107 protein-coding genes, 1 other RNA gene and 3 pseudogenes (2 of these 111 cut by a window edge) are annotated in these 114398 nt (G+C 58.4%); 70 read left to right on the top strand and 41 right to left on the bottom strand.

Going from position 1 to position 114398, the window contains the following annotated elements; genetic code table 11:
- From C2U47_RS17870 to mltB, 4 genes and pseudogenes are all read left to right on the top strand, one after another.
- Positions 1-622, top strand: the 3' portion of a protein-coding gene (locus C2U47_RS17870) for an ABC transporter permease (RefSeq protein ID WP_010674115.1). It extends 1016 nt beyond the left edge of the window; the window shows 622 of its 1638 coding nt (coding positions 1017-1638); the start codon falls outside the window, past its left edge; it ends in the stop codon at positions 620-622.
- A gap of 4 nt (positions 623-626) precedes the next feature.
- Positions 627-1288, top strand: a pseudogene (locus tag C2U47_RS17865) (ATP-binding cassette domain-containing protein).
- Positions 1281-1883, top strand: a complete 603-nt coding sequence (locus tag C2U47_RS17860; protein ID WP_010674113.1) for a CDP-alcohol phosphatidyltransferase family protein — start codon at positions 1281-1283, stop codon at positions 1881-1883. The pseudogene C2U47_RS17865 and the gene C2U47_RS17860 overlap by 8 nt, the downstream one beginning before the upstream one ends.
- Positions 1884-1977: 94 nt before the next feature.
- Complete coding sequence (mltB, locus tag C2U47_RS17855; RefSeq protein ID WP_010674112.1) at positions 1978-3075, top strand: lytic murein transglycosylase B; 1098 nt, start codon at positions 1978-1980, stop codon at positions 3073-3075.
- 45 nt (positions 3076-3120) lie between these two features.
- Here mltB and C2U47_RS17850 read toward each other — a convergent pair whose 3' ends face one another.
- Complete coding sequence (locus tag C2U47_RS17850; RefSeq protein WP_010674111.1) at positions 3121-3603, bottom strand: MarR family winged helix-turn-helix transcriptional regulator; 483 nt, start codon at positions 3601-3603, stop codon at positions 3121-3123.
- A 94-nt stretch (positions 3604-3697) separates the two neighbouring features.
- Here C2U47_RS17850 and C2U47_RS17845 point away from each other — a divergent pair, with 94 nt between their 5' ends.
- The gene (locus C2U47_RS17845; RefSeq protein ID WP_010674110.1) at positions 3698-4579 is read left to right on the top strand and encodes a DMT family transporter; all 882 of its coding nucleotides are present in this window, start codon (positions 3698-3700) and stop codon (positions 4577-4579) included.
- Positions 4580-4653: 74 nt separating this feature from the next.
- Here C2U47_RS17845 and pgm read toward each other — a convergent pair whose 3' ends face one another.
- Together pgm and seqA are read right to left on the bottom strand one after the other, a co-directional pair.
- The gene (gene pgm, locus C2U47_RS17840) at positions 4654-6303 is read right to left on the bottom strand and encodes a phosphoglucomutase (alpha-D-glucose-1,6-bisphosphate-dependent) (RefSeq protein WP_010674109.1); all 1650 of its coding nucleotides are present in this window, start codon (positions 6301-6303) and stop codon (positions 4654-4656) included.
- A 53-nt stretch (positions 6304-6356) separates the two neighbouring features.
- A complete protein-coding gene (gene seqA / locus C2U47_RS17835; RefSeq protein WP_010674108.1) occupies positions 6357-6866 on the bottom strand; it encodes a replication initiation negative regulator SeqA in 510 nt (169 codons plus the stop codon).
- Positions 6867-7156: 290 nt separating this feature from the next.
- On the opposite strand from seqA, the gene C2U47_RS17830 reads away from it, so the two are divergent.
- The 4 genes from C2U47_RS17830 to fldA are packed head-to-tail and all read left to right on the top strand — an operon-like array spanning position 7157 to position 9080.
- Positions 7157-7921 (top strand): alpha/beta fold hydrolase, encoded by a 765-nt coding sequence (locus tag C2U47_RS17830; RefSeq protein WP_010674107.1) that lies wholly within the window; start codon positions 7157-7159, stop codon positions 7919-7921.
- A 55-nt stretch (positions 7922-7976) separates the two neighbouring features.
- Positions 7977-8198, top strand: coding sequence for a DUF2788 domain-containing protein (locus tag C2U47_RS17825; protein ID WP_010674106.1), 222 nt, complete (start codon positions 7977-7979; stop codon positions 8196-8198).
- Positions 8199-8218: 20 nt separating this feature from the next.
- Entirely contained in the window at positions 8219-8515 is a 297-nt protein-coding gene (gene ybfE / locus C2U47_RS17820; RefSeq protein ID WP_005325670.1) for a LexA regulated protein, read from the top strand.
- A gap of 40 nt (positions 8516-8555) precedes the next feature.
- Positions 8556-9080 carry a flavodoxin FldA gene (gene fldA / locus C2U47_RS17815; RefSeq protein WP_010674104.1) on the top strand — a complete coding sequence of 175 codons (525 nt, stop codon included), beginning with the start codon at positions 8556-8558 and terminating at the stop codon, positions 9078-9080.
- A 68-nt stretch (positions 9081-9148) separates the two neighbouring features.
- Here the strand turns inward: fldA and C2U47_RS17810 are convergent, their stop codons facing one another.
- Positions 9149-9622 (bottom strand): DUF4442 domain-containing protein, encoded by a 474-nt coding sequence (locus C2U47_RS17810; RefSeq protein WP_010674103.1) that lies wholly within the window; start codon positions 9620-9622, stop codon positions 9149-9151.
- Positions 9623-9853: 231 nt separating this feature from the next.
- On the opposite strand from C2U47_RS17810, the gene fur reads away from it, so the two are divergent.
- Entirely contained in the window at positions 9854-10282 is a 429-nt protein-coding gene (fur, locus tag C2U47_RS17805) for a ferric iron uptake transcriptional regulator (RefSeq protein WP_010674102.1), read from the top strand.
- Between the two features lie 99 nt (positions 10283-10381).
- On the opposite strand, the gene glnS is transcribed toward fur, so the two are convergent.
- The 3 genes from glnS to nagE form a co-directional block, all read right to left on the bottom strand.
- Positions 10382-12043 (bottom strand): glutamine--tRNA ligase, encoded by a 1662-nt coding sequence (gene glnS / locus C2U47_RS17800; RefSeq protein ID WP_010674101.1) that lies wholly within the window; start codon positions 12041-12043, stop codon positions 10382-10384.
- A gap of 342 nt (positions 12044-12385) precedes the next feature.
- Positions 12386-15049 carry a beta-N-acetylhexosaminidase gene (locus C2U47_RS17795; RefSeq protein WP_010674100.1) on the bottom strand — a complete coding sequence of 888 codons (2664 nt, stop codon included), beginning with the start codon at positions 15047-15049 and terminating at the stop codon, positions 12386-12388.
- A gap of 122 nt (positions 15050-15171) precedes the next feature.
- Positions 15172-16626, bottom strand: coding sequence for an N-acetylglucosamine-specific PTS transporter subunit IIBC (nagE, locus tag C2U47_RS17790; protein ID WP_010674099.1), 1455 nt, complete (start codon positions 16624-16626; stop codon positions 15172-15174).
- 272 nt (positions 16627-16898) lie between these two features.
- Here nagE and nagB point away from each other — a divergent pair, with 272 nt between their 5' ends.
- Genes nagB through nagC form a run of 3 tightly spaced genes read left to right on the top strand, consistent with a single transcriptional unit; the run spans position 16899 to position 20073 of the window.
- Positions 16899-17699, top strand: a complete 801-nt coding sequence (gene nagB / locus C2U47_RS17785) for a glucosamine-6-phosphate deaminase (protein WP_010674098.1) — start codon at positions 16899-16901, stop codon at positions 17697-17699.
- Positions 17700-17708: 9 nt separating this feature from the next.
- Positions 17709-18854, top strand: coding sequence for an N-acetylglucosamine-6-phosphate deacetylase (gene nagA, locus C2U47_RS17780; RefSeq protein ID WP_010674097.1), 1146 nt, complete (start codon positions 17709-17711; stop codon positions 18852-18854).
- A gap of 4 nt (positions 18855-18858) precedes the next feature.
- Positions 18859-20073 carry a DNA-binding transcriptional regulator NagC gene (gene nagC / locus C2U47_RS17775; RefSeq protein WP_010674096.1) on the top strand — a complete coding sequence of 405 codons (1215 nt, stop codon included), beginning with the start codon at positions 18859-18861 and terminating at the stop codon, positions 20071-20073.
- Between the two features lie 69 nt (positions 20074-20142).
- Here nagC and C2U47_RS17770 read toward each other — a convergent pair whose 3' ends face one another.
- The 3 genes from C2U47_RS17770 to aspS form a co-directional block, all read right to left on the bottom strand.
- Entirely contained in the window at positions 20143-21768 is a 1626-nt protein-coding gene (locus C2U47_RS17770) for a phosphoethanolamine transferase (protein WP_029314244.1), read from the bottom strand.
- 347 nt (positions 21769-22115) lie between these two features.
- Entirely contained in the window at positions 22116-22856 is a 741-nt protein-coding gene (locus C2U47_RS17765) for a YebC/PmpR family DNA-binding transcriptional regulator (RefSeq protein WP_010674094.1), read from the bottom strand.
- Positions 22857-22956: 100 nt separating this feature from the next.
- Complete coding sequence (gene aspS / locus C2U47_RS17760) at positions 22957-24723, bottom strand: aspartate--tRNA ligase (protein WP_010674093.1); 1767 nt, start codon at positions 24721-24723, stop codon at positions 22957-22959.
- Between the two features lie 428 nt (positions 24724-25151).
- Here aspS and C2U47_RS17750 point away from each other — a divergent pair, with 428 nt between their 5' ends.
- From C2U47_RS17750 to C2U47_RS17715, 8 genes are all read left to right on the top strand, one after another.
- Positions 25152-26000 carry a DUF72 domain-containing protein gene (locus C2U47_RS17750; protein WP_010674092.1) on the top strand — a complete coding sequence of 283 codons (849 nt, stop codon included), beginning with the start codon at positions 25152-25154 and terminating at the stop codon, positions 25998-26000.
- A 333-nt stretch (positions 26001-26333) separates the two neighbouring features.
- Positions 26334-27071 (top strand): carboxy-S-adenosyl-L-methionine synthase CmoA, encoded by a 738-nt coding sequence (cmoA, locus tag C2U47_RS17745; protein WP_010674091.1) that lies wholly within the window; start codon positions 26334-26336, stop codon positions 27069-27071.
- Between the two features lie 3 nt (positions 27072-27074).
- Positions 27075-28052 carry a tRNA 5-methoxyuridine(34)/uridine 5-oxyacetic acid(34) synthase CmoB gene (gene cmoB, locus C2U47_RS17740; protein WP_010674090.1) on the top strand — a complete coding sequence of 326 codons (978 nt, stop codon included), beginning with the start codon at positions 27075-27077 and terminating at the stop codon, positions 28050-28052.
- Between the two features lie 52 nt (positions 28053-28104).
- Positions 28105-28893: an ATP-dependent zinc protease family protein gene (locus C2U47_RS17735; RefSeq protein ID WP_039039848.1), complete on the top strand. Its 789-nt coding sequence runs from the start codon at positions 28105-28107 to the stop codon at positions 28891-28893.
- 3 nt (positions 28894-28896) lie between these two features.
- Positions 28897-30435, top strand: a complete 1539-nt coding sequence (locus tag C2U47_RS17730) for an inactive transglutaminase family protein (RefSeq protein ID WP_010674088.1) — start codon at positions 28897-28899, stop codon at positions 30433-30435.
- 3 nt (positions 30436-30438) lie between these two features.
- A complete protein-coding gene (locus C2U47_RS17725) occupies positions 30439-31404 on the top strand; it encodes an alpha-L-glutamate ligase-like protein (protein ID WP_010674087.1) in 966 nt (321 codons plus the stop codon).
- A 299-nt stretch (positions 31405-31703) separates the two neighbouring features.
- Complete coding sequence (locus C2U47_RS17720; protein ID WP_010674086.1) at positions 31704-32618, top strand: hydrogen peroxide-inducible genes activator; 915 nt, start codon at positions 31704-31706, stop codon at positions 32616-32618.
- A 106-nt stretch (positions 32619-32724) separates the two neighbouring features.
- A complete protein-coding gene (locus C2U47_RS17715; RefSeq protein ID WP_029314241.1) occupies positions 32725-33174 on the top strand; it encodes a C40 family peptidase in 450 nt (149 codons plus the stop codon).
- 54 nt (positions 33175-33228) lie between these two features.
- Here the strand turns inward: C2U47_RS17715 and C2U47_RS17710 are convergent, their stop codons facing one another.
- Positions 33229-33522 carry a hypothetical protein gene (locus tag C2U47_RS17710; protein WP_010674084.1) on the bottom strand — a complete coding sequence of 98 codons (294 nt, stop codon included), beginning with the start codon at positions 33520-33522 and terminating at the stop codon, positions 33229-33231.
- 212 nt (positions 33523-33734) lie between these two features.
- On the opposite strand from C2U47_RS17710, the gene C2U47_RS17705 reads away from it, so the two are divergent.
- The 4 genes from C2U47_RS17705 to C2U47_RS17690 are packed head-to-tail and all read left to right on the top strand — an operon-like array spanning position 33735 to position 37482.
- Complete coding sequence (locus C2U47_RS17705) at positions 33735-35165, top strand: coniferyl aldehyde dehydrogenase (protein ID WP_010674083.1); 1431 nt, start codon at positions 33735-33737, stop codon at positions 35163-35165.
- 8 nt (positions 35166-35173) lie between these two features.
- Positions 35174-35764 carry a TetR/AcrR family transcriptional regulator gene (locus tag C2U47_RS17700; RefSeq protein WP_010674082.1) on the top strand — a complete coding sequence of 197 codons (591 nt, stop codon included), beginning with the start codon at positions 35174-35176 and terminating at the stop codon, positions 35762-35764.
- A complete protein-coding gene (locus C2U47_RS17695; protein ID WP_010674081.1) occupies positions 35754-36281 on the top strand; it encodes a hypothetical protein in 528 nt (175 codons plus the stop codon). The genes C2U47_RS17700 and C2U47_RS17695 overlap by 11 nt, the downstream gene beginning before the upstream one ends.
- 16 nt (positions 36282-36297) lie before the next feature.
- A complete protein-coding gene (locus tag C2U47_RS17690) occupies positions 36298-37482 on the top strand; it encodes an iron-containing alcohol dehydrogenase (protein ID WP_010674080.1) in 1185 nt (394 codons plus the stop codon).
- A gap of 15 nt (positions 37483-37497) precedes the next feature.
- On the opposite strand, the gene cysM is transcribed toward C2U47_RS17690, so the two are convergent.
- Positions 37498-38388: a cysteine synthase CysM gene (cysM, locus tag C2U47_RS17685; RefSeq protein ID WP_010674079.1), complete on the bottom strand. Its 891-nt coding sequence runs from the start codon at positions 38386-38388 to the stop codon at positions 37498-37500.
- Positions 38389-38542: 154 nt separating this feature from the next.
- On the opposite strand from cysM, the gene C2U47_RS17680 reads away from it, so the two are divergent.
- From C2U47_RS17680 to C2U47_RS17655, 6 genes are all read left to right on the top strand, one after another.
- On the top strand, positions 38543-38800 hold the full coding sequence (locus tag C2U47_RS17680) for a GNAT family N-acetyltransferase (protein WP_041212700.1): 258 nt from the start codon (positions 38543-38545) through the stop codon (positions 38798-38800).
- A complete protein-coding gene (locus C2U47_RS17675; RefSeq protein WP_043155221.1) occupies positions 38790-39374 on the top strand; it encodes a nucleotidyltransferase family protein in 585 nt (194 codons plus the stop codon). Before C2U47_RS17680 ends, C2U47_RS17675 begins: the two co-directional genes overlap by 11 nt.
- Positions 39375-39444: 70 nt before the next feature.
- A complete protein-coding gene (locus C2U47_RS17670) occupies positions 39445-41268 on the top strand; it encodes a SulP family inorganic anion transporter (RefSeq protein ID WP_039039857.1) in 1824 nt (607 codons plus the stop codon).
- 122 nt (positions 41269-41390) lie between these two features.
- Positions 41391-42737 (top strand): MATE family efflux transporter, encoded by a 1347-nt coding sequence (locus C2U47_RS17665; RefSeq protein WP_010674075.1) that lies wholly within the window; start codon positions 41391-41393, stop codon positions 42735-42737.
- An 11-nt stretch (positions 42738-42748) separates the two neighbouring features.
- On the top strand, positions 42749-43339 hold the full coding sequence (locus tag C2U47_RS17660) for a hypothetical protein (RefSeq protein ID WP_039039859.1): 591 nt from the start codon (positions 42749-42751) through the stop codon (positions 43337-43339).
- 276 nt (positions 43340-43615) lie between these two features.
- Complete coding sequence (locus C2U47_RS17655) at positions 43616-43831, top strand: YdcH family protein (RefSeq protein WP_005313020.1); 216 nt, start codon at positions 43616-43618, stop codon at positions 43829-43831.
- Positions 43832-43993: 162 nt separating this feature from the next.
- On the opposite strand, the gene nifJ is transcribed toward C2U47_RS17655, so the two are convergent.
- A complete protein-coding gene (gene nifJ / locus C2U47_RS17650) occupies positions 43994-47569 on the bottom strand; it encodes a pyruvate:ferredoxin (flavodoxin) oxidoreductase (protein ID WP_043155224.1) in 3576 nt (1191 codons plus the stop codon).
- Positions 47566-49212, bottom strand: a complete 1647-nt coding sequence (locus C2U47_RS17645; protein WP_043155227.1) for an NAD(P)-binding protein — start codon at positions 49210-49212, stop codon at positions 47566-47568. Before C2U47_RS17645 ends, nifJ begins: the two co-directional genes overlap by 4 nt.
- A gap of 350 nt (positions 49213-49562) precedes the next feature.
- Here C2U47_RS17645 and C2U47_RS17640 point away from each other — a divergent pair.
- A pseudogene (locus tag C2U47_RS17640) lies at positions 49563-51364 on the top strand (MOSC N-terminal beta barrel domain-containing protein).
- 80 nt (positions 51365-51444) lie between these two features.
- Here C2U47_RS17640 and htpX read toward each other — a convergent pair.
- From htpX to bioB, 5 genes are all read right to left on the bottom strand, one after another.
- The gene (gene htpX, locus C2U47_RS17635) at positions 51445-52317 is read right to left on the bottom strand and encodes a protease HtpX (protein ID WP_103261782.1); all 873 of its coding nucleotides are present in this window, start codon (positions 52315-52317) and stop codon (positions 51445-51447) included.
- Positions 52318-52430: 113 nt separating this feature from the next.
- Positions 52431-53111, bottom strand: coding sequence for a dethiobiotin synthase (gene bioD, locus C2U47_RS17630; protein ID WP_041212695.1), 681 nt, complete (start codon positions 53109-53111; stop codon positions 52431-52433).
- Positions 53112-53219: 108 nt separating this feature from the next.
- The gene (gene bioC, locus C2U47_RS17625) at positions 53220-54023 is read right to left on the bottom strand and encodes a malonyl-ACP O-methyltransferase BioC (RefSeq protein WP_041212694.1); all 804 of its coding nucleotides are present in this window, start codon (positions 54021-54023) and stop codon (positions 53220-53222) included.
- A complete protein-coding gene (bioF, locus tag C2U47_RS17620) occupies positions 54013-55209 on the bottom strand; it encodes an 8-amino-7-oxononanoate synthase (protein ID WP_103261781.1) in 1197 nt (398 codons plus the stop codon). The genes bioC and bioF overlap by 11 nt, the downstream gene beginning before the upstream one ends.
- Entirely contained in the window at positions 55206-56294 is a 1089-nt protein-coding gene (bioB, locus tag C2U47_RS17615; protein WP_043155235.1) for a biotin synthase BioB, read from the bottom strand. Before bioB ends, bioF begins: the two co-directional genes overlap by 4 nt.
- Positions 56295-56487: 193 nt before the next feature.
- Here bioB and bioA point away from each other — a divergent pair, with 193 nt between their 5' ends.
- Together bioA and C2U47_RS17605 are read left to right on the top strand one after the other, a co-directional pair.
- Entirely contained in the window at positions 56488-57762 is a 1275-nt protein-coding gene (bioA, locus tag C2U47_RS17610; protein ID WP_043155237.1) for an adenosylmethionine--8-amino-7-oxononanoate transaminase, read from the top strand.
- Between the two features lie 135 nt (positions 57763-57897).
- Positions 57898-58719 carry a HAMP domain-containing protein gene (locus C2U47_RS17605; RefSeq protein ID WP_043155238.1) on the top strand — a complete coding sequence of 274 codons (822 nt, stop codon included), beginning with the start codon at positions 57898-57900 and terminating at the stop codon, positions 58717-58719.
- On the opposite strand, the gene C2U47_RS17600 is transcribed toward C2U47_RS17605, so the two are convergent.
- The gene (locus C2U47_RS17600; RefSeq protein ID WP_010674063.1) at positions 58707-59009 is read right to left on the bottom strand and encodes a hypothetical protein; all 303 of its coding nucleotides are present in this window, start codon (positions 59007-59009) and stop codon (positions 58707-58709) included. The two genes, C2U47_RS17605 and C2U47_RS17600, sit on opposite strands and share 13 nt — an antisense overlap.
- A gap of 240 nt (positions 59010-59249) precedes the next feature.
- On the opposite strand from C2U47_RS17600, the gene asnS reads away from it, so the two are divergent.
- The 3 genes from asnS (at position 59250) to C2U47_RS17585 (ending at position 63129) form a co-directional block, all read left to right on the top strand.
- The gene (asnS, locus tag C2U47_RS17595; RefSeq protein ID WP_039039869.1) at positions 59250-60650 is read left to right on the top strand and encodes an asparagine--tRNA ligase; all 1401 of its coding nucleotides are present in this window, start codon (positions 59250-59252) and stop codon (positions 60648-60650) included.
- 351 nt (positions 60651-61001) lie between these two features.
- Positions 61002-62345 carry an anaerobic C4-dicarboxylate transporter gene (locus C2U47_RS17590; RefSeq protein WP_043155239.1) on the top strand — a complete coding sequence of 448 codons (1344 nt, stop codon included), beginning with the start codon at positions 61002-61004 and terminating at the stop codon, positions 62343-62345.
- 127 nt (positions 62346-62472) lie between these two features.
- Positions 62473-63129, top strand: a complete 657-nt coding sequence (locus C2U47_RS17585; protein WP_043155241.1) for a hypothetical protein — start codon at positions 62473-62475, stop codon at positions 63127-63129.
- Positions 63130-63199: 70 nt separating this feature from the next.
- Here the strand turns inward: C2U47_RS17585 and C2U47_RS17580 are convergent, their stop codons facing one another.
- Both C2U47_RS17580 and dcuC read right to left on the bottom strand, forming a co-directional pair.
- Positions 63200-64339, bottom strand: coding sequence for a M20 family metallopeptidase (locus tag C2U47_RS17580; protein WP_043155242.1), 1140 nt, complete (start codon positions 64337-64339; stop codon positions 63200-63202).
- 140 nt (positions 64340-64479) lie between these two features.
- Positions 64480-65856 carry a C4-dicarboxylate transporter DcuC gene (dcuC, locus tag C2U47_RS17575; RefSeq protein WP_049636352.1) on the bottom strand — a complete coding sequence of 459 codons (1377 nt, stop codon included), beginning with the start codon at positions 65854-65856 and terminating at the stop codon, positions 64480-64482.
- A gap of 285 nt (positions 65857-66141) precedes the next feature.
- On the opposite strand from dcuC, the gene C2U47_RS17570 reads away from it, so the two are divergent.
- The 7 genes from C2U47_RS17570 to C2U47_RS17540 all read left to right on the top strand — a co-directional run bounded on the left by C2U47_RS17570 (position 66142) and on the right by C2U47_RS17540 (position 72290).
- Positions 66142-66456: a hypothetical protein gene (locus C2U47_RS17570; RefSeq protein ID WP_010674057.1), complete on the top strand. Its 315-nt coding sequence runs from the start codon at positions 66142-66144 to the stop codon at positions 66454-66456.
- 326 nt (positions 66457-66782) lie between these two features.
- Positions 66783-67133, top strand: coding sequence for an ArsC family reductase (locus C2U47_RS17565; RefSeq protein ID WP_039039874.1), 351 nt, complete (start codon positions 66783-66785; stop codon positions 67131-67133).
- 22 nt (positions 67134-67155) lie between these two features.
- Entirely contained in the window at positions 67156-68283 is a 1128-nt protein-coding gene (gene dapE / locus C2U47_RS17560) for a succinyl-diaminopimelate desuccinylase (protein ID WP_010674050.1), read from the top strand.
- Between the two features lie 29 nt (positions 68284-68312).
- Positions 68313-68999, top strand: coding sequence for a M15 family metallopeptidase (locus tag C2U47_RS17555; RefSeq protein WP_043154557.1), 687 nt, complete (start codon positions 68313-68315; stop codon positions 68997-68999).
- Positions 68999-69145 carry a hypothetical protein gene (locus tag C2U47_RS17550; protein ID WP_010674048.1) on the top strand — a complete coding sequence of 49 codons (147 nt, stop codon included), beginning with the start codon at positions 68999-69001 and terminating at the stop codon, positions 69143-69145. The genes C2U47_RS17555 and C2U47_RS17550 overlap by 1 nt, the downstream gene beginning before the upstream one ends.
- 268 nt (positions 69146-69413) lie before the next feature.
- On the top strand, positions 69414-71141 hold the full coding sequence (locus C2U47_RS17545) for a potassium/proton antiporter (RefSeq protein ID WP_010674047.1): 1728 nt from the start codon (positions 69414-69416) through the stop codon (positions 71139-71141).
- A 45-nt stretch (positions 71142-71186) separates the two neighbouring features.
- Entirely contained in the window at positions 71187-72290 is a 1104-nt protein-coding gene (locus C2U47_RS17540) for a beta-N-acetylglucosaminidase domain-containing protein (protein ID WP_043154552.1), read from the top strand.
- A gap of 142 nt (positions 72291-72432) precedes the next feature.
- On the opposite strand, the gene C2U47_RS17535 is transcribed toward C2U47_RS17540, so the two are convergent.
- Positions 72433-73065 (bottom strand): LysE family translocator, encoded by a 633-nt coding sequence (locus tag C2U47_RS17535; protein ID WP_039039878.1) that lies wholly within the window; start codon positions 73063-73065, stop codon positions 72433-72435.
- 164 nt (positions 73066-73229) lie between these two features.
- Between C2U47_RS17535 and C2U47_RS17530 the strand changes: the two genes are divergently transcribed.
- The 3 genes from C2U47_RS17530 to C2U47_RS17520 all read left to right on the top strand — a co-directional run bounded on the left by C2U47_RS17530 (position 73230) and on the right by C2U47_RS17520 (position 75854).
- Positions 73230-74852 carry a methyl-accepting chemotaxis protein gene (locus C2U47_RS17530; protein WP_043154550.1) on the top strand — a complete coding sequence of 541 codons (1623 nt, stop codon included), beginning with the start codon at positions 73230-73232 and terminating at the stop codon, positions 74850-74852.
- 178 nt (positions 74853-75030) lie between these two features.
- Positions 75031-75561 (top strand): DUF1523 family protein, encoded by a 531-nt coding sequence (locus tag C2U47_RS17525; RefSeq protein ID WP_039039880.1) that lies wholly within the window; start codon positions 75031-75033, stop codon positions 75559-75561.
- Complete coding sequence (locus C2U47_RS17520; RefSeq protein WP_039039881.1) at positions 75558-75854, top strand: winged helix-turn-helix domain-containing protein; 297 nt, start codon at positions 75558-75560, stop codon at positions 75852-75854. Before C2U47_RS17525 ends, C2U47_RS17520 begins: the two co-directional genes overlap by 4 nt.
- A 97-nt stretch (positions 75855-75951) precedes the next feature.
- Here C2U47_RS17520 and C2U47_RS17515 read toward each other — a convergent pair whose 3' ends face one another.
- Positions 75952-76428, bottom strand: coding sequence for a hypothetical protein (locus C2U47_RS17515; RefSeq protein WP_029314217.1), 477 nt, complete (start codon positions 76426-76428; stop codon positions 75952-75954).
- A gap of 29 nt (positions 76429-76457) precedes the next feature.
- Positions 76458-77393 (bottom strand): pyrimidine-specific ribonucleoside hydrolase RihA, encoded by a 936-nt coding sequence (gene rihA, locus C2U47_RS17510; protein ID WP_043154549.1) that lies wholly within the window; start codon positions 77391-77393, stop codon positions 76458-76460.
- Between the two features lie 194 nt (positions 77394-77587).
- Between rihA and C2U47_RS17505 the strand changes: the two genes are divergently transcribed.
- Positions 77588-78319 (top strand): RluA family pseudouridine synthase, encoded by a 732-nt coding sequence (locus C2U47_RS17505; protein WP_080988597.1) that lies wholly within the window; start codon positions 77588-77590, stop codon positions 78317-78319.
- 107 nt (positions 78320-78426) lie between these two features.
- Here the strand turns inward: C2U47_RS17505 and udp are convergent, their stop codons facing one another.
- The gene (gene udp, locus C2U47_RS17500) at positions 78427-79182 is read right to left on the bottom strand and encodes a uridine phosphorylase (protein WP_010674037.1); all 756 of its coding nucleotides are present in this window, start codon (positions 79180-79182) and stop codon (positions 78427-78429) included.
- 392 nt (positions 79183-79574) lie between these two features.
- Here udp and yiaY point away from each other — a divergent pair, with 392 nt between their 5' ends.
- The 3 genes from yiaY (at position 79575) to C2U47_RS17485 (ending at position 81933) form a co-directional block, all read left to right on the top strand.
- Positions 79575-80726, top strand: coding sequence for an L-threonine dehydrogenase (yiaY, locus tag C2U47_RS17495; RefSeq protein WP_043154545.1), 1152 nt, complete (start codon positions 79575-79577; stop codon positions 80724-80726).
- Positions 80727-80858: 132 nt separating this feature from the next.
- On the top strand, positions 80859-81197 hold the full coding sequence (locus C2U47_RS17490) for an outer membrane protein assembly factor BamE (protein WP_029314185.1): 339 nt from the start codon (positions 80859-80861) through the stop codon (positions 81195-81197).
- A gap of 100 nt (positions 81198-81297) precedes the next feature.
- Positions 81298-81933, top strand: coding sequence for an NAD-dependent epimerase/dehydratase family protein (locus tag C2U47_RS17485; RefSeq protein WP_043154542.1), 636 nt, complete (start codon positions 81298-81300; stop codon positions 81931-81933).
- A 67-nt stretch (positions 81934-82000) separates the two neighbouring features.
- Here the strand turns inward: C2U47_RS17485 and C2U47_RS17480 are convergent, their stop codons facing one another.
- Both C2U47_RS17480 and C2U47_RS17475 read right to left on the bottom strand, forming a co-directional pair.
- Complete coding sequence (locus C2U47_RS17480) at positions 82001-82357, bottom strand: RnfH family protein (RefSeq protein ID WP_039039886.1); 357 nt, start codon at positions 82355-82357, stop codon at positions 82001-82003.
- Positions 82350-82784, bottom strand: a complete 435-nt coding sequence (locus C2U47_RS17475) for an SRPBCC family protein (RefSeq protein WP_010673974.1) — start codon at positions 82782-82784, stop codon at positions 82350-82352. Before C2U47_RS17475 ends, C2U47_RS17480 begins: the two co-directional genes overlap by 8 nt.
- A 248-nt stretch (positions 82785-83032) precedes the next feature.
- On the opposite strand from C2U47_RS17475, the gene smpB reads away from it, so the two are divergent.
- From smpB to C2U47_RS22980, 5 genes are all read left to right on the top strand, one after another.
- Positions 83033-83521 (top strand): SsrA-binding protein SmpB, encoded by a 489-nt coding sequence (smpB, locus tag C2U47_RS17470; RefSeq protein ID WP_010673973.1) that lies wholly within the window; start codon positions 83033-83035, stop codon positions 83519-83521.
- Positions 83522-83643: 122 nt separating this feature from the next.
- Positions 83644-84003: a transfer-messenger RNA gene (gene ssrA / locus C2U47_RS17465) on the top strand.
- Between the two features lie 230 nt (positions 84004-84233).
- Positions 84234-85460, top strand: coding sequence for a tyrosine-type recombinase/integrase (locus tag C2U47_RS17460; protein WP_158657423.1), 1227 nt, complete (start codon positions 84234-84236; stop codon positions 85458-85460).
- Between the two features lies 1 nt (position 85461).
- Positions 85462-87069: a tyrosine-type recombinase/integrase gene (locus C2U47_RS17455; protein ID WP_080988599.1), complete on the top strand. Its 1608-nt coding sequence runs from the start codon at positions 85462-85464 to the stop codon at positions 87067-87069.
- On the top strand, positions 87053-88525 hold the full coding sequence (locus C2U47_RS22980) for a hypothetical protein (RefSeq protein WP_158657422.1): 1473 nt from the start codon (positions 87053-87055) through the stop codon (positions 88523-88525). Before C2U47_RS17455 ends, C2U47_RS22980 begins: the two co-directional genes overlap by 17 nt.
- Here C2U47_RS22980 and C2U47_RS17450 read toward each other — a convergent pair.
- Entirely contained in the window at positions 88480-89901 is a 1422-nt protein-coding gene (locus tag C2U47_RS17450; protein WP_032495448.1) for an IS66-like element ISKpn15 family transposase, read from the bottom strand. The genes C2U47_RS22980 and C2U47_RS17450 overlap by 46 nt on opposite strands.
- On the opposite strand from C2U47_RS17450, the gene C2U47_RS22975 reads away from it, so the two are divergent.
- From C2U47_RS22975 to C2U47_RS17445, 4 genes are all read left to right on the top strand, one after another.
- The gene (locus C2U47_RS22975; protein WP_158657421.1) at positions 89885-90700 is read left to right on the top strand and encodes a hypothetical protein; all 816 of its coding nucleotides are present in this window, start codon (positions 89885-89887) and stop codon (positions 90698-90700) included. The two genes, C2U47_RS17450 and C2U47_RS22975, sit on opposite strands and share 17 nt — an antisense overlap.
- Positions 90697-91116, top strand: a complete 420-nt coding sequence (locus C2U47_RS22970; protein WP_124813053.1) for a hypothetical protein — start codon at positions 90697-90699, stop codon at positions 91114-91116. The genes C2U47_RS22975 and C2U47_RS22970 overlap by 4 nt, the downstream gene beginning before the upstream one ends.
- Before the next feature lie 2 nt (positions 91117-91118).
- Positions 91119-91574 carry a hypothetical protein gene (locus tag C2U47_RS22965; RefSeq protein ID WP_124813055.1) on the top strand — a complete coding sequence of 152 codons (456 nt, stop codon included), beginning with the start codon at positions 91119-91121 and terminating at the stop codon, positions 91572-91574.
- A 303-nt stretch (positions 91575-91877) separates the two neighbouring features.
- The gene (locus tag C2U47_RS17445; protein WP_103261600.1) at positions 91878-92909 is read left to right on the top strand and encodes an IS630-like element ISAhy2 family transposase; all 1032 of its coding nucleotides are present in this window, start codon (positions 91878-91880) and stop codon (positions 92907-92909) included.
- Positions 92910-93014: 105 nt separating this feature from the next.
- Here the strand turns inward: C2U47_RS17445 and C2U47_RS22960 are convergent, their stop codons facing one another.
- Positions 93015-93725 carry a hypothetical protein gene (locus tag C2U47_RS22960; RefSeq protein ID WP_124813057.1) on the bottom strand — a complete coding sequence of 237 codons (711 nt, stop codon included), beginning with the start codon at positions 93723-93725 and terminating at the stop codon, positions 93015-93017.
- Between the two features lie 32 nt (positions 93726-93757).
- Positions 93758-96619 carry a UvrD-helicase domain-containing protein gene (locus tag C2U47_RS17440; RefSeq protein ID WP_053288696.1) on the bottom strand — a complete coding sequence of 954 codons (2862 nt, stop codon included), beginning with the start codon at positions 96617-96619 and terminating at the stop codon, positions 93758-93760.
- 547 nt (positions 96620-97166) lie between these two features.
- On the opposite strand from C2U47_RS17440, the gene C2U47_RS17435 reads away from it, so the two are divergent.
- Complete coding sequence (locus tag C2U47_RS17435) at positions 97167-97949, top strand: hypothetical protein (protein ID WP_124812705.1); 783 nt, start codon at positions 97167-97169, stop codon at positions 97947-97949.
- Between the two features lie 95 nt (positions 97950-98044).
- On the opposite strand, the gene C2U47_RS17430 is transcribed toward C2U47_RS17435, so the two are convergent.
- From C2U47_RS17430 to C2U47_RS17410, 5 genes are all read right to left on the bottom strand, one after another.
- On the bottom strand, positions 98045-99076 hold the full coding sequence (locus C2U47_RS17430) for an IS630-like element ISAhy2 family transposase (RefSeq protein WP_001809438.1): 1032 nt from the start codon (positions 99074-99076) through the stop codon (positions 98045-98047).
- 177 nt (positions 99077-99253) lie between these two features.
- Positions 99254-100474 carry an MFS transporter gene (locus C2U47_RS17425; protein WP_069785450.1) on the bottom strand — a complete coding sequence of 407 codons (1221 nt, stop codon included), beginning with the start codon at positions 100472-100474 and terminating at the stop codon, positions 99254-99256.
- The gene (locus C2U47_RS17420; protein WP_053288697.1) at positions 100462-101274 is read right to left on the bottom strand and encodes a TylF/MycF/NovP-related O-methyltransferase; all 813 of its coding nucleotides are present in this window, start codon (positions 101272-101274) and stop codon (positions 100462-100464) included. Before C2U47_RS17420 ends, C2U47_RS17425 begins: the two co-directional genes overlap by 13 nt.
- Before the next feature lie 18 nt (positions 101275-101292).
- Positions 101293-102474, bottom strand: coding sequence for a JmjC domain-containing protein (locus C2U47_RS17415; protein WP_158657420.1), 1182 nt, complete (start codon positions 102472-102474; stop codon positions 101293-101295).
- Positions 102475-103826: 1352 nt separating this feature from the next.
- On the bottom strand, positions 103827-104270 hold the full coding sequence (locus C2U47_RS17410) for an antitoxin Xre/MbcA/ParS toxin-binding domain-containing protein (RefSeq protein ID WP_053288953.1): 444 nt from the start codon (positions 104268-104270) through the stop codon (positions 103827-103829).
- 210 nt (positions 104271-104480) lie between these two features.
- Between C2U47_RS17410 and C2U47_RS22955 the strand changes: the two genes are divergently transcribed.
- The 5 genes from C2U47_RS22955 to C2U47_RS17390 all read left to right on the top strand — a co-directional run bounded on the left by C2U47_RS22955 (position 104481) and on the right by C2U47_RS17390 (position 106434).
- Entirely contained in the window at positions 104481-104732 is a 252-nt protein-coding gene (locus C2U47_RS22955) for a hypothetical protein (protein WP_127904518.1), read from the top strand.
- A gap of 15 nt (positions 104733-104747) precedes the next feature.
- On the top strand, positions 104748-104939 hold the full coding sequence (locus C2U47_RS17405; RefSeq protein ID WP_042010605.1) for a hypothetical protein: 192 nt from the start codon (positions 104748-104750) through the stop codon (positions 104937-104939).
- 112 nt (positions 104940-105051) lie between these two features.
- Positions 105052-105351 (top strand): hypothetical protein, encoded by a 300-nt coding sequence (locus C2U47_RS17400; RefSeq protein WP_053288698.1) that lies wholly within the window; start codon positions 105052-105054, stop codon positions 105349-105351.
- A gap of 353 nt (positions 105352-105704) precedes the next feature.
- Entirely contained in the window at positions 105705-106112 is a 408-nt protein-coding gene (locus C2U47_RS17395; RefSeq protein WP_005361923.1) for an H-NS family histone-like protein, read from the top strand.
- 61 nt (positions 106113-106173) lie between these two features.
- Positions 106174-106434: a hypothetical protein gene (locus C2U47_RS17390; RefSeq protein WP_049636903.1), complete on the top strand. Its 261-nt coding sequence runs from the start codon at positions 106174-106176 to the stop codon at positions 106432-106434.
- A 105-nt stretch (positions 106435-106539) separates the two neighbouring features.
- On the opposite strand, the gene C2U47_RS17385 is transcribed toward C2U47_RS17390, so the two are convergent.
- From C2U47_RS17385 to C2U47_RS17360, 5 genes and pseudogenes are all read right to left on the bottom strand, one after another.
- A complete protein-coding gene (locus C2U47_RS17385) occupies positions 106540-106890 on the bottom strand; it encodes an NIPSNAP family protein (RefSeq protein ID WP_080741060.1) in 351 nt (116 codons plus the stop codon).
- A gap of 301 nt (positions 106891-107191) precedes the next feature.
- Complete coding sequence (locus C2U47_RS17380) at positions 107192-108031, bottom strand: Fic family protein (RefSeq protein ID WP_233735898.1); 840 nt, start codon at positions 108029-108031, stop codon at positions 107192-107194.
- Positions 108032-108097: 66 nt separating this feature from the next.
- Positions 108098-108331 (bottom strand): annotated as a pseudogene (locus C2U47_RS23365) (DUF4172 domain-containing protein); the annotation flags it as partial.
- Between the two features lie 609 nt (positions 108332-108940).
- Positions 108941-109933: a DUF3289 family protein gene (locus tag C2U47_RS17365; RefSeq protein ID WP_223924753.1), complete on the bottom strand. Its 993-nt coding sequence runs from the start codon at positions 109931-109933 to the stop codon at positions 108941-108943.
- 197 nt (positions 109934-110130) lie between these two features.
- A complete protein-coding gene (locus C2U47_RS17360) occupies positions 110131-111111 on the bottom strand; it encodes an IS5-like element IS5 family transposase (RefSeq protein WP_026141915.1) in 981 nt (326 codons plus the stop codon).
- Between the two features lie 290 nt (positions 111112-111401).
- Here C2U47_RS17360 and C2U47_RS17350 point away from each other — a divergent pair, with 290 nt between their 5' ends.
- The 4 genes from C2U47_RS17350 to C2U47_RS17335 form a co-directional block, all read left to right on the top strand.
- Complete coding sequence (locus C2U47_RS17350; protein WP_001809438.1) at positions 111402-112433, top strand: IS630-like element ISAhy2 family transposase; 1032 nt, start codon at positions 111402-111404, stop codon at positions 112431-112433.
- Positions 112434-112720: 287 nt separating this feature from the next.
- Positions 112721-112969 (top strand): hypothetical protein, encoded by a 249-nt coding sequence (locus tag C2U47_RS17345; protein ID WP_049637249.1) that lies wholly within the window; start codon positions 112721-112723, stop codon positions 112967-112969.
- Between the two features lie 39 nt (positions 112970-113008).
- On the top strand, positions 113009-113611 hold the full coding sequence (locus C2U47_RS17340) for a Cap15 family CBASS effector (RefSeq protein ID WP_080988760.1): 603 nt from the start codon (positions 113009-113011) through the stop codon (positions 113609-113611).
- Positions 113608-114398, top strand: partial view of a hypothetical protein gene (locus C2U47_RS17335; protein ID WP_049637250.1) — the 5' portion only. It continues 325 nt past the right edge of the window; 791 of the gene's 1116 nt are visible here — the first part of the coding sequence; the start codon lies at positions 113608-113610; its stop codon lies beyond the right edge, outside the window. Before C2U47_RS17340 ends, C2U47_RS17335 begins: the two co-directional genes overlap by 4 nt.

Below are 114398 nucleotides of genomic sequence, written 5' to 3'. Positions count from 1 at the left end.
GCCGAGCCTGGGCCCGCTGCTGTGGCAGAGTCTGTGGCTGGCCCTGCTCTGCGCCGCGCTCTCCCTGCTGCTGGCGGTGCTTTGCCTCGAGGCGTTGCCTGCACGCCGCGCCACTCGCACCCTCTGGCTTGTCTGCCTGCCTCTGCTGCTGCCCCAGGCCAGCCTGCTGTTTGGATTGCGCCTTCAGACCGACGGGCTGGGATTCACTGGCATAGGCCCTGGCTGGGTACTCTGGAGCCAGTTGATCTTCGTCTTTCCATACGTCTATCTCTGCCTGCACGGCCCCTATCGCCAGTTCGACGAGCGCCTCACCCGGGTGGCCCTCACGCTCGGGGCCAGCCCCTGGGGGGCCTGGTGGCGAGTCAAGGGTCCCCTGCTCGCCCGTCCCCTGCTGTTCGCCTTCGGTGTCGGGGCGGCGGTGAGCCTGGCCCAATACCTGCCGACCCTGCTGTTCGGCGGCGGGCGGGTCGTCACCATCACCACGGAGGCGGTGGCCATCGGCAGCGGCCTCAACCGGCGGCTGGCGGGGCTCTACGGCCTGCTGCAACTGCTGCTGCCCCTTTTCATCTATGCCCTGGCGCTCTGGCTGCCGCGGCGCATCAACCCCGCCCTGAGGCCCTGACCCGATGCTGCACACCTCCGCACTCACCCTCTTCCTCAACGGTGCCCCCCTGCTGACGCTCCCCCCCCTCAGGGTTGCCCCGGGCGAGGTGCTCACCCTGATGGGACCGAGCGGCTGTGGCAAGAGCTCCCTGCTGGCTGCGCTAGCGGGAGTGCTGCCACCCGGGGGCCCATCCGGCTGACCGGGGACATCCTGCTCGGCACACATCGCCTCACCCCGCTGCCCCCCCAGGAGAGGGGGGTCGGCATCCTGTTTCAGGATGACCTGCTGTTTGCCCACCTGACGGTGGCAGAAAATCTGATGTTCGGCATGCCGGCGCATCTCAAGGGGATGGCTGCAAGGCAGACCCGGGCCCGCGAGGCGCTGGCCGAGGTCGGGCTGAAGGCTCAGGCGGACAAGCTGCCAGGGGCGCTCTCCGGCGGCCAGAAAGCCCGCGTCAGCCTGCTGCGTGCCCTGCTGGCCGAGCCCAGGGCATTGCTGCTGGACGAGCCCTTCTCCCGCCTCGACAAGCCGCTGCGGGCGGCATTCAGAACCCTGGTGTTCGAGCGCCTGCGCACGCAGGCCATCCCCGCCCTGCTGGTGACCCACGACGAAGAGGATGCACCGGGCACCATCTTGCAACTGATCCCCCCAGCCAGCCCCGAAGAGGAGCACCACCTTGTTTGATCGCCACCTGATCCCGGTTATCCGCCGCCCCCTCACCGCACTCGCCCGCCCCCTGTGCCGGGCCGGGGTGAGCGCCAACCAGGTGAGTCTCGCCGGCTTTCTCATCGGCATGCTGGCGCCGCCGCTGCTGGCCTTTGGCTGCTATCAGTGGGCGTTGGCGGCGATTCTGCTCAACCGGCTGCTGGACGGGCTGGATGGCGCCGTGGCGCGGGATACGGGCATCACCGACTGCGGCGGGTTTCTCGACATCACGCTGGATTTCATCTTCTACGCCGCCGTGGTGCTGGGCTTTGCCCTTGCCGACCCGGCCAACGCCCTGGCCGCCGCCACCCTGCTGTTCGCCTTCATGGGCACGGGATCGAGCTTTCTGGCCTTTGCCATCATGGCGGGCAAACGGGGCATCGAGAGCCCCGTCTACCACCACAAATCCCTCTACTATCTGGGCGGGCTCACCGAGGGGAGCGAAACCATCGCCCTCTTCGTGATCATGTGCCTCTGGCCCGCCGCCTTCGTGCCACTGGCCTACGGTTTCGCCCTGCTCTGTGCCATCACGACCCTGACCCGGATCTGGAGCGGCTACCACACCCTGCGCTGACGGGATCCCGGGGGGCACGCTGGCACGGAGCACTTGCGCCTGCACGCCAATGTTTTACCATGACGGCACTCTTTTTCAGGCTCACGAGAACCCTATGCGTCGCCTTGTCTGTGTCCTCTCCCTGTTTCCCCTGATCTACGGCTGCAGCAGCACGCCGGCGCCCAAGCCCGTGGTCAAACCCCAACCCAACAGCGCCTTCATCAACCAGACGCCGCCGAGCAAACCCTTCTACGGGCAGGTGAGCCAGCCCGGGGTCAGCAAGGGGGACTTCGCCAATCGTTCCAACGTGGACAACTTCGTGCAGCGGATGGTGCAAAAGCACGGCTTCGACAGCGCCGAGCTGCACCGGGTACTGGCCCAGGCCGAGCGTTATGACTGGATCATCAAGCTGATGGACGCCCAAGCCCCCACCACCAGGCCGCCCACCGGTCCGACCGGCGCCTGGAATCGCTACCGCGCCAAGTTCATCACCCCGGACAACGTGCAGAACGGCGTCAACTTCTGGCGTGAATACGAGAGTGAACTCAACCGGGCGCAGCAGATCTACGGGGTGCCACCCGAGATCATCGTCGGCATCATCGGGGTGGAAACCCGCTGGGGTCGGGTGATGGGCAAGACCCGCATTCTCGACGCCCTGGCGACCCTGGCATTTGACTACCCGCGCCGCGCCGACTTCTTCACCGGCGAGCTGGAAGCCTTCCTGGTGATGACCCGGGATGAGGGGATGGATCCCACCGAACCCAAGGGCTCCTATGCCGGGGCCATGGGCTACGGCCAGTTCATGCCGTCGAGTTTTCGCAACTACGCGGTGGACTTCAACGGCAACGGCCACACCAACCTGTGGGATCCGGTGGATGCCATCGGCAGCGTGGCCAACTACTTCAAGGCCCACGGCTGGGAGAAAGGGCAGCCGGTGGCAGTACGCGGCCAGGGACAGCTGCCGGGCTATGAGCACGGCTTCCAGACCCGCTACCCGGTAGCCACCCTGCGCGGTGCCGGGTTGACCCCAACCGGATCCCTTGGCAATCACAAGGAGGCGAGCCTGCTGCGTCTGGATGTCGGCACCGGTTACCAGTACTGGTACGGCTTGCCGAACTTCTACGCCATCACCCGCTACAACCACAGCACCCACTACGCCATGGCGGTATGGCAGCTTGGCCTTGCCGTCAGGGATGCCAGAGGCGGCTACTGAGTCAGCCTCAATGCCAACGAAAACGGGCCCGCAGGCCCGTTTTTTTTATTCGTTTTCCAGCAGCCAGCGTTTGAGCAGGGCGGCCAGCTGCTCCTGTTCGACCAGGCTCAATGGGGCCAGCAGGCGGCGCTCGTTCGCCACGTGCTGTTCCACCGCATGGTCAACCAGCTCCCGCCCCGGCTCCGTCAGGCAGACCAGCAGGCTGCGCCTGTCATCCGGGGAGGCTTCACGTCTTATCAGGCCACGCTGCTCCAGCTTGTCGAGCCGGGCTGTCATGGCACCTGAACTCAGCATGGCGGACTGGTAGAGCGCGGTCGGAGTCAGCGGCTCACCGGCCCGACGCAGGGTAGCCAGGATATCGAAATCAGACCCCAGCAGACCGCACTCCTTGAGGGTCTCGCTCACTTCGCGCCCGGCGATCGCCGCCATGCGCGCCACCCGCCCCAGCACCCCCATGGGGGAGCAGTCGAGGTCCGGGCGCTGCCGGGCCCACTGGGCCAGCAGTTGATCTACATGATCACTCTCCATTCGGGCTCCATTATCTTCACATGAAGATACTTGATAATAAACCAACTCGCGGCTAATGTATCTTTACTTAAAGATACTTTGTTGCGAGATAACCATGCCGCTGCTGATCGCCCTGCTCGCCCCCCTGCTCTGGGGCAGCACCTATGCCGTCGTCAGTCTCTACCTGACCGACTACTCCCCCTACTGGGTGGCCGTGTGGCGCGCCCTCCCCGCCGGGGTGCTGCTGCTGTTGCTCCATCCCCGCAGACCGCCTCTCGTCTGGAGCAAGCAGTTCCTGCTGGCATTTTGCAACATCACCGCCTTCTTCGCCCTGCTGTTCGTGGCGGCGTTTCGCCTGCCCGGCGCCGTGGCGGGTACGTTGGGAGCGACGCTGCCCCTCATCCTGATGGGGCTGGCCTGGCTGCAAGACGGTGTCAGACCGACGATCAAGTGGCTGTTGCTGGGGGTGATGGGGCTCGTCGGGGTGCTCTTGTTGCTCAATCCCTCTGCCAATCTGGATCCCGTCGGCGTGGCGTGCGCCCTGCTCGCCACCCTGCTCATCGGCCAGTCGAGCCGCTGGATGCAACGCTGGCCGGTGGATGATCTGCTGGCCCTGACCGCTTGGCAGCTGCTGCTGGGCGGCCTGATGCTGATCCCGCTGGCCTGGTGGCTGGCCGGCCCCATGCCCCTGCCCCGGGCTGACGCCACTCCCGGGCTTATCTGGCTGGTGATCCTCAATACGGCTCTGGCCTACTGGGCCTGGCTCTGGGGACTCAAACGCCATGGCCCGGAGGTGATGGGGATGCTGGCCCTCACCAATCCCATGGTGGCGGTCTCCTGCGGTGTGCTGATGGTGGGAGAAACCCTAGATGGCCGTCAGTGGCTCGGCATCGGCATCATTCTGCTCTCTCTCTTCCTGATGAAGCTGCCGGCCCGCTCCTTCCTCAAGCGCTGGCGGAACCGCAAGGCCGCCACCGGCAGCGTCGACAACGGCTGATCCGCAGTCAACCCGACACAAAAAGAAGAGGAGCCACCAGGGCTCCTCTTTCACATGGGTTGTTGCCGTAAGGGTCAGACGCCGGCCTTGGCCAGGGCGGCGGAGACGATCTGCTGGGCTTCCTGCTGGATGAGGTCCAGGTGCGCCTCCCCCTTGAAGCTCTCCATGTAGATCTTGTAGATGGACTCGGTACCGGAGGGGCGTGCCGCGAACCAGCCATTCTCGGTCACCACTTTCAGGCCGCCGATGGCGGCATCGTTGCCGGGCGCCTTGGTCAGCTTGGCGAGGATGGGCTCACCAGCCAGGGTGGAGGCTTCCACCAGGGCCGGATCCAGCTTGGAGAGCACCGCCTTCTGGGCGCTGTTGGCCGGAGCATCGATGCGGCGGTAGCTGGAGCGGCCGAACCTGGCTTCGAGCGCATCGTAGTGGGCCTGGGGATCCTTGCCGGTCACCGCCAGGATCTCGGCCGCCAGCAGCGCCAGGATGAAGCCATCCTTGTCGGTGGTCCAGACGGTACCGTCCTTGCGCAGGAAGGAGGCACCCGCGCTCTCCTCGCCGCCAAAGCCGAACTCGCCGCTGTAGAGACCGTCCACGAACCACTTGAAGCCGACCGGCACCTCTTTGAGGGTGCGACCGATCTCGCCGGCCACCCGGTCGATCATGGAAGAGGAGACCAGCGTCTTGCCGACGGCCGCCCCCTTGGGCCAGCCGGTTCTGTGGGTGAACAGATACTGGATGGCCACCGCCAGATAGTGGTTCGGATTCATCAGGCCCGCCTTGGTGACGATGCCGTGACGGTCGTAGTCAGGGTCATTGCCAAGGGCGATGTCGAACTTGTCTTTCAGGGCAATCAGGCTCGCCATGGCGAACGGGCTGGAACAGTCCATCCGGATCTTGCCGTCTTTGTCCAGGGTCATGAAGGAGAAGGTCGGGTCGACCTTGTAGTTCACCACCTCGATGTCCAGACCGTAGCGCCTGGCGATGACGTCCCAGTAGGCGACGCCGGAGCCACCCAGCGGATCCACGCCGATCTTGATGCCAGCCTGCTTGATGGCGGCCAGATCCAGCACGTTTTCGAGATCATCCACATAAGGGGTGACATAGTCGTGTTCCACCACGAACGGGCTCTTGAGGGCCTCGGCAAACGGCATCCGCTTCACGCCGGCCAGACCCGCTTCCAGAATCGCGTTGGCGCGGTCTTCCACCCACTTGGTGATCTCGCCTTCGGCAGGACCGCCGTGGGGCGGGTTGTATTTGAAGCCACCATCTTCCGGCGGGTTGTGGGACGGGGTGATCACGACGCCGTCCGCCTGGGCCACGGGTTTGCCTGCGTTGTGGCGCAGGATGGCATGGGAGATGACCGGGGTCGGCGTGAAGCCGAGGCCGGCCTGAATGCGGGTCTCGACACCGTTGGCCGCCAGCACTTCCACCGCGCTGGCAAAGGCGGATTCAGACAGGGCATGGGTATCCATGCCGACGAACAGCGGCCCCGTGATACCGGCCTGCTGGCGGTACTCCACCAGAGCCTGGGTCACCGCCAGAATGTGGGATTCGGTGAAGGCGCTGTGCAGGGCGCTACCACGGTGACCGGAGGTGCCGAAGGCGACCCGCTGCTCAGGGCGGCTCATGTCCGGCTTGTTGAGGTAGTAGGCGCTGACCAGACGGGGAATGTTGGTCAGATCGCAAAGACGAGCCGGCTGACCGGCGTGGGAATGCTGTGCCATGGCGTTTTCCTTGAGCTGAGCCTTGCCCGGCAAGGCCTGAAGTCATTGATGGGTTAAACGGCGCCGCACACCCGAGCCGTCAGATCCTCGTCATAACCCATGCTGTTCATGAGCTGGGCCACCATGTTCTGCTTGCGGCTGGTATTGGTATTGGTGATCACCCAGAACGGGGTCTCCGGTACCGGCTTGGGCTTGGTGGTGCTGCCACTGGCACGCAGCGCTTCCGGGTCACGGGAAAAATAGACGCGCTTGCGCCCTTTTATCTCGGTCGCCTGGGTGAAGCCTTCCGGGTTGTCCCGATAGAGGGTGCTCAATACCAGCATGAAGCGGTTGATGGACTTCTCTTCTTTCTGAAGCTCGCCGGAATCCAGCAACGCCTCCAGCCCCATGGCATCGGCCACGGGTTGCGGTTGCATCGCAGGCGCGGCCGCCACGGTTGCCGTGCCAGCCTGGGCGGGTTGCTCCAGCAGGCGACGCAGGATATCGGACGCACTCTCGCCGATGTGCCGGGTCTGGCTCGCGATAAAGAAGTAGAGATCGTCATCAAGCTCGATGGTTTTCATAGGGATGCGCTGGACTCGTCGAAATTCGGATGCGGCGATTATACATAGGCAGACCCGGCAGCCCAAGCAAGGGGCGGACAGATGTGCATGAATCTCCTTGAGAATACGGCATAATGACGGGCCAAGTGTGTGATCCCCCGCACTGATAGCCGATCCCGGGGAGATATTTTTGAAAAAAAACCACAAAAAAATCCCCCACCAGGAATGAAATCCTTTTCTTTCAGTGTGTTAAAAATTATGGCGATAGAGCCCACGACCGATAAGGTGTCATTTTGCAACAATACCCACGATTGAACTTCAAGGAACAGGGCGAAGGCCCGACTGTCGTGCTGATCCATGGCCTCTTTGGCAGCCTGGACAACCTCGGCCTGCTGGCGCGCCCCCTCTGCGAACAATACCGGGTCATCAGCATCGATCTGCGCAATCACGGTGCCTCCTTTCACTCGGACGAGATGAGCTACCCGGCTCAGGCGGCGGACATCCTGGCCCTGCTGGACCATCTTGGACTTGAACAGGTGGCCCTGGTGGGCCACTCCATGGGGGGCAAGGTCGCCATGCAGGTCGCCAAGCAGGCCCCACACAGGGTCAGCAAGCTGGTGGTGGCGGACATCGCCCCGGTGGCCTATCCCCACGCCCGCCACAAGAACGTGTTTGCCGGGCTCAATGCCACGCTGGCCACGCCCCCCCTGAGCCGCAGCGAGGCGGAAGCCATGCTGGCCGAGCACATCGAGATCGCCGGGGTGCGCCAGTTCCTGCTCAAATCCTTCGCCAAAGGGGAGTCTGGATGGGGGTGGCGTTTCAACGTGCCGGCCCTTGAGCGCAACTACGCCAACATCATGGGCTGGCCCGACGATGAACGCCGCTTCGAAGGCGCGACACTCTTCATCAAGGGGGGCGACTCCGACTATATGCTGCCCGAATACACCGGGGCCGCGATGGCCCAGTTCCCGGCCGCCAAGGCCCGCGTCATCGCCGGCACGGGTCACTGGCTGCACGCGGAAAAGCCGGTTTTGTTCAACAAACTGGTTGTGGATTTCCTGTCGACAGGCGGTTAACAGTTTCAAATCCTTTGTGATATAGTGCGCCCGTCTTAAGGAGTGCGCGCAATCCATGCTGAGTGAACACATCGATCTCATCGAGAGTCTGGGCCTGAAACTGTTCTTCGTGGCCATCTTCCTGCTGATTGGTCTGGCCATTCAGGACGTGCTCAAACGGGGCAATGTGCCCCGCTTCGGCCGCTTCATCGTCTGGCTGGTGCTGTTTCTGGGTTGCGCGGGTTTTGTCGCCAAGGGGCTGATCGAAATGGGCTGGGAAGGCTCAGGGATCGGCTAACTACTTTTCATCTGTGATGTATGGCCAAACAGCAAACTGATCGAACAACACTGGATCTGTTCGCAACTGAGAAGCGCCCCGGCAGGCCAAAGACCAATCCACTCCCCCGCGAGACCCAGCTCAAGATCAACAAGCGCAACCAGCTCAAGCGCGATCGTGAGAACGGGCTGAAACGGGTCGAGTTAAAGGTGGAAGCCGAGTTGCTGGAGCGCCTGAACCAACTTGCGCTGCAACAGAACGTCAGCCGAGCCGAGCTGATCCAATCTATCCTGAAGCAACAGATCGAGTCTGCTCATGCAGCAGGCATCGCAATCTGAACCGTCAAGCATCAACACCAGATACGGGTAACGAAACACTATGGCTAGTGTAGGTCTGTTTTTCGGCAGCGATACCGGTAATACCGAAGCTGTCGCCAAGATGATCCAGAAAGAACTGGGCAAACAACTGATTGAAGTCCGTGACATTGCCAAGAGCAGCAAGGCCGACATCGACAGCTTCGATCTGCTGATGTTCGGCATCCCGACTTGGTACTACGGCGAAGCCCAGGCCGATTGGGACGACTTCTTCCCCGAACTCGAAGAGATCGACTTCAACAACAAGCTGGTGGCCATCTTCGGATGCGGCGATCAGGAAGACTATGCCGAGTACTTCCTCGACGCCATGGGCACCCTGCGTGACATCGTCGAAGCCAAGGGCGCCATCATCATCGGCCACTGGCCGACCGCGAGCTACGAGTTCGAAGCCTCCAAGGCGCTCGTGGATGACAAGCACTTCGTGGGCCTGGGCATCGACGAAGATCGCCAACCCGAGCTGACTGCAGAGCGCGTCAAGGGCTGGTGCAAACAGCTGCACGAAGAGATGTGCCTGGGCGAGCTGGAGTGATCTGATCTCCCTCCCTCTTCATGCAACAAGGGCCCCGACGGGGCCCTTGTTGCATCTGCAGCAGGCATTCAGCCCCCCCTGTGCTGGGGCTTGGATCTGACATAGAGGGTGCGCTTCACCTGGGCCACCAGCTCGCCCTGGCCATCCTGCACCTGCACCTCGAACTCGGGAAAGTGCTTCTCCCCCCCCTCGGTCGCCGCCACGATCGATGCCAGCTTGGCGTCGCTCAGGGTGAACTCCGCCACCAGTTTGCCCTTGCCCGGCTTGATGAAATTGATGCTGCCCGCCTTGTCCCACACGTAGTAGCGGTTCTTGAAATATCCCATCAGCATCAACGGGTAGATGGGATCCGTCATGGCGAACATGCTGCCACCAAACTGGGTCCGGTTGGCATTCTTGTTCCACCAACGGGACTTGAGAGTGACCCGGCAGAAGCGGAAATCGGGGCTCAGGGTTTCTATCTTGATGCCTGCACCCCAGAAGGGGGGCCAGGCGTTGAGGGCGCAGCGCACCCAGGCGGCATTGCCGAAAAGCCAATCCATGGATCTCATCCGACCAGACTATAAAGAAGTCACATAGTATCAACATTCTCTGGTCGAGCAAGCGGGCCTGAATATTCCCATGACGGGCTTGATGAGCTAAAGCCCTTGAATTGCTGGGTTTATTTTTAACTTGGCTACGACCTATAATGACAGGCCAAGCGAGTTCGTGGTTGCCATTACAGCGGCAGTCAATCAGAATAACCACACCTTCGAGAATGCGAATAAATAGAAATGGCAGACAACAACCAAGCGTTAAAAAAGGCCGGGCTCAAGATCACCTTGCCCCGTGTCAAGATCCTGGAAATCCTGCAACAGCCGGACTGCCAGCACACCAGTGCGGAAGATCTGTACAAACGGCTGATCGATCAGGGCGAGGAGATTGGTCTCGCTACCGTTTATCGCGTTCTCAACCAGTTTGATGATGCCGGTATCGTCACCCGTCACCATTTCGAAGGGGGCAAGTCGGTGTTCGAGCTGGCCACCCAGGAGCACCACGACCACCTGGTCTGCCTCGACTGCGGCAAGGTGATCGAGTTCTCCGACGAGGTGATCGAACAGCGCCAGCGCGACATCGCCAAGGCGCACAACATCCGCCTGACCAACCACAGCCTTTACCTGTATGGCCACTGCGCCAACGGTGACTGCAAGCACGACGATTGATTCGGCCGGGTCGGCACAATAAAAAAGCCAGCATGATGCTGGCTTTTTTATGTCCGCAATCCGGACCAGAAGCGGCAGGGTTTCCCCTGCCCTCTTCTATCAGGCCTCGGCCTTGCCCCAGACGTCACGCAGGGCCACGGTGCGGTTGAACACCAGGCGCTCGGCGCTGGAGAGCTTGTTGTCGGCGCAGAAGTAACCTTCACGCTCGAACTGGTAGGCAAACTCCGGCTTGGCATCCTTCAGGGAAGCTTCCACCCGGGCCCCTTCGATGATCACCAGGGATTCCGGATTCAGAGCCGCTTCGAAGTCATCCTCGGCGCCCGGGTTCGGCACCTTGAACAGACGGTCGTAGAGACGCACTTCGGCCGGCAGGGAGTGAGTGGCGCTGACCCAGTGGATCACCCCTTTCACCTTGCGGCCGTCCGCCGGATCCTTGCCCAGGGTCTCGGGGTCGTAAGAGCAGTAGATGCAGGTGACCTTGCCGTCGGCATCCTTCTCGACCCGTTCGGCCTTGATGACGTAGGCGTTGCGCAGGCGCACTTCCTTGCCCAGCACCAGACGCTTGAACTGCTTGTTGGCTTCCTCTTTGAAGTCCGCCTCGTCGATGAAGATTTCGCGGGAGAAATGCAGCTCACGGGTCCCCATCTCCGGCTTGTTCGGGTGCGCAGGCGCCGTCAGCACCTCGTCCGCCGCCAGGTTCTCGATCACCACCTTCACCGGGTGCAGCACGGCCATGGCGCGCGGGGCGTTCTCGTTGAGATCGTCGCGGATGCAGGCTTCCAGCATGCTCATCTCAACGATGTTGTCCTGCTTGGTCACACCGATGCGCTTGCAGAACTCGCGGATGGAGGCCGGGGTGTAACCACGGCGGCGCAGACCGGAGACGGTCAGCATGCGCGGATCATCCCAGCCGTTCACGTGCCCCTCGGTCACCAGCAGGTTCAGCTTGCGCTTGGACATGACGGTGTATTCGAGGTTCAGACGGGAGAACTCGTACTGACGGGGGTGACAGTCGATGCTGATGTTGTCCAGCACCCAGTCATACAGGCGACGGTTGTCCTGGAACTCCAGGGTACACAGGGAGTGGGTGATCCCCTCTAGGGCGTCCGAGATGCAATGGGTGAAGTCATACATCGGGTAGATGCACCACTCGTCACCGGTCTGGTGGTGGTGGGCAAACTTGATGCGATAGATGACGGGATCGCGCATCACCATGAAGGGGGATGCCATGTCGATCTTGGCGCGCAGGCAGGCGCTCCCTTCGGCCATCTCACCGTTCTTCATCTTGGCGAACAGGGCCAGGTTTTCTTCCACGCTGCGATCGCGGAACGGGCTGTTCTTGCCAGGGGCGGTCAGGGTGCCGCGGTATTCGCGCATCTGCTCCGGGGAGAGCTCGTCCACATAGGCCAGTCCCTTCTCGATGAGCTCGATGGCGTAGCCGTGCAGCTTGTGGAAATAGTCGGAGGAGTAGCAGATCTCGCCGCTCCACTGGAAGCCCAGCCACTGGACGTCCTGCTTGATGGACTCCACGAACTCGATGTCTTCCTTCGCCGGGTTGGTGTCATCGAAACGCAGGTTGCACTGACCCTGATAGTCGCGGGCGATGCCGAAGTTCAGGCAGATGGATTTGGCGTGGCCGATATGGAGATAACCGTTCGGCTCCGGCGGGAAACGGGTATGCACGCTGCTGTGCTTACCGCTGGCCAGATCTTCATCAATGATCTGACGAATAAAGTTAGTTGGGCTGTTCGCCTGACTCATGGCTCACCTCAAAAATGCGTCACTGGCGGACGTTGTGCCGGCTGGCACCCTCATACCCCCGCCGTCAAGCCGGGTATGATCCCTCATTACGCGCCCTGCCTCAACCTGAATTTGGCCAATTCGGGTCATTGGCGCACCAAAAACGGCGAAACGGGAGAAATTGCAGAGATCCTGGTCAAAAAAAGCCCCGCACGGGGCGGGGTCTCAAGTGATGAAAAACAGACAAAACACACACAACAAAGGTTCACACGCAGAGTCAACCTTTCCCAAACCCGATGGCCATCGACCTTGGGAAAGGCGGGTCTTGCGACCCACCTTGCGTTATGGATTGAAGGCTAGCTATCAGTTCAGCTCGGTGACGCGGCTGGTGCGCTTGCCATCGAAGCTGGTGGTACGCAGCCAGACCTTGCCATCCACGGTCGGCTTGGCGGCAGCGTCGTAGGCAGTCCAGGTTGTGCCGTCCAGGCTGTACTGGATGGGCAGACCCGGCAGATCCACGTTCGCTTCCAGCACACCGTTCACCACCTTGGCACCCGGTACGGAGAGGCGATATTCCACCCCGGCCTGGTCCAGTTTCGGCAGCACGCGCTGACCCAGCACGTTGGCAAACTGGTTCCACTCCTTGTTCAGGGTGGCCTTGTTGACATGCTTGGTCTCGCCGGAGAACTCGCGACCTTTCACATAGTCCAGCTCGAAGCCGCCCTTGTGCCAGGCACGCTCAGCCATGGAGAAGATGCGCGGGTAAACCATGTACTCGTATTGCGCATCGGTACGCACGGTTTCACTCCATTGCTGACCGGAGATCCCCTTGAACTTGACCGGATCCTGGTCACCCTTGGCCACGAAAGCGTTGCCGTCGCGGTCAACCGAGGTCTCGGCGTTCTGCGGCAGGTTTTCCGGGGCGAAAGCGAACACCTTGCGGGTGTCGTTGAAGCGGGTTGCCCAGTAGTAGCCACGCTCAGCCGGGTGTACCTCGTTCGGGAAATCGAAGTAGAGGTAATCCGGGTTGGAGAGCACCACGTCATAACCCTTGTGCGCCCACTTCATCGCTTCGTTGAAGCCACCCCAGTAGAGGGTTTCCCAGAAGTTGACACGGGTGTTGTCGGTGGCGAACTCCTTGGCACTGTTGGCGTATTTCAGACCATCTTCCCAGGCCTGCAGGGTGGAGAAGCCGTGGCCCTTGACCATCTCGCCCACTTCCTTGGCGAAGTAAACCGGCAGCTCGGCTACGTCCTTGATCTTGCCATCGTCGATCATCTTCTGGCACATGGGGGACTTGCCGAACGGCTTGTCCTGCTTGCTGGAGTCGACATTGCCCTTCCAGGCCACCAGATCTTCTTTCTTGGTGACGGCCGGATCCTGGTAACCACCGCCCTGCATGATGTTCTTCGCCTCGTCACCACCGTAGTGCCAGGCGGTCAGCGGCTGGCCGGCGGCCTGGTGCATCTGGGCCACTTCGTCCATCACCTTGGCCACGAAGGTGGCGGCACCCGGCTGGCAGGGGTTGATGAAGGACATCTTGTCGTAGAACTGCACCGAAGTGACGTTGGAGGTATCGGCCGGGTCAGTCAGACGGAACTGGTTCGCCTCGGCTTCTTTGCCCTCGCTCATCAGACGCTTGTAGCGTGCCTCCATGGAGACCACGGCGGCACGGGCGTGGGCCGGCATGTTGATCTCGGGGATCACGGTCACACCGCGGGCCTTGGCGTAACGCACCAGGTCGATGTAGTCCGCCTTGCTGTAGAAACCGGAGCCCTGGTTGTCGCTGGTGGGGCCGGAGCCAAGCTGCGGCATCAGGCACTTGGTTTCGGACTCGTCATGGCAACGCTGGCTGCCGACGTCGGTCAGCTCCGGCAGGCCCGGGATCTCCAGACGCCAGCCTTCATCGTTGGTCAGCCCCAGGTGCAGCACGTTGAGCTTCATGGCGGACATCTGGTCAACCAGCTTCTTCAGGGTCTCGGGGCTTCTGAAGTGACGGGCCACGTCGGTCTGCATGCCGCGGTATTCAAAGCGTGGCGCATCCTCGACGCTCATCTGGCTCACCAGCTTGTCGTCAACGCCCAGCAGGGAGATCAGGGACTGGGCGCCCCAGAAGGCGCCGTCAACGTCGTGCCCCTGAATGACGGTGCCCTTCTTGCCGATGGTCATGTCGTAGCCTTCGGCCTGCTTGAGCTTGCTGCCGAGCTTGATGGTGACCGGGTAGCCGGTGTCGGAGAGGGTAACACCCAGCTTGGTCAGTTGAGCCTTCAGGGCCTCGGCGCGATCGCTCGGCAGGTCAAGGGCATTGAGCTTGATGGTGGAGAAGTCGACCTGCGGACCGGCCTTGACCACCTGCTTCATCGGGCTTGGCAGGATGCGGTCGTCAATCTTGCCGGCAGGCAGCAGGGTGCTGGTCTGGTTGGCCGCGAAACGGGTCTCGCTGTTCATCAGGATGTTGTTGTCATCCTTGGTGCGCTTCCAGCCATCGGCCGGCATCGGCTTCTCGTAGGTGCTGGCATCGTCGATGTTGCTCATGCTGGCCAGCACTTTCGGCTCGGCCCCTTCACTGGCGACATACCAGTTCGGCATGATGTCAGATTCGAACAATACCCAGTATTCCACCACCAGGGGCACCTCGACCGTGGCGTCCTTGGCAAAGCCCTGGAACTTCTCGGTCGGCGTCAAACGATAGAGGTCGCCGGTCAGGTGGGTGATGGTGAACTGGTCGTTGTCCACCCGCTGGATGCGGCGGATGGAGGAGACATAGATGCTCCAGTCCTTGGAGGTGACGTCGGCACCGGTATTGGTCAGGTGCAGCTTGGCAACGCCGCAGCTTGCCCACTCGGAGCCCAGCGCCTGGCAGTCAAGACCGGCGCCGGCACCGTCATTGGTGACGACTTCGTACTTGACGACGAGGTTGCTGGCGAGGGCGTCGACCACCGCTTGCCTGGCAGCATCGGCTGCAAGTGCGGGACCGGCGAAAACGGTAGACATGGCAATGGCTAACAGAGAATGTTTCAAGTTCATAACTGCTGCTCTCATTTGAAGTAAAGGTTGGATTTTCTTGGCTTTTTTTATATGGGGCCCCGAGGCGGGGCCCTTAGTTATGTCAACAATGGACTTAGACTTGAGGTGAGCGAGTCGCTCGATTAACGCAGGGCTTTCATCTCACCGGCGATGATCTCGGCCAATGGGCCCAGAATCACCTGCAGGTTCTGCTCACCGAGCTTGACCACACCGGCCGCGCCCAGGGCTTTGAGCTTGCGCTCGTCAACGATGCTGCGGTCTTTCAGGGTCAGACGCAGACGGGTGATGCAGGCATCGATGGTCACCAGGTTGTCCTGACCACCCAGCACTTCCAGATACTGCTTGGCCAGCTCGGTGCGATCGGTGGTTTGAGCCTGTACCGGCACGGCTTCGTCATCTTCACGGCCCGGGGTTTTCAGGTTGAACTTGGCGATCACTGCGCGGAAGACCACGTAGTAGAGGCCGAAGAAGACCAGACCCTGTACCAGCAGCATGTACCACTGGGTCGCCAGCGGGTTGCGGCTGGAGAGCACCATATCCACCAGACCGGCACTGAAGCCGAAACCGGCGATCCAGTGCATGGAGGCTGCGATGAACACGGAGATACCGGTCAGCAGGGCATGGATGACGTACAGTACCGGCGCCACGAACATGAAGGAGAACTCGAGCGGCTCGGTCACCCCGGTGAAGAAGGCGGCAAAGGCGGCAGCGATCATGATGGACGCAACCTTCTCTTTGTTCTCTTTCTTCGCGCTGTGGTAGATGGCCAGTGCGGCACCCGGCAGACCGAACATCATGATGGGGAAGAAGCCTGCCTGGTACATGCCGGTCACGCCCACGACAGCCTTGCCGGCGTCGATGGAGGATTGGCCACCCAGGAAGTTCGGGATGTCGTTGATGCCGGCCACGTCGAACCAGAACACGGAGTTCAGGGCGTGGTGCAGACCGACCGGGATCAGCAGACGGTTGAAGAAGGCATAGATGCCGGCACCGGTAGAGCCCATGCTGACGATGGATTCACCGAAGCTCACCAGGCCACCGTAGATGACCGGCCAGACGGCCATCAGGATGAAGGAGACGACGATCATCACCACGGAGGTCACGATCGGCACCAGACGACGACCGGAGAAGAAGGCCAGCGCCTTGTGCAGCTCCACGCTGCTGAAGCGGTTGTACAGCTCAGCGGCGATGACACCACACAGGATGCCGACGAACTGGTTGCTGATCTTGGCAAAGGCTGCCGGCACCTGGTCGGCCGGGATACCCTTGATCTGGGCCACGGCGCCCGGGCTCAGCAGGGTGGTGACCACCAGGAAGCCGACCAGACCGGCCAGCGCGGCGGAACCGTCTTTATCCTTGGACATGCCGTAAGCGACGCCGACGGCGAACAGAATGGGCATACTGTCGATGATGGCGGCGCCCGCCTTGATCAGAAACGCAGCCAGAGGGCTTCCGCCACCCCAACCGTTCGGGTCAATCCAGTAGCCAATCCCCATCAGGATCGCGGCGGCAGGCAATACCGCTACCGGCACCATCAGGGCACGGCCGATCTTTTGCAAATAACCGAGAATGTTCACGGTTCCTCTCCTTAGTTGGTGTTTTTCTAGAAATTAAGTGCTTATCACGTTCGACGCATAAGCCATCAAGGCTTGATTGGCAGTCTATGTGTTTTATTTCGCTGCGCAAATTAATAAACCGGCTTTCGTGATCATTATCACTCAACAGAGATAAAGGTAGCCGATAGATGTGGCTTAGTTCGCAATCTTTATTTACGCTATAAAACAACTTGAATCCGTGTCTGGTCCCTTGCCGTCACTCCCTGTGCGGCAACCGTACTGAGGTATATAGAATGCGCCTGATCCCGTTGAAGTCTGCCAGCCAGGTGGGTCTCTGGTCTGCCCGTTACATCGTTGACCGCATCAATGCGTTCAAACCCACTGCCGAGCGCCCCTTCGTGCTGGGTCTGCCCACTGGCGGCACCCCGCTCAACACCTACAAGCGCCTGATTGAGCTGCATAAAGCCGGCGAGGTGAGCTTCCAGAACGTGGTCACCTTCAACATGGACGAGTATGTGGGGCTGCCCAAGGAACATCCGGAGAGCTACCACAGCTTCATGCACAACAACTTCTTCAATCACGTGGACATTCGCCCGGAAAACATCAACATCCTCAATGGCAACGCCGAGGATCTGGTGGCCGAGTGCCAGCGCTACGAAGACAAGATCAAGTCCTACGGCAAAATCCACCTGTTCATGGGCGGCGTCGGCAACGACGGTCACATCGCCTTCAACGAACCGGCCTCTTCCCTGGCTTCCCGTACCCGGGTCAAGACCCTGACCGAAGACACCCGCATCGCCAACTCCCGCTTCTTTGGCGGCGACATGGAGCAGGTGCCCAAGCTGGCCCTGACCGTGGGTGTCGGCACCCTGATGGACGCCGAAGAGATCCTGATCCTGGTGGTCGGTCACGCCAAGGCCCAGGCCCTGCAGGCCACCGTGGAGGGCAGCGTCAACCACATGTGGACCATCTCCACCCTGCAACTGCATCCGAAAGGCATCGTCGTGTGCGACGAGCCCTCTACCATGGAGTTGAAGGTCAAGACGGTGCGCTACTTCCAGCAACTGGAAGCCGACAATATCAAGCACCTCTGAGGAGCTCCCATGTACGCTCTGACTAATTGCACTCTCTACACCGGCAGCTGCGTGCTGACCGGTTATGGCGTGGTCATCGATGGCGACAAGATTGTCGCCATCTCCCGCCAGGCAGAACTGCCCGCCGGCATCGAGCAGATTGACCTCCAGGGCGCCAACCTCAGCGCCGGCTTCATCGACGTCCAGCTCAACGGCTGCGGTGGCGTCATGTTCAACGGTCACATCACCACGGACACCCTGGCCACCATGCAGGCGGCCAACCTGAAATCCGGGACAACCAGCTTCCTGCCGACCCTGATCACCAGCCCGGATGCGGACATGAAGCAGGCCGTCGCCGTCACCCGCGACTACATGGCCGCCCACCCCAACGAGGTGCTTGGCGTCCATCTGGAAGGGCCCTACACCAACCTCAAGCGCAAGGGGATCCACCCGGCCGAACAGATCCGCCAGCCCGCCGACGAGATGATCGACTTCTTCTGCGACAACGCGGACGCCATCGCCAAGATCACCCTGGCGCCAGAGCGCAACAAGCCCGAGCACATCCGCCGTCTGGTGGAGGCCGGCATCCTGGTCTCCGCCGGCCACACCGCCGCCAACTACGATCAGGCCATGGCGGGCTTTGACAACGGCATGCGCTTTGCCACCCACCTCTACAACGCCATGACCCCGACCCTGAATGGTCGCGAGCCCGGCGTGGTCGGTGCCATCTACGATCGCAAGGATGTCTATGCGGGCATCATCGTCGACGGCCACCACGTACACTGGGCCAACGTGCGCCTGGCGCACAGGATACTGGGGGAGCGGCTGGTGCTGGTCACCGATGCCACCGCGGCGGCGGGCGCACCGGAAGGCTTTGAGAAATTTGATTTTTGCGGCGCAACCGTCTATTTCCGCGATGGTCAGTGCGTCGATGAGAATGGTACACTCGGCGGCTCCGCCCTCACCATGATCGAAGGGGTGGAAAATCTGGTCAAACAGGTCGGATTGCCGCTCGACGAAGCACTGAGAATGGCCACCCTTTACCCCGCTCGCGCCATTGGATGGGACTCGCGTCTCGGTAGTATCCAGGTCGGAAAAATTGCCAACCTCACCGTCTTTGATCAGGCCTTCGCGGTCTGCGGGACCGTGGTTAACGGACACTACACAACACAGTGACACTATGACTGGCGGACAAATAGCAAACGTAGATCTTATCAAGCAGGTAAACAGTGCGGTCGTCTATCGCCTCATTGACCTGCAGGGGCCCATCTCGCGGGTCAAAATTGCTGAGTTGAGTCAGCTGGCCCCGGCCAGCGTGACCAAGATAACCCGGCAACTGATCGAGCACGGCCTCATCAGGGAAACCTCGCCGCAAGCCTCCACCGGCGGGCGCCGCGCCATCTCCCTGACCACCATCAAGCATCGCTTCCAGTTTGTGTCCGCCAAGCTGGGTCGCGGCTACCTGCAGCTCTCCCTGTATGACCTCGACGGCAAGGAGCTCGATCAGCACATCACCCAGGTGACCGAGATCGAGCAGCAACCCGTGGTGGACATGCTGCTGCGGGAGATTGGCGCCTTCATCGACGCCAATCAGGATCGCAGCCGCAACCTCATTAGCATCGCGCTGACCATGCCGGGTCTGGTCAACCCGGAATCCGGCATGGTCATCTACACCCCCACCTACCAGATCCGCAACCTGGGGCTCGCCAAGCTCCTGGAGCACCACTTCAACCTCCCCTGCTACGTGGGCAACGACACCCGTTCGCTGGCGCTGGCCGAACACTTCTTCGGCGAGTCCCGCGACTGCATGGACTCCATCCTGGTGAGTGTCCACCAGGGGACGGGCTCGGGCATCATCACCAAGGGCAAGGTGTTTCTCGGCCAGAACCGCAACGTCGGCGAAATAGGCCACATCCAGGTCGAACCCCTTGGCAAGCGCTGCCACTGCGGCAACTTCGGCTGCCTCGAGACCATCGCCTCCAACGAGGCCATCGTCGACAAGGTGAAGGAGCTCATCAGCCGCGGTCACCTGAGTTCGCTGCAAGAGAAGCACATCACCATCCAGGAGGTGTGCAAGGCGGCGGTGGCCGGTGACGAGCTGGCCCGCAGCGTGATCGAGAACGTGGGGGAGCACCTGGGGCGCGCCATCGCCATCACGGTCAACCTGTTCAACCCCCAGAAGGTGCTCATCGCCGGTGAAATCACCGCCGCCGAAGAGATCCTGATCCCGGCCATCCGCCGCTGTGTCGAGCACCAGTCTCTGCCAAGTTTCCATCGCGGCCTGCCCATCGTGAAGGCGCGCTTCCAGAACCAGCCCACCATCGGCGGCTTCGCCCTGGTCAAGCGCTCCCTGCTGGAAGGGGATCTGCTGCAGATCATCATGGAGCAGAAGTAAGGCCTACCCCTTCGGATACGAAAACGGCAGCCAGTGGCTGCCGTTTTTTTATGGTCTGTTTTCGCCGGTTCACCCCGCCCGGCACGGTTTGAACAGATCCAGCTTGCCGTCATAGACCTGGGTCTGCACGTCCATGATGCCGAGCATGGAGTGGAACAGGTTGTCGTGGGAGAAGCGCTTGCTGGCTGCCTCCTGTTGCAGGCAATCCAGATTGAGCTGACGGTCTGCCTGCAACTGGGGAGAGAACCAGGTCAGGAGCGGCACCCGGGTCTGATCGTCCGGTGCGAACTTGTAGGGGGTGCCGTGCAGATAGAGCCCCATGGCGCCGAGGGATTCGCCGTGATCCGACAGATAGACCAGCCCCACGTTGTACTGGCTCTCCAGGCTCTTGAGCTTGTCGATGAGCTGGGCCAGCACCTTGTCGGTGTAGCGGATGGTGTTGTCATAGGTGTTCACCAGCTCTTCGTTGCTGCAGTTCTCGATGTCGCTGCGCGGGCAGTCCGGCAGGAAGACGCGATCGGCGGCCGGGTAGCGGCGATAGTAGGTCGGACCGTGGCTGCCCATCAGGTGGAAGGCCACCAGCTTGCTGCCCTGCTTGCCCTGCATGTCGGCGATCTGCTGATCCAGCCCCTGCAACAGCACCTCGTCATGACAGGCATTGCCGGAGCAGTATGCGGGGAATGCCTTGGGCTCAATCTCGATGGTGGGGACGTTTTTGCACACCCCCTTGCAGCCGCCGTCGTTTTCCTTCCAGAGCACCGAGATCCCGGCATGTTGCAGCACGTCTAGCAAGCCGTCCTGGGACTGGGCCCTGGCCTCGTCATAGCCACGCCGGGTCATGTTCGAGAACATGCAGGGCACGGAGAGCGCAGTGGCGGTGCCGCAGGAGCGCACGTTCCTGAACGAGACGACATTGGCCTCCTTCTCGGTGAAGCCGTTGGTCTCCTTCTTGTAGCCGTTGAGGGAGTAGTTCTGGCTGCGAGCCGTCTCCCCCACCACCAGGAACATCAGGGTCGGCTTCTCGTGCTGGCCGATCACCCTGGCATCGGTGCCGATCTGCTGGTAGGGAATGGGAGTGGCGAAGACCACATCCCGGGCGTACTTGTAGAGCCCGTGCACATAGTTGGCGGGCACTATCTCCTTGCCGAGGGACTTGTTGTTGCGCCCGACCGAGGCGTAATCCTGGTAATAAAGGGCGGCAGCCCCCACCAGAAACAGCAAGGAGAGGGCGATGGAACCGAGGCGCAGACCCAGCCCCTTGTACCAGGGACGGGGATACTCAATCTTCACCCACAGCAGGACCAGCACCGGCAACAGGCCGGTCAGCAGGAACCAGAGCACCACGGAACCGTTGAGGTAGGAGCCCGCCTCCCCGCTGTTGGTCTCGATGATGTTTTGCATCATGCCCATGTCGAAGATCACCCCGTACTTGAGCATGGCGTAGCTGACCAGGGAGCCGGTCAGGATGAGCAAGGCGAAGAAGGGCTTGAGCAGATAACGGAAGGTAAAGGGCAGGAACACCGCGTTGAGGGCCGCCACCAGTACCAGGGGAATGGAGAGGACAAACCCCGCCTTGACGTGTTCAAGGGCGCTGAGAATGCGATAAAAGTGCAGGAAAATGGGCCAGTTGAAGACCAGTGCAAACAGCAGCACCAGCAACAGATTGACCTTCATCACTCCCAGAGTGAGACGCATAGAGAGACTCCGACAAACCAGTGGAACTAACAACCTGCCAGCAGGCTTCGTGGTGACCATCCCGACACTCGACCCTGAAAAACAGGACAAGAGCCAGGGAGGTCCAGATACGGGGTCATCCTAGGACGGCAAACTTAAGCGAACATTAAGAGAGGAAATCGAACCACAAGGGGAGGTGCTCGGTCTGGCACATAAAAAAACGGCAGCCCGGGCTGCCGTTTTTGCGAAGGTGAACAAGGTGTCGCACCTGTGTGTTCGCGAACCTGAACAGGGTCGCGAGCGGCCGGTGATCTCGCCGGAGCCGGGGAAGAGGACCGTTGTGGCCTCCTCCCTCTTGCTCTGGGGGATCACAGGGTCGCGGCGATCTCGTCGGAGATGGAGCCGTTGTGGTACACCTCCTGCACGTCGTCCAGATCTTCCAGCATGTCGATGAGGCGCATCAGCTTGGGCGCGGTCTCGGCATCCAGTTCCGCCTCGGTGGAGGGGATCATGGTCACTTCGGCGCTCTCGGGCTTGAAGCCGGCGGCTTCCAGACCGTCCAGCACGGTGCCGAAGTCGTTCGGGGTGGTGTAGACCTCGATGGTGCCATCTTCTTCGGTCACCACGTCGTCGGCACCGGCTTCCAGCGCGGCGTCCATCAGAGCGTCTTCATCGGCGCCCACGAAGGTCAGCACCCCCTTCTTGGTGAACAGATAGGCCACGGAGCCGTCGGTCCCCAGGTTGCCGCCGCACTTGCTGAAGGCGTGACGCACTTCGGCCACGGTACGGTTGCGGTTGTCGGTCAGGCACTCCACCATGACGGCGGAACCGGCCGGGCCGTACCCTTCGTACACGATGGTCTCGAGCTGCTCACCGTCACCGCCGCCGGCCCCACGGGCGATGGCGCGGTTGATGGTGTCGCGGGTCATGTTGCTGGTCAGGGCTGCCGCCACCGCCGCACGCAGGCGGGGGTTGTTGGCAGGATCGGCATCACCCAGACGCGCGGAGGTAGTAATTTCGCGGATCAGCTTGGTGAAGATCTTGCCGCGCTTGGCGTCTTGCGCCGCCTTGCGGTGTTTGATGTTGGCCCATTTACTGTGACCTGCCATAGGGACTCTCCGTTATAGTTGGAAATTTCAGTAACACTGGTTGCGCCCAGGGGGAAACGGGAAAGGCCGCATCGCTGCGGCCTTTGTTGCCGATAACGGCTTATTCGTCACCCTTGACGGTGGTCGCAATCGCCAGCTCGCCCAGTTGGGCCGGGTTGGCAAAGCTCGGGGCGTCTGTCATCAGACAGGCGGCCGCCGTGGTTTTCGGGAAGGCGATGACATCCCGGATGTTGTCGGTGCCGGTCAGCAGCATGCTGAGGCGGTCCAGACCGAAGGCCAGGCCGGCGTGGGGCGGGGTGCCGTATTTCAGGGCATCCAGCAGGAAGCCGAACTTCAGGCGTTGCTCGTCCGGGGTGATCCCCAGGATGTCGAACACGGTGGACTGCATCTCGCTGTTGTGGATACGCACAGAGCCGCCACCCACTTCGTAACCGTTGATCACCATGTCGTAGGCGTTGGCGTAAGCGCCCACCGGGTTCGCTTTCAGCTCGGCCGGGCCCAGGTTGCTCGGGGCAGTGAAGGGGTGGTGCATGGCCGCCAGGCCGCCTTCGCCATCCTCTTCGAACATGGGGAAGTCGATGACCCAGAGCGGCTTCCAGACGTTCTCCACCAGGCCCAGATCGCGGCCCACCTTCAGGCGCAGGGCGCCCATGGCATCGCACACCACTTTCTTGGAGTCGGCGCCGAAGAAGATGATGTCGCCATCCATCGCGCCGGTGCGGGCCAGGATCTCGCGCACGATGGCGTCAGAGAGGAACTTGGCCACCGGGGACTGCACCCCTTCGAGGCCGCTCCCGGCGTCGTTGACCTTCATCCAGGCCAGGCCCTTGGCACCGTAGATGCCGACGAACTTGGTGTACTCGTCGATCTGCTTGCGAGACAGCTCCGCGCCGCCCGGTACCTTCAGGGCCGCCACACGGCCTTTCGGATCCTTGGCAGGACCGGCGAACACGGCGAACTCCACCTCGGTCAAGAGATCTGCCACGTCCACCAGCTCCATGGGCAGGCGCAGGTCCGGCTTGTCGGAGCCGAAGCGGCGCATGGCTTCGTCGAAGGTCATGATGGGGAAGTCACCCAGGTCCACGTTCAGGATGTGCAGCCAGAGCTTGCGGATCATCTCTTCCATGATTTCACGCACCTGGGGCGCGGTCATGAAGGAGGTCTCCACGTCGATCTGGGTGAATTCCGGCTGGCGGTCGGCACGCAGGTCTTCGTCGCGGAAGCACTTGACGATCTGGTAGTAGCGGTCGAAACCGGACATCATCAGCAACTGCTTGAACAGCTGGGGGGACTGCGGCAGGGCGTAGAACTTGCCCTTGTGCACGCGGCTCGGCACCAGGTAATCACGGGCCCCTTCCGGGGTCGCCTTGGTCAGCATCGGGGTCTCGATGTCGAGGAAGCCGTGCTCGTCCATGAAGCGGCGCACGAAGGCACTGGCCTTGGCACGGGTCTTCAGGTACTTGGCCATCTCGGGACGACGCAGGTCCAGGTAGCGGTACTTGAGGCTCACCTCTTCGCTGTTGACCTGGTTGAAGTCAAGGGGCAGCGGCTCGGCACGGTTGATGATGGTGAGCTCGTGGGCGAACACCTCGATGGCACCGGTGGCCATGTCGCTGTTGCGCTGGGAGTCGGGGCGGGTACGCACCACGCCGGTCACCTGGATGCAGAACTCGCCGCGCAGCTCGGAGGCCAGGGCAAAGGCGTCCGGCTTGTCCGGATCGAAGAACACCTGCACGATGCCCTCGCGGTCGCGCATGTCGATAAAGATGAGGCCGCCGAGATCACGACGACGATGGACCCAACCGCACAATGTAATGGTCTGCCCGGCATGGGCCTCATTGACCTGTCCGCAATAGATAGAGCGCATGGACTTCTTCCTTCGAAATGGTAGAGAGACGGTTCATCCTGGGTCGCCGGGCACGACTGGCAAGCACCGTCTGTCTCACAGCTGGCCAGATCCTGCTTCTTGCCCGGTTTGAAATCTGTCTCGGGTCATCCGGCTCCCCGAGCCGGATTCTTGCCGCCGCCCCAGGCATGCCCCCGCTCCCGACCGGGATGACGAGTGGGCGCCGGGGTATCGGCTGGCGTCGTTGTCTGGCCACTGCCGGGCCGCGATCATCGTCACCCGGGGGCTCGGTCGCGCGCATTACGACAATGTGGCAAACAAAAGGGTTGGCATTATAGAGGAAAACCTCCATTTGGGTAAAATGGCCCGCAGCCCCCTTTACCCTGTTTTTTGTTGTTCTGGCGCAAAAAGGAGGGCAAAAGTGCGCCAACCTGCCGACAGGAACCATCATGAGCCTCTATTTGGGCCTGCCCCAGTGGTCACACCCGGCCTGGCCCGGCCAGTTGCTGGGGATGAATGCCAGGCCCGCCGAGCACCTCGCCGACTATGCCCGGGTGTTCAACTCCGTGGAGGGCAACACCACCTTCTACGCCTCGCCGACCCCGGAGACGGTGCAGCGCTGGGCCGATGCGGTCCCCGACCACTTTCGCTTCAGCTTCAAGTTTCCCAAGGAGATCAGCCACCAGAGCGATCTGGTGAGCGCGGACAAACAGGTGACGGCCTTCATCCGCCTGCTGGCCCCCCTGCATGACAAGCTGGGGCTGCTCAAGCTGCAACTGCCCGCCCGCTTCGGGCCAGAGGGGCTGGCCCGTCTGGATGCCTTCTTCGCGCGGCTGCCCCAGGATTTCACCTATGCCCTCGAGGTGCGCCACCCCGATTTCTTCGCCAAGGGGGAGGCGGAACGGGCCCTCAACCGGATGCTGATGGCGCGGGGCATCAATCGCATCATGCTCGACAGCCGCCCGCTCTTCTCGGTGCCCGCCACCACGGCCGCCATGATCGATGCCCAGGGCAAGAAACCCAGGTTGCCGGTCCATCTGCTGGCCACGGGGGGTGCCCCGGTGGTGCGCCTGATTGGTTTGCCTCAAATCGAGGACAATCACCCATTTTTGCCACCATGGTTGCCACATTGGAAACAATGGCTTCAGGAGGGCAAGGATCTCTACCTCTTTGTTCACACCGCCGACAATGCCCGGGCCCCCGAACTCGCACGGCAGATCAGCCGCCTGCTCGGCCAGGAGATGGCCCCCTGGCCGGGAGAAAACGATCGCGCCCGCCAGGGGGTGCTGCCCTTTTGAGCGGCCCCCTCCCCGCCCCTTCTCCATCCCCAAAAAAAGCCGCTTTTTTTGTGGTCCCACCGGGGTTGGCGTCAAGACAAACGCCCGCCTTTCCTCTACACTAGCGCCCCAAGTAAGGTCCCGGGCCTGGGTGCATGGCAATGCGTTGCCCACCCCAGCCCGGCACCCTGAGGGCCCGGACCATGGCCCGTTGCGAACAGGGGCAGCCCGAAGGATCCCGGAGCAAGCCACCCCGTTCGTCAACCGGTGACGACGCCATTTCGATGCCCGTCCACCCAAGATTCAATTGAATAAAACAGCCGCCCACCACACCGGCTGTCAGGTTGCGTCAGCATGCACGATCAGATTTTTGCCGCCCCCATTGCCCGTCTGGGAGACTTCTGCTTTGACGAGCAGGTCGTCGACGTCTTCCCCGACATGATCCAGCGCTCGGTGCCCGGTTACAGCAACATCATCTCCGCCATCGGCATGATGGCCGCCCGCTACGCCCAGCCCCAGAGCCGCCTCTACGATCTCGGCTGCTCCCTCGGCGCCGCGACCCAGGCCATGCGCCGCCACGTCACCCAGCCCGGCTGCCAGATCACGGCGGTGGATCTCTCCCACCCCATGATCGAGCGGGCCCGCGCTCACCTCTCGGGCTTCAAGTCCGAGGTGCCGGTGGAGCTGGTGGAGGCGGACATCTGCGACATCCCCATCGAGAACGCCTCCGTGGTGGTGCTCAACTTCACCCTGCAGTTCGTCGCCCCCGAGAAGCGGGCCGCCCTCATCGCGCGCATCTTTGACGGCCTGCGCCCCGGCGGCATCCTCATCCTGAGCGAGAAGTTCCGCTTCGATGACGAGCAGGTCAACGAGCTGCTCATCGACTTGCACCTCGACTTCAAGCGGGCCAACGGCTACAGCGAGCTGGAAATCAGCCAGAAGCGCACCGCCCTTGAGAACGTGATGCGCACCGACACCCTGGCGGTTCATCAGGCGCGCCTGCGGGACGCCGGCTTCACCCACCTGGACCTCTGGTTCCAGTGCTTCAACTTCGGCTCCATGATTGCCATCAAAGCCAGCGACACCAACTAAGCCATGATCGATTTCGCCCATTTTTATCAACTGATCGCCAAGAACCGGTTGAGCCACTGGCTGCACACCCTGCCCGCCCAGCTGCACGCCTGGCAGCACGACAACCTGCACGGGGATCTGCCGCGCTGGAACCGCGCCCTCGCCAAGCTGCCCGTCGTGGCCCCCGACCGGATCGAGCTCAAAGAGCGGGTCGCCATCGGCGGCCCCGATAGCCTGGGAGAGGGTGAGCGCAAGAAGACCGAGAGCCTGTTGCGCCAGCTCATGCCCTGGCGCAAGGGCCCCTTCCATGTGCACGGCATCCACATCGACACCGAGTGGCGCTCCGACTGGAAGTGGGATCGGGTGCTGCCCCACATCAGCCCGCTCCAGGGCCGCTACGTGCTGGACGTGGGCTGCGGCAGCGGCTACCACCTCTGGCGCATGGTGGGGGAAGGGGCGAAACTGGCGGTCGGCATCGACCCGAGCCCGCTGTTCCTCTGCCAGTTCGAAGCCATTCGCCACTTCGCAGGCAACGACCAGCGCGCCCACCTGCTGCCCCTCGGTATCCAGGAGCTGCCGGCGCTGCGGGCCTTTGACACCGTCTTCTCCATGGGAGTGCTCTATCATCGCAAGTCTCCCATCGAGCACATCGAGCAGTTGCGCAACCAGCTCAAAGACGATGGGGAGCTGGTGCTCGAGACCCTGGTGGTGGACGGCGACGAAAACCAGGTGCTGATGCCCTCCGATCGCTACGGCAAGATGCGCAACGTCTGGTTCCTCCCCTCGAGCGCGGCCCTCACACGCTGGGTCGAGCGCTGCGGGTTCACCGATGTGCGCATCGTCGACGAGAATATGACCAGCACCGACGAACAGCGTCGTACCGACTGGATGATTAACGAGTCCCTGAGTGACTATCTGGATCCACACAATCCTGCGCTCACGGTCGAAGGATACCCGGCACCCAAACGTGCCGTACTGATCGCCAGAAAGGCCAAAGACTAGCCGATGGCGGCTGTGGAAGTTACACTGACCCAATTCCAGGAAGCACAGTTAAATGAATGACATGAAAAGCAAATTAAAAGGAATGACCCTGCTCTCCCTGCTCAGTCTCGGCGGGTGTGTCAGTATGGAAAAAGCCCCCCCGGCCCCGACCCTGACGCTGGCCGAGCTGCGCAACGAGATCTCGTTGAGCGAGCAACGTCTGCAAACATCCATGGAACAGCAACAGAAGCAGTATGTGCAGCAACAGCACCTGCTGGTTCAGCTCAACACCGATGTCACCAACATGAAAGAGTCCGTGAAGAAAGTCGACAGCAAGCTGGCTACCCTGCCTCCCGAGCCGCCCAAGGCCATGCCCATTCCCACCGAGAAGTGCCCGGCGCCGAGCCAGGGCCACACCGTCGATGGCAAGCTGCTGGTGGGTGAAGCGGAGTGGATCTGGGTTGACGCCGCCAACGACGCCTTCCAGGCCCGGGTCGACACCGGCGCCACCACCTCCTCCATCAGCGCCCAGGAGATCACCATCTTCGAGCGCAACGGCAAGAACTGGGTGCGCTTCTTCCTGAGCCACCAGGAGATGGACGACAAGATCCAGATTGAAGCGCCCCTGGTGCGTCACGTGCGGGTCCGTCAGGCTTCCGCCGACGATCTCGACCGTCGCCCCGTGGTTCGCCTCGCCGTGCGCATCGGCGACATGACCGAGAAGGCCGAATTTACCCTGAAGGACCGCAGCGACATGACCTTCCCCGTGCTGCTGGGCCGTGAATTCCTCAAAGACATCGCCGTGGTCGACGTGGCCCGCGAATATATCCAACCCAAACCCAAGCTCAAGGATGTGAAATAATCCATGGTTTCCCGTAAGCCGTTCTATCTGCTGGTCGCCCTGCTCTACATCGTCGGCCTGGGGATGACCTTCTATCATCACATCGCGCTGGACGTCCCGCTCACGCCGGGTGAAAAGCGCCAGATCTGGTCCATCGAAGCCAAGCTCGAGTTCGAGGCCACCGGCGAGCCGGTGATCGCCTCCCTGGCCATTCCGGGCACCCAGCCTGGCTTCACCCTGATGAACGAGAACGCCGCGAGCCCGGGCTATGGCCTGTCGTTCGTGGAAAAAGACGGGGATGCCCGCGCCGAGTGGTCCATCCGCACCGCCTCCGGCCGTCAGGAGCTCTACTACCGGGTCGACATGATGGCCGATGCCCATGCCAAGCCCGCCGCCAACCCGCAGCCGCCCGCCATCGAGAAGCAGATCGAGAGCGAGCCCTACGCCACGGCCATGAAGCAGATCCTGGAGCGCGCCCAGGAGCGCTCCGCCGACGGTTACACCCTGACCCGCGAGATCATCAAGGAGATCGAGAAGCAGGAACAGAACGCCGAGCTGCTCAAGTCCCACAAGAGCCGCGCCAATCTGATTGCCGAGCTGCTCAACAACGCGGACGTCCCGGCCCGGGTGGTTCACGCCCTCAGCCTGGAAGATGGCCGTCGCCGTCAGGAGCTGGTGGATTACCTGCAGGTCTTCAACAGCCCGACCGACTACAAGCTGTTCAACCCGCAAAGCGGTGAACAGGGTCAACCGGCCAACCTGCTGCTGTGGGAGTACAACTCCGGCGCCCTCCTGGACGTCACCGGCGGTCACAACTCCCGCGTCACCTTCTCGATGATCGAGCAGGAGCAACCGGTCAACGTGGCCCTGGCCCAGAAGTTCGAAAAATCCGAGATGATGAACTTCTCCATCCACAGCCTGCCCCTGGAAGAGCAAGCCCTGTTCAAGGGTCTGCTGCTCATCCCCATCGGCGTGCTCATGGTGGTGTTCCTGCGGGTCATCGTGGGGATCAAGACCTCCGGCACCTTCATGCCGGTGCTGATCGCGGTCGCCTTCATCCAGACCTCGCTGGTCACCGGCCTCATCGGCTTCCTGCTGATCGTCGGCACCGGCCTGGTGATCCGCTCCTACCTCTCGAGGCTGAACCTGCTGCTGGTCGCCCGAATATCGGCGATCATCATCATGGTGATCTCGATGATCGGCATCTTCTCGGCGTTCGCCTTCAAGCTGGGGCTGACCGACGGCATGAAGATCACCTTCTTCCCGATGATCATCCTCTCCTGGACCATCGAACGCATGTCCATCCTGTGGGAAGAAGAGGGTCCCAAAGAGGTGTTCCGCCAGGGCGGCGGCTCCCTGCTGGTGGCGGTCATCGCCTACCTGGCCATGGACAACGAGCTCATTCGTCACCTCACCTTCAACTTCCTGGGCCTGCAGCTGGTGCTGATGGCGACCGTGCTGTTGATGGGTAACTACACCGGCTACAAGCTGAGCGAGCTCAAGCGCTTCAAGCCGCTGGTGGACGAGATGAAGTCTGGTGCCACCCCGGGTAAGGACAAGTAACAGATGTGGTTCTGGCAGAAATACACCAGTCCGTGGAGCCTGTCCCAGGCTGGCATCCTCGGCATGAACAAGCGCAACCACTCCTACATCAGCCGCTACAACCCGCGCCGCCTCTATCCGCTGGTGGATGACAAGCTCAAGACCAAGCGCATCGCGCTGGATGCGGGGGTGACGGTGCCTGAACTCATCGGCACCATCCGCGAGCAGCACGACGTGACTCGCATCACCGCGCTGGTGAAGGACTGGCCGGGCTTCTGCATCAAGCCGGCCCGCGGCTCCGGCGGCAAGGGGATCCTGGTGATCCTGCGCCAGGAGGACGGCCTCTTCTACAAGCCCAACGGCAGCGCCGCCAACGGCCAGGATCTGGAGCGCCATGTCTCCAACATCCTGGCGGGGCTCTATTCCCTCGGCGGCAAGCCCGACGTGGCGCTGGTGGAAGGGCTCATCAACTTCGACGACGTGTTCGACGGCTACTCCTTCGAAGGGGTCCCCGATGCCCGGGTGATCATCTTCAAGGGGTTCCCGGTGATGGCCATGATGCGCCTCTCCACCTCGGCTTCCGATGGCAAGGCGAACCTGCACCAGGGCGCCGTGGGGGTGGGCCTGTGCCTGCGCACCGGCCGCGCCCTGCGGGCGGTGCAGTTTGGCAACCCGCTGCGCCACCACCCGGACACCGGCCTGGATCTCTACGATCTGAAGGTGCCCCACTGGGACACCCTGCTCAACCTGGCGGCCTCCTGCTACGAGATGTCCGGTCTTGGCTACATCGGGACCGACATGGTGCTGGACAAGTTCCGCGGCCCCATGCTGCTGGAGCTCAACGCCCGTCCGGGCCTCGCCATCCAGATCGCCAACGGTCGCGGCCTGGTGCCCAACCTCAAGACCATCGAGAAGTTGGGTCAGGTCAAGATGAACGTGGAGCAGCGGGTCAACTTCGCCAAGGATCACTTCGGTATCTTCGACGAATAGTCCGCCCCCCCTTCTGCAAAAACGCGCCCACAGGCGCGTTTTTTTTATGGCCGCTCCTGCTCGCAGGGCGCCCCGCCCGAAGGCCGATCCCCGTCACATCCCATGGCGGCGCCCCTTCAATGACGCGGTACAAGGGGATAAGCTCCTGACCGATGAGGGGTGGCCTGCCCATCGGAGCAGGCCACCCCATGTGCGTGAGGCAGTGCGCCTGCCAGGGGGCACCGATTTGTCGGCGACAACGGGGCTTCTCGATGGTAGATTAATCAAATCAAATAGATAGCATCGATCGGGTTTCTCCTATGCAACGTTGGCCCAGCCTGAAGCAGCTCCAGTATCTGGTCGCTCTGGACGAGCACAAGAATTTCAACCGCGCCGCCAAGGCCTGCCATGTCAGCCAGTCGACCCTGAGTACCGGGATCCAGACCCTGGAGGACATGATGAACCTGCAACTGGTGGAGCGGGATCACAAGAGCTTCATCATGACGCCGGTCGGCATGGAAATCGTGGCGCGGGCGCGCAACCTGCTCTCCGACGCCCGGGATCTGATGGAGCTGGGACAGCAGCAGGGGGGCGTCATGCACGGCACGGTGCGCCTGGGCTGCATCCCCACCATCGCCCCCTTCCTGCTGAGCAAGCTGCTGCAGGTGTGCGGCAAGGCCTATCCGGATCTGGAGCTGCTGCTGCGGGAAGACACCACCACCAATCTGCTCAAGCAGCTGGAGCAGGGGCAGCTCGATCTGCTGATCCTGGCGCTGCCGGTGGAGATCGGCGGCTTCCACAGCAAGACCGTCGGCCAGGATCCCTTCCACATGGTGATGCCCTCCCACATGGCGGCGGGCCTGCACATGCCGTTCGACTACAAGGAGCTGCCCAACCAGAGCATCTTCCTGCTGGAGCGGGAGCACTGCCTGACGGAGCACGCGGTGAGCGCCTGCCGGCTGCGGGACAAGAGCAAGATCAACCCGTTCGCCGCCACCAGTCTGCACACCCTGGTGCAGATGGTGGGGGCCGGTCTTGGCACCACCTTCCTGCCCCAGATGGCCATAGATGCGGGCATCCTCGACAACACGGACCTGGTGGCCATTCCCCTGCCCGGTGAGAAACCCTATCGGGAGATAGGCCTGGTGTGGCGCCCCAGCACCACCCGGGTGCAGACCTTCTACAAGATTGCCGAGCTGCTGACGCCGCTCATTACCCCCAAACCGGCGGGGTGATCCGGTGGCTGCCCCCACAGGCGACCACTCCTCAATGCCGTTGTCATTCAGGTTCCAGGCAGGATCATCGTCTATGATGAACCCCGTGCCCTATCAAGGAGTTGAGATGTTTCGCACCTTGCTGCTGCCCCTGCTGGCCCTGCTTCTCGCCGCCTGCTCCAGCACGCCGGAGCCTCCCCCTCCCGTGCGCCAGAGCGGCGCATTCGACAACTTTTATCAGCAGTGGCGCGGCGTGCCCTATCGCATGGGCGGTACCAGCCGCGCCGGTCTCGACTGCTCCGCCTTCACCCAGCTCGCCTACAGCCAGGTGCTGGGCTTCACCCTGCCCCGCACCACGGAATCCCAGGCGAGCCTCGGCCGCCCGGTGGACAGATACCGTCTCCAGCACGGGGATCTGGTCTTCTTCAAGACCGGCTGGCAGCAGTACCACGTCGGGGTCTACACCGGGGCAGGTGAGTTCATCCACGCCTCCACCAGCAAGGGCGTGATCCGCTCGCGCCTCGACAACGTCTACTGGAACAGCCGCTACTGGCAGGCCCGCAGGCTGGTCCAGTAGGCGCGACCCCAAACATGAAAAGGCCCCGAGGGGCCTTTTCATGTTGTTGCCTGGTCAGTGCTTGCGGTGCCAGCGGGGCGAGGTGGCGCGCTCTCCCCAGGGGGTCATGCAGGGCAGCAGGGCCCCCTCGATGACGCCCTCATGGCTCGCCAGCGCCAGGGCAATCTTCTCGTGGAGCAGGCGCAGCAGGTTCTTCTCCTGGCCCGCCAGGGAGTGGCCCGCGGCGAAATACTCCTGCTGATGTTGCAGCGCCAGCTTCTGGGCAAACTCATAGGTATTGAAACTGTCCGGCATGCGCGCGATCACGTCATCCAGCCGGGCCAGCAGGCTATGCAATTCCCTGGTCATGTGCGGTTCTCCCTCCGAGTTGGTGACTCACAATTACCCCTTATTAGATATAAGACCAATCCGGATGCCTCAAAAATGGGAGCCCGGACACAGTTCCGGACAACGCTGCCCACTGGCAGCCACCCTCTGCCCTCGCCCGGTTTACAAGTCGGCAACGAATCGCTAGATTTGGACCGACTAATCAGTCGGTCACTTTTCGTGCGGAGCATGCCATGGACACCACCGTCACCCCCGCCTCACCGGACAAGTTCTCCCTCTCCGAGCAACTGCATCGGCTCAGGCAGGCCAGCCAGGCCACCCCCATGCCGGATCTGGCGTCCCGCCTCGCCAGACTTGATGCCCTCAAGCAGGGGCTGCTGCGCCACAAGCAGGCACTGTGTCAGGCCCTGGCCCGGGACTACGGCCAGCGCAGCGATTACGACAGCCTGATCGCCGATGTGCTCCCCTGCGTCATGCAGATCAACTACACCCTGAAACGGCTCAAGGGGTGGATGAAACCGGAGCGCCGTCATTCCGGCCTGCTGCTGGCCCCCGCCAGGGTCGAGGTGCACTATCAGCCCCTCGGCGTGGTCGGCATCATGGTGCCCTGGAATTTCCCGGTGATGCTGAGCCTCGGGCCCCTCATCGGCGCCCTCGCCGCCGGCAACCGCGCCATGATCAAGCTCTCCGAGTTCACCCCTAACACCAACGCCGTGCTGCGCACCCTGCTCGATGAGGCCCTCGGCGGTGACGAGGTGGTGGTCATCGAGGGGGATGCGGGGATCGCGGCCGCTTTCAGCGCCCTCCCCTTCGACCATCTCATCTTCACCGGCTCCACGGCGGTGGGTCGGCTGGTGATGGCCGCGGCCGCCCCCCAGCTCACCCCCCTCACCCTGGAGCTCGGCGGCAAGAGCCCCTGTCTCATCGCCCCCGACATGCCCCTGGCCCTGGCGGTGGAGCGGATGATCTTCGGCAAGAGCCTCAACGCCGGCCAGATCTGCGTGGCCCCCGACTACGTGCTGCTGCCGAGGGGGCAGGAGCAGGCCTTCATCGAGGCCTATCAGGCCCATTTTCGCCGCCTCTACCCCCAGGGGATCGAGAGCCCGGATTATGGCGCCATCATCAACGCCCCCCAGTACGAGCGGCTCACCGCCTGGCTGGAGGAGGCGAGGCAGGCCGGCGCCCAGCTCCACCCCTGCGTCACGCCCGCCCGGGATGACGCCACCCGCAAGCTGGTGCCCCACCTGCTGACCGAGGTGCCCGGCCACTGCCAGGTGATGCAGCAGGAGATCTTCGGCCCCCTGCTGCCCCTGGTGCCCTATGACGACATCGAGGAGGCCCTGGCCTATGTAGCGGCCCGGCCGCGCCCCCTGGCGCTCTATCTGATGAGCCTGGACGAGACGCTGCAGCGCCGCCTCATCCGGGAGACCCACGCCGGGGGCATGGCCATCAACGAGAGTCTGTTCCAGGTGGCGGCGGACGATGCCCCCTTCGGCGGCATCGGTCCCTCCGGCATGGGCCACTATCACGGCCGCGAGGGGTTTCTCACCTTCTCCAAGGCCAAGACCGTGCTGCGCCGTGGGCGCTTCAGCACAGGCTCCCTCATTCACCCCCCCTATCGGCGCTGGTACCAGCGGCTGATGATGGCCCTGTTCCTGCGCTAGGAGGCGAGATGCGAGAGACCATGACCGACAAACGCCGCCAGATCCTGGATGCCGCCCTGGCCCTGTGCGCGGAGGATGGCCTGCAGGGCGCCGCCACCGCCCGCATCGCCAAGGCGGCCGGGGTGGCCAATGGCACCCTGTTTCATCACTTTCCCAGCAAGGAGGTGCTGATCCAGAGCCTCTACCAGGACATCAAACTGCGCCTTGGCGCCGCCATCACCGAGGCCGATGCTGCCCTGCCGCTCCAGGAGCAGGCCCGCCACTACTGGCACCAGGCCATGGGCTGGATGCAGGCCCACCCCCGTGAGCTCAGGTTCGTGCTGGGCTTTTTCCACTCCCCCCTGCTGGCCCGGCCCCTGCGCAGCCAGATCCTGGCGGAGACCTTGCATTTTCTGCCGAGCCTGCTCGCCCGGGGCCAGGCCAGTGGCGAGCTGATGTCGGCCCCGCCGGCCCTGATGCTGGAGGTGTGCCAGGGCCAGTTTCTGGCCTGCGCCTCCCTCTTTGTCGATCAGCCTGAACTGGGAGAAGACCCCCACTGGCAGGAGAGCGCCTTCACCCTCTTCTGGTCCGCCATCAGCGGAGGTTCCCATGCGCCCTGACGCCCTGCTTGCCACCGGCAGACGCCTCTGGATTGGCAGCCTGCTCTGGATCATCGGCCGCACTCTGTGCCGCGCCGCCCGGGTCGACGAGGCGGTGCGCCGCGAGCTTGCCCCCCTGCCGGACGGCCTCACCATCAGGCTGGAGGTAAACGGCATGACCCGGGGGCTGAGTCTCTACAAGTTCGCGGGGCGCTGGCACTGCGGTGAGGAGGCTGGCAAGGCGCACTCGACCTGTGCCCATGACGGCCCCCCCCCCCTGCGGGTGCGCTTCAAGCACCCCGCCGTCGCCTTTCGCGCCCTCAGCTTTCGCCTCGGCATCAACCAGGCTTTTTGCGAAAACCGGCTGCTGGTGGAGGGGGATCTCGACGCGGCCATGCACCTGGTTCGGGCGCTTGAGCAGTTGCAGAGCCTGATCCTGCCCGCCTTCATCGCGCGGCCCCTGCTTCGCCACTACCCGGACCCGCATCGCAAGCTCGCGCGGGCCTGCCACATCTATCTGGGTCTGCTGACCGGTTGAACACGAGGAGAACGGGATGAGCCGTTATTACGATTTTTTCTGTCCGGTCAAGCTGATGGCGGGGGAGCAGGCACTGGAGCTGTTGCCGGATGCCCTGAGGGGATTGGGGGCTGGCCGCCCGCTGCTGCTCACCGACAAGGGGGTCAGCGGCAGCGGGCTCGCCACCCTGCTGGCCGATGTGATGGCCGAAGGGGCCTTGCCGGTCGCCGCCATCTGGGACGAGATCCCGGCGGACTCCTCCACCGCCGTGGTGGAGCGGATCGCCCGCCACTACCGGGAGCTGGGCTGTGACAGCCTGCTCGCCCTTGGCGGCGGCTCCGTCATCGACACCGCCAAGGCGGTGAACATACTGGCGACCCTGGGGGGCGAGCGGCTGCTCGACTATGCCGGAGCGGATTGCCTGACCCGTCCCCTCAACCCCTTGGCGGTGGTCCCCACCACGGCGGGGACCGGCTCCGAAGTGACCCTGGTGGCGGTGATCAAGGACGAAGGGAGCGGGCGCAAGGTGCCCTTCACCTCCCCCTTCCTGCTGCCCCGGCTGGCGGTGCTGGATCCCCGCTTCACCCTGGGGCTGCCGCTGCCCATCACCGCCGCCACCGCCATGGATGCCATGACCCACGCCATCGAGGCCTTCATCGGCAACGGCAAGAACCCGGTCAGTGACGCCCTGGCCCTGATGGCGGTGGAGAAGATTGCCACCGCCCTGCCCAGGGTGCTGGTCCACCCGACGGACAAGGGCCTGCGGCTGCAACTGGCAGAGGGCTCCACCCTGGCGGGCATGGCGTTTTCCAACTCCATGGTGGGGCTGGTGCACGCCCTCGGCCACAGTCTGGGGGCGCGCTGCCACCTGCCCCATGGCCTCTGTATGAACCTCTTCCTGCCCACCGTGCTCGACTACAACAGGCCCGACATCGACCCCGAGCTCGCCCGCCTGCTGCTGCCCCTGGTGGGGCCGGAGCGCTTTGCCGCGACCCCGGCCGAGGGGAGACCCCAGGCCACCATCGAGGCGTTGCAGGCACTGCGCGATACCCTGTGGCAGACGGTCAAGCTGCCACGCACCCTGCGGGAGGCGGGCCTCACCGACAAGGCGCTGCTGCCCGGGATCCGGGATCTCGCCATCAACGATGGCGCCCTGCTCTACAACCGCAAGGATGCGGACAGGGACCAGCTGCTGGTCCTGCTGGAGCGGGCCTGGGAGTAGCGGGCCCCTTGCCCATCAGACATCGGGGGTGAAGACCCCGGTGGAGAGGTAGCGATCCCCCCGATCGCAGATGATCGCCACCACCACCCCCTGCCCGATCTCTGCCGCCACCCGCAAGGCCCCGGCCACGGCGCCACCCGAGCTGACACCGCAGCAGATCCCCTCCTCCCGCGCCAGGCGGCGCATCATGACGAGGGACTCTTCCAGTGTCACATCCAGCACCCCATCAACCCGCGCAGGCTCGAAGATGGCGGGCCGGTAGGCCTCGGGCCAGCGGCGAATGCCGGGGATCTGGCTCCCCTCGGCCGGTTGCAGGCCGATCACCGCCACCGCCGGGTTCTGCTCCTTGAGGTAGCGGGAGACCCCCATGATGGTGCCCGTGGTGCCCATGGCCGAGACGAAGTGAGTGACAGCCCCGCCGCTCTGGCGCCAGATCTCGGGGCCGGTGGAGCGGTAGTGGGCATCCGGGTTGGCGGGGTTGTTGAACTGATCGAGCACCAGCCCCTCCCCCCGCGCCTGCATGGCCAGGGCGAGGTCTCGCGCCGCTTCCATGCCCTCTTCCACCAGCACCAGCTCGGCGCCGTAGGCCTGCATGGCGTCGCGCCGCTCCTGGCTCATGTTGCTCGGCATGATGAGTCGCATCCGGTAACCCCGGGACGCCGCCACCATGGCCAGCGCGATGCCGGTATTGCCGGAGGTGGCCTCGATGAGCCGGGCTCCTGGCGCTAAGTGACCACTCGCCTCTGCCTGCCTGATGAGGTTCAGCGCCGCCCTGTCCTTGACGGAGCCGGCGGGGTTGTTGCCCTCCAGCTTCACCAGCAGGGTGACGCCGGGGTGCGGATTGATGCGGCGCAGCGCCAGCAGCGGGGTGTTGCCTATCAGATCGTCCAGGGTGGCGAAGGCCATGACGGATCCATCCTCTCTCAATGTTCTATACCTTGCCTTGCGACCATTCGCAGGCCGGCCAGTGTAAGCGAGCCCGCCATGGGCGCAAAGAATGGCGTTGGCAAACCCTGTCCGCCATGTTCTGATCTTCCCATTCACCCAGAGAGGACTCCCGATGAGCGACATCCTTCACCAGGCCGATCAGCAGCAGTTTGTCTGCACCGTGGACGGCAAGCTCTCCCGCCTTGCCTATCGCCGGCTGGACGCCACCACGGTGGACGCCTACAGCACCCAGGTTCCCCCCGAGCTGCGCGGACAGGGGATTGCCGACAAGCTGGCCCGCCGCTTCTACGACTGGACCCTCTCTGAGGGGCTCACCATAGTGCCGAGCTGCAGCTACATCGACGTCTGGTTGCGCCGCAATGCCGGTTGAAGCCGGGGCGCTGCGGGAGGCGCACTTGCGGGCCTGCACCGAGGCCCTGCTGCGGGCTGATCACCCGCGCATGGATTGCCTCCGGGCTGCGCGGGAGCTGGCCCTGCCCGACTGGGCCCTGGGGGCGGGGTTTGTGCGCAGCCTCATCTGGGATCACCTCCATCACAAGGCCGAACCCACCCCGCTCAACGACATCGATCTTATCTATCTGGACAGCGCTGATCCGACTGGATTGAAGGAGGCCGATCACGAAGCCTGGCTCGCCGCCAGGATGCCGGGCCAGTTGTGGGAGGTGCGCAACCAGGCCCGCATGCATCTGCGCCAGCAGGTGCCTCCTTTTGCCAGCTCCCTCTCGGCCCTCAGCCACTGGGTGGAGATACCCACCTGCATCGGGGTCCGCCTGCTGGCAGATGATACGTTCGAGTGGCTGGCCCCCTACGGCTTTGCCCCCAACTGGTCCCTGGTGGTGAGCCCCAATCCGCGCTGTCGCCAGGAGAGCCGTATCTTTAGCGAACGGGTCAGGGCCAAGGGGTGGCAACGCATCTGGCCTGACCTTGTGGTGAACTGGCCATGAGCGGATTGCAAAGGGTCGACAACCTTGGGCACACTAAGAAAAAGATGTTTGTAACTCAATGGGTTAAATAATGCGCGACTTCTTCTCTCTCGAGCGCTGGCTGCCGGGGCTCGCCGCCTTGCTGCAATACCAGCGGGCCTGGCTGATGCCGGATCTTCGCGCTGGCCTCTCGGTCGCGGCCGTGGCCCTGCCCGTGGCCATCGCCTATTCGGAGCTCGCCGGGGTAGGCGCCATCGTCGGCCTCTACTCCTGCATCCTGCCCATGGTGGTGTACGCCCTCTTTGGCACCTCCCGTCAGCTCATCGTCGGTCCGGATGCCGCCACCTGCGCGGTGATCGCCGCCGTGGTAACGCCGCTCGCCGCCGGGGATCCCACCCGTCACTGGCAACTGGTGATGACCATGACCGCCATGACCGGCTTCTGGTGCCTCATCGCCAGCCGCTTCAAACTGGGGGTGCTGGCAGACTTTCTCTCCCGCCCCATCCTGATGGGGCTGCTCAACGGGGTGGCCATCACCATCATGGTGGGCCAGCTCTCCAAGATCTTCGGCTTCACCTTCAGCGAGCGCTACCTGATAGAGCGGATCCTGAACGGCACCAGCTACATTACCCAGACCCATCTGCCCACCCTGGCCATGAGCCTGACGGCCCTGCTCACCCTGCTGCTGGCCAAGCGCTACAGACCGGCTTGGCCCTCTTCCATGGTGGCCATGGTGGTGACGGCGGCCCTGGTGTGGCTGTTCAATCTCGGCCGCGTCGACATCGCCACCCTGGGGACCATCGGCTCGGGGCTGCCCGCCTTCCAGATGCCGGACTTTCCCCCCGGGCTTATCCGTGAGCTGGTGCTGCCCGCCCTCAACCTCGCCATGGTGAGCTTCGTCTCCATGATGCTCACCGCCCGCAGCTTCGCCGCCAAGAACGGCTACGAGATTGATGCGGACAAGGAGTTTAGGGCCCTCGGCATGGCGAACCTGGCGGCGGCCGCCTCCCAGGGGTTTGCCATCAGCGGGGCGGATTCGCGCACCGCGGTCAACGACGCCAACGGCGGCAAAAGCCAGCTGGTCTCCATCATCGCCGCCGCCGTCATCGCCCTGGTCACCTTCTACCTGACGGCGCCGCTGCAATACATTCCCACCGCCGCCCTCGGGGTGGTGCTGGTGATGGCCTCCCTGTCGCTGACAGATTTTCGCGGCCTCTGGGCACTGCGCGACTCGGACCGCGCCGCCTTCTGGCTCGCCCTGGTGACCTTTGTCAGCGTGCTCACCATGGGGGTCATTCCGGGCATCACCCTCGCGGTCCTGCTGGGGCTGTTCCAGTTCCTGCGCAACGTGATGCGCCCCACCGACCAGCTGCTCGGCATGGACGACGAGGGCGTGGTGCGCACCCTGGGAGACAACGAGCAGGCCAAGGCGATTCCCGGCATCCTGGTCTACCGCTTCAACTCCCCGCTCACCTACTTCAACGCCCCCTACTTCAAGCGGCGGGTGCTGGCACTGCTGGTGCAGGATCCCCACAATCCCAGGTGCCTGGTGGTGGATGCGGTGGCCTGCTTCACCCATCAGGACATCAGCGTCATGAGCATGGTGGGAGAGCTGCACAAGGAGCTCAAGCGGCGCGGCATCCACATGGTGATGGCCGGTCGGCACGGCCAGATGAGCCAGTGGTTCAAACAGGCGGGGATCCGGGTCGGCGAGGATGGCATCATCCTCTGCCCCGACATGTACCAGGCCCTGCGCATGACCCGCTGCTACCGGGAGCCGGTGTTCCGGGACGACGAGGGGGTGGAGAGCACCACGGATGCCCTGCTCACCCGCTGGCCGCACGATGACGACCTGCCCGACTCGGCGCGCCTCACCCGCCCCAGCGAGCAGGAGGCCGGCGCCACGCCGGTCTGAGAGACATCCCCTGGTCACAGGCCCCCTCCTCCTGCGACCAGGATTGCACCCCGCCCCCGCTTGGTGTTAAATGCCCCTCCAGTTGGCCCTGACGAGGGCCATCGCCAGCACCTGGATATCCCATGCAGACTCAATCCCACGCGGGCCCGGGCTCCCTCTTCGCCCTGACCTGGCCACTGTTCATCGATCTGGCCCTCCACTTTCTGACCGGGGCCCTCAACACCTTCATGGTGGGCCATGTCTCCTATCAGGGGGTGGCGGCCCTCGCGGTGGGCAACCAGGTCTTCGATCTCGCCATCACCCTGTTCAGCTTCGTCAGCATCGGCACCAGCGTGGTGATCACCCAGTATCTGGGGGCGGGAGACAAGGAAAAAGCCCGCGTCGTCATCCACACCGCCATCGGCTTCAACCTGCTGGTGGGACTGGTGGCCGCGGTCGGCGTCATGGCGGGGGCCGGCACTATGCTGGCGCTGATGAACCTGCCTGCCCACCTGATGAGCGACGGCAGCCTCTACCTGCAGATCATCGGGCTTTGCCTGCTGCCGGAGGCGGCGGCCCTCTGTCTGGCCGCCACCCTGCGTGCCCACGGCCACACCCGCCAGGCCATGTACGTGACCCTCATCGTCAACCTCATCACCTTCGTCGGCAACCTGCTGCTGCTCTACGGCTGGTTCGGCCTGCCCCAGCTCGGGGTCGCCGGGGTCGCCATCAGCACGGTGGCGGGGCGCATCGTCGGGGTGGTGCTGCTGGTGTGGCTGGTGGCGCGCAAGACCGGCATCCGGCTGCGTCTGCCCGAGATCGTCCGCCCAAGCCGCGCCATGCTGGACAAGGTACTGCACATCGGTCTGCCGGCGGCGGGGGAGAACCTCTCCTGGATGCTGCAGTTCATGGTGGTGACCGCCTTCGTCGGCCTGCTCGGCGACAAGGCGCTGGCGACCCAGTCCTACTTCTTCCAGATCTGCCTGTTCATCCTGTTGTTCGGCCTCTCCATCGGCCTTGGCAACGAGATCATCATCGGCCACCTGGCGGGGGCCCGACGCTTCGATCAGGCCTATCGCCAACTGATGAAGAGCCTGAAACTCGGCCTCATCGTCACCGCCGCCATCGCCATCGCCGCCGCCCTCAACGGTCGCGCCATCATCAGCCTGTTCACCGACGACGCCGACATCATCACCCAGGTGGCGCAGCTCTTCCTCATCAGCCTCATCCTCGAACCCGGTCGCACCTTCAATCTGGTGGTGATCAACGCCCTGCGCGCCACCGGGGATGCCCGTTTCCCGCTCTACATGGCGCTCGTCTCCATGTGGGGCATTGCCGTTCCCCTGGCCTATTTCCTTGGTATCATGCAGGGCTATGGCCTGGTAGGCATCTGGCTGGCCCTCGCCTGCGACGAGTGGGTGCGCGGTCTGGCCATGTTCTGGCGCTGGCGCAGTCGTCGCTGGCAAAACAAAATTCTTGTCGAAACATAAGCGGAATCACCATGAAGAAAATCGGACTCTTGTTGACGGCCATCCTGCTCAGCCCGCTCGCCATGGCGCAAACCGCCCCGGCGACCCCCAAGGCGCAGGCTCCCCAGACCTGGTATGTGGCCCCCATCGTCATCGACGAGACCAGCGAAGCCCAGAAGGCCCTGACCAAGGAGTTCACGGCCCAGATGATCAAGACCATCAAGATCAACGAGTACCAGACCGGCAAGGCGGTGGGCAAGACCAAATCGCCCAAGTGGCTGATCCGCACCAAGCTGATGCCCGCAAGCCAAGAGCCCCTGGTCGGCAAGAAGCACCCGCAGGGCCTCACCTACGGCAAGGGCATCCCCACCCAGGAGATCGTCGGCGAGCTCATCATGAACGGCACCCTGGTGGCCCACATCGGTCAGGGCTGGCGCGAACCCATCGTCCCGGGCACACCGGTGGCGGAGAAGATCTCCATCGCCAACTACCAGTACGCCATCGGCAACGAGGCCAAGGCGCCGGATCTGGAAGAGCTGGCGGCGCAGATCGGTTTCGAGGCAGGCAAGGTGATTGCCAGAGACGGCAAGCCCCTGCCCGAGAAGAAAAAGAAAAAAGAGTAAACGGCTCACCCGTTTCCAGTCAGGGGCCTCGCGCCCCTTTCTGTTGCCCGCCCCGTTGCAGACCCCCTCTCCCGAATGTGAAGCGGATCCCGCTTCTTTCCTCTGCTGCCCCTGGGTCAGCAGGCAATCATCATGTAATTCAAACAGTTAAAAATCACCCTTCCCATGCAGCAATTCCGTGGCCCCGAATTGGATCGGGATCACGTTTCTCCCCGGCAGTAAGGGGTACTTTGGTCTTGCAGGCACAATCAAACGACAACAAGGAGGCTTCATTACATGTTTCCGGAGTACAGAGATCTCATCTCGAAACTGAAGAGCAGTGATGTCCATTTCCAGAAGAAGTTTGACTTGCACAACGACCTGGATGCGGAGATCAGGAAGCTGGAGAAACACCACGCCAGCGACTACAGCTCCGAGGTGAAGGATCTGAAAAAACAGAAACTTAAACTGAAAGAGGAGATATACGACATCCTCAAACAACATCCACACTAGACGCCTCGACGAATACCTGGATAAGCAACTTATCCTGCCAGCCCGGCCCGACGCCGGGCTTTTTGTTGGCTGCTCACGAGGCGCGGCAACGGCCACTTCCCTTGGCACCGGAAAACGAAGCGGGCCAATGGCCCGCTTTGTCATACCTGTTTCACCCCATGATCACACCGGCGGATGGAACTGGCTGGCTTCGCGGGTGGCCATCTCCTCGTAGGTGGCCCACTTCTGCCACGCCACTTGTTGCGCCACCTGCATCAGCCGCTCGGCCTCCTGTGGATGGCTCTGGGCCAGCACCCGATAACGGGTCTCCTGCTGCCGATATTCGGCAAGGGGGATGGAGGGGCGCAGGCTGTCGAGGCTGAAGGGGTTCTGCCCGGCGCTGCGCAGTACCGGGTTGTAGCGCATCAGCGGCCAGTGGCCCGAATCGACCGCACGCTTCTGTTGGGCCAATCCCTGCTCCATGTCGATGCCGTGGGCGATGCAGTGGCTGTAGGCGATGATCAGCGACGGGCCCGGATAGGCTTCCGCTTCCCGCAAGGCCTGTAGCGCCTGCTGCGGGTTGGCACCAAAGGCGATGCGGGCAACATAGACGTTGCCGTAGGAGATGGCCTGCAACGCCACATCCTTCTTGGCCAGCGTCTTGCCTCCCGCCGCGAACTTGGCGACAGCGCCGAGCGGGGTCGATTTCGACATCTGACCGCCGGTGTTGGAGTAGACCTCGGTATCCATCACCAGCACGTTCACATCGCGCCCAGAGGCGAGCACATGGTCGAGCCCCGATGAGCCGATGTCATAGGCCCAGCCATCGCCGCCGATGATCCAGACCGCACGGCGCACCAGCTGATCGATGAGTGACAGCAGCTCGCGGGCCTTGCCGGATTTCACCTCTTCCAGCCGCTCCCGCACTTGCGCGACCCGGGTGCGCTGGGCGCGGATCTCCGACTCCAGCCGCTGCGGGGCGCTAATCAGGGTATCGACCAGCTCGGCGCCCAGCTCCCCCTTCATCGCTTCAAGGGCCGCCACCGCCTGACCGTGATGCTGATCGGCGGTGAGACGGAAGCCAAAGCCAAACTCGGCGTTGTCCTCAAACAGGGAGTTCGACCAGGCCGGCCCCTTCCCTTCGCCGTTCTTGGCCCACGGCGTAGTCGGCAGGTTGCCGCCGTAGATGGAGGAGCAACCGGTGGCGTTGGCCACCAACATGCGGTCGCCAAACAGCTGGGTCAGCAGCTTGAGATAGGGGGTCTCGCCACAGCCGGCGCAGGCACCGGAGAACTCGAACAGGGGTTCGAGGAACTGGGTGCCGCGCACCGTGGAGAAGTCCACCCGCTCGCGAGCAGGCCAGGGCAAACTCTCGAACCAGCGCAGCGCCTGTTTCTGGCCAGCAAGGTGCGGCGCCTTGTCCATCATGGCGATGGCGCGCTCGCCCTCGTGTTCCTCATCAGCCCCGGCCCGTACCGGACAAGCCTGCACACACTGGCCACAACCGGTGCAATCCTCCGGATAGAGCTGCAAGGTGTAGCGGCTGTCGGGGAAACCCCTGGCGGTGACGGGTACCGATTGGGCTGCCTCGGGGGCAGTCGCCAGCCAGTCCTGATGGTAGAACTTGGCCCGCAGCGCCGCGTGGGGGCAGACAAAGACGCAGTTGCCGCACTGGATGCAGATATCCGAATGCCAAATCGGGATCTCGCGGGCGATATCCCGCTTCTCGAAGCGGCTGGTGGCGGTGGGGTAAGTGCCGTCCACCGGCAGCATGGAGACCGGGATGCGATCGCCGCGCCCCGCCAGCATCTCGCCGGTGACACGCTGGACAAACTCGCTGCCGCCGGGAGCCAATGGCAGCGGATAGTCGCTGATCTGCTCCTCACCGGCGGGGATGGCCACCTGATGGAGATGAGCCAGAGTGTCGTCCACTGCCGCGAAGTTGCGCTCGACCACCTCGGGTCCCTTGCGGGCATAACTCTTCTCGATGCTCTCCTTGATCAGCGCAATCGCCTCATCCCGCGGCAAGATGCCAGCCAGCGCAAAGAAACAGGTCTGCATGATGGTGTTGATGCGATTGCCCATGCCGTTGCGCTCGGCCACCCGATCCCCATCGATGCAATAGAGCTGGATATTGAGGGCTCGAATGCGGGCGCGCAGCCGCTCGGGCAGCTGGTCCCACACTTTGTCCGCCTCATAGGGGGCATTGAGCAGCAGGGTCGCCCCTTCTGCGGCGTGCTCCAGCAGATCGACCGATTCGGCAAAGCCCCACTGGTGGCAGCCGATAAAGCTCGCCTGCTCGATAAGCCAGGGGGCGTCGATGGGCTCGGGGCCAAAGCGCAGGTGGGAGACGGTGCGCGAACCCGACTTCTTGGAGTCGTAGACGAAGTAGCCCTGGGCGTGGAACCCCTCCAGCTCGCCGATGATCTTGATGCTGTTCTTGTTGGCGCCGACGGTGCCATCGGCACCGAGACCGAAGAAGAGCGCCCGCACCCGGCTGGCGGGCTCCAGATCGCCGATGGGGTGCCAGGCCAGACTGAGGCCCGACACATCATCCACGATCCCTACGGTAAAGCGCGGGCGCGGCGCGTCGGAGGCCAGCTCCTCGAATACCGCCGCGCACATGGCGGGGGTGAACTCTTTGGAAGAGAGGCCGTAGCGACCGCCACTGAGCCAGGGCAGCCGCTTGATAAGGCCGCGCTGCAAGCCATCGATCAGCGCGCTCTGCACATCCAGCAGCAGCGGCTCGCCCCCTGCCCCCGGCTCCTTGGTGCGATCCAGCACCGCCATGCGGCGAACGCTCGCGGGCAGGGCATCGAGCAGCGCCTGCACCGGGAAGGGGCGATAGAGGCGCACCACCAAGACCCCGGTCTTGCGATCCTGCCGGTTGAGCCAATCCACCGTCGTGCGGGCGGTGGCCGCCCCCGAGCCCATCAGCACGATGACATCGGTGGCATCGGTTGCGCCGTGGTACTCCACCAGCCGGTAGTGGCGGCCGGTCAGCTCGCCGAGGCTCTCCATGCACTGCTGCACCCGCGCCGGCACCGCCTCGTAGAAGGGGTTGACGCTCTCGCGGGACTGGAAATAGGTGTCCGGGTTCTGGGCGGTGCCACGCATCACCGGATGATCCGGGTTGAGCGCCCGCGCACGGTGGGCGCGCACCCAGTCGTTGTCGATAAGGGCCCGGATCTCATCCCGATGCAGCGCGGTGATCTTGTTCACCTCGTGGGAGGTGCGAAAGCCGTCGAAGAAGTGGATAAAGGGCACCCGGCATTGCAGGGTGACGCTGTGGGCGACCAAAGCCAGGTCCTGCGCCTCCTGCACCGAGCCGGAGGCGAGCATGGCAAAGCCGGTGCTGCGCGCCGCCATCACGTCCTGATGGTCGCCAAAAATCGAGAGCCCCTGCGCCGCCAAGGATCGGGCCGCCACATGGAACACCGCCGAGGTCAATTCGCCTGCGATCTTGTACATGTTGGGCAGCATCAGCATCAGCCCCTGACTGGCGGTGAAGGTGGTGGCGAGCGCCCCCGCCTGCAGGGCGCCGTGCACCGTGCCAGCCGCTCCCCCTTCGCTCTGCATCTCCACCACCGTGGGGATGTTGCCCCAGAGGTTGGTCTGCCCCTGTGCCGCCCAGGCGTCGGCCAGTTCGGCCATGGTCGAGCTCGGGGTGATGGGATAGATGGCACACACTTCGCTCAGCTGGTACGCCACCCGGGCCGCGGCTTCGTTGCCGTCAACCATGATCAGTTCATGTTTCATTGGGACTCCTCCGGTTGGCGCAACTCGATGGCGTGGCAGGGGCACTGGTCATGGCAGGCACCACAGCCGGTGCAGCGTTCGGCATCCACCTGATACCCCAGACCCGGCCCCAGCTTGGCGATGGCCTGCTCTGGGCAGCTGCCATAGCAGCCGTCGCACTCGAAGCAGTTGCCGCAGGAGTAGCAGCGCGCCGCCTCGTAGCGGGCCGCCGTCTCGTCCAGTCCGCCGATGATCTCGCCAAAGTCATCCCGCGCCGAGGGAGGTTTGACCGGCTGGCTGCTGGCCGGGGCGTGGGTCTGGAACCAGAGCTGCAACTGCTCTGGCCCCACCAGCGGGTAAGAGAGCGGCTTGTGGTAATGGCGACCGCGCAGCCAGGCATCCATATGGCGTGCCGCCTTCTTGCCGTGGCCGGTGGCGATGGTGACGGTGCGCTCGGAGGGCACCATGTCGCCACCGGCAAACAGACCCGGCACATCCGTCATCAGGTTCTCGCCAACCTGCACTACTCCCTCCTTGTTGACCCGCACGCCGGGGATGCTCTCCAGCACCGAAAGGTCGACCTCCTGACCCAGCGCCAGAATGAGGGAGTCCGCTTCGAGGGTTTCAAACTGGCCGGTGGGCACCGGCTTACCCTCGGCATCCAGCGCCATCACCTCCACTTCGATATTGGTGCTATCGAGCTGGCGGATGGTGCGCAGCCAGTTGATCTTGATCCCCTCCTCCTCGGCCTCATCGGCTTCGAAGGCGTGGGCTGGCATATGGTCCCGGTCGCGGCGGTAGATGATCATCGCCTCCTCGACCCCGAGGCGACGAGCGGTACGGGCCGCATCCATGGCGGTGTTGCCGCCGCCGTAGATGGCCACCCGCCGTCCCAGTTTTGGCGGTGGCAGTCCTTTCTCTTCGGCCAGACTCGCCTGTTCTAGGAAGCTCACCGCATCGAGGATCTTGCCCGCCTCCCGGGCCGGAATATCGACCCGCTTTGCCAGATGGGCACCGATGGCCATGAAGACGGCGTCAAAGCCCCCCTCGTCACGCGCCTTGAGCACATCCTCCACCTTGTGGTTGAGGGTCAGCGTCACCCCGGCCGCGACGATGCGGGCCACCTCCCGATCCAGCACATCGCGAGGCAGGCGGTAGGCGGGAATGCCGAAACGCAGCATGCCGCCCGCCAGCGGCCCTGCCTCGCGGATCTCCACCTGATGGCCGAGCCGATTGAGGTGCCAGGCGCAGGAGAGGCCGGAGGGACCGGCACCAATGACCAGCACCTTCTTGCCGCTGGCAGGGGCAGGTGGCACAGGCAGCCAGCCCCGGGCCAGCGCCTCGTCGCCAAGGAAGCGCTCGATGGCGTGGATGGAGACGGCATCATCCACCTGGGCACGGTTGCAGGCCGTTTCGCAGGGGTGATAGCAGACCCGCCCGTGGACCGCAGGCAGGGGATTTTCTTCGATGAGGCGTTGCCAGGCCGCCTTAAAGCGGCCTGCTTCGGCCAGGGCGAGCCAGGCCTGGATGTTCTCGCCAGCCGGGCAGGCGTGGTTGCAAGGTGGCAGGGCCGGCCGCCAGACGGGCAGCCGGGTGCGGACCGGGCCTGTTCCCGTTTTCTGGGAGAGATCCGGCTGTGGGGTCATATCCAGTTGTTTGCTCATACATTGCTTTCTTCTTTTTGTGTGACAGGCCCCATCCGATGGCGCTTGATACCGTTTTGCCTGGGCAGACGGTGGCCGGAGAGGGAAGAAGCGAAAGCGTCAGAAACTGGAAGCTGGCCCGATGATGGGCCGTTTTTTGTACGACATGGTGGATCAGGATCAATAAATGTTGCGCTTTATGGGTCGCCCCCTTCACAACCGGATCCCCGTCACACCCCGCAGCCATTCGGGCCTGTCGCCCGAGCCCCCTCGCCGCCCTCGACATGGGCAGCAGGAGAAGATTGCCGCCCGGGGCAGGAATCGTTATCTTCCCCTCTTCACAGGAATCCCCACAGCACAAGGACCAGGACATGCCGACCCTCGCCAGCATACATCTCTACCCCATCAAATCGACGGCAGGCATGCCGCTGGAGCGCGCCCGGGTAACCCAGGAGGGACTTGCCGGGGATCGCCGCTACATGGTGGTCAAACCGGATGGCACCTTTATCACCGCCCGCACCCATCCCCAGTTGCAGCAGGTGGTGGCCACCCCCGTCGAGGGGGGGCTGCAACTGCGCTATCCGGGTCTGCCCCCCCTTGCCCTCATGGAGGCGGCGTTCAGTCGCGCCCCTCAGCACACCGGTGTCTGGGGGGATCGCTTTACCGCCCTGCACACCGGGCCCGACGCCGATGAGTGGCTGAGCCGGGTGGCGAGGGAGCCGGTGCGCCTGCTCTGGCTCGGGGAGGCATCCGATCGTTTTCGGGAGAAGACCGGCACCCGGGTGAGCTTTGCGGACGGCTACCCCTTGCTGCTCATCAGCCAGGCTTCCCTTGAGGATCTCAACCTGAGATCCGATGCCTTGCACCAGATGAGCCAGTTTCGTACCAACCTGGTGGCGAGCGGCACCCGCCCCTTCGAAGAAGATGGCTGGAAGCGGATCCGCATCGGCGAGGTGGAGTTTCGGGTGGACAAGCCGTGCAGCCGCTGCATCATGACCACGGTGGAGGCAGGCACGGAGCGCTTCAATGCCCTGAAAGAGCCGCTGGCCACCCTCACCCGCTACCGCCGTGGCGAAGATGGTGAGGTCTATTTCGGCCAGAATCTGGTGGCCCTGAACGAGGGGTGGATTGAGGCGGGCAGCGAGATCGAGGTGCTGGAGCGGGCCCGGGCGCCGGTCTACCCCAACGCGGCCCCGAAAAAGCGGGAGCTGGTGTGCGTCGCCCGGGAACCCCTGGCCCGGGATCTGGAAACCTTCTGGTTCGAGGCCGCCGACGGCGAGCCCCTGCCCGACTACCTGCCTGGCCAGCACCTGCCCATCAGCCTCGATATCAAAAACACACGGGTTCAACGCCGCTACACCCTGAGCTCCACGCCGGAGCGGCCCGAGCGTTACAGCATCAGCGTCAAGAAGCTGGCCGATGGCCACCTCTCCCCCTGGCTGCACCATGAGCTGCGCGTGGGCGATCACCTGCTGGCCGCCCCCCGGCCGGCGAGTTTCACTTAGGGTCCGAGCGCAGGCTGCTGCTGCTCTCGGCAGGATCCGGTGTCACCCCCATGCTCTCCATTGCCCGCACTCTGGCACTACGGGGAGAGCTCGGTGACGTCCACTTCATGCACCTGTGTCGCAGCGAGGCGGATATTCCTGCCGCCAGCGAGCTGCACGCCATGGCGCAGCAGGGAATGACCCTCACCCTGATCCTGAGCCAGCCTGACAAACACTGGCAGGGACTCAGCGGCCGTCTGAATGACGATCATCTGGGCCGGATCCGGGGTTTGCAGGAGCGGGAGGTGTTCATCTGCGGCCCCCACGGCTTTATGGCCGATTCAGCCAACCGGTTGAGCGCCCTCGGCGTACCGGCCGGGCGCATCCGCCAGGAGAGCTTTGGCGGGGCCCTGCTCTCGGTGGCCCGCCCCCATCAGGCGGTGCAACTGCGTATCGGCGAGCGGGAGTTTGCTGGCAACAACCAGGGCACCGTGCTGGATCAGGCCAACAAGCAGGGGGTAGAGCTGCCCTGGAGCTGCCGTGCCGGCATCTGCGGCAGTTGCAAGCAGACCCTGGTCTCGGGCGAGGTGGATCACCCCGATGCCCCCGCCATCAGCGCCGCCGAGCGTGCCGAGGGCAAGATCCTCACCTGCTGCGCCGTGCCCCTGACGGATCTGGTGATCAAATAGGGTGATCGGGGGGCAAAACCCCGTCCCCGGAATGCAAAACGGCTGCCCGAGGGCAGCCGTTTTCTTTAGATGACTGGCTATCAGCCACGCAGGGCGGCGATGCGCTGCTCGATGGGCGGGTGGCTCATGAACAGCTCGCTCATGGAGCGCTTGCCGTTGATGCCGAACGCCATCATGGAACCCTCCATCTGCGGCTCGGCACCGCGGGCAAGACGCTGGAGCGCGGCAATCATCTTGTCGCGGCCGGCCAGCTTGGCAGCACCGGCGTCGGCACGGAACTCGCGCTGACGGCTGAACCACATGACGATGATGGAGGCGAGCACGCCGAACACCATCTCCAGCACGAACACGGTGATCATGTAGGCGAAACCGCCGGTGCTGCAGCTCTCTTCCTCGTTGTTGGAGCTGAAGAAGTTGCTGATGACGCCGGCCACGATGCGGGCGAAGAACATCACGAAGGTGTTCACCACCCCCTGGATCAGGGTCAGGGTCACCATGTCGCCGTTGGCCACGTGGCTCACCTCGTGGGCCAGCACGGCTTCCGCCTCGTCGCGGCTCATGCTGTAGAGCAGACCGGAGGAGACGGCGACGAGGGAGTCGTCACGGCGGGCACCGGTGGCAAAGGCGTTCATCTCGGGGGAGTCGTAGATCCCCACTTCCGGCATCTTGATGCCAGCCTCACGGGCCTGACGGGCAACAGTGCTCACCAGCCAGTGCTCGGTCTCGTTGCGGGGCTGCTCGATGACCTGGACGCCATAGCTGCGCTTGGCCATCCACTTGGACATCAGCAAGGAGATAAAGGAACCCCCAAAACCGAACACGGCACAGAACACCAACAGACCGGAAATGCTGGACTTGTTGATCCCCAGAACCGAGAACAGGATATTGAGTACCACCCCCAGCACCAGCATGACGGCCAGGTTGGTCACCAGGAATAGCATAATTCGCTTCATATTGACTCCTTGTGAGATATGGATGCATGGTTCTGGGCGCCCCAGGGGCGACCGATGCCACACTTGCCCCAGATAATAGACAGACTCGATGAATGTTTGCTGAATGTCTGGCCTCAGAGCAAGGGCGACACATCGAGACAGTGGTGCAAATCCACCTCATTCACCGCGTCCACGAAGGGGAGCTCCCCCAGAAATGGGGCCGGCAACATGGCTTTCAAGGTGTCCAGGTTCTCCTCGTAGCGGCTCATGTGCGGATCCACCCGGTTGATGACCCAGCCCGCCAGGGTCAACCCCTGCTGGCGAATGGCGCTGACGGTGAGCAGGGCATGGTTGAGGCAGCCCAGCCTGGCCCCCACCACCAGGATCACCGGCAGCCGCTCCTGGGCGACCCACTCCGAGAGCAGACGCTGATGATCCAGCGGCAGGAACCAGCCCCCCGCCCCTTCGACAATGACGAGATCGGCCCCAGCTCCCTCAATCTCCCGCAAGCCGGCGGACAGCCCCTCGAAGGGGATGCTCACCCCCCGCTCACGGGCGGCGATATGGGGGGCGATGGGCGGCTCGAAGGCATAGGGATTGACCTGCTCGTAGGGCAGCGCAACCGTGGCCGCCTGCTGCAACAGCAAGGCATCCAGATTGCGAAGCCCCTCCGGGGTGCGGGTGCAGCCCGCCGACACCGGTTTGTACCCGGCGCAGCGAATGCCTCTGGCGGCAAGCGCCAGCAACAGGGTGCGGGCCACCAGGGTCTTGCCCACGTCGGTGTCCGTACCCGTGATGAAATAGGATGTCCCCATGATGATTCCTCGATGCAGTGCAGGGGCGCAGAGGCGCCCCGATATCCATGGTGAAAGGCAGGCGCGCGTCCTGCCGCTGAAGGGGTGGGTGCGCCGGGTCTTTTTGTGTCAGCGCCGCACCAGGCGCCCGAGGCAGACCTCGTAGCTGGCGGCCAGCAGGCCGTCCGGTTGACGGTGGCGCTCGTAGGCCTCCCCCAGTCGCACCAGGCGCTGGCGATGACCCAGGCCCGCAGACCGCTCGTCGTTGACCTGGCTCGCACCTATCCCCTTGAGGTCGCGCAGCAGTCCACTGAGCGCCGGGTAGGCGAGGGACCAGGTCAGCGGGCAGAGTGCCGGGGCCTCGAAGCCCCCGTCACGGGCCGCCTGCTGCAACTGGGGCAACGTCAGGAAGCGATTGACATGGTCACGACCATCCACGGCCCGCCAGGCCTCCCGCAGTTGCCACAGTGACCCCGAAAGCAGGGTCGAGAAGAAGACCTGGCCACCGGGTTTGAGCACCCGGTTGAGCTCGGCAAAGGCCTGGGCCGGCCGCTCGCACCACTGCAGGGCCAGGCTGGAGAAGACCCAGTCCAGGCTCTGGTCGGCAAAGGGCAGCCCCTCCGCATCGCCGCACACCAGGCGGGCTCCGCTGCCGCGAAGGGCCGCCTGGGCCAGCATGCCGGGTGCGAGATCCAGCCCGGTCAGCGTCTCGCAGCGCGGCGCCAGGGCAGGCAGGAAGAAACCGGTGCCGCAACCCAGATCCAGCCCGGCCCCTGAGCGCACCTCTTTCACGCCCCCCTCGTCCATGCGCGCCAGCAGCGACTGCCCCACCTCCTGCTGGAAGCGGGCGTGGGCGTCGTAGTGGCGGGCCGCCGCCCCGAAGCGGCGGGCGAGCTGTGCCTTGTCCACCGACTGGAAACGCTCATGCACCATGGGCGCCCCCTCTCTCGTCGGTGGATGGGCGGGGTCCCAGGGCCTCGAGCAGGCGATCCACGTCATCTTCGCCATGGGCGGCGCACAGGGTGATGCGAAGGCGCGCCGTGCCGACCGGCACCGTGGGTGGGCGGATGGCGCCGGCCCAGATACCGCACTCCCGCAGCCGCTCGGCCAGTTGCAGGGCAGCGACGCTCTCCCCCACCAGCAGCGGCTGGATGGGGGTATCGCTTGCCCCAAGCCGCCAGCCGAGCGCCTGCGCCCCCTGCCGGAACCGGGCGACAAGGCGAGCCAGATGGGCACGGGCCTCGTCGGCTACGCGTACCAGCTCGATGCTCTGGCGCACGGCGCACGCCTGGGCGGGGGGCATATGGGTGCTGTAGACATAGTGGCGGGCAAAATTGACCAGGTACTCCACCAGCTCGCGACTGCCCCCCACAAAGGCGCCGGCCACCCCGAGCGCCTTGCCGAAGGTCCCCATCTGGATGTGCACGCTGGCAGGAGCAACCCCCTGGGCCGCCAGGGTGCCGCGCCCCTCGGCACCCAGCACGCCGAGGCCGTGGGCATCGTCAATCATCAGCCAGTTGCCGCTTCGGGATGCGAGTGTGGCCAGCTCAGCCCAGGGGGCCTGATCCCCGTCCATGCTGAAGACCCCTTCCGAGACGATCAGGCCCCGGTTTGGCTCAAGCAGCCGCTCAAGGGCCGCCATGTCGTTGTGGCAAAAGCGCTTCATCTTGCAGGGGAGCTGGCTCCCCATCTCCTGCAGGGAGGCGTGGTTGAGCCTGTCCTGCCACAGCAGGTGCTCCTTGCCGAGCAGGGCCTTGAGCACCGCCTGATTGGCGGAGAAGCCACAGTTGAACAGCAGCACCGCCTCCACGCCGAGCCAGTCGGCAAGCGTCTCTTCCAGCTGCTGGTGAGCGCGGCTGTAGCCGGTCACCAGGGGCGAGGCGCCTGCCCCTGCGCCATATTGCGCCACCCCCGCCGTGAAGGCGGCCTTGATGGCGGGGTGACCCGCAAGGCCCAGGTAGTCGTTGCCAGAGACATTGAGGTAATCGCGCCCCCCGACCCGGATCCGCCCGCCGCTCGCCACATCCACCGGGGTGCGTCGGCGCAGCAGGGTGGCCTGTTCACGCTCGGCCAGCGCCTCCCCCAGGGCAAAGGGGCCGGTAACAACGGGCGTCATCATGGACGGAGGACATCTGCGCGGGAACGGGTGGCATCGTAGAAGAGTTCGCTCGGCTCGCTCTGGCGGTTCACCTCGGCCAGCAGCTCCTCCTCTTGAACCTGATCCGGCTTCTGGGCCCGCTGGGCGGGGCGAATGCCAAGGCGCTTGAAGAGCTGCATGTCGCTGTTTTCGTCCGGATTGGGGGTGGTCAGCAGCTTGCAGCCGTAGAAGATGGAGTTGGCCCCGGCCATAAAGCACATGGCCTGCATCTGCTCGTTCATCTTCTCCCGCCCGGCGGAGAGGCGCACGTGGGAGGCCGGCATCATGATGCGTGCCACGGCGATGGTGCGGATGAATTCGAACGGGTCCAGGTTCTCCTGGTTCTCCAGGGGCGTCCCCTTCACCTTGACCAGCATGTTGATGGGCACGCTCTCCGGGTGGCGCGGCAGGTTGGCGAGCGCCATCAAGAGGCCCGCACGGTCTTTCGCCTGCTCCCCCATGCCGACGATGCCGCCGGAGCAGACCTTCATGCCGGCGCCGCGCACATGCTCCAGGGTGTCGAGCCTGTCCTGATAGGTGCGGGTGGTGATGATGTCGCCGTAAAACTCCGGCGAGGTGTCGAGGTTGTGGTTGTAGTAATCGAGCCCAGCAGCCCCGAGACGCGCCGCCTGATCGGCGGTCAGCATCCCGAGCGTCATGCAGGTCTCCATGCCGAGCCCGCGCACCTCTTCAATCATGCGCAGGATGTAGGGCATGTCCTTCTCTTTCGGGTTGCGCCAGGCTGCCCCCATGCAGAAGCGGGACGAGCCGTTGGCCTTGGCCTCCCGGGCCCGCTCCAGCACTTTTTCCACCTCCATCAGCCGCTCGGTCTCGAGCCCGGTGTGGTAGCGAGCGCTCTGGGGACAATATTTGCAATCTTCCGGGCAGGCCCCGGTCTTGATGGAGAGCAGGGTGCTTACCTGCACCTCGTTCGGGTCGAAATGGGCGCGGTGCACCGTCTGGGCCTGGAACAGCAGATCGTTGAATGGCAGGGCAAAGAGATCCTGAACCTCGGACAGGGTCCAGTCGTGACGAAGGGCGTGGGCACCCGCGGTGAGAGCATTCATACATGGCTTCCGGTTGTTATTGGTGGGATCCTGCGCCGCGCTCAAGAGAGCGTTCGCCGCAAGACCCGCCAGCTGGACAGCGCGATGCCAGGGCGTTCGCGAAGCCAAGTGGCTGAAATTGTTGGCTAGTGTAGAGAGCACGCGTAGACTGTCAACACCGACCAGATCAAATCAATTGACAACAGAACACAAAATGACCAATCAAGAATTCGACCTGCACCACGTCTGGCACCCCTATACCTCCCTCACCCATCCCCTGCCCTGCTATGAAGTGGCCAGCGCCAAAGGGGTGACCCTCACCCTGACGGACGGGCGCGAGCTGGTGGATGGCATGAGCTCCTGGTGGGCCTGCGTTCACGGCTATCAGGTGCCGGAACTGGACGCGGCCGCCACCGCCCAGCTCGGCAAGATGTCCCACGTGATGTTTGGCGGCCTGACCCATGCCCCGGCGGTCGAGCTCTGCCGCAAACTGGTGGAGATCACCCCGAAGGGGCTGGATCGGGTCTTTCTGGCTGATTCCGGCTCGGTGGCGGTGGAGGTGGCCCTCAAGATGGCCCAGCAGTACTGGCACGCCAAGGGGACGCCCCGCGCCAAATTTGTCGCCCTTCGGGGCGGCTATCACGGCGACACCTTCGGCGCCATGAGCGTGTGCGACCCGGATGGCGGCATGCACGAGCTCTACCAGGGCTTCCTGCCCGAACACCATTTCGTCGAAGCGCCAAGCTGCCGCTTCCACGCCCAGTGGGACGAGCAGAGCGTGGTGGAGCTGGCCACCCTGGTGGCGGATCATCACGAGGAAATTGCCGCCATCGTGCTAGAACCCATCGTCCAGGGGGCGGGCGGCATGCGCTTCTATCACCCCCGCTACCTGCAGTGGGTGCGCGCCCTGTGCGACGAGTTCGGCCTGCTGCTGATTGCCGACGAGATAGCCACCGGCTTTGGCCGCACCGGCCAGCTCTTTGCCTGCGACTGGGCCGGCATCAGCCCCGACATCATGTGCCTGGGCAAGGCGCTCACCGGCGGCTATCTGACGCTGTCGGCCACGCTCACGACCGAACATGTGGCTCGCACCGTGTGTGACGGCAAGGCAGGCGTCTTCATGCACGGCCCCACCTTCATGGGCAACCCGCTTGCCTGCGCGGTAGCCAACGCCTCCATCGAGTTGCTGCTCGCCTCCCCGTGGCAGGCGCGGGTGCAAGCCATCGAACACCAACTCAAAACCGAACTGGTGGAACTGACCCTGCACCCGGCGGTGGCGGATGTGCGGGTGCTCGGCGCCATCGGGGTGGTGGAGATGAAGGAGCGGGTGGACGTGGCGCGCATCCAGCGCAAGTTCGTGGAGCTGGGCGCCTGGATCCGTCCCTTTGGCAAGCTCATCTACCTAATGCCCCCCTTCGTCATCACCCCCGAGGAGCTGCGGGTATTGACCGGCGCCATCCACGAGGCCATCACCATCGGCGAATATTGAGTCCGGATGAACGGGCCCTGCATGAGAACGCAGGGCCTTTCGGCGCTTTTTCATCAGAATGTGAGCAAGACACCAAAACCCGTCCGGCGAGGAGAGTAGACTGCGCGGGTTTTACCCAACAGATGTACCAGCCCCATGCGCCTCTCCATTGCTGCCAAGATCAACTTCTTCCTGCTCTTCATCTTCTCCATGGTGTTGGTGTTTTCCGCGGCCTATCAGGCGGTGCGCGAGCGTGACCTCATCCTGACCCTCATCAAGGAGCAGAGCCGCGAGCAGACCGAGGCCTACTTCGACGGCCTCAACATGCTGATGCTGACCGGCAAGATGGACGCCCGCGACACCCTGCGCGCCAAGTTTCTCCATCACGCCCACGTGGAAGATGCCCGCATCGTGCGCGGGGCGGCGGTCAACAAGCAGTACGGGCCGGGCCGTGACGTCGAGGCCCCGAAGGACAGGTACGATGCCCTGGCGCTGGCGGGCAAGGGGAGCCTGGAGGTAGAGCATGACGGCATGCACAGCCGGCTGGTGGTGACCCGCCCGCTGCTGGCCAGAAAGGATTTTCGCGGTACCGACTGCACCAGCTGCCACCAGGTGCCGGAAAACACCGTGCTGGGGGCGGTGCGTTTTGACTACTCCCTCGACACCCTGTTTACCCGGGTGGAGCAGAACATCCTCACCTCGGCCCTGAGCCTCACCCTCATCTTCGGGCTGGGACTCCTGCTCACCCTCTGGGTCATCCGCACCTGGATAGTCCGCCCCCTCAACCAGCTGACCCGCTCCATGGAGGAGGCCACCGATCGCAACGACTTCGGCCACAGGCTGGAGGGGGATGAAGGGGACGAGATTGGCCGGGTGGCGCTCGCCTACAACCAGATGCTCGACAGCGTGGAGCGCCAGATAGGCAAGCGCCCCGCCTCTCAGGGGCTGGATGACGGCGACGGCCCTCAGCCCCGGTAGTAAAGCAGCAGGCAGGCCACCAGGATCAGCAGCAGGATGAAGAGATTGACGTGGCGGGCATCTTCCTGCCGACGGCTGCGGCCACGGGCCAGCACCAGCACCACCAGGGTCAGCAGGCAGCAACCCCAGAGCCCGCGCTCCAGCCAGGGGGTAAGCAGGGGGTCCCAGCTCTGGCGCACCTTGACGCCCCCATAGACCAGAAAGCCGTAAGCCACCTCTGGCCGGGCGAAGTGATAGAGGGAGAGCAGGGCGACAAAGCCGCCCCAGCAGAGGATCACCAGCCCCTGCAACACCCGTATCCAGCCATCCGGCCCCCGCCTGCGCTCCTTCACCCTCACCCCCGTCCAGCCGCCATGATCCATGCACTATGCATGGGGAAATCCCCGCAAGGGTCCGACATTTTTGCTTGTTTATCAAACCTGCGCGGGTAAGATGAACGGCTTAGTCTGCCATGGTGGGCCAACTGCGCCCGGGCCAGACCCCTAGTGTTGCAAATAGCGCTGCAAGAACAAGCTGGAGACAATATTTCGATGACGCACGCATCCGTAGTTGATGTGCTGGCCGGTAAGTATTCGGTCGGCACCACCCTGACTGTGAAAGGGTGGATCCGGACCCGCCGCGATTCCAAGGCGGGGATCTCATTTTTGGCCGTTTCCGATGGCTCCTGCTTCCATCCGGTGCAGGCCGTCGCCCCCAATACCCTGGCCAATTACGAGAATGAAGTGCAACGTCTGACCACAGCTTGCTCCGTCGAAGTGACCGGCACCGTGGTCGAGTCCCAGGGCAGCGGCCAAGCGTTCGAACTGCAGGCCACCGAGGTCAAGGTGGTGGGCTGGGTCGAAGATCCGGACACCTACCCCATGTCTGCCAAGCGCCACAGCATCGAGTACCTGCGCGAGCAGGGCCACCTGCGTGCCCGCACCAACATCGTCGGTGCCGTGACCCGGGTGCGCAACTGCCTCTCCCAGGCCATTCACCGCTTCTTCCACGAACAGGGCTACCTCTGGATCGCGGCGCCCCTCATCACCGCCTCCGACACTGAAGGGGCCGGCGAGATGTTCCGCGTCTCCACCCTGGACATGGAAAACCTGCCGCGCACCCCCGAAGGCAAGGTGGACTACGACAAGGACTTCTTCGGCAAGGAGACCTTCCTGACCGTGTCCGGCCAGCTGAACGTCGAAACCTACGCCTGCGCCCTGTCCAAGGTCTACACCTTCGGCCCGACCTTCCGCGCCGAAAACTCCAACACCAGCCGCCACCTGGCCGAGTTCTGGATGGTGGAGCCGGAAGTGGCCTTCGCCGATCTGGAAGACAACGCCGCCCTGGCCGAAGCCATGCTGAAGTACGTCTTCAACGCCGTGCTGACCGAGCGCCGCGACGATCTGGAGTTCTTCGCCCAGCACGTGGACAAGGACGCCATCGGCCGTCTGGAGCGCTTCGTCGCCTCCGACTTCGCCCAGATTGACTACACCGACGCCATCGACGTGCTCCAAAACTGCGGCAAGAGCTTCGAGTTCCCGGTCTCCTGGGGCATCGACCTCTCCTCCGAGCACGAGCGCTACCTGGCCGAGGAGCACTTCAAGTCCCCGGTGGTGGTGAAGAACTACCCGAAGGACATCAAGGCCTTCTACATGCGCCTCAACGACGACGGCAAGACCGTTGCCGCCATGGACGTACTGGCCCCGGGGATCGGCGAGATCATCGGCGGCTCCCAGCGTGAAGAGCGCCTCGAGGTGCTGGATGCCCGTCTGGCCGAGATGGGCCTGAACAAGGAAGACTACTGGTGGTACCGCGATCTGCGTCGCTATGGCACCGTGCCCCACTCCGGCTTCGGTCTGGGCTTCGAGCGCCTGGTGGTCTACGTGACCGGCATGGGCAACGTGCGCGACGTGATCCCCTTCCCCCGTACTCCCCGCACCGCCGAGTTCTAAGGCGACCCGCCTACTCGCACCGTGCAAAAGCCGACCCCCAGGGTCGGCTTTTTTTATGCCCGCCTCGCTCTTCCCGCACCTGTCATTTCCGCCTTTTGCATTCCAAACCCTGTGCTCTCCCCCATCTTTCCCGTCATTTATCTGGTGTGCGCCAGGAGGCGGTCCCCTGTTCAAGGGCTGAACCGTAGTTTTTATGCACTTAAATCGGAAAAAAGCCGGTTGTTGAAGCAACGCAATTTTTTACCCCTTTAGGGGTGACAAAATGTCCATTAACCCTTCAGGGGTAATTGATGACAGCGGATCCCGGGCAGCTGGCCGATGGGGACATGGATAAATACACGAGGTAATGGAATGATCTTGATGGAATTTTTGGTGGTACTCGGCTGCTTGCTGCTGGGTACCCGCTTCGGGGGCATGGGGCTGGGTCTTATCAGCGGTATCGGTCTGTTCCTGCTGACCTTCGTCTTCGGCCTGGTGCCGGGCGAGCCGCCGGTGCAGGTGATGCTGACCATACTGGCGGTCATTGGCTGCGCCGCCACCCTGCAGACCGCCGGCGGTCTCAACCTGATGATGCAGGTGGCCGAGCGTCTGCTGCGCCGCCACCCCCAGTACATCACCCTGCTGGCGCCGCTCACGACCTGGACCCTCACCTTCCTGTGCGGCACCGGCCACGTGGTCTACACCATGTTCCCCATCATCGCCGACATCGCGCTGCAAAAGAACATCCGTCCGGAGCGCCCCATGGCAGTGGCGTCCGTTGCCTCCCAGATGGCCATCTGCGCCTCGCCGGTCTCGGTGGCCGTGGTCTCCATGGTCTCCATCCTGGCGGCGGCTCACGGCGTGGGTCAGGCTTACGGTCTGCTCGACATCCTGATGGTGGCCATCCCCTCCTCGCTCACGGGTGTCATGATGGCGGCCCTGTGGAGCCTGCGCCGCGGCAAGGATCTGGACAAGGACGAGGAGTTCCAGGCCAAGATCAAGGAACCTGCCCAGCGCGACTTCATCTACGGCGGTGGTGAAACCCTGCTCAACACCAAGTTCCCGAAAGAGGCCTACTGGTCCACCTGGATCTTCTTCGCCGCCATCGCTGCCGTGGTGCTGCTGGGGGCCGATGAGGCGCTGCGCCCCGTCTTCACCATCAAGGAGAAGACGGGCCCCCTCTCCATGAACCTGGTGATCCAGATGATGATGCTGATCGCCGGCGCCATCATCCTGATGCGCTGCAAGGTCAAGCCGGGGGAGATCGCCAACGGCGCCGTCTTCAAGGCGGGCATGGTCGCCATCTTCTCCGTGTTCGGGGTCGCCTGGATGAGTGAAACCTTCTTCCAGGCCCACATGCCGCTGCTCAAGGAGACCCTGGCCCACGTGGTACAGGCCCAGCCCTGGACCTACGCCCTGGTGCTCTTCCTCATCTCCAAGCTGGTGAACAGCCAGGCCGCGGCGCTCACCGCCATCGCCCCCATGGGGCTGGCGCTGGGGGTCGAACCCAAACTGCTCATCGCCTTCCTGCCGGCGAGCTACGGCTACTTCGTGCTGCCGACCTACCCGAGCGATCTCGCCTGCATCGGCTTCGACCGCTCCGGCACCACCCGCATCGGCAAGTTCATCATCAACCACAGCTTCATCATTCCGGGCCTCATCGGGGTGGTGACCTCCTGTACCCTGGGCTTCATCCTGACCAGCATCCTGCTGTAACAGGCATCCGGTGCGAGCGGCTCCCCCGTGGGAGCCGCTTTTTTATCCCCGCATCCCCGGCCCGCGCTTTGCCATCGCCCCCCACTCTGGGTAGCATGAGCCCTCTTTTTTTCAGCGGAAATCCCCCATGTCTCGCGTCATCCTGCTCTGGAGCGGCGGCAAAGATGCCATGCAGGCCCTCTGCCACGCCCGGGAGGCGGGCCATCAGGTGGTGGCCCTGGTCACCTTTGCCCCGCCAGCGCCCCGCTTTCTCGCCCATCCTCTGTCACAGGTTCGCCGTCAGGCGGCGGCCCTCGCACTGCCCCATCGGCTGGTCACCATCGAGGCGCCCTTCGATCTCGGTTATGAGCGGGCCCTGGCGGCATTGAAAGAGGAGTGGCAACTCGATGGGGTCGTCACCGGCGACATCGACAGCGTGGGGGGCGCACCGAACTGGATCCGCGAGCGCTGTCGCCCCCTGGGGCTCACCGTCCACACCCCGCTCTGGCAGCAACCCCGCGAGGCGTTGCTGGCGGACATGCTGGCCCGCGGCATCGTCTCCCACCTCTCCTGCGTCGATACCCGGGTACTGGCCCCCGAATGGGTGGGGCGCAGGCTCGATGCGACCACCCTGGCCGAATTGCAGCAACTGGCGGCAACCCGGGGCTTAGATGCCTGCGGCGAGCAGGGGGAGTACCACACCATGGTGACCGACGGCCCCGGGTTTGCGGCGCCGCTGACGCTCGGCCACTGGCAGGTGGCGCGCCAGGAGCACCTCGCCTATCTGCAGGAGGACGAGGAATGACCTCTCACGATGGCGACACATAAAAAACGGGAGGCACTGGCCTCCCGTTTTGCTTGTCTATGACGCCGGCCTATCTGGCCAGCTTGCCCAGCACCCGCTTAAGCAGGCGGATGCGCGGCTCGATGCTCTCCAGCAGCAGGAATTCCGCCTCCGAGTGGAAGCCGCCCCCCATGGGGCCGAAGCCATCGAGGGACGGCACGCCTGCGGCGGCGGTGAAGTTGGCATCCGAGCCGCCCCCCGCCTCCAGCCAGTTGAAGGGGACGCCCTCCTCCCTGCCTGCCGCCTCCACCAGTGCCATCAGGGCCTCGGTGTCGCCGCTCGGGCGCATCGCCGGCTTGAAGCTCTGGCGCGCCACCTCGACCCGGCAACCGGCGAGGAAGGGGTTGTTGGCCATGAAGGTGAGCCGGTCGTGCACCGCCTGCGCCTCTTCGTTGCACCAGAAGCGCAAATCCACGATCGCCTCGGCAAAGTCGGGCACCACGTTGACGCCGGTACCGCCCTGCACCACCCCCACGTTCATGGTGGTGCCGGTCTCCATGTTGACCTGCTGGTTGATGGCGAGCACCCAGTGGGCCAGCTCCGTGATGGCGGAGACCCCTTGTGCCAGGGCCGAGCCTGTATGGGAGGCTTTGCCGTGGAAGGTGATGCGGTACTTGGCATTGCCCTTGCGGGCGCTGATGAGATCCCCGCTCGGGCGGGCCGCCTCGGCCACCAGCACGCAGCCGCTCTGTTTGGCTTTTTTCACCAGCCATTCTTTGGACCAGGGGGAACCAATCTCCTCGTCGCAGTTGCAGCAAACCAGCACCTTGAGCCTGGCCAGCACGGCCGGGTCCAGCTCTTTCAAGGCATACCAGGTAGAGAGCAGGCCGCTCTTCATGTCCGAGACGCCGGGGCCAAAGGCCTGATTGCCTTCGATTTTCAGCGGTCGCTTGGCCGCCGTCCCCTCGGGGAAGACGGTGTCCATGTGGCCCACCAGCATGACGTCGTAGTGATCCGCCCCCGGGGCATTGGTTGCCTCGAGGCAGGGGCCGCACTCGGCGGCGAACTGGTGGCGGGTCACCTGCCAGCCGATGGCCTCATATTTCTCGGTCATGATATCGGCGACCCGGGCCACCCCGGCCGGGGTGCGGGTGCCGCAGTCGAGGTTGATGAGCGGGGCGAGATCCGCCAGATAGGTATCGAGGGAGAACGGGCGCGTGAGGTCGTTCATTGTCTTCTCCATGGAACAATCTGCGTAAAACACAGACTGTTTTTGCAACGATAAGAGTGGGCGGGCACTCGACGCCGCCTCGTCAACGGCGGTCGGCCAGCGTGGATCAACTGGCCGCCGCCTCTACTACACCAGAGCCTTTACATGAACAGCAGATAGTTGAGGAGCAGCGCCGTCACCAGGGCCCCCGCCATGGGCACGCTGGTGCGCTTGACCACCACGAAGGGAGAGACCTTGGCGATGCCCGCACAGGCGATGAGCACCGCCGCGATGGGGGAGACGGTGCGGCCGATGCTCGAGGCGAGCTGCATCGGCAGCAGCATGGTCACCGCCGGCACGCCAAACTTGGCTGCCACCGCGGGGGCCAGGGAGGAGAAACTGAGGAAGGCTGCGTTGCCCGAGCCCATGATGACCGCCGCCACCATGATGAGCCCCACCATCACCAGGGTCATCAGGCCGCTGCCGATGCCGGCATTGCTGGCCGAATGGAGCAGGGTGTCGATGGCGCCGATGGCCTTGAGGGATTCGGCGAAGAGCTCGGCACAGACGATGAGCGCCACCACGGGGCCGAACACCTTGCCCATGCCGTCGAGGAAGCTGGAGAGCCCCGCGAAGGCGGTGCGCACCGAGCGGGTGCGCAGCAGCTCGCACAGCATGCCGATAAAGACCGACAGCAGCATGGCCACCTCCACGCTGACGCTGATGCTGGTCACCAGGAGCTTGGAGAAGGTCATCATCAGTACGAAGGGGATGATGGGCAGCAGGCCGTACCAGGTCGGCGCGGCCACCTCGTCCGCCCCTTTTTCGTCAAGCTCGGCGTGCTCGCCGCGATGCAGGGCCGGATCCCAGCCCTCCTGGCGGTCACAGTGCCGCTGCCAGAAGAAGTGCAGCACCATGGTCACCAGCAGCATGGGGACCACCAGCCAGATCTGGTAGTCGACGAAGTAGCTGGTGGGATCCATGCCGGATTGACCGGCGGAGAAGATGGCGTTGGTCTGGGTCGGGCCGATTTCGAACGCCTGGGAGGTGGCGATGACGCCGCAGGCGGAAGCCGGGCTGATGCCGAGGTTGCGCATCACCGGGTACATGGTGACCATCAGCAGCAGGCCAAGGCCGGTGGCGGAGGTGACGAACAGGGAGACGAAGACCGCCACCAGGTAGCAGATGGCCAGCATCAGGTAGCTGGACTGGATGCCCGCCACCGGTTTGACCGCCACCCGCACCAGGGCCTGGGAGGCGCCGATATGGGACATGTAGGTGGCAAAGCCCGCCACCGCCATGATGGTGAGGCCGAGCCCCGCCGCCCGGTAGGAGAAGATCCCTTTGAACACCTCGAACAGGTCGAACAGGGCGAAGCCGGTGCTCTTGTCGGCGGGCAGAATGGGGTGCAGTCCCAGCCAGTAGGCGACGGTGAAGAGGGCCATGCCCGCCAGCGCCAGCACCGCCTGCGGGTTGTAATCCTTGATGATGCCGTAGACCACGGCGATCAGCACGAGCAAGACGAAGACGAGTTCCAAGGTGCACTCCTGACAAGATTATCGAGAAGCGCAATCTAGTGGTGGATCTCCCCTTTCCTCTTGATCACCATCAATAAAGATGGAAAAAGCAAACGATTGTAGATTTTTATTCCAAAAATAAAACTAAAAACGACATTTAACATCACAAAACTGGATCTAGAATGCTCCCCAGGGTATCCCTGACCGACAACCGCCACTTTGTTTGCGTTGGATCAACATCCCGCCGGGGTGAACTGGCCAAGATGCCCGTCGACACAGAGCGACCATTTCGCACCGGAGAGAGTTATGACAAACCAAGCCACCGCAGGCACCCCGACCTGCGACTGCAAGCTGTGGGACATCCTCGTCGAGTCTGCAAAGGAACGCACCACCATTCGTTACTCCAAACTGGCCAGGCAGGCCGGGCTGGAGCAGTGCCAGGATGAACTGCGTACCCTGCTGCAACGCATCCGCATGTATTGCACCGAAAATCACCTGCCCATTCTCTCCGCCATCGTGATGGATGACGTGGGCAAATACGCCGGCCTCTCCTCCAGCCTGCCGGATGCCCCCTGGGAGCGGGCACGGGTCTTCGATCACGAGTGGACCACCCTGCACTGAGTGCCGCCCCCTGAATCCGGAACGCGCCCATACCAGCAGGCGCGTTCTGGTTTTTGGCCCCCGCCGTCCCTTCCCCGACCCCAGCGGCCCCATCCGGCCAGGTGTGCAGCATAAGGGCCTCCCGCCCACGGTCTCCCCCTTTGATACCGCAGCGCATCCCGTCCCAGACCAGCGTGTGCTGGCGCGCGGCCCCCTCCCTTCTCCACTCGGCCTGACTGGTAAAACCAGCCCATCCGGCCATGAGCGTTGCCATGGGGAGACCACAATGCCAGAATCGGGCCCTTGCACGATTTCAGGGCCGCCGGCCCGCAGACAAAGGATCCCCCATGGCCACCACCCTCTATGGCATCAAGAACTGCGACACCATCAAGAAGGCCCGCAAGTGGCTGGAGGAGGCGGGTATCGATTACCGCTTTCATGATCACCGCGCCGACGGTCTGAGCCCGGAGCAGCTCGATCTCTGGCTCGCCAAGCTGGGCTGGGAAGCCCTGCTCAACACCCGTGGCACCACCTTCCGCGCCCTGCCGGAAGCAGAAAAACAGGGGCTCGACACCGCCAAGGCCCGTGACCTGCTGCTGGCCCACCCGGCCATGATCAAGCGCCCGCTGCTGGACCAGGACGGTACCCTGACCCTGGGCTTCAAGGCAGACCTCTATCAATCCCTCTTCTCCCGTTAACTTTTTCTGTTAAGGAACACCGATGTCGGACGTCATCACACTGGCCAAGGATCTGATCAGCCGCCCCTCCGTGACCCCCCTGGATGAAGGGTGCCAGACCCTGATGGCGGAGCGCCTCGCGCGCCTGGGGTTCGTCATCGAACCCATGGTCTTTGAGGACACCACCAACCTCTGGGCACGCCGTGGCAGCGAGGGTCCCCTCTTCTGCTTCGCCGGCCACACCGACGTGGTACCCGCCGGCCCCCTGGAGAAGTGGGACACCCCGCCATTCGAGCCGACCATCAAGGACGGCATGCTCCATGGCCGGGGCGCCGCCGACATGAAGGGGTCCCTGGCCGCCATGGTGGTGGCGACCGAGCGCTTCGTGGCCGAGCACCCGGACCACAAGGGCTCCATCGCGTTTCTCATCACCTCGGATGAAGAGGGGCCCTTCATCAACGGCACGGTACGCGTCATCGACACCCTGGAGGCACGCAACGAGAAGATCCGCTGGTGCATCGTCGGCGAACCCTCCTCCACCGCCCAGGTCGGGGACGTGGTGAAGAACGGCCGTCGCGGCTCCATCACCGGCGATCTGCTGGTGCGCGGGGTGCAGGGCCACGTCGCCTACCCCCATCTGGCGGACAACCCCATCCACAAGGCGGCCCCGGCGCTGGCGGAGCTCGCCGCCATCGAGTGGGACAAGGGCAACGCCTACTTCCCCCCCACCAGCTTCCAGATCGCCAACATCCAGGGCGGCACCGGCGCCTCCAACGTCATCCCGGGGGAGTTGCAGGTCCAGTTCAACTTCCGCTTCAGCACCGAGCTCACCGATGCGGCTATCCGCGAGCGGGTCGAGGCGCTGCTGACCCGTCACGGCCTGGACTTCGAGCTGAAGTGGACCCTCTCCGGCCAGCCCTTCCTGACGGACACCGGCGCCCTGCTGGACGCCACCGTCGCCGCCGTGGCGGCAGTGAACGGCCAGCAGCCGGCCCTGCTCACCACGGGGGGCACATCCGATGGGCGCTTCATCGCTCCCACCGGGGCGGAAGTCATCGAGCTCGGCCCGGTCAACGCCACCATCCACAAGGTGAACGAGTGCGTGAAGGCGGACGATCTGGATCTGCTGGCGGACATGTACCAAGGGGTGCTGGCACGACTGCTGGCATGAGCAGCGCTCCGGACAAGAGAGACCAGACCATGAATCAGGATCAACTGCTTGGGCTGGATGAGAGCCACCTCATCCTGGTGGGGCGCGGCCCCCATCGTCTGACCGCCGCCACCGCGGCGGCCTTCAACGACATGCAGGTGGCTGCCGCCCATGCCGGTTTCAACCTGCAGGCGGCCTCCAGCTGGCGCGGCTTCGAGCGCCAGCTCGCCATCTGGAACGGCAAGTGGCGCGGGGAGCGCCCTCTGCTGGATGCGCACAACCAGCCCCTCGATGCCCTGCAACTGGGCGAGACCGAGCGACTGCACGCCATCCTGCACTGGAGCGCCCTGCCCGGCACCAGCCGCCATCACTGGGGCACGGATCTCGACATCTACGATCCGGACTGCCTGCCCGCCGGCACCCGGCTCGCGCTGGAACCCTGGGAGTACGAGGCGGGCGGCTGGTTTGCCGATTTGCGCGAGTGGCTGGACGATCACATGAACGACTTCGGCTTCTTCCTGCCCTATGCAAAAGGGGAGCAACCGGATCAGGGGGTGGCCTACGAGCCCTGGCACCTGAGCTTCGCGCCCGAATCCGACGGGCTGGCCCTGGATCCGGTGGCGCTGGCGCTTTGTCTGGAACGGGCGGATATTGAAGGCAAGGAGTGCATCCTGGCTCATCTCGACGAGATCCTGGCCCGCTATGTCACCCCGGCACACCACGAAAGGAGATTCTGATGAGCTTGTGGTTATGGATAGGCTTGCCGCTGCTGTTTCTGCTCGGCCTGTTTCTCAACGCCATCAAGGACATGAAGCAGCTCGAGAAACAGCTGCCCAAGTACAAGGACAAGATCCGGGAGGTCAAGGACGACGAGGACGACTGACCCCCTCGCAGGAGCCCGTCGGCGCTCCTGCCCCCTTCCCGTCCACGGCATTTTTTCGCCCTCTGCCGCCCCCCTCTGCCTGCACTGAAAGCCCCATCCATTGCCCCCTTTCCCTGCGCTTTCCCGCGCGGGCACGCCACCCTCGCCCTGCTTGAAAACTGCGCAACAAACGTAAAAAACTGCAAAACAATGCACAATTAAGCCACACAAAGGGGGTCAATCTGCATATAATGTGCCTGTTTTGCAGCCCGCCATAAGGAGTTCGCCATTGGATGCCACCACCGTCAACAGTTTCTTCTTCATCGGTGCCCTGTTGGTGGGTGCCAGTGTCCTGTTGAGCGCACTCTCCTCCAGAGTCGGCATCCCCATCCTGGTCATCTTCCTCGCCGTCGGCATGCTGGCGGGTGAGGATGGTCCCGGCGGCATCCACTTCGCCGACTACTCGGTCGCCTACCTGGTGGGCAACCTGGCACTGGCCATCATTCTGCTGGACGGCGGCATGCGCACCCGGGTCTCCTCCTTTCGGGTCGCGCTCTGGCCCGCGCTCTCGCTGGCCACGGTCGGGGTGGCCATCACCACCGGCCTCACGGGCCTCGCCGCCGCCTGGCTGTTCGACCTCAACCTGATGCAGGGGATGCTCATCGGTGCCATCGTCGGCTCCACCGATGCGGCGGCGGTCTTCTCCCTGCTCGGCGGGCGCAGCCTCAACGAGCGGGTCAGCGCCACCCTGGAGATAGAATCGGGCAGCAACGATCCCATGGCGGTCTTTCTCACCGTCACCCTGATCGAGGTGCTGGCCACCGCCCAGCAGGGGCTGGATGCCGGCTTCCTGCTACTGCAACTCGTCAAGCAGTTCGGGCTGGGCGCTGGCATCGGCCTTGCGGGGGGCTGGCTGCTGTGGAAGCTCATCAACAGTGCCAAGCTCGCCCCCGGTCTCTATCCCCTGCTCACGGTGAGCGGCGGCCTGCTCATCTTCGCCCTCACCACGGCGGTGGGGGGCAGCGGCATCCTCGCCATCTACCTCACCGGCCTGCTGCTCGGCAACCTCTCCCTGCGCAGCCGCAGCACCACCCTCTCCGTGCTGGACGGCCTGACCTGGCTCAGCCAGATCGGCATGTTCCTGGTGCTGGGGCTGCTCGCCTCGCCCCACAAGCTGCTGCCCATCGCCCTGCCGGCGCTGGCCCTGGCCATGTGGATGATCCTGTTTGCCCGTCCGGTGTCGGTCTGGATTGGACTGCTGCCGTTCAAGAACTTCGCGCCGCGCGAGCGCTGGTTCATCTCCTGGGTGGGGCTGCGCGGCGCCGTGCCCATCATCCTGGCGGTCTTCCCCATGATGGCGGGGCTGCCCAATGCCCAGCTCTACTTCAATGTCGCCTTCTTCGTGGTGCTGGTTTCGCTCATCCTGCAGGGCAGCTCGCTGCCGTTGGCATCAAAGCTGGCGCGAGTGGAGGTGCCCGCACCGCCCTCTCCCATCAACCGCTCTGGGCTGGAAATCGATCTCGACAGCCAGTGGGAGACCTTCGTCTATCGCCTGAGCGCCGAGAAGTGGTGCATCGGCTCCCCCTTGCGGGAGCTGCGCATGCCTCAGGGCACCCGCATCTGCGCCCTGTTCCGCGGCCAGGAGCTGCTCCACCCCTCGGGCAGTACCTGCCTGCAATCCGATGACATCCTCTGCGTCATCGGCCACGAGCACGACCTGCCCGCCCTCGGTCAGCTCTTCAGCCAGGCGCCGGAGCAGGATCTGGGCCCGCGCTTCTTCGGTGACTTCCTGCTGGAGGCCAACGCCAGGCTGGTGGATCTCGCCCCGCTCTACGGGCTGGATGTGAGCGAGGTGGCGGATCAGAGCCTCGGCGATTTTATTGCCCATCAGTTGGGCGATAATCTGGTGGTCGGTGACCATGTCGCCTGGCAGGGACTGCTCTGGACGGTGGCGGAAATGGAAGAGGGTGAACCCCGCAAGATAGGGGTGCGCTTCCTGGAAGAAGACCCCGTCTAGGCGCCGGCCATCGTAGCCCGCATTTGTGTGAGAAGGGAGTGAACCATGCCTTATCAAACCCTGTTGTCCGGTCTGTATCCTCCCTCGCCCAAGCTGGGCCTCATCGAGGGTTTCTTTGGCAAGGGCTGGAGCTGGGAAGCCCGTGCCCGCTACGCCCAGTGGCTGCCCCGCCACGGCTATGGCTTCTACCTCTACGCCCCCAAGGAAGACGGCTACCTGCGCAAGCACTGGGCCACCCCCTGGCCCGCCGACCAGCTTGAAGCCCTGTGCCAGCTCGCCCGCCAGTGCCGGGAGAACGGTCTGGCCTTCGGGGTGGGCCTGAGCCCCATGGGGGCCCATCACGACTATGCCCGCCAGCGACCCGCCCTGCTGGAGAAGGTGAGGCTCATCGAAGAGGTGCTCAAGCCCGATATCCTGGCGATCCTGTTTGACGACATGAAGGGGGACACCCCGGATCTCGCCCACTGGCAGCTCACCATCGCCCACGACATCGCGGCCCACACCGATGCAGGCCGCCTGCTGTTCTGCCCCAGCTACTACAGCACGGATCCGGTGCTGGAGAAGGTGTTCGGTGCCATGCCCCCCCACTATCTGCAGGATCTGGGTCAGGGGCTCGACAAGCGCATCGATGTCTTCTGGACCGGCCCCAAAGTCTGCTCCACCGAGTATCCGGCTGCCCACCTCAAACAGGCCGCCGACTGGCTCCATCGCAAGCCCTTCCTGTGGGACAACTATCCGGTCAATGACGGCAGCAAGGCGAGCAGCTTCCTGCACCTGCGCGCCTTCGAAAACCGTCCGGCAGAGCTGGCGGATCTCGTGAGCGGCCATGCGGTCAATCCCATGAAGCAGGCGGCCCTCTCGGCCCTGCCGCTCGCCACCCTGCCCATGAGCTACAAGCTCGGCAAGCAGTACGATCCTGACAAGGCGCTGCACGCCTCCCTCAACGCCACCTGCGGGCCGCAGATCTCCGCCATGATCCAGGCAGACCTGCCGCTCTTCCAGGACATCGGTCTGGCCCAGCTCACCCCCGAGCAGGTCATCCATCTCAAGAGCCGCTACCTGCCGTTCCAGGATCAGGCCTGCGTGAACGAGATCCTGCGCTGGCTGGCCGGGGAGTACGTGTTCGATCCGGACTGCCTGACCGACTGACCTCATGAGTCCATGAAAAGTGGGTTCATGAAAAAACGGGCCCATGTAAAAGGCCACCTCCCGGGCAGGGAGGTGGCCTTTTTGCATGATGTCTCTTCAGGTGCCCCATGGCGTCACATAGGGCGGCAGATTGAGCGGGTGTTTAGCCGAAGGCCAGCCAGACCCCGACAAACAGCATGAGAGAGCCCGCGATCCGGTTCATCAGAGTGACATTGCCGCTCTTGGCGAGGAAATGGCGCAAGGTGCGGCCACCGCTGGCATAGAGCATCAGGCAGGAGAACTCGATGACCAGGATGAGCGCGACCAGGGCCCCTATCTGGGGTGCCATCGGCTTGGCCGCATTGATGAAGGGGGGCAGCAGGGAGACCATGAAGGCCCACCCCTTGGGGTTGGCGATGGCGGTCACGAAACCCTGTACGGCCAGTCCCATGGGGCTGGTCTGCTGACCCGCCGAGAGATCCGCCGGGATGGCCATCTTGCCCTTGGCCTGCCACATCTGGATGCCGAGCCAGACCAGGTAGGCGCCACCGACATATTTGAATGCAGAGAACAGGGCCGGGTAGTTGAGCATGACTGCCGCCACCCCGACCACCGACAGCACGGAGACCAGGCCGACGCCGACAAGCTCCCCCCACATCATGTGCAGGGTACGGCGCACCCCCAGACTCATGCCCAGGGTCATCGCCAGGGTCATGCACATACCGGGTGTTACTGAGACAAAAAAGAACGTGGGAATAAAGAGCGCCAAGATGGCGGGATCAATCCAGTCGGACACACTACACCTCCAGGGTAACAAGCAGACGATCTTGCCTATCACACTCTTTTAACACAAGAAAAACCTTTTCATTCAGCAAGAATTCAGCATTAAAAACCCTGTGACAAGGATTGTCGCGCCTGTGTAAGATGCCGCCTCACTCCTCTTTCGGGTTAGGATCTTTCATGTCATTGAATAATCTGTCCATTCGTCTTCAAGTGCTTATCCCTCTCCTGCTCGCCAGCCTGTTGATGCTGCTGATGGCCGTGATCAGCAAACAGGAAATCGACGGTGCCATTCAGGACATGAATGAAACCACCGCCAGCGTCACCCGCCACAAGGACGACATCGCGGCCCTGATCCACGCCACCTACCGACTGCGCACCAACGCCATCTACGGCCTCTACGATGAGGCCCTCTTCGCCCAGTTGCCGGCTCAGCTCTCCGCCGCCGAACAGGAGATTGGCGCCATCCTGACCAGACTGGTTGTCACCGGTGCCGAGCAGGACAACCGTCAGGTCGCGGCCGCCCTGCAGGCCTACCTCGGCCATACCCGCAGCAGCATGCTGCCCCTGCTGACCGCCAAGTACCAAGGCAGTGGCGATCCCGCCGCCTATGAGCAGGCCCGCCTGCACTTTCGCGATCTGGGGGAGGCGCTCATCAAGCAGATCGATGCCATGTCCGTCCACATCAATCAGCTGACCCAGACTGAGATTGCCGAGGAGCAGGCCCACTACCGCGCGACCCTGCTGCGCACCCTGCTGCTGATGGGGAGCACCCTGATCGCGGCCCTGCTGGGCGGCTGGTGGATCTCCGGGCGCATCGTGCAGCCCATCGGCCAGTTGCAGGAGGTGATGCACGCCGTCGCCCTCGGCCGCTTCAACGTGCGTGCCAATGCCGAAGGCAACAACGAGCTGGGCCAGCTCGCCAGGGATATCAACCGGACCCTGAGCCAGCTTGCCAACACCATCCAGACCCTGACCGGCATCAGCGGCAATGTGGCCTCCGCCGCCACCGAGCTTGCCGCTGTGATGACCCAGGCAGAGGTCAACGCCCAGCAGCAGCGTGGTGAGACCGAACAGGTGGCCTCCGCCGTCACCGAGCTGGCCAGCACCGCCGACAACGTCAACCACAACGCCGCCCTGGCCGACGAGCTGGCCCGGGATGCCAACAGTCGGGTCGAACAGGGGCTGGCCCTGTTTGCCGAAAGCATTGAGGCCAACGGCCGCATGGCGGGCAGTCTGGAGAACGCCGCGACTGTGGTGGCCAGGCTCAAGTCCCAGTCCGAGCAGATCGGCAAGGTGATCGAAGTCATTCAGAGCATTTCGGAGCAGACCAACCTGCTGGCCCTCAACGCCGCCATCGAGGCGGCCCGCGCCGGTGAAAGCGGCCGCGGCTTTGCGGTGGTGGCCGACGAAGTGCGCCTGCTGGCTGCCCGTACCCAGGACTCCACCAAGGAGATCCAGGCCATCATCGAGCAGTTGCAGAGCCAGTCCCTCTCCGCCAACAGCGGCGTGCAGCAGACCCTGGAGATCCTCGGCCACAACCAGCAGCTCTCCGCCGAGGTACAGGCCTTGCTGGGGGGCATCACGGACGCGGTCAACCAGATCAACGGTGCCAACGCCCAGGTGGCGACCGCGGCAGAACAACAATCCTGCGTCACCGCCGACATCAGCCGCAACCTCACCAACATCCACGAGATCGTGAACCAGAACGCCGCCGGCATCAGCCAGAGTGCCGCCGCCAGTCACGAACTGTCACAGCTCGCCGAGCAGCAGCGCAGGCAGCTCGCCCAGTTCCAGCTCTGATCCCGAGAGGGTCTCTTCGATACCGCGGGGCCCGGCGCAGGCCCCGCACTTGCCCCTCCCCCTTCACGCCTCCTGTTTAAAATGGGTTTTTGCCATCAAGGTGTCATTGGGGGCTGGGCTGCATTCACAAATGTGGGTATGGTAGAGGCACGTCACTCCCCCTCATCGAGAGATCATCATGAGCCTGAAGTTCAAGAAACCCGCTTTTATCACGCTCGGCCTCATCGCCCTGCTCTCCGCACTCTGGCTCGATTTCTATCTGCCGGAACACACCATCGCCACCATCACCGGGGTGGAGGTGAAGCGCACCGACAAGGATGGCCCCATCAGCCAGAAGAACCCGGCTGACGGCCCCACCACCGACGTCTATTACATCTACACCGAGCGCCCCGGCGAGAAGATCCGGGTGTTTCGCAATGAAGACACCGAATGGGGCTGGCCCTTCTACTTCAAGTTCAACGCCGCCGACGTCCAGGCCAAGGCCAAGTCCATGGAGTTCGAAAAACGCCTGGCCATCATCACCTCCTACGGCTGGCGCGTGAACATGTTCTCCATGTTCCCCAACGTCACCAAGATCGCGAGCACCGAGCCCGATGCCTCCACCTGGAGCTTCTTCCGCTGGTTCTGGTTCGGTGTCTGGGCCCTGGTGATGGGCAAGGCGGCCATCGCCACCTGGCGCTACTTCGATCGCCTCGAGGACGAGATATGAGCGAGCCGAGCAAGACCCGCACCAGCTTCTATCGTCGGCTCTACGTGGCTCACCTCATCAGTCAGGGCACGGACACCGTGCCCGCCATCATGGAGGCGACCGGCATGCCGCGCCGCACCGCCCAGGACACCCTCAGCGCCCTGGCGGAGCTCGACATCCAGTGCGCCTTCGAGCAGACCGAGGGGGCTCGCCATCTGCAGGGGCACTACCGCATCAGCGACTGGGGGCCCATCAATCCGGCCTGGATTGCTGCGCAGCTTCCAGTTATCAGGCAGACCCTGGGGTATCCCTGACACCCCGGGCCCTGCTCTGCCTCCCATAGAGAAGGGGCCAGCCTTGCGGCTGGCCCCTTTCTTGTCTGGCCTGATATCCCGTTGCCCTCCCCCGAGCTCACTCCCCTTCGCCGAAAGACTCTTCCGGCAGCGGCTCCGCCGACTCACCCCGGGTGCAGTCGATGATGGAGCGCTTGGGATTGTTGGGGTCGCGCAGCAGCAGGGGTGCCATCCCCTCGTCATGCAGCCTCTCGTCGGAAAATTCGCTGCCATAGGCGTTATGTGTCAGCCTGCGGGCATTGGCGATGGGGGTATCCACGAAGAGGGCATGTACCTCGAAGGTGGAGGCTGGCACCAGGAAGCCGACGATGGGCAGGCCGTGCAGCTCCTGATGGACCTTGTACCAGGCAAAGCCCTCGCTCACCTTGTCAGGGGTATACATGGCGAGCTGCGGATTGGCCGGGCGCCCGGTCTCGATGTCGAGATGAAGGGTATCCAGCTCGCAGGTCGCCAGCCCCTGCCACATCTTCTCGAACGGGGTCGCGCAACCCGTCAGTTGCATGCATGTCAGCAGCGCCAACGTCCCTTTCCACATTCCCAACCCCTTATCCGATGTCCAGGATGTCAACCAAATGAGCGCAGTCGCTGCACCAGCAACTCGATGAAACCTACCCTGTCGAGCCCCAGCAGCACCAGGGCATTGGCCGGTTTGCCGGTCAGGTCGTAGCGATCCACCACCGTCATGCCCAGGGTATGGGTCCCGCCGGTTTCGATATCGACCCGGCACTCCACCCCGTGAAACAGGGAGGGCGCCAGCAGCCAGGCGATGGTACAGGGGTCATGGAGCGGCGCGCCAGCAAATCCCCACTTGGGATCCCGATGATAGATCATGAAAAAGTCGAGCAGCTGTGCCACGCACTGCGCCACCGGGTTGGGAATGGCGCGTACCCGCTCGATATCCTCGTCCATCACCTGGGCCTCGTGGGTCACGTCCAGCCCGCACATGGTGATGGGCAGCCCCGACTTGAAGACCATATCGGCCGCTTCGGGATCCACATAAATATTGAATTCCGCCGCGGGGGTCCAGTTGCCCGCACCGGCGGCGCCCCCCATCAGTACGATGCGGGCGATCTTCTGCTTGAGCTCGGGGTGGGCCGCCAGCAAGAGGGCAATGTTGGTGAGCGGCCCGGTCGGCACCAGGGTGACCGGCTCCGGGCTCTCGCGCAGACATCTTGCCATCAGTTCAAGGGCGCTCATCGCCCAGGGAGCAAAGGCGGGATCCGGCAGCTCTGGGCCGTCCAGCCCCGATTCGCCGTGGACGTTGTCGGCGATGATGAGCTCACGGGCCAGGGGCTTGGCTGCCCCCGCCGCCACCGGGATGTCGTCGCGGCCGAGCAGGGTCAGGATGCGCAGGGCATTGTTGAGGGTCTTGTCCGGGGTCTGGTTGCCCGCGCTGGTGGTGACCGCCAGCACCTTCAGCTCGGGGCTCGCCAGCGCCAGAATAAGGGCGATGGCATCATCGTGGCCGGGATCGCAATCGAGAATAACGGGCAACGCCATGGACAGACTCCTTACAACATGACAGGGAGCCATACCTTAGCAAGAGATGGCCAGATGAACTCAGGAGGGAGTCACAAAACGCCTCAACCAACGAGATCAAGTACTTGGCGACAGGCCTTGGGAGCGGACATCCAGATTCGCCGCGCCGCCATCGTTCGGGTATGATCCCTCCCCCTTCATCGTCCGGCTGCCCCATGTCCGTCATCGTCGACACCTTCATCGCCCCGCCCTGCGCCGCCACCATCGAGATCCTGTTTGAGGATGCGCATCTGCTGCTCATCAACAAGCCGAGCGGCCTGCTGAGCCTCTCGGGCAAGAACCCGCAGAACCTCGATTCGGTCCACTACCGGCTGGTACAGGATTACCCCGGCTGCACCCTGGTGCACCGCCTCGACTTTGGCACCTCGGGCGTCATGGTGGTGGCCAAAAACAAGAGCATCAACGCCCTGCTCTGCCACCAGTTCAGCCAGCGCACCGTGAGCAAGGCTTACGAGGCACTGCTCTGCGGCCATCTGGCGGTGGATGAGGGCGTCATCGACGCATCCATCGCCAAGGATCCGGCGCTGTTCCCGCTGATGAGCATCTGCGCCGCCAGCGGCAAACCCGCCCGCTCACGCTATCGGGTGATGGAGCGGCTCACCCTGGAGGGGGCAGGCCAGCCGGTGCCATTGACCCGGGTCAGGCTGGTACCGGAAACCGGGCGCACCCACCAGCTGCGCATCCACAGCCAGTGGCTGGGCCATCCCATCCTGGGATGCGATCTCTATGGCGGCCTGCTCCCGCCCGGCTGCGAACGGGCCCCCAGACTGATGCTGCACGCCAGTGAACTCGGTTTTGTGCACCCGGTGAGCGGCGAAGCGGTACAGATCCGCTGTGAGGCGCCCTTTGCGCAGGCACTGGCGGCCATGACGGGGCAACAGGGGTAACGAAGAAGGGGGAAAGCAGAGCCAGGAAGGTAAAAGGGGCAAACGGCGGATAAAGATAGGGGCCGCGCTTTCGCAACGGCCCCCACCCCCCACTCGGTGTGGTGCTATCAGATCAGCTTGCGGGCGGCGCCCAGCACGATCTTGATGGCATCAGATTCGGTTTTCGCCATGGTTTCGGCGTTCGGGATTTCCTGCTGGGTACGGTTCACGATGACACCGGCCACCATGCCCGCACGCAGGCCCTGGCTGGTACACATGGTCAGCAGGGTCGCGGACTCCATCTCGTAGTTCAGCACGCCCATGGCTTGCCACTCTTTCATGGAACCCTGGAAACGTTGTACCACGCGGCCGGATACGGTGTCGTAACGCTCCTGACCCGGGTAGAAGGTATCAGAAGAAGCAGTGACGCCCACATGCAGCTTGGAGCCCAGCTCCTTGGCGGTGTTCACCAGGGCGGTGGTGCAGTCGAAGTCGGCCACGGCCGGGAACTCCATCGGCGCGAAGTGCAGGCTGGCACCGTCGAGGCGCACGGAGCCGGTGGTGACGATCACGTCGCCCACGTTCAGGTGCGGCTGGATGGCGCCGGTGGTGCCGATGCGCAAGAAGGTACGGATACCCAGCTGGGCCAGCTCTTCCACCGCGATGGAGGTGGACGGGCCACCAATACCGGTGGAGCAGATGATCACGGCCTTGCCGTCCATCTCGCCGCGCCAGGTGGTGAATTCACGATGGCTGGCCAGGTGCACCGGGTTGTCCAACAGCTCTGCGATGCGCTTCACGCGCTCGGGGTCACCGGGGACGATCGCCAGGGTGGCGCCTTGCAGATCCGCTTTTTTCAAACCCAAGTGAAATACATCAGACATAGTGGACTCCTGGTTGCGCCCCGCCGCATGGCAGCCGAGTGCAGTTAAGGTGATTCTTTACGGTACTTTCAAGCCGGTGTCCCCTCATCCGGGGAGGCGCCAACTATGGTCGAAAGCGCTTTCCAATTCCTTGATGCGCCTCACACTTCTGCGCTTCAAAGCTGACAAAAATGGCGCGAAACGTTTGCTAAGATGATGAATTTCTTGAAAAACGTTTTTACGTTCCTTTTGCTCTCCCGTCCCTTGTCAAGCCTTGAGCGACCGTCCATTTAAAGAGCGCGATCGAGTCCACAAAGTTGCAAACGAGATACCATTGACCCCTTCTCATCCCCTCCGACGCTGTTATGTTGGCGCCCGCATACCACTTAATGGCTAATCATACGGAGTCCATCATGGCGACATTCAAGTTCTACATTCCCGCAATCAACCTGATGGGGGCGGGCTGCCTGCAGGAAGCTGCAGCGGATATCCAGGGACATGGCTATCGCAAGGCGCTCATCGTCACCGACAAGATCCTGGGCCAGATTGGCGTGGTGGGCCGGCTTGCCGCCCTCCTGGCCGAGCACGGCATCGGTGCCGTGGTGTTCGACGAGACCAGACCCAATCCCACTGTGGCCAACGTCGAGGCGGGTCTTGCGATAATCCGGGCCCACGGCTGCGACTGCGTCATTTCGCTCGGCGGCGGCTCACCCCACGACTGCGCCAAGGGCATCGCCCTGGTGGCCGCCAATGGGGGCAGCATCAAGGATTACGAGGGGGTGGATCGCTCCGCCAAGCCGCAGTTGCCGCTCATCGCCATCAATACCACCGCCGGCACCGCCTCCGAGATGACCCGTTTTTGCATCATTACCGACGAATCCCGTCAGGTGAAAATGGCCATCATCGACAAGCACGTCACGCCGCTGATGTCGGTCAACGATCCGGAACTGATGCTGGCCAAGCCCGCCGGCCTCACCGCCGCCACCGGCATGGATGCCCTGACCCACGCCATCGAGGCCTATGTCTCCACCGCCGCCACCCCGGTCACCGATGCCAGCGCCGTGATGGCCATCGCACTGATTGCCGAACACCTTCGCACCGCCGTGCATCAGGGGGAGGATCTCCATGCCCGTGAGCAGATGGCCTATGCCCAGTTCCTGGCCGGCATGGCCTTCAACAACGCAAGCCTGGGCTATGTGCACGCCATGGCTCATCAGCTCGGGGGCTTCTACGACCTGCCCCACGGGGTGTGCAATGCGGTGCTACTCCCCCATGTCCAGGCCTACAACGCCCGGGTGTGCGCCGGCCGGCTCAAGGATGTGGCCCGTCATATGGGGGTGGATGTGAGCGCCATGAGCGATGAGCAGGGTGCGGCGGCAGCCATTGACGCCATCCGGCAACTGGCTCGCGACGTCAAGATCCCCGCCGGTCTGGAGCAGCTCGGGGTCAGGGCCGACGACCTCGACGTGCTGGCCAACAATGCGCTCAAGGATGCCTGTGGTCTCACCAACCCCAGGCAGGCGACTCACGCGGAGATCGTCGCCATCTTCCGCGCCGCCATGTAAGGGGGCAAGATCTGCCAGGGCCGCCACGCGGCCCTTTTTATTGGCTGATGGATCAATGGCTTTTTACTTCCGCACGGGGAGTGGGTATGATTTGCCGAGCTAAAAAGACTGTATGGATGATCTGAACCCGATATGCGGATGAAACACCTGATTGCCGCGGCCCTGACCGCCCTCACCCTGTCCGGTTGCAGCCTGGTCTATCGCATCGATATTCCCCAGGGCAACTATGTGGAACAAAAGCAGGTCGACAAGCTGCGCCAGGGCATGACCCGCGAACAGGTCGAGTTCGTGCTGGGTTCTCCCATGTTGCGCGACAGCTTTGACCCCAACACCTGGTACTACCTCTATGAGTTCCAGCCCGGTCGGGGCGACAAGGAGCGCAAGGAGCTGACCCTCAACTTCGTGGGTGACAGACTGGCCACCGTGACCGGTGATTTCCCTCTCCCTGCCGCCTTCACCACACCGCTCTAGATGACATTACAAAACCGGCTTCTGCCGGTTTTGTTCTCTCTGGCCCCGGTGATGTCGCCGGGCCACACTCTGGATGCCTCATTGCCCCGAGGAGATCATCATGAGTCGATTCCTGATTGCCGGCGCCACCGGTCTGATTGGCAAAGCCTTGCTGCGCGAGCTGGGGACGGAACACGACCTCCTCCTGCTCTGCCGCAAACCGGGCGATCCCGCTCCGGGACGCACCTGGCTGCCCACCTCGTTCGACGCGCTGGACAGATTGACGCTGCCCTCCCCTGTGGACATTGCCTTCTGCTGCCTTGGCACCACCCGCAAGGATGCCGGCTCGGCCGAGGCATTTCGCCGGGTCGATCTCGACTATGTGCTGGCCTTTGCTGCGCTCGCCCGTCTCCACGGCTGCCGCCGCCTGCTGGTGGTCTCCAGTCTGGGCGCCAACCCGGGTTCCCCTGCCCTCTATCCCCGCACCAAGGGCGAGATGGAGCAGGCCCTGCTGGCCCAGGAGTGGCAGCGGCTCGTCATCCTGCGCCCGGCCATGCTGCTCGGCCATCGAGAACCTGCGCGCCGTTCGGAGCAGATCATCCAGGCCATCTATCCGCTGGTCAAGCCCCTGCTGCGCGGGTCGCTGCGCCGCTGGCGTGCCATCGAGGCCAGTCAGGTGGCGCACGCCATGGCGCGCCTTGCCATCCAGGAGAGCGGGATAGAGACGGTGGAAAACGAGCGCCTGCTCACCCTGTGATGCCCCGTGCCGGGCGAGACGATCACAAAGGGGCGCCACGGCGCCCCTTGTCACAACCCATCACCCGTCAGGTGCCGGCATCGTCTCGCTTGCGGTGCACATCGGGCCGCCCGCCGGTGACCACATCGGCACGCCCCTCTTCCTTGGCTTTTTCCGCACGCTTCTTGCGCATCTCCTTGGGATCGGCGATGAGAGGGCGGTAGATCTCGATGCGATCCCCCTCCTGCACCGACTCTGTGCCCTTCACCGGACGGCTGTAGATACCGAACTTGTTGACCGACAGGTCGATCTCCGGGTGCTTTTGCAGGATGCCGGACTGTTCGATGGCCGCCAGCACGCTGGTCTCGGGCGCGACCCGGATGCACAGCACCGTCTGCCGCTCGGGCAGGGCATAGGCCACTTCGATATTGAGGAGCTCAGACACCGTAAACCACCTTGGCACGATTGGAGAAGGCAAGCACCATGGAGCTCACCAGCTCGCGGAAGATCTGGCCAAAGGCCAGCTCAATGAGTTTGGAGGTGAACTCGAAGTCGAGATCGAACTCCACCTTGCAGGCATCCACGTCCAGGGGCGTGAAGGTCCACCATCCCGCCAGCTTGCTGAAAGGCCCCTCCACCAACTCCATCTTGATGGTGCGATTGGCATCGAGCTGGTTGCGCGTGGTAAAGGTCTTGGCGATACCCGCCTTGGCCACATCGACCGAGGCCATCATGTAGTCTTCACCTGACTCGTGAACACGGCTGCCGACACAGCCGGGCAGGAACTCAGGATAGGCATCAACATCATTGACCAGCCGGAACATCTGTTCCGCGCTGAACATCACCAGGGCACTGCGAGTAATACGGGGCATGGGTTTTCCTCATCCAATCGGCCCGATTTTATCACCTTGTCAGCCAAAATCACCGCCGAAACTGTTCGCGGGCCACCAAGCAGGGCAATCGCACACTTTCCGGCCAGTGTGACCTGCTCTCGCCCCGCCCTTCCCTCAAAATCGTCATCGAACTGCTCACAAAGCCGCCACTCGGAGCGCTGTGCGTTTTACAGCCGCCGCCACCCACGTATAATGCGCCTTCCTAAACATTGCCTAAGGCCCCCGTCATGAGCAAAAAGAACAGTAAAAACAAAGCCGGGTCCAGCACCATTGCACTCAACAGAACCGCCCGTCACGAGTACTTCATCGAAGAGCGCGTGGAAGCCGGCCTGTCCCTGCAAGGGTGGGAAGTGAAGTCCCTGCGGGCGGGCAAGGCCAACATCAGCGAAGCCTATGTCATCTTCATGCAGGGGGAAGCCTTCCTGTTCGGCTCCAGCTTCCTGCCGCTGAACGCCGCCTCCAGCCACGTGGTATGCGATCCGACCCGCACCCGCAAATTGCTGCTCAGTCGCCGTGAACTCGACAAGCTCGAGAGCCTGACCGCTCGTCAGGGCTACACCATAGTGCCGCTGGCCCTCTACTGGAAAGCGTGCTGGGTCAAGGTCGAGATCGGCCTGGTGAAGGGCAAGAAAGAACACGACAAGCGGGAAGACACCAAGGCCCGTGAATGGGATCGGGAAAAAGCCCGCATCATGAAGAACAAGCACCGCGGTTGATTGTGCGCCGCCGGCCCCCATGCGGCGACCAATAAACCAGCAATCGACCGGCCAAGGCCGGTCGATTGCCATCAACGCCTTGCCATGACAGGATTTTTGCGTACAATCCCTTTTGACAACTTGGGGCTGATTCTGGATTCGACAAGATTCACGAAACCCAAGGTGCATGCCGAGGTGCGGTAGGCCTCGTTAATAAACCGCAAAAAAATAGTCGCAAACGACGAAAACTACGCACTCGCAGCTTAATAACCTGCGCTGAGCCCTTCTCCCCTAGCTTGCCTGTGTCCTAGGGAAATGGAAGGTCATCCTTCACAGGATCGTGTGGAAGTCCTGCTCGGGGCGGAAGCATTAAAACCAATCGAGCTAGTCAATGCGTGGCGTGTCTCTCCGCAGCGTGTTGGCGAATGTAAAGAGTGACTAAGCATGTAGTACCGAGGATGTAGTAATTTTGGACGGGGGTTCAAATCCCCCCAGCTCCACCACATTACAACTGAGAGTTTTCAGGAAGTTTTACTCCTCAAAATGTCTCATAAGCCTTTACAGGCAACAAAAGCAAGCACTTCCCATTAGGAAAGTTGGCTTGCTTTTTTTTTGCCCAACAACTAGCATTTCTTTAAGCTGAGAGTTTTGAGGAAGATATGTGCTAGTAACGAGACTATACATAGAACCATCTGGTCAGAGAAATATGCTTCTGCTTGATAGTGAGTCAGGAGTGCCCGACTACTGGTCTACGCTATATGTCACAAACTCTCTCCGCGCACGCCACCTTCGTCTAGGTACGATTGAAAAGCATCTACAAGCACTTCAATCACTCTTCATGTGGGCTGAGCTTAGAGGTATCAATCTCATAGACAAAATAGCCAGTGGTAAAGCCTTCAACATTAATGATACTGACTCACTTACCTCAATTTTGAAGTTACGTGCAGACGAACTACCAAAACTCATTTCCAGCTTCAATACAAGTACAAGCGAAATACATGTGAAAACGAGCCAGGCTCGAAACATCTGGAAAAAGTTTGATGCTATACCGCGGCAGGTCACCCCCGCCAATTTCAACGATAAAATCAAGTACATTGGAAAGTACATTGAGTGGTTATCAAACATTCTCTCTGACTGCCATAGCAAAAGCATAACAAGAGAACAGATTCGCACCGTTGGTTATGAATTTAAAACCTCCTTAGGTGGTCAAAAGGTAGTAGTGCCTAAGGATAATTTCGGTGCATCAAAGTCTCTTGGAAATGCCGAGATTCAGCGAATTCTTAAGGTTGTAAATCCACTTTCACCTGAAAATCCATGGGATGGAGAGGCGACACGAATTCGTAACTTCACGATTATTTTGGTTTTACTTGATTCAGGCATGAGAAGTGGTGAGCTACTGAATTTGAAGATTACCGATGTAATTCGTGGTAAGACCAAACAATATGGCTTACGTATAGTTCAACGGTCTGGCTCTATCAACGATCCTCGCAAGAAGCAAAGACTTCCCAAGACAGTTCAACGTGAAGTTCCCATCAGTGATACTGCATTTAAAGCTCTTAACCACTACATAACAGAGGTAAAGGCAAAAACACCAAATGGACAAAAAACAGAATACATTTTTGTCAGTCACAGTAACAGTAGCCAGGGAAAGCCATTACACAGCATTAATAGTATTACAGAGGATATACGCAAGGTTACATCGATTGATTTAACACCTCACGTATTTAGACATACTGCAACATGGAAGTATTGTGTTCGCATGAAAAAAGAAGGCAAAGAATGGAAAGATTTTGTAGAACTTCTCTTGCTCAAATTTGGATGGGCAAGTGAAAAATCACCAACTGTACGGCTCTATGCACGTAAATTTATTAAAGAAGATCTTTTCGAACGCCAAATAAAGCAGCAAGATGAATATGTACAGGACGTATCAAACATACTTTTCTTGCTAAATAAGGAATAGCATGGTGAATAAACGTCGGGAAAATGGATACTCAATTCCGTCAAGAGAGCGTGAGACCTACACATCCAAGGATGGTTTTGAGTTTGATATTTACACTTCTCGATGGCAGTTAAGTGTGAATTCGTCTTTAAATATTGACTGGCTAGCTGATTTTTTGCCTCATGCTCAAGAAGAGGCCCTTAGACGTACTTTTGCCTATCGAGCCACTCAATTGGCAGCATCTACCGTTTGCATATCAGTTCTAGACTTTAAAAGATTTTTAAGCACTTATGTTGACGCTGCTGATGGCATTTCTATTCATGTGATTTTAACTTTCTTTGCATCAGATGAACCAAAGCATATTAAATCAAATGTAAAGGTATTTCTTGAGCGCTGTTTTCTAGAGGGTTACGGAAATGCTTTTGAACCAGGAATGGAGAGTTATTTATCTGAGCTAGTTATAGGTGACCGTGGAAACAGATTCAACCATGAAAAGAGCGAAGATACTCGTGCTCTGACAGAATACGAACGAAAACAATTTATATACCAACTTGTCCGCGCTCATTTCACTGGTAAAATATGTGAAAAAACCTATTTAATATTAAAGCTCATATTCATAACTGGCAAGCGTGCAGAGCAATTGGCAAATACTAAGCTCTGTGATTTCAAGAATGGATTTATAAACATAGATGGCACACCAAAGAAAGTTATACTATACAACTGTCCTATTGCGAAGCAGAAATTTCAAACCTTCCGTGTAGAGTTCAACGAGATACCATTATCTTGGGAGCTTGATTTTGATAAAGATATTTCAGCTGTTGCTGATAGGTCAATCACGTTAACTGAAAAATTATTAGGCCCTCTGACTTTAGAGCAAAAGAAACATGTTCCTTTATTCTGTATTGAAAGGCCCACTCAAGTATTACGAAGTGAAATCTCCCGACACAGCATCAATACAGTACTGGATGGAAAAATTTTACACAATAGAGCAGGTGTCGAAGCAAGAATAAACAATGCTTTTGAAGATAATTCAATATTTTCCATTTCATCTGAGCGTACAGGTAAGATACTTCATCTCACGGCAAGACGCTTGCGACATACTCATGCAACTAAGTTAGCAATATCTGGAGCATCTATTGCAGAGGTCGCAAACTCTCTAGACCATGCTAGCTACAAGGCTGCCATGGCTTACGTGAATGCGCTCCCCGTTTTGGCTATCAAAATTGGCGAACATCTAGAGACAACTCTTTCGGCTTTAGCTAAACGATTCGATAAAAACCAAGTGATCTCTGTTGACACTGAAAAGGTAATAAAACTCTACACAAAGCATAAGTCCCATGATGTAGGTCTATGTGGTAAAGAAGTCTTTTGTACCGAGGATTACCCTATAGCCTGTTATGAATGCGAACTGTTTATCCCAAGCCCATTTGGAAATCACAAAGCCGTACTCAATTATGTGGAGGATAGAATTAAAGAGGCATGCGAATTTGGTGACTTTCGGGGAGTTGAAAATTGGCGAACTATTCAGATAGCAGTGTTAGAACGAAAATTCATGGCAGATCAAGTACGTCTTAAAATGCTAAGTGAACACCCTGAAATTAAGGGATTACCGTATGAAGGGGAAAAGTAGAATGAATGTTATAGCCTATGTCAATAGGGAGCAACTTGAAGGACGACAAGCAATAGATCGACTCATCTCCCACTATCGCCGGATGATGTCTGAACCGATGACATGCCCATTTGATGCCTCCAAATCATGGGTATGGAACGAAAGTAGGTGGCACGGGGCAGGTCGATTTATAAAGCATGAGTTAAAAGATATCATCAAAAGCCTAAATCCAGACGAAGTGCATCTTATCTCCAAAAATTCACGAGAACTAATTCAGTCTCTTATATTACATATGTATATTATGAAAGGTGGCATTTCAAGAACTGCTGTTAACTCTATACTTTCAGATTATCTTGCACTTGAAAATGTTCTCAGAGATCGTTCATTGAACAACGAAGCTGACTTCACAAGCATATCATTAATTGATCTCAATAATACGTTACAGAAGAACATGAGTTCTCTCTTTGAAAATCTAAAACCTATTGTAGAATGCTTTGGTTCACTAGGTATTGTTAAATCCCAGAGTGTTCTGCAATGGATAAATCCAAGAGTAAAAGCACACAACAAGATATCAAGTGATGGCTATAAAGAAAAACTAACAGATGAAAATAGCCATAAGCTTCCTGACTACGAAGCAGTAATGGCGGCAGCAGATTACTTTCGTAATCAACCGTGGTTATCATATGGCGAAAATGCTTCTGAATTGGACAATGACTTTAAAAACGTCATAGTATCGTCTGCTCTAACGATCTTGATGATGGTTCCTGCTCGTTCTCAAGATCTATTCGAACAACTGTCAGTTAATTGTCTTGTGACTGCAAAAGTAGATGACACTGTAGTTTATGGTATTACTTGGTATGCAAAAAAAACTGATATGGATCACTGGAAATTAGTCCCATCGACAGTAAATGGAGAGTTTGAACATGCCATCATTGAGGCTATTGAACGCATTAAGCATGTAACAGAACCAGCCAGACAAGTATTTAAGTCTTGGGATGAACAGTGTCCAGAATATAATCCATTAGCATATCAACATGCACTAAGAAGTGGGTGGGTTCCAGCAGACTTTCCAATTTACTCAGAACAAAATAAAGTTCGTTACTCTGAAGCATTAATGGTAATGCTCAAGCATCAAACCCATCAGAGTAGAGATACCGTAGAGAATTGTGCAATAAAAATTAACAAATCCCACTTTAGAGATTGGTTGCGTTCTAAAGAAGTAAAAAGTGCATCGTCAGGAGCAGATGTATATCTGCGTAGCTTTTTTGAAAGAATAGGTTACGAACATCTCAACTTAAATCCAGATGACTATAATACACATGCTTACCGGCATATGGTCAACACTGCGGCAAGATTAGGTGGGATGGGTGAGTTTCAATTAAACTGGTGGAGCCATCGTCAAGAAATGGGGTCTGTGTATGACGTATCTATTCACCAGGACGGGGTTGACGGCATCAGTTCTGCCGGGATGGGATAATCTGTCTTCTCGATGCACGCCCTGACCACGGCCCTCAACCACTCCTGTGGGCAGCGGCCCAATCGCTTGCCGGTCTCCACCAACGACAGGATGCGCTGGCGAAACAGCTCGCCCCGGTGAGACCACACGCCGTAGCTACCCTTGCGCCAGAGCACATAGCCACGCAGCGCCCGCTCCGCCTCGTTGTTGGTCAGCGCTATTTCGTCGTCAGTCATAAACCGCCACAGCATCTCGTCATCCCGCAGCAGCAACTGGCATCGTCCACGGTAGCGTTTGCTGCACAACAGGGCGCCGCGCTCCAACTGGCTTCGCCAGCTTTGCCGGTAACGCGCGAGCCTGCGCAGGTATTTCTGCTTGCTCAACGCACCGCTTTCCCAACGGTGCCGGGTACGAAACACCGCATCCGCCAGCAAGACCAACCGGGCACCGATGGGCTGGTTGCACTGCTCGCTACTCTCGGCGATGGCCACGAGATTGCGGGCCACGTGGGCCCAGCACAGTTGCCGCTGGTCGGCGTCGATAAACCGGTAGCCGGCGTACTGGTCGGTCACCAGCACCCCGTCAAACTCGGCGCCCAGCAGCCGCTTGGCCGCCTCCTGACCACGGCCATAGGCCGTCATGAAGCAGACGGCTATCTTGCTCAGCGCCAGCCACATCCAGCGGCGCTCTCCACCCCGCTGATGCCGGGTCTCATCGGCATGAACGTGGGTGGCCGTCTGCACCTGCTGCTTGATGGCCTGGTAGGTCGGGGTGAGCATGGCACTCACCCGCCCCTGCGCCTCACTGATGGCGCCCCGGCTAAAACTCAGGCCGAAATGCTGTTTGAGCTGCTGCTGTATCTGGCTGACGCTCTGGTGAAACTGGCCGCTTTGCAGCGCGATGTAGCTGAGCAGATTGGCCCCCATCTGGCTGCTGCTGACGTTGTCTGGCAGTGCGGCCTGGGTCGTGCCGATACACCGTGAGCAGGTCGCACGATACAGTTGGTGTTCGGTGACGAGATAGCTCACCTCGGGCAGCTCGAACACCTGATGAACCTGATAGGGTTTGGCATGGGCCACCATGTCCCCGCCACAGCAAGCGCAATCGGCGGCAGGGTAATGCGGGACCAGGGTCAGGCGGGCATCAAGCGGATGCCGCTCGCGGCGATGTCCCTTGTGACCGGGCTGCGCCCCCCGTTGCTTGCCGGACGCCGGACGCTTGCGGGCCGGCGGCGGTGCACCGGGGCCGTCGCTGGAAGGCGGCTTGGAGGAGTTGCCGCTGTGCTGATTGAGGCGGTCCTCCAGCTCGGCGATGCGGTCGAGGAGCTTATAAATCAGCTCGTTGGCCTGCTCCAGAGTGGTGGGCATTCCCGCGGAATGCATGGTGTTTTTGCTCATGGGGGGAGCGTATCTAAGGAGCAGGATCAAGCAAGCAGGAAAGTGGGATCAAGAGACGATCGTCTCATTTTTCCTGTGTCAATACTGTTCCGGTGAATACTTACTGTATGACCATCGAACAGCTGAACAAAAAAGAATAATGGTATCAACAGGTGGCAACTTTGAAGCAATGGAGCTAACACCACAACAGCGTCTTGATCGAATTAACCACCAGATACCTATGACACGGAAAAACCTTGGTCTCAAATTTGAATTAGTAGCTCAGGGTACTGGTGGATTCACTTTCAAAACACCGCTAGGTATGTGTACACACAATTACTGTGAATCACCCTGTATTAGAACATGTAACTGCATTGAGTGCCCTGAAAACCTTCACTGTAAGGGTGATAAGAGAACACTTAAAAGACTGATAGAGGAACTCAACGATATCAGCGATAAAATAGCCTTAGCTGCATCTGAATGCGACTCATTCGGACTGAAACGCTTGCAGATTCGTCATGAGATCATTGATGGATTGGTAAAAATATTAGGGGATGATTCACCGCTAGAAGATGGTGCACTTGTTATGCTGGCTTACGAGCAAGCCCCAAAATCAGGGTTGATATATCAAGCACAAGAACTAGCAAAACAAATTGAGAACGGTAATAAGTTAACAACAATAAAACATACAGAAGCAATTAGACACCTTGGTTTATCAAGAATACTACCAAAGCTTGAGGCCATAGAAAGCAAAAAAAATATCCTAGCTGAAATAAAGTTCAATGAATTTCTATCAGATTATAGTGAGGATGAAGAATGAGGTTGAAAGAAGAACACATAGATTACTTACTCCATTTGATTGACACTTGGAGTATAGAACAAGGAACTCTCTCAACACCTAAGCTACTTAATAGGCTAAAATCAAAATATGGTGATGCACCATCAGATAGAGCAATTCGAAATTTCCCACGAATAACTAATCGAATACAAGAACGAAAACTTGAACTGAAAACAGGCATTTCTGCATCGGCTAAAAAGCCTAGCTCACTAAGTCATGCAGCAAAACGTATCGAAGAATTGGAAAGTAAAATACGTCGACTAGAGCGTGAAAACAACGCTTTGTTACATCGCTTTGTCTTATGGCAGAAAAATGCAACGGATCGTGGAATGAGCGAAGCTGAACTGAATAGAGCTTTACCTGTTAGCCAAGAGACGATCAATTCTCGGGGGCGATGAGAATGGCTAAATCAAACATTTCACGAGCAAAAGACATAGCAAATAGCATTCGTGTATGGATTGCAGAACGTGACACTAAGCTTGATTTTTATAACTGGATACAGACAGCTGGCCCTAAAGCATTCAAAGGTGTAAAGCGTAAAGAATTAGCACGACTCCTTGGTGTCAGCACATCAACTCTTAATGTTAATGAAGCATCTGCTGAATTGAGGAACGCCGAGTATCGTTGGGTATCTGCCTACCACACACGGAATGAAGCAGAAGCTAAAAATGTAAAAGATAACCTATCTAGTAAAGTCGGTTATCAAAAACGAGCAGAATCTAAAATAAATAAGTTAGAAGACGATATTGCCGCACTGAAGATGGAGAACCGCCTTCTGCGGTCTCTTTTACAAAAATATGAAACCGATGATGAATTGCAACTTGATAAACTGCCTAAACCTCCAGAGGGTAATTAATTAGATCATCTTCATTATTTTTACAGTTCCAGTTATAACTGGACACAAATATCTTAATTTACGCTACTTTCGTACACCCTCCCTTTAGTATCAACTCCAAAGCCTATTCAACGTGCTGTAGGGGATAGCCCTTCCATCATCCAGCATCATGGTCAACCCGCTCCTACGGATACTCTAAAGTTCAATGAGTTCGCCTAAATAGCTGTTCCGAATAGTAGATCACCGGAGGAAGGGAACTCAGTCCAGTTTGTGCGATCTGATTAGTCGCTAAACAAAACAAGCCACACCCAAAGGACTGAGTTGATGCCTATCCTACCACCTCTGCCACGACCACAACGGCGCCGCATTCACAAAATCATCCATGCCACCCGTGATAAAGGACATGCTCGTCGCTTGATGGCCATCTTGCTGTTACATGAAGGACGCACGATCACCGATGTTCATCACCTTACCGGCGCTGCGCGCTCGACCATCGGTCGTTGGCTTCGGTGGTATCGAGATGAAGGCATAGAAGCGCTAGAAGCCTTACCGGCTGGCCGTGCCCCAGTCTTACCTATCGCCAAGATTGTCACCCTACTGGTGCTGCTCATGCAGTTTTCTCCGCAAGATTTTGGTTATCAGCGCAGCCGTTGGTGTACTGAACTATTGGCTATAAAAATCAATCGGTTAACAGGGCTCAATGTGGCAGCCTCCACGCTCCGCCGATGGTTACCTCGTATGGGCATTGTCTGGCGCAGGCCCGTGCCGACCTTGCGGATAAAAGACCCAGCCTATCAGGAAAAAATGGCGAATATCGACGCCGCGCTGGCCCGCTGTGATGCCGATAATCCGGTGTTTTATGAGGATGAAGTCGATATAGACCTCAATCCCAAATTAGGAGCCGACTGGATGTTCAGAGCGCAGCAAAAGCGGGTTGTCACACCGGGGCAGAATGCCAAGCATTATCTGGCAGGCGTTCTCCACGCAGGCAACGGAAGGGTACTTTACGTCAGCGGGATCAAGAAAAACTCATCGCTGTTTATTGCCATGCTGGAAAAGCTGCGCCACCACTACCGACGAGCCAAAACCATCACGTTGATCCTCGATAACTACATCATTCACAAAAGCAAACAGACCGAGCGATGGTTGAAGAAGAATCCCAAGTTCTGCCTGGTGTTCCAGCCAGTTTACAGCCCTTGGGTTAATCACATAGAACGGCTATGGCACAAGTTACATGAAACCATCACGCGCAATCATCAATGCAGAGGGATGGCAAACCTGCTGGCCCGAGTGAAACACTTCATGGATACCGTGTCTCCTTTCCCGGGGAATGGCTATGGCACAGCGAAGGTGTAGCACTATTGGGATCAGTTATTTAGTTAGGGAGAAATTGATATCCCCTGTGCAACCTTGCTTACATAAGTCTGATGATTGCGTAGAACTGCTGACTGCCATCGCTGATTACCACCACTTCTTAAGTGGGTCATCAAAATGACTATCTCTCCTTGCCTTGTTCATTAACTCCCTTTTCTCTTGTTCATTCAAACTAACCAAATTATTTGAAACTATATTAAAAAACAGTTCAGGATGAAGAATGTAACTTGTTGAATCAAGAAATTCTTGATTTACACGAAGTGATAGGTACTCAAACCGCTCTACGAAGCGCTTGTAAACTGAGCCACTTTTATCGTTATTTTTTCTAGCTTTTTCCGCAAGAACCTCTATCTCTCGCGTCAAGAATGAGCCAACCAGTTCAGCCTGGGCAGGAGCATTTGCACACAATGTTTTAAATGAATCAACCCACCACCGCTTAAATGGAATAGAGGAAAATGCACAACTACCGCCAAGCCAGGGTGACCGATACCCAATCTCTAAATTTCGAGTCGCCTTGTTTGAAGACAAAGGGAAAAATTTTTCAATACTATCGAGTCGTGAGCTGAAACTGAAGCCTGCTGTCCCCTCTGCCTCATATACCTCACCAATGTTGTAGCTGCCAATATGGTGGTATAGAACCGTACCAAAGGGGGCGCTACGTTGGTCTTCTACTAACTGGTATAAAGCAAAAGACCTACAATCTCCCAGATCCCACCCAACCTTTAAATCTTCACACAGGCTAGCATTGGTAGAAAACGTACTATTGAATTCATTTATGATTTCGGAATACGTATCCATATGTCCCCTACCTTAACTCACGTAATTAGTTATCATAAGCCTGCCTTGACCTTGATGGTAACCTTGCACTGGTCATCCTTAATCCCATAACCAGTACATCCCCAAAAGTCACCATACTGACCATTACGGATCTTCATTGGTCGTCCGCACTCAGGGCATATTTTAATTTTGCAACCACAAAGAGAATTATTGCAAACACTCTCATTCCTTGTGTCAATTGAGGGTGAGTAGCATTTTTCACACACTCTAGCCTTTCCTACAGGACAGCCAAAACCGGTGCTACAAGCATAGAAATCACTATACGGCCCCTTGACCAACCTTAGATAGCCATCTGTACAGTATGGGCACTTGAACTTTTTTTTTGATTCCTCACTGAATGCTTTTGAAACAACATTTATCTTGTATTTTGGTGAGAGTAACTCCGTCACAAAATCAGATGGTGCTGTAGGATTGGCAATAATATAGACTTTCTTCCTTGCTCGGGTAATGCCTACATACAGGAGACGCCTTTCCTCAGAATGAGGATATGGGTCTAGAGATGGCAGCAGGGATTCAACTATAAGGTTGTCTTTGTTTTCATTAGGAAATCCCATCTTTCCTTGAAAGAAGCCGATTAAAATTACATAGTCTGCCTCTAACCCCTTAGATTTATGGAAACTCCAGAAGTTAACATTGCGCAAACTATTAGTCTGTTTTAATGCACTCTTAGCCTCATTTAAAAGATAGTTATAACGAGCAATAACGGCGATGCTTCCAGTCGTATCATTCTCTCTAATCTTTTGAACAACCTCAGCGACTCTTTTATTCAAACCTCCTTTTTCTGGGGATTTGTCATCAAGCAGATAAATCTGTGAATCTTCAACCACAGTATGCGTTTCTATATACTTTTTATACTGTTCAGGATTTTCCATAATGAACTGACCAGCAGTATCAGCAATGCTATTGTTATAGCGGAAGGTCTTTTGTAGTTTAGTGAGCGTGTAGCTACCAACGATTTCACCAAAGCGAGTTGTTAGCTCTAACTTTCCACCATTAAATCTATAAATTGACTGCCAATCATCACCAACGACAGTTAGTGATGGCTGTGCCCCATTTTTAATGATGGTCTGAATGAACTCCATTCGAGCTGTTGATATATCCTGGAACTCATCAACCAGTATGTATCGCCATTCAGGAATATATTTGCCAGCATTCACCTCCTGAATCGCTCTGATTATCATGTCATCAAAGTCAATTGCATTTTGTTCTCTGAGCTCACTTATATATGCATGATGAAGCAAATCCAAGATTTCTGAGAGCTTCTTGGAATGATGCACTCCAGTAGCATCGAACCTACTCTGTATGGATTCTTTCGTGAGGCGTTCAACTCGAATGGATTGGAGGGCTTTTGTCAAAAGTTCACCCCAGCCTGTGATATGACCCATATCACGCAGCTTGTTGAACAGCTCATCAGGAGATAATGGGTTAAGAATGACACTATTATCTAACAGCTTTTTCTTGAGGTTTTCCAGTAAGACACCCTCTATCCATTCATAATGGAATGTCTCAATTAAAACAGTTTCACATTCATTATGTAGCATTCTTTTATTATTAATGGACTGATTATAAGAAACACGATCTATATCCGGCCTAGTTCTTCCATTACGGTCTACACCAAAATGTTCAATGTAAAGTTCAGGTTCTATGATTTTAAAGTCTGGGCGATAGTCAAAACCAATATCGATGCGCCGTTTGGTCACATATGGAGACTCATACTTATACTCAACACCATTTTCATAAAGGAAATTTGCTATAAGGAGTTCCTGGTAACCCTTAACGAGATCACTGTTGAGGGTTCTGAATTCGTTGTCCCTGATATACGCTTCATATTCTGACTTTGACTTAAAATCAAAAGGGTTAACGGGTTCTGGGAACAAGTTTATAAAGTCATAAATTCTATCGATATCCGATGATAAATATTCTTCAAGCCATGAGGTGACCCATAGTTTTAGTTTTACGTCATCCTCAGTAAAAATAGATATGTTGGTATCAACGTTTGAATTACGTAGGATCATCCTGCCTAACGCATGGAAAGTAGCAATCTCTGGAGTCGATTCTAGCTCAATATTAGATTTCTTAGCTTTATCTTCGAGGCGTTCACGTAGTTCGTTTGCAGCGGCATTGTTATATGCAAGAACCAAGATCTCCGATGGCTTTGCTAATCCTCGGTCTATCAGATCGAGGGTTTTAGCAACCATGACAGATGTTTTTCCAGTACCAGCTGCTGCAAGCACCATATTCCTATCATTGGAACGTAATACGCCCAAACGCTGTTCATTAGTTAATGGATTTGATTCTACGACATCAAAGAACTCTTTTCTTTTTATAAGTTGATACTCTTCATGCTGCTCGCGTATGTAGTCAATATTAAGAGGATGATATGATATTAGATTTTTTACCTTCTCTATTAGTTCAGGATTTAAATATCTTTCCCATTGTTCGCACTGGGCCTGATAGTCGTGGCTTAATGAAGTACATATTTGAGCAAGATTGTTCACCCAAGAATCTCTTGGGTACTCGTCAAAAGCAAGACTATAAAACTCGGTAACTTTCTGCTCTATTGTTGTTGTAATATGCTTTGCTATTAAATTATTTAGCGACTCAACGAAGCTATCTGAATCAGTACATCTAATAAATTTTTGTTTTTTAGTCTTACATCCAATTTTATAGGTAAGTATCCCGCCTAGAAATTTTCTTTCAAAAGTTGCAAAACTCCTGAAATCGGGTGCAGAATCATTTTCTAAAATAGTATCTTTTTTTGAGGTTACTAAATTATCTCCCTGCACAACAATAGTATCTGAGCCAAGGATTTTCCCAATGAAATTAAATGATAGCTTGGCTATGTAATCATTCATTAACAACTCTCTAATTAATGCGTCATGCGACTTATTTACTTGCCCACAAGTTGTGGTGCCAAATGAGTGATATCGTAACAGATTACATGAGTGGTTTGGTCACAAACCTATGAGTAGAGAAAACTAGATGAGAGGGCGATCACACCGAGCTGCATGTTTGGGATTGTGATGTCAACTGGCTGCACACCTGGTGTTGTTTGACCTCAAGAGCATGTGACATTGCGTACAAGCCCCATGGGACTGGCAACAATGTAGCACTCCATGCGGCCACGTTGGCAACAAGCGGGAAAGCAGCGCGTATCCACGCGCCAGCATCATCGTTGAAGATACTGCGATTCCAGATAGTTAACTGATAAAGCCAATAGAAAAGATCTTGATGAGTCCTCTTTATTCATGGCATGATAGTGTCATGGGTACTTCTGCACCCAGTTAGCCGACCTAGGCGAAGGTGTGTGACCAGCAGAGTGAAAGAAAATTCAATTAACCCTATTCTTCTATAGGGCGTATGTCGGCTAGCGCATCTAAATTGATGAAGGACAGGCGTATCATGAAACACCAAAACGATCACATCAAATTCCCTTCTGGTAATACCGTTGAATTCTGCCGTAAAAAAGCCAAAAAGCTCGCCAAGGAAAAGGGAATAAAGCTAGCCCAAGCGTTAGACATCATGGCTGAACTTAATGGGATTTCTGGTGGGTGGCACAATGCCATGCAGCAGCTTAATAATAAGCTTCAGCCTTCTGCGGTAATATCACCTAAACTACCTGAGAAATTGGAAAAACTGTTTGAAAAGATTGGTGCAGCAATACCTAAGCAGCCTGATCATGTTGAGCAGCTGATTAAAGATGCTGCAATGCCTAAGTTGCCCGCTAATGTTGAGCAGCTGATTAAAGACGCGGCAATGCCTAAGCTGCCTGCTAATGTTGATCGGCTGATTAAAGACGCTGCAATGCCTAAGCTGCCTGCTAATGTTGAGCGGCTGATTAAAGACGCGGCAATGCCTAAGCTGCCTGCTAATGTTGAGCGGCTGATTAAAGACGCTGCAATGCCTAAGCTGCCTGCTAATGTTGAGCGGCTGATTAAAGACGCTGCAATGCCTAAGCTGCCTGCTAATGTTGAGCAGCTGATTAAAGATGCTGCAATGACTAAGTTGCCCGCGAATGTTGAGCGGCTGATTAAAGATGCTGCAATGCCTAAGTTGCCTGATCATGTTGAGCAAATTCTTAAAACTGTTGATGTACTTATTCCGCGTGAAATAAGGGAGTATCAAAAGACACTGAAGCAGTTTGAGGATGTAGTTAACAAGCCGCTCTCTGACTTGAGGAAATAAGGCTTCATGTAATAGAGTGTACAGATATAGTTATCACTTGACACCGGCTTCAAACCGGTGTCTTTTATGCTACTAAATAACTGATCCCAATAGTGCTACACCTTCGCTGTGCCATAGCCATTCCCCGGGAAAGGAGACACGGTATCCATGAAGTGTTTCACTCGGGCCAGCAGGTTTGCCATCCCTCTGCATTGATGATTGCGCGTGATGGTTTCATGTAACTTGTGCCATAGCCGTTCTATGTGATTAACCCAAGGGCTGTAAACTGGCTGGAACACCAGGCAGAACTTGGGATTCTTCTTCAACCATCGCTCGGTCTGTTTGCTTTTGTGAATGATGTAGTTATCGAGGATCAACGTGATGGTTTTGGCTCGTCGGTAGTGGTGGCGCAGCTTTTCCAGCATGGCAATAAACAGCGATGAGTTTTTCTTGATCCCGCTGACGTAAAGTACCCTTCCGTTGCCTGCGTGGAGAACGCCTGCCAGATAATGCTTGGCATTCTGCCCCGGTGTGACAACCCGCTTTTGCTGCGCTCTGAACATCCAGTCGGCTCCTAATTTGGGATTGAGGTCTATATCGACTTCATCCTCATAAAACACCGGATTATCGGCATCACAGCGGGCCAGCGCGGCGTCGATATTCGCCATTTTTTCCTGATAGGCTGGGTCTTTTATCCGCAAGGTCGGCACGGGCCTGCGCCAGACAATGCCCATACGAGGTAACCATCGGCGGAGCGTGGAGGCTGCCACATTGAGCCCTGTTAACCGATTGATTTTTATAGCCAATAGTTCAGTACACCAACGGCTGCGCTGATAACCAAAATCTTGCGGAGAAAACTGCATGAGCAGCACCAGTAAGGTGACAATCTTGGCGATAGGTAAGACTGGGGCACGGCCAGCCGGTAAGGCTTCTAGCGCATCTATGCCTTCATCTCGATACCACCGAAGCCAACGACCGATGGTCGAGCGCGCAGCGCCGGTAAGGTGATGAACATCGGTGATCGTGCGTCCTTCATGTAACAGCAAGATGGCCATCAAGCGACGAGCATGTCCTTTATCACGGGTGGCATGGATGATTTTGTGAATGCGGCGCCGTTGTGGTCGTGGCAGAGGTGGTAGGATAGGCATCAACTCAGTCCTTTGGGTGTGGCTTGTTTTGTTTAGCGACTAATCAGATCGCACAAACTGGACTGAGTTCCCTTCCTCCGGTGATCTACTATTCGGAACAGCTATTTAGGTTAGTAATGATGTTTTTATAAGCCCACAGAAGATCGCTTCCTAGCAGCTCATATCACCTCTTAGCGCCTACTCTTGGCTCTTTGCATCCAACGTCTGTTTAACGCCTTTTCTTGCAGTCATCATATACACAGCAAATAACCCTGTGATACCAGTAACACCTGCCAGTACAAACAAAAAAGCTCCAGATGAATGGCTAAGTACAAATGCTCCTATGAATGGCGCTATAAGCATCGCGCTGTTCTGGATTGCTTGCAGCCGTCCAGCTGCAATCCCAAGGCTTGCTTGAAAATTTTCAGCCAGGTATACATTTGATGAGATCGCAAATCTAGAACTGAAAAGCCCTACAACAAAAAATACTATAGCCAATGATGCCAATTGCAATGTAAAAGGTTCATATAATATGGGGGCGATCAAAATAAACATACACATAGTAATAAAGGCAGGGAATAAGATCTCCTCAATTAGTCCTTTAAGAGAAGAAGACGTAGCATTACGAGCACTCCACAACCCATACAGAAAGTTTCCTATAGCAGATGAAGATACTAATACACCAAGGGCACTTTTATCTAACCCGTTATCTCTAAGTAAAATTGGGAGTTGATTGTTGACCATGAAAACGGCGATAAAAAATATTGCCATTACTATGGCATATGAATTCCAACTTTCATTACTCAATGTTGATGGCTTTGAGCTTGGTGAATTGTCCAGTCCATCTTTAACTGTTGTAGTCTTTATTGTCCAGAACACAATGCAGCCAGCAAGCGTTAATCCACCTGAAATCAACAATGCATATTCGTCACTCCCGAATGACGCGATTGCTCCACCAAGTGCAGGGCCAGTTATCTTTGCTGCACTATTCATCATATTTAGCAAGGAATAGTAGCGAGTTCTGTTTTCCGCTGGTACACAACGAGCACTGATAACTGATATAGCTGGTGTGGCTATGCTATTAAATAGAGATCTAATTACAGCTATTGCCACAAAGATATATAGGTTGCTTGCAGTTAATAGTGCAACAGTCAGCAACGCCCTTAGCACGAGACTCGTACGCAACCAATAAAGAACTTTACAGCCATTAACCAAATTACTAATAAATCCGGTAAATATGATACCTGGCAATAGCATACTTGCGCCGATAATTGCTATCTCCATGCTATCAACTTGAAATCGATACACACATATTGTCAGTATGGCTATATAGTCAATCCATCCCCCGAACACGACCAACCCATCACCCAGTAAAAGTAGCTTGAGACGGTTTGAAAATGAATGAGTTATTTTATCCAAAAGAATACTCCTGCAACTTCATCTGCAATTTGAAGTGGTTTTGAAATTCCATTTTTTTCTCTAAATTCATCAACCGCTAGCTTACATCCTGGTAGATTATAATCATCAATGATGATGAATCCACCATCGGATATTAGGTGATATACGTTATCTAGAACGTCTTTTGTTGAGCTATACCAATCCGCGTCAATTCTTACAACACTAAACTTAACATTAGCAGCTGATAATGATGGTAGTGTATCTTCAAACCAGCCTGGCATGAAAATTATGTTATCATCGAGTAATCCATAACGATTAAAATTTTCCTTTACATCATCAATGCTTGCTAAGCAGTCCAGGTTATATATCGGGAGTGCCTTAGAAAATCGATACCAGAAATGATTTGCAAAAATCCCATCCTGGGTACTGGGAACCGGTAGACCTGAAAAGGAATCTGCTACATAAACCTTACGAGATGAGTTTAGGCTTTTCAGAACTCCAGCCATGTAGATTGAAGTCCCCCCTCTCAAAACCCCACAATCTAATACATCGCCAACAATCTTTTTTTCATTTGTGATTGTTATGGCATCTCGTATATTATTCAATGCGTCAATGCTAACGTATGTATGAATATTTCTAGATCTCTTGGTGTACTGAAGGATTTGAGTCAAGTCTTCTGCGCTGATATTAAGATTGATACCATCGTTCATTAATAAGTCTAGAGTCTTCTTTATTTCGTCCACTTCATCAGGTGTTGCTTTTGGACTATCAGGCTCATAGATTTTGTTTGTTAGCACTTTACTTAATAAATCAAGATACACGAAAACGCCCCTTTAATGTTACTCTAAAATGAGAATGCCAACATTAGCCAACTCTTGACAGAGCAGAACTTTCGACTCTAGGTTTAGGTCGCCAGAGAGCTGACTTGGAGTAAAGCAAACTAATCCACTTGAGCAAATATAATCTATTTCACCCTGACAATAATCAGGAAGAGTTACATTCGAAGGCCTTGAAACAAGCGGTTTTCCTGGGCTGATTGTCGAACTAAAATATATTGATATAGAACCGTCACCAGTTCTAGCTTGTATATCAACACCTTGCCTTAGCCGTAGCTTTGTTGACTCAGTAATCGCATGTGATGCAGCAAGAGTTTCCAGGCGTCTATCGCAGGTCTCATGTTTGGTTGCGCTATATGCGATATCAAAGTCAGCTTTAATTACATCAAAAGGTACTTTCTTTAATCGATCTAAAAGTAGTTTTGTATTTTTATCAAGAAGATCTCGTTCAGTGAATGGATAAATATTCTGTCTGAGTTCAACTATGTGCTCAGACATTAGCCGTAGGTATCCTTCCAGTACTTCAAAAATTTTTATTGGTTGCAAACCAATAGCCATATGTAATGAGTGGCTATCTAAGCATCGTGCAGAATGTGGCGCTCCTGCTGGAATATATAATATATCTCCAGGTTCTAGAATAACCTCAATTGATGGAGCTCCAAGATCGACATCTTTAAAGTTCTGTTGAAGTGGAAGAGTTGGATTATCGATTACCTTGTCCCAAACATGCCAAACTTTACGCCCTTCTAGTTGGACAACAAAAACTTCTGTGGTATCAAAATGCGTATCAAGGCCTGGGAAGTTTGCGCCAGTAAGGAATGGTTTTGCGAAAACATATCCACCAAAAATGTCCTCAAGGCTTTTGCAGATCTTAGCGATGTCACTGTGACGATTATCAAGATCTTCTAGCTTAAGTGTCGCACCAGATTTGAACGCTTCAAGTACGAATTCTCGTTGTGTTGTTGCTTGACCATGATAGGTCGGTATCGTTATTGCCACCCCATCCTTAGTTATTCTAACTAAGTTATGTAGCATGCCCTCTCCAGCAATCAAATAGCGATCAAAGTCAGCCAGGGTGAACATATTGATGAGACTGCTCTCTGCTCTTTGGAAGAGTGGCTTTTTTTCGAAGTAATTATTAAAAAAACTTTCTTGGTCAATAGACCCTATAATTTTATGCAACATTCTATAATCCCCTATTAAAAAAGGATGGTGTATACACACCATCCTTTTTCATACGTTCATATTCAGAACAGTACGTGCTGAACATGTTTCAGTGCAGCCGCAGAAACGAATTTAATATCCTTTTTATTCAGAGTCATTTTTTATTTCCTTATGAAATGAAGGTTGATGAATACCAGGAGCGAAGGCTCCAAACGGCGATTTCAATTTAATGGCCGAGAAGTTAGATGTAAACACCTTCTAGCAGGAAGATGCACGAGTGTTGATTATTTGTAACAAGCGATAATCCGTAGGATGTTGAGTCGAGTAGTGATATTGACTGAGGAAAATGCATATTTGATATAGAAAATTCAAATTCTTTACCAACATTAAGGCAAAAATATTTTTTTGACCCTAAGTGATTACTTATCTGGGTAACAAAAATCAATTGACATCTATATGTGAAATGTGGGTTTCACTATAAATTAGATTAATAGACTTCTTTTACACGTCTTGCGATTACTCAGTGGTTTTAAATCTGGTAAATGAGCTTGGTTATAGTTGTTTTGAAATAAATCAAACATACAAGCTATGTTATGCTCAGTCTCCTGCTCTACATGTAACCTCTGCATTGGTAAGCAAAGGTACAGAAAGCAGTAGCTCGTAGCCTATGATGAACATGGTGATATCAGACCGACTTCAACTCAGACAAGAATAGAGTCAAGGACGCTCAAAGACATGTTCTGTTGAGAGTAGTAGGTCAGGAGTGAAACGCTAGAGCGACCCGTCATCACATAATGTGACCGTATCTGTGTGTATTGGGATCCCATGGGTTTGTAAAATCGTTCCGGTTGTGACAACCAGGGTCGGGTAGCAGGGGGGGTAAGGATGGCGTTACAGTAACGCCGTATGCGATCTGTTCATGTGTAGCGAATGCTAGCAGAGAAGTGCTTGCATAGGTAAAACAATCATTTTTTAAAAGCACGTTTTTTATTTCCACCCTACAGGGCGAATATAACCACACCTAACTGAGGTTATGTTGCTGTTTTCTGTTTATAGACATATAACTTACTACTAAGTGATGAAGCGTTGATGTCTTAAGCCAAGTTAATGAATTTTAATTTATCAGAGCTCTTTAAATTCCATTGATTTAATAAAAACAATTTGTAGGGGTAGTAAAAACTGGTTTCTCTTCGCTGCGCAGCAGCGGAATGTTGAAACGGAAAAATTTATTTATAGCTCTCATAATTAGTAAATGGACAGTTTACCGAACTTTTCAAGTGGGGTGGATGTGAAAAATTTTGAAAATCATTCTGTTTGGTTTAAGTTTGACCAACTGAGCTGGTTTTATCCTCACAGCCCCCCTGATTTATTGCTTATATGCAAACCCCATGCTGAATTCGTCCCACAAGATCGATAACTGCCTGAACTCCCATCTGTGTAGTCAACAACGTGGCTGGAGCCACGCCACCAAGGCCCCTAGCTGGACGGTGTAACCATGACAATGCCCTGAGGGCATCGTCTTCCTGAAGGGACAGAGCGGCATCGAGGGCGAGCACTACTCCATACACCCTGGCTCCTTGTGATATTGATAGCGCGGTATCTGCTTTGAGCCTGCGAGTCACAGTGCTCCGGCTAATACCAGTTAGCTTACATATCACACCCACATCAGTTTCAACCAGCGCAGCTAGCTGATGAATGATGTCCGCAGGAACTCCAGCCACAATCCACAGATGAACGTTCAATGCTTCACGAGGAACATCCAAGGATTCAAGGCGTGTTGTTCTACGAAGCGGGTGATGGACTGCATCGGGTGTCATGTTACATACCTCTGTCTGCATGTGCTCTTTATCATGCCCTATCTCAACCCACCCTGTCGTGCCCAGTGTTCAACAAATTTTGCACATGTTGCAGGGGCGACTCTGTTAGTTTCCAACCAACTAGGTTTGTGTCTTGATTTATTGATGGACATCATGATTAACCCCGAGCAATATTCTGTAGTTTAGAGGAGTTGATTAGGGATAGGATAAATGCCTATTTATACAAGTGTTTTAAAGTTGGATAAACCAATTGGAACACCACCCCATCCAGTAGAGGTGAGCGTCTATTCCAGCCCGTATGGTGGCTACATCAGAGTCAGTGAAATGGATGTTCATAATGAGAATGCTGCCGCATTCACATCCGCTTTAATGTCCGCAGATGAGTGTCGTGCCCTTGCTCGGTCACTAGACGCGATGGCTTCCGTTCTTGAACAATCGGAAAAAAATGGTGATATGTCCTAGCACCGAGGAGAGTCGATGACTGAGCTGATCTGTACTGAGCCTGGCATAGGTATTGAGCTTGGGACTACTTTTCAGGTTCTATCGGAGAACGGCTCTGAATGGGAAATCCTGTTGGGTAATGAATACCGAAGGGTCAACAAACGCAGCGGGCGCGTTACAGGTTGGAAAACACCTCCAAAATTTGAGTGCAAAGACATCCAAAAATAACAAATGAGAGTTCAATGCTGGTTATGCCAGTGATAAATAGCCAGCCCAGGTTACTCCCAGATCAAAAGCAGAAAATTATAGTTTTCATAAAGCCTTAAATAAGGGGCTCAGCATGCTCGTAAAAGAAATTGTGCCAACAGAACAGGTCGTTGACATTCTCTGTGATGTCTGTGGTCGTAGTACAAAAACGAATTTTGGAACCAACCAATACGGCTCGTTATCGGCGGATTTTGGCTATGGTTCCCGTCACGATGGTGAACGTTACAAGGTGCATCTGTGTGAAATGTGTTTTTTCGGTATACTCGCAACAATGAGGGAGATGCATCGCGGGGAACATATGTTTGACGATGACTATGAGGCTGCAAACCCAGACACATTTGGGCGTGATTATTCTAATAGGGAGATAATCTGAATAGTATGCCCCCATATTCGAGTTTGTGTGGAGAGAACTATTTCCTATCATCGACTCATTCTGTGAGCCAATGATATTGTCCAATCGGCTCATTTCGTGAGCCGATCAAGATCGTTCATCGGCTCATCTGGTGAGGTGGTCTCAACGCTCACTACCACCTAGATTAAGTTTTTGGCTACACAGTTTCATAGAAGATTGGAGCCAGGCCACTAAGCAGATCCAAACGCGATTTCGCTCACGTCTTTTTGAATAATGCTATTTATCTAATCGTCTTGGTGCCAAAAATAGTGGAGCTGATGCTGGGATTAAGAGATAATTTTCCTGATATAAAAATGTGATACATGAGGCTATCAATGAACGAATTTCTGAAAATCCTGCTGAATATCCGTAGCCTTCGTGCCGCATTGCGCGAGTTGTCTTTCGAGCAATTGGTCGAAGTTAAAGAGAAATTGGATGAAGTTTTTGCTGAGCGTGAGCAACAAGAAAACAAAATCAAGGCCGAGTCCGCTGAACGCCTGCAAAAGCTGGCTGAGTTCACCGAAATGCTGAAAACAGCAGGCATCGATCCGAGTGAGCTGGTTGGTGCAACGGCTCCAGCGAAAGCTGATGGTTCAGCTAAAGCGAAACGCGCTCCTCGTCCTGCAAAATACAAATACGCCGAGGATGGCCAGGAGAAGACCTGGACTGGTCAAGGTCGCATGCCCAAGGCTATCGCGGAAGCGGTGGCTAATGGTCGAGCATTGGAAGAATTTTTGATTTAGTGCTGAGAGCCCATGCCAGCTCGGCGTGGGCCTTTAATTCTGTTTTTAGTAGGAGCACCGTATGGGGAGGACATTGGAGGATATGATTTCATCCGAATCACCCGAGGTTGTCCAGAGAGCCAAGGCTCTTGCCGAAGAGCAAATGGTACGTCTCAGTGTGACCAAACTGCTTTCAAATCTCGGGCCTGGTGATGTTCCTGAAATTGCTCCCGATGTTCTCGATAGTTTGTTGTCGCTCAAAAGGTCAGTGGAGAGCCAAGACTGTCGGCTGAGTTTATTTGTCCATATGCCAGATGGTACGCATCATGGCGTCAATATTTAATTTTTCATAATCCAACATGGATTAAATGGTTTCATACAGACAGCATCTTACGAAGCAATCCGAGCTATTGCTTCTGAATCTATCTAACAGAATGTGTCATTATTCCTAGACAGACATAGAGGTGTAGCTGGTCTGACGAAGAGCATCAATAGTCGCTGACTCCATCGACACAACAGACATAACACTAACAGCAATGCTGTTAATAATTTCCTCTCTTGGGCCATTGCGCCAAATATCGCTTTGGTAAAAGGCATCAAGAGATTTTTCCCTATGCTCAGGGTTATCAAAGGCTCGAATCAAAACATAGCTGTCTGGATCATGTTGCGACTGACCATAAGTGACTACATCAATTCCTGCGGCCTGATGCAAAGGAACGCTGACACTTCGCATGATCTGATGAAATTCATTACCTGTACTTGGCTGTAAAGTGTACTGGAGAAACTCGACCGTTCTCATTAAAGATCCTTCATATCAACTTAAATAGATACGGATACTGTACATGAGGTTTCTCAAAAATACATTAAAAGGTGAGATGCCCGTAACTAGATTTATCGCGGGGATTTCCGCAGCTTGCGCTGCATGGGGCCACACCCAAGAGAATGCCATCTTATCTGCTCATTCATATGCCTGACGGCACTCATCATGGCGTCAAAATTTAATTTATGTGCTTTATTAGTTCGTCAATAGAGGCTCTAATCCACCAAATTAAAACAACTCCCGCAGGGAGAGTCCAAACAATTTAACAGATAGAGTCTTTTCAGACTCCCATCGTGAAGCCAATATCTCCCCAGCGGATCTGATAGCGTGTACTGCGTCCGCCACCAGGTAATTTCTCAATGCACCCCCTATCCAGCAATTGCGCAAGATGGCGTGTGGCCGTGGGCTTACTGACTCCGGCGACTTTTTGATATTGACTGGCACTGATGCCATTTTCAAAACCCTGTTCGCCGCCATCCAGTAGGCGGTTAATCACTTTGGTTTGCTCTGGGCTCAGGCCGTCATGACAGTGCCGCTGCCAGAAAGATGCCGTGGCAAGGCTACGGGCGATACTTTGTAATGCCAGCTCTATGGAGAAATCCAGTGTGTCGAGAAACCAACAGATCCAGGAGGTAATATCCAACGAGCCCTTCTGCGCTGACTCAAGCGCTCGATAGTAGTCACCCCGCAGCTCTAGAATAGCAACTGGCATGGCATACAGCCGCATGCTGTGGCTGTCAGCCTGTGACAGCGCGAGATCGGTCAATGCCCGCGTGAGCCGCCCATTGCCATCATCAACGGGATGCAGGGTCACGAACCAGAAATGACAGATCGCCGCACGAAGAAGGGGATCTATCGTTGGATCATGCCGAGTCTGGTTAAACCAGAAGATAAACGCGGCCAGTTGATCGTCAAGGGCAGCTCTGGGTGGTGCCTCAAAATGCACGATGGGGCGATCAACACGCCCAGAGACAACCTGCATCGGCTCATCTCCTCGCAACTGCCCTACATTCACTGGCTGTACCGACCATTCGTTGACAGGGAACAGCCAACGATGCCATTGGTAAAGGCGTTCTATACTCAGCAGCTGTTCATGATTGTCGATGGCATCCAGCATCATGGCCGCGAGCCCCTCTGAGCGATCTGACACGGGATAGGACGGAGTTTGTGATCCCCCTAACCGCCTAGCCAGGGAAGAACGCACGGATTGAGCATTGAGACGCTCACCCTCAATAGCGGATGAGGAAATGATGTTAGCCAGTAACGTATCTAACGTTTGGTCGGGGTTCCCCAACCTGGAATGACTACCTATTAGAATTCCCAGCCTGCGTTGAACATGCCGTAATCTGGGCAATATTTCACTATCCCGCCAACGAAAATGGGGCCAATCTGCTTGTTGCCAAATCCAAAATGGTTCCATTATTTCCTCATCCAACGTGCTAGGGTCTCAATAATGAGCCGACCCAGCCCATCATTCGGCTCAATGTTTGAGCCGAATATAACACATGCAGCAGAACAGCAGAGCTGGTAATGAGGATGGAGATACAGGCTGAAAATCTCAGACCGGAGCTAATGAAAAACTGGATGTATTGCTGCTGTGTGGCGCTACAGCAACCAGTGGATAGAAAAGGCGGGAACTCATTTCCGTTTCGAACAGATCTTGTGAGCTTGCAGCTTACGCTGCATGAAGCCACACCCAAGAAAATGCCATTCGGTCTACTCATTCATATGCCTGACGTTACTCACTAATATTGGGATGCCAGTCTAAGCCACCAGAAGAGAAGGATCGAACCACCGAGTAGATTGCCTGCCAAATATTTCCAAGAGCGATCTGACAAGAACAAAATCGCCCCCAGTATCGTTATCAAACCCCAGAGATAGGGCATGAGCAGTACATATAGGCCAGTCAGTGAGTATTCATCGTTAAACCAGTCATAGACAGGCTGAATGAACAGGATCGATGCATTCAAGAGGTGATAGAGCATGAAAAACACGAATACCCATGTTCTCTCTGTCTTCACTGCTGCGCTCACTTTAGTTCCCCTTGGAATGGATAGCTGAGTTCAATGACGGTCAAAAATGGCTTGTAGGCAAAGCGCTTGTAGTGTTGAAGAACAAACCAGCTTCTGAAACCGGACGCCAGGCCGTAGAACTTGACTCTTCCGGTCGTGGGGTCAGGGCCAATGTCAGGATAATCGAGACCGAAGTGGTCATATAGCGTTACTTTGATCGTCCCTTTGTAGAAGTCGCCAAATTTTTCATATGTCGCGATTTCCGCCTTGCCTGCCCAGACATCGTTCACCGCAATTGTGAGGCCCTGCACCTTATCCGCCGCAGAGTTGAAGATGGGTAACCGAAAGCCGGAGGTCTTGCTGTATTGCTGCATCAAGTCACTCAGAACAAGCTTGTTCACATCACCATCAAGTTCGGCCAGCTTTGCCTTCACTTCCTTGATAAGGGTATCTGAGAACTTGATCGTGGTCGGGTGAGCTCGCGCTGCTCTCGTCAATGCTTGGTTCCGGTATTCACCCCCCTCAGATTTTTCGAATTTGGCGATCATGGCCAGAATGTTCATCTTCAAGTCGCCAGTCGCAAACAATGTGGCCATGTTGCGGAAGCTACTAAAGAACACCTTGGGGTCAGTCTTTTCGAGATCACCAATAAAGCCGTCATCTCCCATCTTCCCTACGAACATGGGGATAGCCTTGATCTGCTCTGCCGTCATTTTGCCGTAGGTCATATCTTCGGCGGGGTTGCCATCAACGTTCTTACCTGGCTCACGCTTCGACTTGTAGATGAGCACTGGCACACGATAGGTTGTGGCTGACGTTGTATCGGTTTTTGGCTTGAGAGCAGGAGGAATGGTTTCTGCCTTCGGGCGCTCTTTCTCTGCCGAACCGAACCACATTGTCGGCTTGGCCTGGGCATATGCCGACTTGATGGCCTGCTCAAACCTAGGCGTCCCCCTCACCGAGATTTGGTCTCCCTGGATAGTACAGCACGCAAACACATCAGATTGCATCCCCAATACGACCTTTGAACCGTCATCAAGGCTTCCAGCCACAGGGCCTAGGGAAGGTGCGAATAAGCGGGGAAATTCTTCTCGGCTGACTCAGTCATTTCATTTCTTCATGTTTGAGCCGATTTTTTCTCCCGTAAATGCCTTGAATCAGCCTATTTAGACCGTTTCTTCGCCATTTAAGGCGTTATCCCCAGTTTTTAGTGAGATCTCTCCCACTGACGTATCATTTGGTCCGCCCGAAACAGGTTGGCCAGCGTGAATAACATCGCCAGTTGGTTATCGTTTTTCAGCAACCCCTTGTATCTGGCTTTCACGAAGCCGAACTGTCGCTTGATGATGCGAAATGGGTGCTCCACCTTGGCCCGGATGCTGGCTTTCATGTATTCGATGTTGATGGCCGTTTTGTTCTTGCGTGGATGCTGTTTCAAGGTTCTTACCTTGCCGGGGCGCTCGGCGATCAGCCAGTCCACATCCACCTCGGCCAGCTCCTCGCGCTGTGGCGCCCCTTGGTAGCCGGCATCGGCTGAGACAAATTGCTCCTCTCCATGCAGCAGATTACCCAGCTGATTGAGGTCATGCTCGTTGGCCGCGGTGGTGACTAGGCTGTGGGTCAGGCCACTCTTGGCATCGACACCAATGTGGGCCTTCATGCCAAAGTGCCACTGATTGCCTTTCTTGGTCTGATGCATCTGCGGATCGCGTTGCTGCTCTTTGTTCTTGGTCGAGCTGGGAGCCTCAATGATGGTGGCATCGACCAAGGTGCCTTGAGTCATCATGACGCCTGCTTCGGCCAGCCAGCGATTGATGGTCTTGAACAATTGGCGGGCCAGTTGATGCTGCTCCAGCAGGTGGCGGAAATTCATGATGGTGGTGCGGTCCGGCAAGGCGCTATCCAGGGATAACCGGGCAAACAGACGCATGGAGGCGATTTCGTACAGAGCATCTTCCATCGCGCCATCGCTCAGGTTGTACCAATGCTGCATGCAGTGAATGCGGAGCATGGTTTCCAGCGGATAAGGTCGCCGGCCATTACCAGCCTTGGGATAAAACGGCTCGATGACTTCCACCATGTTTTGCCATGGCAGAATCTGCTCCATGCGGGACAAGAAAATCTCTTTTCTGGTCTGACGGCGCTTACTGCTGAATTCACTGTCGGCGAAGGTGAGCTGATGACTCATGATGAACCCTTTTTCATGGCTCCAGATGACAAACATGATCTCATATCAGGGACTTGTTCGCACCTTCCCTAATCCACCGTTATTGATCACTTTCAGTTCTCAGCGAAAGCTCGCTAACCAAGCCCAAGTGCCATAAGTGCAGTCGAACTGTCCCTGCATTAGCGGAAGCCTGTCTCAACGCCTAAATAGCTGTTCCGAATAGTAGATCACCGGAGGAAGGGAACTCAGTCCAGTTTGTGCGATCTGATTAGTCGCTAAACAAAACAAGCCACACCCAAAGGACTGAGTTGATGCCTATCCTACCACCTCTGCCACGACCACAACGGCGCCGCATTCACAAAATCATCCATGCCACCCGTGATAAAGGACATGCTCGTCGCTTGATGGCCATCTTGCTGTTACATGAAGGACGCACGATCACCGATGTTCATCACCTTACCGGCGCTGCGCGCTCGACCATCGGTCGTTGGCTTCGGTGGTATCGAGATGAAGGCATAGATGCGCTAGAAGCCTTACCGGCTGGCCGTGCCCCAGTCTTACCTATCGCCAAGATTGTCACCTTACTGGTGCTGCTCATGCAGTTTTCTCCGCAAGATTTTGGTTATCAGCGCAGCCGTTGGTGTACTGAACTATTGGCTATAAAAATCAATCGGTTAACAGGGCTCAATGTGGCAGCCTCCACGCTCCGCCGATGGTTACCTCGTATGGGCATTGTCTGGCGCAGGCCCGTGCCGACCTTGCGGATAAAAGACCCAGCCTATCAGGAAAAAATGGCGAATATCGACGCCGCGCTGGCCCGCTGTGATGCCGATAATCCGGTGTTTTATGAGGATGAAGTCGATATAGACCTCAATCCCAAATTAGGAGCCGACTGGATGTTCAGAGCGCAGCAAAAGCGGGTTGTCACACCGGGGCAGAATGCCAAGCATTATCTGGCAGGCGTTCTCCACGCAGGCAACGGAAGGGTACTTTACGTCAGCGGGATCAAGAAAAACTCATCGCTGTTTATTGCCATGCTGGAAAAGCTGCGCCACCACTACCGACGAGCCAAAACCATCACGTTGATCCTCGATAACTACATCATTCACAAAAGCAAACAGACCGAGCGATGGTTGAAGAAGAATCCCAAGTTCTGCCTGGTGTTCCAGCCAGTTTACAGCCCTTGGGTTAATCACATAGAACGGCTATGGCACAAGTTACATGAAACCATCACGCGCAATCATCAATGCAGAGGGATGGCAAACCTGCTGGCCCGAGTGAAACACTTCATGGATACCGTGTCTCCTTTCCCGGGGAATGGCTATGGCACAGCGAAGGTGTAGCACTATTGGGATCAGTTATTTAGTCATTGAAGCTATGGCGCTTACTGCACCATACATGAACATTATGTTATCACACCCCCCCGCTTGAGGGTGACAGCAATAAAAATGATAAAAATCAAATAGTTGATTAGATGTTGCTAAGCTCCCCAATCAGTTCGAAAAACAACCTTACTGATACATCAATCGTTTTCCTTGATCGCCTCAATCGGATCGGATATGTTTGCACTGTCTAAACATACAGCACCACATATAGTATCAAAATCAAAGGCAAAGCACAGGATATAGTCATGACAACTAACCGTAAAACTACCTCCGATAAAGTGGCAACACTTGCTGGGCAGGTGCTCAACGATACAACCTCCTCTGCCACTGCGCGCTCCCTTGCGGCTTCCGCGCTGTCTCAGGCTAGGGCTGGGAAGCAAACTGGTGCTGAAATGGAGACGTTTGCCTCCATGGTGTTACAAAGCAGCAAGTACAGCGAAACCTCAAAAACCCTGGCTGCCAGCATCTTGGCACAAGCCAATAAAGAGCGATAAATAGCAGGATTATGTTATTACGCATGAAAGGATTGGCATATGCATGATTACGCTGTTTTTGGTCATAGTAGAGCGACAATAGGTCGATATCTCGGAACTGTATCAGTTATTCTTACTGGTTTGATATCAAGCGTTATTCTATGGTTGCACCAAGTAGATGGTTTCAGTTTTATGGCTGGAGCAACAGTTTCAACTGCTGTTGTATATTTTGCCTTACATTGGACTTTTAATAACTATGTATGGAAAGTACCACTGTTTAAAATTCCAGATTTAAATGGTGTTTGGTCTGTCAGAGGTGAAACGCTCTCCGAAGATGACGGTGTTATAAAGTATAACTGGGAAGCTGAAATCGATATTGAGCAGACTTGGGAAAAAATATCTATAAACTTAAAAACCAAACAAAGCTCCAGCGAAAGCTATACGGCAACTCTTGCCAAAAAATCAGGAACCCGTGGTGGCTGGGTTCTTCATTATAGTTATAGTAATTCTCCTGATGCATCTCAGTTTCATGAGTTGAACTCACATAGAGGTTACTGTGAAGTTATCTTTGATAAGGAGCTAACTTCTGGTGAAGCTGCATATTTCAATAGTAATGGAAGAAGAACTTTCGGAAAAATGTACCTGACACGAGGTGATAAATGATCAACTTTAGTGACCGTTTGAAAAAATTGAAGGAAAGGCGTCAGGGTACGGCTCAGCGCTATGCACTTGATCAAGGTTATACTGCATTATCTGCTGCATATGATTATCGCCCACAAGAAAGTTATGAAAAGGTCAAAGACAGTGATGCGATAAAGTATGTAATTGGTGCGATGGCACCAGTGAGTTCTAAATCAACACAAGTTTCAATCGATGAAGGAGAGCGTGTAGCTAATACATTGGTTAGCATGCTCGAAACCGACCGGATTAATACTGAATTCAGGCTTCAAGGTTCTGTCGCTTTAGATATTCATATTGAAGGGCACTCCGATGTCGATATGTTGATTCTTAAAAGAGATGTAGTTCTTGTCCAACAACCAGCACTTCCATCAACTAACTACACAGATACCTCTGACAAGCGGCCTATGCTCGATAAAGTTAAAGAAATCCGCTTGGCATCAGAAGTTAGACTGACAAGCCGATACTATCAAGCAACTGTTGACTGCTCGAATAAAAAATCGATCTCAATAAGTGGTGGCAGCCTTGCTCGAAAAGTTGATATTGTCCCAAGTTGTTGGTATGACACATATGATTATCAACGTTCAGGTCAACAACATGATCGCGGCGTGAGAATTTACGATAAAGGAAAGCATGCGTTCATCGAAAACAAACCTTTTCTTCACATTAAGAAAGTTGATGATAAGGACTTTATTTATGGAGGAAGCCTTAAGAAAGTCGTTCGGTTGATGAAGAATATTGTGGCCGATATGCCAGATTATAAAAAGAAAGT

Source organism: Aeromonas sp. ASNIH7 (assembly GCF_002903485.1).
GTDB classification, from domain to species: domain Bacteria; phylum Pseudomonadota; class Gammaproteobacteria; order Enterobacterales; family Aeromonadaceae; genus Aeromonas; species Aeromonas caviae.
The sequence above is the reverse complement of the archived record's forward strand: the minus strand, read 5'-3'. Positions and strand labels throughout refer to the sequence as shown.

Excerpts from the sequence above, each read along its gene's own strand:
- C2U47_RS17390 (WP_049636903.1), top strand. The coding sequence starts at position 106,174 with ATGGGGAGGACATTGGAGGATATGATTTCATCCGAATCACCCGAGGTT.
- C2U47_RS17445 (WP_103261600.1), top strand. The coding sequence starts at position 91,878 with ATGCCTATCCTACCACCTCTGCCACGACCACAACGGCGCCGCATTCAC.
- C2U47_RS17795 (WP_010674100.1), bottom strand. The coding sequence starts at position 15,049 with ATGAACTTGAAACATTCTCTGTTAGCCATTGCCATGTCTACCGTTTTC.
- C2U47_RS17845 (WP_010674110.1), top strand. The coding sequence starts at position 3,698 with ATGCCGCTGCTGATCGCCCTGCTCGCCCCCCTGCTCTGGGGCAGCACC.
- C2U47_RS17770 (WP_029314244.1), bottom strand. The coding sequence starts at position 21,768 with ATGCGTCTCACTCTGGGAGTGATGAAGGTCAATCTGTTGCTGGTGCTG.
- C2U47_RS17660 (WP_039039859.1), top strand. The coding sequence starts at position 42,749 with ATGAAGAAAATCGGACTCTTGTTGACGGCCATCCTGCTCAGCCCGCTC.
- nagC (WP_010674096.1), top strand. The coding sequence starts at position 18,859 with ATGACTGGCGGACAAATAGCAAACGTAGATCTTATCAAGCAGGTAAAC.
- C2U47_RS17440 (WP_053288696.1), bottom strand. The coding sequence starts at position 96,619 with ATGAATGATTACATAGCCAAGCTATCATTTAATTTCATTGGGAAAATC.
- C2U47_RS17505 (WP_080988597.1), top strand. The coding sequence starts at position 77,588 with ATGTCCGTCATCGTCGACACCTTCATCGCCCCGCCCTGCGCCGCCACC.
- C2U47_RS17825 (WP_010674106.1), top strand. The coding sequence starts at position 7,977 with ATGCTGAGTGAACACATCGATCTCATCGAGAGTCTGGGCCTGAAACTG.
- bioF (WP_103261781.1), bottom strand. The coding sequence starts at position 55,209 with ATGATGACGCCCGTTGTTACCGGCCCCTTTGCCCTGGGGGAGGCGCTG.
- C2U47_RS17400 (WP_053288698.1), top strand. The coding sequence starts at position 105,052 with ATGCTCGTAAAAGAAATTGTGCCAACAGAACAGGTCGTTGACATTCTC.
- udp (WP_010674037.1), bottom strand. The coding sequence starts at position 79,182 with ATGTCTGATGTATTTCACTTGGGTTTGAAAAAAGCGGATCTGCAAGGC.
- C2U47_RS17455 (WP_080988599.1), top strand. The coding sequence starts at position 85,462 with ATGGTGAATAAACGTCGGGAAAATGGATACTCAATTCCGTCAAGAGAG.
- bioC (WP_041212694.1), bottom strand. The coding sequence starts at position 54,023 with ATGGTGCATGAGCGTTTCCAGTCGGTGGACAAGGCACAGCTCGCCCGC.
- ybfE (WP_005325670.1), top strand. The coding sequence starts at position 8,219 with ATGGCCAAACAGCAAACTGATCGAACAACACTGGATCTGTTCGCAACT.
- C2U47_RS22960 (WP_124813057.1), bottom strand. The coding sequence starts at position 93,725 with ATGGATACGTATTCCGAAATCATAAATGAATTCAATAGTACGTTTTCT.
- C2U47_RS17430 (WP_001809438.1), bottom strand. The coding sequence starts at position 99,076 with ATGCCTATCCTACCACCTCTGCCACGACCACAACGGCGCCGCATTCAC.
- asnS (WP_039039869.1), top strand. The coding sequence starts at position 59,250 with ATGACGCACGCATCCGTAGTTGATGTGCTGGCCGGTAAGTATTCGGTC.
- cmoA (WP_010674091.1), top strand. The coding sequence starts at position 26,334 with ATGCACGATCAGATTTTTGCCGCCCCCATTGCCCGTCTGGGAGACTTC.
- C2U47_RS17710 (WP_010674084.1), bottom strand. The coding sequence starts at position 33,522 with ATGACCAGGGAATTGCATAGCCTGCTGGCCCGGCTGGATGACGTGATC.
- C2U47_RS17435 (WP_124812705.1), top strand. The coding sequence starts at position 97,167 with ATGAAACACCAAAACGATCACATCAAATTCCCTTCTGGTAATACCGTT.
- C2U47_RS17765 (WP_010674094.1), bottom strand. The coding sequence starts at position 22,856 with ATGGCAGGTCACAGTAAATGGGCCAACATCAAACACCGCAAGGCGGCG.
- nagA (WP_010674097.1), top strand. The coding sequence starts at position 17,709 with ATGTACGCTCTGACTAATTGCACTCTCTACACCGGCAGCTGCGTGCTG.
- C2U47_RS17725 (WP_010674087.1), top strand. The coding sequence starts at position 30,439 with ATGTGGTTCTGGCAGAAATACACCAGTCCGTGGAGCCTGTCCCAGGCT.
- C2U47_RS17340 (WP_080988760.1), top strand. The coding sequence starts at position 113,009 with ATGCATGATTACGCTGTTTTTGGTCATAGTAGAGCGACAATAGGTCGA.
- cmoB (WP_010674090.1), top strand. The coding sequence starts at position 27,075 with ATGATCGATTTCGCCCATTTTTATCAACTGATCGCCAAGAACCGGTTG.
- C2U47_RS17715 (WP_029314241.1), top strand. The coding sequence starts at position 32,725 with ATGTTTCGCACCTTGCTGCTGCCCCTGCTGGCCCTGCTTCTCGCCGCC.
- C2U47_RS17665 (WP_010674075.1), top strand. The coding sequence starts at position 41,391 with ATGCAGACTCAATCCCACGCGGGCCCGGGCTCCCTCTTCGCCCTGACC.
- C2U47_RS22955 (WP_127904518.1), top strand. The coding sequence starts at position 104,481 with ATGCCTATTTATACAAGTGTTTTAAAGTTGGATAAACCAATTGGAACA.
- C2U47_RS17750 (WP_010674092.1), top strand. The coding sequence starts at position 25,152 with ATGAGCCTCTATTTGGGCCTGCCCCAGTGGTCACACCCGGCCTGGCCC.
- C2U47_RS17485 (WP_043154542.1), top strand. The coding sequence starts at position 81,298 with ATGAGTCGATTCCTGATTGCCGGCGCCACCGGTCTGATTGGCAAAGCC.
- C2U47_RS17385 (WP_080741060.1), bottom strand. The coding sequence starts at position 106,890 with ATGAGAACGGTCGAGTTTCTCCAGTACACTTTACAGCCAAGTACAGGT.
- C2U47_RS17730 (WP_010674088.1), top strand. The coding sequence starts at position 28,897 with ATGGTTTCCCGTAAGCCGTTCTATCTGCTGGTCGCCCTGCTCTACATC.
- rihA (WP_043154549.1), bottom strand. The coding sequence starts at position 77,393 with ATGGCGTTGCCCGTTATTCTCGATTGCGATCCCGGCCACGATGATGCC.
- C2U47_RS17570 (WP_010674057.1), top strand. The coding sequence starts at position 66,142 with ATGACAAACCAAGCCACCGCAGGCACCCCGACCTGCGACTGCAAGCTG.
- C2U47_RS17670 (WP_039039857.1), top strand. The coding sequence starts at position 39,445 with ATGCGCGACTTCTTCTCTCTCGAGCGCTGGCTGCCGGGGCTCGCCGCC.
- C2U47_RS17555 (WP_043154557.1), top strand. The coding sequence starts at position 68,313 with ATGAATCAGGATCAACTGCTTGGGCTGGATGAGAGCCACCTCATCCTG.
- C2U47_RS17720 (WP_010674086.1), top strand. The coding sequence starts at position 31,704 with ATGCAACGTTGGCCCAGCCTGAAGCAGCTCCAGTATCTGGTCGCTCTG.
- C2U47_RS22970 (WP_124813053.1), top strand. The coding sequence starts at position 90,697 with ATGAGGTTGAAAGAAGAACACATAGATTACTTACTCCATTTGATTGAC.
- C2U47_RS17675 (WP_043155221.1), top strand. The coding sequence starts at position 38,790 with ATGCCGGTTGAAGCCGGGGCGCTGCGGGAGGCGCACTTGCGGGCCTGC.
- C2U47_RS17380 (WP_233735898.1), bottom strand. The coding sequence starts at position 108,031 with ATGATGCTGGATGCCATCGACAATCATGAACAGCTGCTGAGTATAGAA.
- C2U47_RS17345 (WP_049637249.1), top strand. The coding sequence starts at position 112,721 with ATGACAACTAACCGTAAAACTACCTCCGATAAAGTGGCAACACTTGCT.
- pgm (WP_010674109.1), bottom strand. The coding sequence starts at position 6,303 with ATGGCACAGCATTCCCACGCCGGTCAGCCGGCTCGTCTTTGCGATCTG.
- C2U47_RS17405 (WP_042010605.1), top strand. The coding sequence starts at position 104,748 with ATGACTGAGCTGATCTGTACTGAGCCTGGCATAGGTATTGAGCTTGGG.
- C2U47_RS17515 (WP_029314217.1), bottom strand. The coding sequence starts at position 76,428 with ATGTGGAAAGGGACGTTGGCGCTGCTGACATGCATGCAACTGACGGGT.
- C2U47_RS17585 (WP_043155241.1), top strand. The coding sequence starts at position 62,473 with ATGTCTCGCGTCATCCTGCTCTGGAGCGGCGGCAAAGATGCCATGCAG.
- aspS (WP_010674093.1), bottom strand. The coding sequence starts at position 24,723 with ATGCGCTCTATCTATTGCGGACAGGTCAATGAGGCCCATGCCGGGCAG.
- bioB (WP_043155235.1), bottom strand. The coding sequence starts at position 56,294 with ATGAATGCTCTCACCGCGGGTGCCCACGCCCTTCGTCACGACTGGACC.
- fur (WP_010674102.1), top strand. The coding sequence starts at position 9,854 with ATGGCAGACAACAACCAAGCGTTAAAAAAGGCCGGGCTCAAGATCACC.
- C2U47_RS17705 (WP_010674083.1), top strand. The coding sequence starts at position 33,735 with ATGGACACCACCGTCACCCCCGCCTCACCGGACAAGTTCTCCCTCTCC.
- C2U47_RS17700 (WP_010674082.1), top strand. The coding sequence starts at position 35,174 with ATGCGAGAGACCATGACCGACAAACGCCGCCAGATCCTGGATGCCGCC.
- C2U47_RS17690 (WP_010674080.1), top strand. The coding sequence starts at position 36,298 with ATGAGCCGTTATTACGATTTTTTCTGTCCGGTCAAGCTGATGGCGGGG.
- C2U47_RS17450 (WP_032495448.1), bottom strand. The coding sequence starts at position 89,901 with ATGAGCAAAAACACCATGCATTCCGCGGGAATGCCCACCACTCTGGAG.
- C2U47_RS17850 (WP_010674111.1), bottom strand. The coding sequence starts at position 3,603 with ATGGAGAGTGATCATGTAGATCAACTGCTGGCCCAGTGGGCCCGGCAG.
- C2U47_RS17350 (WP_001809438.1), top strand. The coding sequence starts at position 111,402 with ATGCCTATCCTACCACCTCTGCCACGACCACAACGGCGCCGCATTCAC.
- C2U47_RS17645 (WP_043155227.1), bottom strand. The coding sequence starts at position 49,212 with ATGAGCAAACAACTGGATATGACCCCACAGCCGGATCTCTCCCAGAAA.
- C2U47_RS17735 (WP_039039848.1), top strand. The coding sequence starts at position 28,105 with ATGAATGACATGAAAAGCAAATTAAAAGGAATGACCCTGCTCTCCCTG.
- C2U47_RS17695 (WP_010674081.1), top strand. The coding sequence starts at position 35,754 with ATGCGCCCTGACGCCCTGCTTGCCACCGGCAGACGCCTCTGGATTGGC.
- C2U47_RS22980 (WP_158657422.1), top strand. The coding sequence starts at position 87,053 with ATGAAGGGGAAAAGTAGAATGAATGTTATAGCCTATGTCAATAGGGAG.
- fldA (WP_010674104.1), top strand. The coding sequence starts at position 8,556 with ATGGCTAGTGTAGGTCTGTTTTTCGGCAGCGATACCGGTAATACCGAA.
- C2U47_RS17490 (WP_029314185.1), top strand. The coding sequence starts at position 80,859 with ATGCGGATGAAACACCTGATTGCCGCGGCCCTGACCGCCCTCACCCTG.
- C2U47_RS17680 (WP_041212700.1), top strand. The coding sequence starts at position 38,543 with ATGAGCGACATCCTTCACCAGGCCGATCAGCAGCAGTTTGTCTGCACC.
- C2U47_RS17415 (WP_158657420.1), bottom strand. The coding sequence starts at position 102,474 with ATGTTGCATAAAATTATAGGGTCTATTGACCAAGAAAGTTTTTTTAAT.
- bioD (WP_041212695.1), bottom strand. The coding sequence starts at position 53,111 with ATGGGGACATCCTATTTCATCACGGGTACGGACACCGACGTGGGCAAG.
- yiaY (WP_043154545.1), top strand. The coding sequence starts at position 79,575 with ATGGCGACATTCAAGTTCTACATTCCCGCAATCAACCTGATGGGGGCG.
- C2U47_RS17550 (WP_010674048.1), top strand. The coding sequence starts at position 68,999 with ATGAGCTTGTGGTTATGGATAGGCTTGCCGCTGCTGTTTCTGCTCGGC.
- C2U47_RS17655 (WP_005313020.1), top strand. The coding sequence starts at position 43,616 with ATGTTTCCGGAGTACAGAGATCTCATCTCGAAACTGAAGAGCAGTGAT.
- cysM (WP_010674079.1), bottom strand. The coding sequence starts at position 38,388 with ATGGCCTTCGCCACCCTGGACGATCTGATAGGCAACACCCCGCTGCTG.
- C2U47_RS22975 (WP_158657421.1), top strand. The coding sequence starts at position 89,885 with ATGGTGTTTTTGCTCATGGGGGGAGCGTATCTAAGGAGCAGGATCAAG.
- C2U47_RS22965 (WP_124813055.1), top strand. The coding sequence starts at position 91,119 with ATGGCTAAATCAAACATTTCACGAGCAAAAGACATAGCAAATAGCATT.
- C2U47_RS17530 (WP_043154550.1), top strand. The coding sequence starts at position 73,230 with ATGTCATTGAATAATCTGTCCATTCGTCTTCAAGTGCTTATCCCTCTC.
- C2U47_RS17360 (WP_026141915.1), bottom strand. The coding sequence starts at position 111,111 with ATGAGTCATCAGCTCACCTTCGCCGACAGTGAATTCAGCAGTAAGCGC.
- C2U47_RS17365 (WP_223924753.1), bottom strand. The coding sequence starts at position 109,933 with ATGCAATCTGATGTGTTTGCGTGCTGTACTATCCAGGGAGACCAAATC.
- glnS (WP_010674101.1), bottom strand. The coding sequence starts at position 12,043 with ATGAGTCAGGCGAACAGCCCAACTAACTTTATTCGTCAGATCATTGAT.
- seqA (WP_010674108.1), bottom strand. The coding sequence starts at position 6,866 with ATGAAAACCATCGAGCTTGATGACGATCTCTACTTCTTTATCGCGAGC.
- smpB (WP_010673973.1), top strand. The coding sequence starts at position 83,033 with ATGAGCAAAAAGAACAGTAAAAACAAAGCCGGGTCCAGCACCATTGCA.
- mltB (WP_010674112.1), top strand. The coding sequence starts at position 1,978 with ATGCGTCGCCTTGTCTGTGTCCTCTCCCTGTTTCCCCTGATCTACGGC.
- C2U47_RS17590 (WP_043155239.1), top strand. The coding sequence starts at position 61,002 with ATGATCTTGATGGAATTTTTGGTGGTACTCGGCTGCTTGCTGCTGGGT.
- C2U47_RS17395 (WP_005361923.1), top strand. The coding sequence starts at position 105,705 with ATGAACGAATTTCTGAAAATCCTGCTGAATATCCGTAGCCTTCGTGCC.
- bioA (WP_043155237.1), top strand. The coding sequence starts at position 56,488 with ATGACCAATCAAGAATTCGACCTGCACCACGTCTGGCACCCCTATACC.
- C2U47_RS17525 (WP_039039880.1), top strand. The coding sequence starts at position 75,031 with ATGAGCCTGAAGTTCAAGAAACCCGCTTTTATCACGCTCGGCCTCATC.
- C2U47_RS17540 (WP_043154552.1), top strand. The coding sequence starts at position 71,187 with ATGCCTTATCAAACCCTGTTGTCCGGTCTGTATCCTCCCTCGCCCAAG.
- C2U47_RS17565 (WP_039039874.1), top strand. The coding sequence starts at position 66,783 with ATGGCCACCACCCTCTATGGCATCAAGAACTGCGACACCATCAAGAAG.
- C2U47_RS17580 (WP_043155242.1), bottom strand. The coding sequence starts at position 64,339 with ATGAACGACCTCACGCGCCCGTTCTCCCTCGATACCTATCTGGCGGAT.
- dapE (WP_010674050.1), top strand. The coding sequence starts at position 67,156 with ATGTCGGACGTCATCACACTGGCCAAGGATCTGATCAGCCGCCCCTCC.
- htpX (WP_103261782.1), bottom strand. The coding sequence starts at position 52,317 with ATGAAGCGAATTATGCTATTCCTGGTGACCAACCTGGCCGTCATGCTG.
- C2U47_RS17475 (WP_010673974.1), bottom strand. The coding sequence starts at position 82,784 with ATGCCCCGTATTACTCGCAGTGCCCTGGTGATGTTCAGCGCGGAACAG.
- C2U47_RS17520 (WP_039039881.1), top strand. The coding sequence starts at position 75,558 with ATGAGCGAGCCGAGCAAGACCCGCACCAGCTTCTATCGTCGGCTCTAC.
- nagB (WP_010674098.1), top strand. The coding sequence starts at position 16,899 with ATGCGCCTGATCCCGTTGAAGTCTGCCAGCCAGGTGGGTCTCTGGTCT.
- C2U47_RS17810 (WP_010674103.1), bottom strand. The coding sequence starts at position 9,622 with ATGGATTGGCTTTTCGGCAATGCCGCCTGGGTGCGCTGCGCCCTCAAC.
- nifJ (WP_043155224.1), bottom strand. The coding sequence starts at position 47,569 with ATGAAACATGAACTGATCATGGTTGACGGCAACGAAGCCGCGGCCCGG.
- C2U47_RS17410 (WP_053288953.1), bottom strand. The coding sequence starts at position 104,270 with ATGACACCCGATGCAGTCCATCACCCGCTTCGTAGAACAACACGCCTT.
- C2U47_RS17605 (WP_043155238.1), top strand. The coding sequence starts at position 57,898 with ATGCGCCTCTCCATTGCTGCCAAGATCAACTTCTTCCTGCTCTTCATC.